This window comes from Streptomyces sp. NPDC018029, assembly GCF_044327655.1.
GTDB lineage: Bacteria > Actinomycetota > Actinomycetes > Streptomycetales > Streptomycetaceae > Streptomyces.
Map to the genome: position 1 here is coordinate 114,870 of NZ_JBIRFV010000011.1, position 111,792 is coordinate 226,661.

Sequence of the window (111,792 nt, forward strand, 5' to 3'; positions counted from 1 at the left end):
TCGAGCGTGGAGTACGCGGGTCCGCCGAGGATCTGCACGATGCCGAAGGAGGTGAAGGTGAAGAGGAAGACCATGAGCGCGGCGGCGGCCACCGCCGGGCCGAGCGCCGGCAGCGTCACGGTCCGCCAGGCCGTCCAGCGCGATGCGCCGAGCATCCGCGCGGCCTCCTCCTGCCGCGGGTCGAGCTGCGACCAGAGCCCGCCGACGGTCCGTACGACGACCGCGTAGTTGAAGAAGACGTGGGCGAGCAGGATCGCCCAGACGGTGGTGTCGAGGCGTACGCCCCACAGCTCGTCGAAGAGCCCGCCCCGCCCGATCAGCGCGAGGAAGGCCGTCCCGACGACGACGGTCGGCAGCACGAACGGCACGGTGACGACGGCCCGCAGCAGCCCCTTGCCGGGGAAGTCGAAGCGCGCGAAGACATACGCGCCGGGGAGCGCGATCAGCAGCGTGAGCGCGGTCGACGCGAGCGCCTGCCAGGTGGTGAACCAGAGCACGTGCCGGATGTCGGACTGCCCGAGCACGTCCGTGATCCGCCCGAACTGCCAGGCGCCGTCGACGTGCAGCCCGCGGGCGACGATCGCCGAGACCGGGTAGGCGAAGAAGAGCGCGAAGAACGCGACGGGCAGGGCCAGCAGGCCGAGCCGTGCCGCGTTTCCGCGCGAGCGCCCCTTCACGGGGCGCCCCTTCACTTCAGTACGAGCGAGGTCCACGACTTGATCCACGGCTCGCGGTTGTCGGCGATCTTCTTCGGGTCCATGGTCTGCGGCTTGTCGACGGTCACGCCGTGCTCCGTGAACAGCTCGGGCAGCTCGGTGCCCTCACGCACCGGGTTCACGAACATGTTCAACGGCATGTCCTCCTGGAACTCCTTGCCCGCGAGGAAGTCGAGGAGCGCCTTGCCGCCCTTCTCGTTCTTCGCGCCGCTCAGCAGGCCCGCGTACTCGACCTGGCGGAAGCAGGTGCCGGTCGCGACGCCGGTCGGCGCCTGCTTCGGCCGCGGCTCGCCGTAGAGCACCTCGACGGGCGGCGAGGAGGCGTAGGAGACGACGAGCGGCCGGTCACCCTTGGCCTTCTTGCCACCGGCGGACCCGGAGAACTCCTCGTTGTAGGCCTGCTCCCAGCCGTCGACGACCTTCACGCCGTTGGCCCTGAGCTCCTTCCAGTAGCTCTCCCAGCCCTTGTCGCCGTACTTCGCGGCGGTGCCGAGCAGGAAGCCGAGCCCGGGCGAGGAGGTCGAGGCGTTCTCGGTGACCAGCAGGTTCTTGTACTGCGGCTTGAGCAGGTCGTCGAAGGACTTCGGCGGCGCCAGCTTCTTGTCGGCGAAGTACTTCTTGTCGTAGTTCACGCAGATGTCGCCGCTGTCGACGGGCGTCACCCGGTGCTTGTCCTGGTCGACCCGGAACTCCGGCTTGATCTTCTCCGCGCCCTTGGCCTCGTACGACTGGAAGAGCCCGTTGTCGAGCGCCCGCGAGAGGAGGGTGTTGTCGACGCCGAAGAAGACGTCGCCCTGCGGGTTGTCCTTGGAGAGGATCGCCTTGTTCACGGCGGCGCCCGCGTCACCGTCCTTGAGGACCTTGACCTTGTACCCGGACCGCTTCTCGAAGTCCTTCAGTACGTCCTTGGAGACGTTGAAGGAGTCGTGGCTGACGAGCGTCACGCTCTTGGAGTCGGATCCTCCGGAACCGCTGTCGGAGCCGCCGCACGCGGAGACCGCGACGAGCCCGACGCCCACCGCCACGGCGGTGAACGAAACCTTCTTGGTGGTGCCCCTGGTGCTCACTGGATTTCCTCCTGGGTGACCAGGAAGAGACGCGGCCCTGCCCGCGGGCCGGTGGCACGCGGGCAGGGCGCTACAGCTTGAGTGATGCCCGAACTTCCTACCCAGAATGACCTGGGCGAGGTTCAGAGGGTCTGCGGCCCACCTGTCCAAGGTGCCGCACTCTCAGCGCTGTGGCGCTCCCCTGTCGGAATATGCAGATGTGTGCACGCCCTCCTACGAGGGAGTACGCCCGTCAGACTACCTCTCGGCCGCGGCGAGCTGGCCGCACGCTCCGTCGATCTCCTGACCCCGGGTGTCCCGAATCGTGACCGGCACACCATGGGCGGCGATGGCCTCCACGAACGCCTTCTCGTCCTCGGGCCGCGACGCCGTCCACTTGGAGCCCGGCGTCGGGTTCAGCGGAATCAGGTTCACGTGGACCGGCTTGCCCTTGAGCAGCCGGCCGAGCCGGTCACCGCGCCATGCCTGGTCGTTGATGTCCCGGATCAGCGCGTACTCGATGGAGAGGCGACGGCCGGACTTCGCGGCGTACTCCCAGCCCGCGTCGAGGACCTCCCGCACCTTCCACCGCGTGTTGACGGGCACGAGGGTGTCGCGCAGCTCGTCGTCCGGCGCGTGCAGCGAGATCGCGAGGCGGCACTTGAAGCCCTCGTCCGAGAACCGGTGGATGGCGGGCACGAGCCCCACCGTCGACACCGTGATGCCGCGCTGCGAGAGCCCGAGACCGTCCGGCTCCGGGTCGGTGAGGCGGCGGATGGCGCCGGTCACGCGCTTGTAGTTGGCGAGCGGCTCGCCCATGCCCATGAAGACGATGTTCGACAGCCTGGCGGGCCCGCCCGGAATCTCACCGTCGCGCAGCGCGCGCATGCCGTCCACGATCTGGTGCACGATCTCGCCCGTCGACAGGTTCCGGTCGAGGCCGGCCTGTCCGGTGGCGCAGAACGGGCAGTTCATGCCGCAGCCGGCCTGCGAGCTGATGCACATGGTGACCCGGTCCGGGTACCGCATCAGGACCGACTCGACGAGCGTCCCGTCGAAGAGCCGCCACAGCGTCTTGCGGGTCGTGTCGTCGTCACAGCTGATGTGCCGCACGACGGACATCAGGTCGGGAAGCAGCGCCTCGCGGAGCTTATCGCGCGCACCGGCGGGGATGTCGGTCCACTCGGCCGGGTCGTGCGCGTACCGCGCGAAGTAGTGCTGCGACAGCTGCTTGGCACGGAACGGCTTCTCGCCGATGGCGGCGACGGCTTCCTTGCGCTCGGCGGGCGTGAGGTCGGCGAGATGCCGCGGGGGCTTCTTGGCACCGCGGGGCGCGACGAAAGTGAGTTCTCCGGGTACAGGCATGGTCCTTCCAGTGTCGCAGACATACGACAAGGGGCTCGCCGCCCTGTGGACAACGAACCCCTCACGCACATCTACGCAGGTCAGCCCCGGTGTCACCCAGAGCCGACGAAGACCACGAGCAGCAGCCAGACCACCGGCGCCGTCGGCAGCAAGGAGTCCAGGCGGTCCATGATGCCGCCGTGGCCGGGCAGCAGCGTGCCCATGTCCTTGATGCCGAGGTCCCGCTTGATCATCGACTCGCCGAGGTCGCCGAGCGTGGCGCTCGCCGCGACCGCGAGGCCGATCAGGAGGCCCTGCCACCACGTCCCGCCGTCGATCAGGAACTCCATGCACAGCGCGCCCGCGGCCATCGCGAAGGTGACAGCGCCGACCAGGCCCTCGCGGGTCTTGCCGGGGCTGATGCGCGGCGCCAGCTTGTGCTTGCCGAAGCGCCAGCCGATCGCGTACGCACCGGTGTCGCTGACCACCGTCAGGAGCAGGAAGGTGAGCACCCGCTGCGGGCCGTCGTCCGCGGCCAGCATCAGCGCCACGAACGTGGCGAGGAAAGGCACGTAGAAGGCGGCGAAGACGCCCGCCGTGACGTCCTTCAGATAGCCGTCGGGCGGCTCTGTCATCCGCCAGACGAGCACGGCGAGCGCGGTGAGCGCCATCGCGACCCACGCGCCCTCGGGCCCGCGCACGTACCCGGCGACGACCATCGCCGCGCCGCCCACCGCGAGCGGCACGAGCGGCGCCTTGATGTCCTTGCGCTCCGCCAGGCGGGAGGTCAGCTCCCAGAGGCCCACCACGACGGCGACCGCTATGACACCGATGAAGACGGCCTTCACGATGAACAGCGACGCGACGATCACCGCGCCGAGGCCCACACCCACCCCTATGGCCGCCCCGAGATCCCGGCCCGCGCTCTTCTTCTGCGGTGCTGCCGGGGCGGGCTGCGGCTGTGGTGCGCTGGGCATGGGCTCCTGCGGAGGCTCGTCACGGAACAGGGGGCCGCCCATCCGAGTGGCCCCCCGGTCGTCGTCCTGGTCTCCGCCGTTCACGGGTACGTCGGGCACGATGGGCATGGGCTGCGTCTCAGACGGAAACAGCGCGTCCTGCGCATCGTACGCGGGACCTGGCGGGGTCGCCCCCTGACCAGGCCCCTGATCGGGCGGCCCCCAATACCCGGCTCTGGGCGGCGCCTCCCAGGAAGAGTCGTTCACGGATCGGTTTCCTGATTCCTCGGACTCGAGCCTCGACTCAGACTTCGAGCAGCTCGGCTTCCTTGTGCTTGAGCAGCTCGTCCACCTGGGTGGCGTACTTCGACGTGAGGTCGTCGAGGTCCTTCTCGGCACGACGGCCCTCGTCCTCACCGATGTCGCCGTCCTTGATCGCCTTGTCGAAGGCCTCCTTGGCCTTGCGACGGATCGACCGGATCGAGATCTTGGAGTCCTCGGCCTTGGTCTTGGCGACCTTGATGAACTCCTTGCGGCGGTCCTGGGTGAGCTCCGGGAAGGTCACCCGAATGATGTTGCCGTCGTTGCTCGGGTTGACGCCGAGGTCCGAGTCCCGGATCGCCTGCTCGATGTTGCGCAGCGCGGACTTGTCGAACGGCGTCACCACGGCCATCCGCGGCTCGGGCACCGAGAACGAGGCCAGCTGGTTGATCGGCGTCAGCGCGCCGTAGTAGTCAGCCACGATCTTGTTGAACATCGCCGGGTGCGCACGGCCGGTGCGGATCGCGGCGAAGTCCTCCTTGGCGACCACGACGGCCTTCTCCATCTTCTCCTCGGCCTCGAGGAGGGTCTCTTCGATCACCACTTGCTCCTGCGTGTCTTTGAGTGGCCCGGCTAGCACGGGGCGGCCGGCTGCGTCGCGTCTCTTTCCTGCACGGTGTCCGACCGGCAGGGCTTTGTCCATCCCTCTCAAGTGACGTCTCGCGTGCGTCGCTTGAGACTGGCCCAGGTCCCTCGGGTCAGGCCCGGTTTCCCTGGTCGCCCACGAGTGTGCCGATCTTCTCACCCTTGACGGCACGGGCGATATTGCCCTCGGAGAGCAGCTCGAAGACCAGGATGGGCAGCTTGTTGTCCCGGCACAGCGTGATCGCCGTCATGTCGGCGACCTTCAGGTCGGCCGTGATGACCTCGCCGTAGCCGAGGGAGTCGAACTTCACCGCGTCGGGGTTGGTCTTCGGGTCGGAGTCGTAGACCCCGTCCACGCCGTTCTTCCCCATGAGCAGCGCCTCGGCGTCGATCTCCAGGGCGCGCTGCGCGGCGGTCGTGTCGGTGGAGAAGTACGGCATGCCCATGCCCGCACCGAAGATGACCACACGGCCCTTCTCCAGGTGGCGCACGGCCCGCAGCGGGATGTACGGCTCCGCGACCTGCCCCATGGTGATGGCGGTCTGGACGCGGCAGTCGATGCCTTCCTTCTCCAGGAAGTCCTGCAGCGCGAGACAGTTCATGACGGTACCGAGCATGCCCATGTAGTCGGAGCGGGCCCGGTCCATGCCACGCTGCTGAAGCTCCGCGCCGCGGAAGAAGTTGCCGCCGCCGATGACGATGGCGATCTGGGCACCGTCACGGACGACGGCCGCGATCTCACGGGCGATGGCGTGCACCACGTCGGGGTCGACACCGAGGCCGCCCCCACCGGCGAACGCCTCGCCGGAGAGCTTCAGCAGGAAGCGTCCGGCGACTTTGCCGTCATCACTCTTCGAGTCGGCCTTGGTGGTCATGTGGTTCTCGCTTCTCTTACTAGGCACACATACGAAGAAGGCCACTGCCGGTGGGGTGTTGTTCGCATCCCATGCTCGGCAGTGGCCTCCTCGTCAGATCCTGCGGTCGTACGTCGCGCACGAGGACCGTGCGCGGGCGACCGCTGTCGACCCTAGCGGGGTCTACCGTCGATCGCGGTACGGACTCAGATGCCGACCTTGATGCGCGAGAAGCGCTTCAGGGTGACACCGGCCTCGGCGAGAACCTTCTCGACCGACTTCTTGTTGTCCAGCGCGTACGGCTGGCCGAGGAGGGTGGCCTCCTTGAAGAAGCCGTTGACGCGACCCTCGACGATCTTCGGGAGGGCGGCCTCGGGCTTGCCCTCGGCGCGGGTGGTCTCCTCGGCGACGCGGCGCTCGGTCTCGACGACCTCGGCCGGGACGTCCTCGCGGGAGAGGTACTTCGGCGCGAAGGCGGCGATGTGCTGGGCGATGCCCTTGGCGACGTCGGCGTCGGCCTTGTCCAGCTCGACGAGGACACCGATCTGCGGGGGCAGGTCGGGCATCGTGCGGTGCATGTACGCGGAGACGTAGGCGCCCGAGAACTGCGCGAAGCGGTCCAGGACGATCTTCTCGCCGAGGTTGGCGTTGGCCTCGTCGACGTACGCCTGGACGGTCTTGCCGGCCTCGATCTCGGACGCGAGCAGCGCCTCGATGTCGGCCGGGGAGGTCTTGGCGATGTGGGCGGCGAGGTTGTTCGCCACGGCCTGGAACTTGTCACCCTTGGCGACGAAGTCCGTCTCGCACTTCAGCTCGACGATGACACCGGAGGTGTTGTCGTCGGCGATGAGGGAGACCACGGCGCCGTTCTCGGCGGAGCGGCCCTCGCGCTTGGCGACGCCCTTCTGGCCCTTGATGCGGAGCGCCTCGACGGCCTTGTCGACGTCGCCCTCGGCCTCGTCGAGCGCCTTCTTGCAGTCCATCATGCCGGCGCCCGTGAGCTCACGGAGCTTCTTGACGTCGGCGGCGGTGTAGTTCGCCATGATCGAAAATTCTCTCTCGAAGTCTGAAAGATCTACGGAGGTCTACGGGTGAACGGCGGGGGCCGATCGGGCCCCCGCCGTCAACTACCGAACCTGTGAGGTCAGGCCTGCTCGGCGTCCGCGGCGGGGGCGTCCGCGGCGGGCGCCTCGGCGGCCGGGGCGTCGGCGGCCGGAGCCTCGGCGGCGGCCTCAGCCGGCTTCTCCTCGGCCTTGGGGGCCTCGGCGGCCTCCTCGGAGTCAGCCTTCTTCTCGCCCTCGAGCAGGTCGCGCTCCCACTCGGCGAGCGGCTCGCCGGCGGCCTTCTCGCCCGGCTTCTGGTCGCCCGTGGCGACGCCGGAGCGGGCGATGAGGCCCTCGGCGACGGCGTCGGCGATCACGCGGGTGAGCAGGGTGACGGAGCGGATCGCGTCGTCGTTGCCCGGGATCTTGTAGTCGACCTCGTCGGGGTCACAGTTGGTGTCGAGGATGGCGACGACCGGGATGTTGAGCTTCCGGGCCTCGCCGACCGCGATGTGCTCCTTCTTGGTGTCCACGATCCAGACGGCGCTGGGCACCTTCTGCATCTCGCGGATACCACCGAGGGTCTTCTCCAGCTTGGCCTTCTCGCGCGAGAGCACGAGAAGCTCCTTCTTGGTCAGACCGGAGGCGGCGACGTCCTCGAAGTCGATCTGCTCGAGCTCCTTGAGGCGCTGCAGACGCTTGTAGACGGTCGAGAAGTTGGTGAGCATGCCGCCCAGCCAGCGCTGGTTCACGTAGGGCATGCCGACGCGGGTGGCCTGCTCCGCGATGGCCTCCTGCGCCTGCTTCTTCGTGCCGACGAACATGACCGTGCCGCCGTGGGCGACGGTCTCCTTGACGAACTCGTAGGCGCGGTCGATGTACGACAGCGACTGGAGCAGGTCGATGATGTAGATGCCGTTGCGCTCGGTGAAGATGAAGCGCTTCATCTTCGGGTTCCAGCGACGGGTCTGGTGACCGAAGTGGACGCCGCTTTCCAGCAGCTCCCGCATCGTGACGACGGCCATGGCCGTTCTCCTTGAGATTCTCGGTTGTGCCGCGTGTGCCGGACGGCACTCGCGCCTGACGCCCGCTGTGCGCCTTGCCCGCGAGGGACCGAGGGGCGCTGACACCGGCTTTTTCAGGACCTGGTGTCGGGGCGTGCGAAGTCGACCCGGTGACCCGGATCGCCACAAGAAGTGTACGGGACCCGCGGGGCGGCAGGTGACGCCACCGCCCCTGACCGGCGAGGCCGCCGGCCTCGACCGGGTGACGGCCCTGAACTCGACCGGGTGACGGCGCTGTCCACAACCGGCAGGTCGTCCACAGATCCGGGCCATGATCCCCGCGGATCCGCCCGGCACGGGACGGTTCTCACATGTCTCACCTGCGCCTGGAACTGCTGCTGCCGACGCTGGCGGCCCTGCTCGCGACCGTCCTGCCCCCGTCCTTCACCCCTGCTCCCGCTCCCGTCCCCGCGGCCGCGACGACCTGGCCGGTCGGTGCCCGCCCGCCGGTCGTGCGCGGCTGGGACCCTCCCGCCACCGACTACGGCGCGGGGCACCGGGGTGTGGATCTCGCCGCCCCCGTGGGCTCCGCGGTGCGGTCGGTGGCCGAGGGCCGCGTCTCGTTCGCGGGCCGGGTGGCGGGACGCGGCGTGGTCTCGGTGGAGCTGGCCGGCACCGGGGACCCGCCCCTGCGCACGACGTACGAACCGGTGCGGGCGACGCTGAAGAAGGGCGACAAGGTCGCGGCGGGTGCCCCGCTCGGCTTCCTGGAGCCCCCGACTGGGCACTGTCCGACGAGCTGCCTGCACTGGGGCCTGCGCAGGGCCGAGACCTATCTGAACCCCATGGCCCTGCTCCCGCCGTGGCTGCTGCGCCGGAGCCCCGCGCGGCTGCTCCCCGTGCACGGACCCCTCCGGGCGTGGCCGCCACCGACGGGCCCGTACGGACCAGGGATCAGCCCCGGACCCCTCGCAGCGCCATGGCCACGGCCGCTTCGGTGATGGCGTCGGGCCGCTCGGCCGCCCCGAGCTCGATGCGCCGCACCGCGGCGTCCACGATGCCCTGCAGCAGCATCGCCGCCATCCGGGGCTGCTCGTGGCCCAGCTCGTCGAGCGCCTCGACGATCATCGCGATGAGACCGCCGTGCGCGGCGCGGATCTTCTCGCGTGCCCCGGCGTCGAGCTCGCTCGCTGAGATGGCGACCACGGCCCGGTGCCGCCGGTCACCCACCAGGGCCAGCTGCCGCCGCACATACGCCTCGACCTTGCCCTCGGCGGACTCCGCGCCCTCCATGGCCGCCGAGACCTCGGCCGCCCAGACGGGGAAGTCGACCTCGCACAGCTCTTCCACCACGGCCGCCCGCGACCGGAAGTACTCGTACACGGAGGACCGGGCGAGCCCGGTGCGCTCGGCGAGGGCGGGGAAGGTCAGCGCCTCCGTACCGCCTTCGGACAGCAGGGACCGCGCGGCGTCCAGCAGGGCGCCGCGCTGCATCGACCGGTGCTCGGCCACTGAGGCCGCTCGAATCCTTGGCACGGCTCCACTTTACGGACGGGAGGCCACACGCGGGAGCTGCTGCCGCGCTCGCGCCGCCGGGCAGGGACGATTCAGCGCTCTCAGCGTCCAAAACTCGCCAGCTTCGCCCGCAGCTGCAGCACGGACTTCGTGTGGATCTGGCTCACGCGGCTCTCGGTCACACCGAGCACGTTGCCGATCTCGGCCAGCGTGAGGCCCTCGTAGTAGTAGAGCGTGACGACGGTCTTCTCGCGCTCCGGCAGCGTGTTGATCGCCCGCGCGAGGAGCCTGCGCAGCTCCCGGTCCTCCGCGACCTCCACGGGGTTGTCGGCCGCGTGGTCCTCAAGGGTGTCCATCAGGCTGAGCCGGTCGCCGCCGTCGCCTCCCACGTGCAGCAGCTCCTCGAGCGCCACCACGTTCGCCAGGGACAACTGGCTGAAAACCGCGTGCAGTTCCTCCAGCGCGATCCCCATCTCTGCGGCGACCTCGCCCTCCGAGGGGGTGCGCCGCAGCTGCGCCTCCAACGTGGCGTAGGCCCGCTCGACGTTGCGCGCCTTCTGCCGCACCGACCGGGGGATCCAGTCGAGCGCCCGCAGTTCGTCGATCATCGCCCCGCGGATGCGTGTGATGGCGTAGGTCTCGAACTTGATGGACCGCTCGATGTCGAACTTCTCGATCGCGTCGATGAGCCCGAAGACCCCGGACGAGACGAAGTCGGCCTGCTCGACGTTGGGCGGCAGGCCCACGCTCACTCGGCCCGCGACGTACTTCACCAGCGGCGAGTAGTGCAGGATCAGCTGCTCCCGCAGCCGTCCGTCGCCCGTCTCCTTGTACGACCGCCACAACTCGTCCAGCGACGAGGGCGCGGGGGGCCGCTCCCGCTCGCCGCTACGAGCGGCGGGGGGAACCGCTGCCCGGTCGGACCCTGAGGTGTGCTGGGGCATTCGTCGCCTTGAGCCGTTCTGCCGTGAACTGGTGAGGTCGCGCGAGCCGGGGAGGCCGCGTGCGTCGGGGAGGTCGCGCGAGCCGGTGGAGTCACCGGTGGCGCTCGCGCCGGAGCGTTGGAGAGCGTGCGTGGAATGAATGAGTTCGTCCGTCTGGTTGCCTGTCCGTGTCGGAATCCTTGTGAGCGTAGCGTGACTGAAGTGTCGCAGTGAGCGAAGAGTATGGGATCGCGCGTGCGCAGATACGTTCCGCTGACCCCCTTCGAGAGTCAGTGCCGTCGCAGTGAGTGACGGCGTGAATGCGCCAACTCCGCGATTTCCCAAGGCCTTCGGGGGTCATCCGTCCGGCGGAACACGCTCGGTCACGATTCACCTCCATCGGGGACGACTGCCGGAAACGCCTGGCGTGTCAACTGCCAGCCGTCGCCGTGTCGTTCGACGAACCCCAACGACTGAAGCTCGTACAGTCGCCCGATCGCGTCGTCCTCGGTCGTCCCGGCGCCGATCGCGATGTCCCGCGCCCCGACGCACCCCCGCGCGGGCAGCGCGGCCAGGACGCGCCGCACCCCGGAAGCGAGCAGGTCACGCGGCACGACGGGGCCCCGGCGGGCCGGCGCAAGCTCCCCCATGTCGCCGACCAGTTCGACGACTTCGGCGGCATCGGTGACGAGGACTCCGTCACCCCTCAGCAGTTCGTGCACACCGGCCGAGAGACCGCTGGTCGCGGGCCCGGGCACCCCCATGGTGAAGCGCCCCAGCTCCTGGGCGCTGCGGGCCGTGGCCAGTGCTCCGCTGCGGTAGGCGGCCTCTACCACCACGGTCCCCCGGGTCAGCGCCGCGATCACCCTGTTCCGCAGAATGAACCGGCTCGGCGTCGGATGATCCCCCGGCGGCAACTCGCCGACGACAAGGCCCTGTTCCGCGATCCGCCCGATCAGCTCGGCGTGCCCACGTGGATAGGGCCGGTCGACCCCGCAGGCGAGCACGGCCACGGTTGCACCGCCGGCCCCGAGCGCCCCTCGGTGCGCGGCACCGTCCACGCCGTACGCCCCTCCGGAGATCACGACCCACCCGCGCTCCGCGAGCCCCGCGGCGAGACCGGCCGCCATGTGCGCGCCGTACTCCGTGCAGGCCCGCGCGCCGACCACCGCCACCGACCGCAGTGCCCATATCCGCAAGGAAGGCCGCCCCCGCACCCAGAGCCCGAGCGGGCGCGCGTCCCCCAGGTCGTCCAGCGTCACCGGCCACTCCGCGTCGCCCGGACACACGAACCTGCCCCCGGCCTCCCGCACCACCTCCAGATCCCGCTCCGGCCGCACCGTGGCCGCCCGCGCCCGCAGCCCCTCCCACCGCCGCGCGGTCACCCCCGGCAAGCGCTCCTGCTCCTCCCCTCCGCCGAGCCGCCGCAGCACCTCACCGGCCCCGACCTCACGCAACCACCGCCCACCGACGACGTCCCCCGGCTCCAGCACCCTGGTCAGGGCCACCCTGGCGAGCCGCTCCTCGTCCGGCGGCGGGTCGGCCGTCATGTCGGCGCCCCGATCGTCATCGGCACGCCGCGGGAGATACCCGTGCGCAGTTGCAGCGCCAGGGCGACGTCCTGTGCGTCGGGCCGGTCGTGGCCCGCCAGGTCCGCGACGGTCCAGGCCACGCGCAGGACGCGGTCCAGGCCGCGGGCGGTCAGGAAGCCGCGCTCCAGATCCACTTCGGCCGCGTCCAGCGCGCCGAGGGCCGCGGGCCAGCGGGTGCGCAGCGCGTGCCCGGGGACCTCGCTGTTGGTGCGCCATCCTGTGCCGGCCAACCTGGCGGCTGCTCTCTCCCGTGCAGTGAGCACCCGGTCGGCGACGGTCTGCGTGGACTCTCCTCGCGCGCCGTACCCGGCCAGTTCGGACCGGGTGACGGGCTCCACCTGGACCTTCAGATCGACCCGGTCGAGCAGCGGGCCCGAGAGGCGGGCCTGATAGCGGCGGATGACGGACGCCGGGCATTCGCAGCCGTCGCCCAGCAGCGTGTGCCGACCGCAGGGGCAGGGGTTGGCCGCGAGCACCATCAGGAACCTCGCAGGGAGCCGCACCACTCCCGCGCTGCGGGCGATCACCACATGCCCCGATTCGAGGGGCTGGCGCAGGGAGTCCAGTGTCTGGCTGCTGAACTCCGGCGCCTCGTCAAGAAAAAGGACCCCGCGGTGGGCGAGCGACACCGCGCCCGGCCGGGCGATGCCCTTGCCGCCGCCCACGAGGGACTGCATCGTCGCGGAGTGGTGGGGCGCGCAGTACGGCGCGATGTCCACCAGTGGCCTGCCCGGGGGCAGCATGCCCGCCACCGAGTGGACCGCCGTGACCTCCAGGGACTCCTCCCTGGTCAGCCGGGGCAGGATGGCGGGCAGCCGCTCCGCGAGCATGGTCTTCCCTGCGCCCGGCGGCCCTTGCAGGAAGAGGTGGTGGGCTCCCGCCGCGGCCACTTCGACCGCGGTTCTCGCCGACGCCTGCCCGACGACATCGGCCAGGTCCAGCCCATGGGTGTCGTCCAGGGCGCCGCCGAGGCCCGTGCCGACGCCGGTGCCCGGCACGCAGAGCCCCGCGAGCATCGGGTCGGGCCGCCCCGGCTCGTCCGGCTCCTCCTCCGGCACGGGCTCGTCGGTCAGCACCGCGATGAGCTGCCGCAGGCTGCGCACGCCGAGGACCGAGACTCCAGGGACCAGCGCGGCCTCGGCCGCCGTGCACTCCGGCACGACCACCTGCTCGTACCCCGCGTCGGCCGCGGCGAGGACCGCGGGCAGCACCCCTAGGACCGGTCGCACCCGGCCGTCGAGGCCGAGCTCCCCGATCATCACGATGTCGGCGAGAACCCTCGGGTCGATCCGCTCGGCCGCTCCGAGGACCGCACAGGCGACAGCCAAGTCGAATCCGCTGCCGCCCTTCGGCACCGACGCCGGGCTCAGTCCGACCGTGAGCTTCTTCTGGGGCCACTCACCGCCCGAGTTGACGACGGCCGCCCTGACCCGGTCGCGGCTCTCGGTGAGGCTCTTGTCCGGGAGGCCCACCAGCGTGAACGCCGCGACTCCCGGCTCCAGGTCGGCCTGCACCTCGACGACCACGCCCTCGACGCCGACCAGCGCCACCGAACACGTACGCGCGAAGCCCATCAGGCCACCCCTCGCGCGTGCTCGACCACGGGAACGCCGCGCTGTGGAATCAGCACACCGACCAGATCGATGCGGACTCCGCCGGGTGGTGGGCCGCCGCGCTCCTCGATCCAGCGCTCGGCCAGCCTCCGCAGCCGCTCCGCCTTGATCCGGTCCACGGCCGCCATCGGATGCTCGAACGGCGTGGAGCCGGGCCGGCCCGCCCTGCGCGTCTTGACCTCGCAGACGACGAGGGCATCGCCGTCCATCGCCACGATGTCGATCTCACCGGTCCTGCCCGCGCGCCAATTGCGCTCGAGAACCGTCATCCCCGACTCGACCAGCCGCCTCGCGGCCAGATCTTCTCCGTACCTGCCGAGTGCTCCCCGTGCGTTCATGTCGGCACCACCTCCGGCACCCACAGTCACGGATCAGGCCGCACCTATTGGATCTTGGTGCACAACTCGGCGATTGTGGAAAACTCCGCCACCCCCGCGAGTGAACCCCGCCGCACCGGCCGTGGCGCCTCAGCTGCCCGGCAGTTCGAGATCGCTCTTGTTGAGCTCCTCGATGTTCACGTCCTTGAACGTGAGGACCCGCACCTGCTTCACGAACCGAGCCGGCCGGTACATGTCCCACACCCAGGCGTCCGCCATGGACACCTCGAAGAAGACCTCGCCCTGGACCGAGTGCACCTGCATCTCGTAGTCATTGGTGAGGTAGAAACGCCGCTCGGTCTCGATCACGTATTTGAACAGACCGACGACGTCGCGGTACTCCCGGTAGAGCTTCAGCTCCATCTCGGTCTCGTACTTCTCGAGGTCCTCGGCGCTCATGGCATGTTCCCCTTCAGCCGTGCGTCCCCCTATTGTGCGTCAGCCCCGCGAGCCCCTACACGATTTCCGTGTCGAGGATCTCGGGCCTGTCCGGGGGCCCCTCGTCGAGCAGTCTGCGAAACAGCCCGGCGAGTCTGGTCGGGTACACCGTCTCATGCGCCTCGGTCAGTTCACGGCACGTCCACCAACGTGCTCCGGCGACACTGCGCCTTTCCAGCTCCGTGAAGCCCTCGGCGACGGTCGCCGTCTGCGACGTACGCGCCAGGTAGTACCACTCGTCCTGGTCCCAGCGCCGCCCGGCGAACGGGAACGAGCACAGGCGCCGCCACAGCACCGGGCCGAGCTCGACGGCGGTGATGCCGGTCTCCTCCCGCAGCTCACGCAGCGCCGCCTGCTCCCGCGTCTCGTCGCCCTCGACCCCGCCGCCCGGCGTGAACCACCAGTCGTCCGCCGGGTCTCCCGGCTCATGGCCGTGCAGCAGCAGGATGCGGTCGTCCGGATCGAGCAGAACCACCCGCGCCACCCGGCGCAGCGGGCGTCCCGACAGGGACGCCGGCTCAGCCGACACTCGCGGCCTCCCGCGCGCTGCCGCTACCGCGCCGACGGCCCATGCGCTTGGCCACCGGGCCGTACGCCCCACCGCCCAGGACGAGGACCATGCCCGCCACGACGGCGATCACCAGCATGCGCAGCGGTCCGGGCTCCGAGATGCCGCCCGGCAGGCCCGCGAAGCCCTCGGGCCGTTCCAGCATGCCGAGCCTGTCCGTCGGCCAGGCCACCGCGTCGACCCGCGCCCGCACGGCGTCGCGCGGCACCGATCCGTTCTGCCCGTCGTCCAGGTGCACGGTGGAGTCCAGGGAGCCGCTGCGCTCGTCGCCGAGCAGGAACAGGCGGCCCTTGGGGACCGTCGTGGTGGGGATGCCGGACACGGCGAACTTGCCCTTGGGGAGATACGGTTCTGCGATCTCCTTGCCGTTCACGGTCAGCTTGCCGTCCTCGCAGCAGGCGATCCGGTCGCCGCCTATGCCGACGACGCGCTTGACCATCGGCAGGTCGCCCCAGGTCTTCTGCTTGAAGACGACGACGTCACCGCGGCGCACCTCGTCGCCGTCGATGCGCTGGGCGAGCACGCGGTCGCCCGAGCCGATCGTCGGCGCCATCGAACCGGTGGGGACGGTGTACGGCTGGTACAGGACGGCGCCCCAGACGAATCCGCCGAGGAAGAGCACACAGCCGAGGGCCACGGCGATGCTCGACAGCGTGCTGCCGAGCCGTCCGCGGCCCTCGTCCGTACGTTGCGTCCTGCTCATCCCAGTGCTCCCCCGTCTCGGAGACGACCCCGCCGTCCGTAGGCACGGACGGCGGAAGATCAGCGATCTGGGACGGCACCCTACCCGGCGGTACTGCCGCCAGAAACCCTCGCGGCCCGGGCCGCGGCCACCGTGAGCCGGCGTCGGCGCCACAGCACGAGCGGCACGGCACCCGCGAGTCCGAGGGCGCTCGGCGCAGCGCCGGCGAGCGCGTTGATGCCCGGCTGGTCGAAGGTGTCGGGCTTGGGCAGCGTCGCCCAGCGGGTGGGCGGCCAGGCGATGACGATGGCACGGCCCACGACGTTGTCCACGGGGACGGCGCCGCCGCCGGGCTGGTTCTGGTGGTAGCGGGAGTCCAGCGAGTTCTGCCGGTGGTCACCCATGACCCAGATTTTGCCCTTGGGTACGGTCTTCTTGAACTGGCCGCCCTGGTCGTCGACGCTGCACGGGGTGTTGCCCGCGAAGACGTACGGCTCGTTGAGCGCCTTGCCGTTGACCTTCACCGGTCCTGTGCCCTTGCACTCCACGGTGTCGCCGCCGACCGCGATGACGCGCTTGATGAGGTCCTTCTCGTCGGCGGAGGGCATCAGGCCGACCCAGCCGAGGACCCGCTGGATCGCGTTCGGGTCGGGGGTGGGCTCGCCGTCCAGCCAGTGGCCGGGGTCCCTGAAGACGACGACCTCGCCGCGCTCGGGCTCCGAGCCGAACCACGGCGTCAGCTTGTCGACGAGGACGCGGTCGCCCTGCTGCAGCGTGTTCTGCATCGAGTCCGAAGGGATCGAGAACGCCTGGACCAGGAAGGTCTTGATGAGCAGTGCCAGGACCAGGGCGATGCCGATGAGGAGCGGGAGCTCCTTCCAGAAGGAGCGGGGCTTCTTCGGCTGCTTGGCGCCCTGCCCGCTCGTCGCCCCGTCACCGCCGTCACCGCCGCCGTCGACGGCTTCAGTCCCGGGGGCCGCACCGTCCGCGACGGCATCGACGCCCGGCTCGTCGGATCGTCCCGGCCGCTCTTCGGGCCCCTCGTGTCCGGATCGTGCGCCGACCGCCAAATCCCCCACATCCACTCCTCAGTCCGTGCCGCCGCCTGCCCCAGATGCGATGCAGGCCCACCACTCCCATAACGAGCGGGAGTTCCGCAGGGGTCGGGAGCCGGATCAATCCGTATCGATCGCCGGGGGCCACCCTATGCGACGCTCCTGTGGCCCTGTCCGATCCCGCACGCGCGTCGGGTACCGACGCATATGTCTCCGGCTTCTCCAGTTTGCGCCAGTGACCGAAGGGCCAGCCGATGACGATGGCGCGTCCGACCACCTCGTCCTCCGAGATGGTGCCGCTGAACTTCTCGGAGCGGTGGAACCGGGAGTCGGCGGAGTCGCTCCGGTGGTCGCCCATCATGAAGAGGCGTCCTTCGGGGACCTTCACCTCGAATTCGAACGCCGACGGCTTGTCCCCGGGGTGGATGTAGGGCTCGTCCAACGGCACTCCGTTGACCGTGACCTTGTCGTTCTTGTCACAGCACTTCACGGTGTCACCGCCGACGCCGACCACTCGCTTGATCAGGTCCCGCTCGCTGTCGGAGGGCAGCAGGCCGATCTGGGTCAGCCCTTCCTTGACCTGCTTGACGACCACCGGGTCGTCCTTCTTCTTGCCCTGTTCCTCTTCCAGCCAGTTGCCGGGGTCCTTGAAGACGACGACCTCGCCGCGCTCCGGCTTCGATCCGAACCAGGGGGTGAGCTTGTCGACGAGGACACGGTCACCGATCCGGATCGTCTGCTCCATGGAGCCCGACGGGATCACGAAGGCCTGCACCAGGAACGTCTTCAGGACGAGGGCTATCAGCAGCGCCACGCCTATGAGGAGGGGTATCTCCTTGATGGCCGAACGCCGCCTGCGGCGCTTGACCTTCTTCGCGAGCTTGCGCCGGTCCGCCCGGCCCGGCAGTACGGGACCGTCGGTCGGCCGGGACCCGGTGGGGAGCCTGGTGTCGGCGTGGTGGCCGGCGGCGCGTGTCCGCCCGCGGCTACCCATGGGCGCCGCCGGGTGCGGGCACGCGCGCGTAGCTGTCGGGGCGCTTCAGGGAGGTCCAGCGGCCGATCGGCCAGGCGATCCAGTCGGCCCTGCCGATGACCTCGTCGACGGGGATCATGCCGCCGCCGGGCTGCCCCAGATGGTCGCGGGAGTCACGGGAGTCGCTGCGGTGGTCGCCGAGGAGGAAGAGGCTGCCCTCGGGGACGACGACGTCGAAGGGCACCTTGGAGGCCGCGTCCCCCGGGTACAGAAAAGGCTCGTCGACGGGCTCGCCGTTCACCTTGATCCTCCCCCGCTTGTCGCAGCAGACCACCCGGTCTCCCCCGGTGCCCACGACCCGCTTGATGTAGTCGGCGTCTCCGAAGTAGCCGCTGCCGTCGAAGACGACCGCGTCACCCCGCTGCGGCTCGGAACCGAAACGGTACGCCAACTTGTTGACGAGCACCCGGTCCCCGGAGCGGAACGCGGGCTGCATGGAGCCGCTCGGGATCTGGAAGGGCTGCACGACGAAGGTGCCGACCAGGAGGAGGGCTCCCACGCCCAGCAGGAACGTCAGCGTGAGCCGGCCGCCCGGCAGCCGCTCGACGACCGACGCGAAAACGGAGCGCGACCGGTCCTCCGTCTCCTCGGATGCTTCGGCGACGTGTGGAACGTCTCCGGAATCGGAGGGTGTGGAGGAGCGGTCGCGCTCCGTGTGCTGTGCTTCGGTGTCCATCGGGGCCAGATGCTATCCGGCCCGGCTGTGGACCCGCGCGGGAGCTCAGCTCTCGCGCTTCTCCTTGATCTTCGCGGCCTTGCCGCGCAGGTCACGGAGGTAGTACAGCTTCGCGCGACGCACGTCACCGCGGGTGACGAGCTCGATCTTCTCGACGATCGGGGTGTGCACCGGGAAGGTGCGCTCGACGCCCACGGAGAAGGAGACCTTGCGGACCGTGAAGGTCTCGCGGACGCCCGCACCCTGGCGACGGATGACTACGCCCTTGAACTGCTGCACACGGGAGCGGTTGCCCTCGATGACGCGGACGTGGACGTTGACGGTGTCACCCGGGCGGAAGGCCGGGATGTCGCTGCGCAGCGACGCGCTGTCGACGGAGTCGAGCAGGTTAGCCATGATCGTCTGCTTTCTTCACTGATGCCACAGGTCATCAGCGGAACGTGGTGATGAGGATTCGGTAGCTGATCGCGTCGGGCGGGCGTCATTCCCCCTGTGGCAGGGGCGCACGCTGGACGTACAGCAGCGGCCTATTCTTCCACGGCCTCGGGGTCTCGCCCAAATCGGCCGTCGGGCCCCGGCCGCCACCCCAGGATCGAGAGCATCTCGCGGTCCTTCTTGTCGAAGGCCGCGGGGTCGCAGCGCTCGATGAGATCGGGCCGGTTGCGGGTGGTGCGCCGGAGCGCCTCGTCCCGCCGCCAGCGCGCGATCTTGCCGTGGTGGCCGCTGAGCAGGACGTCGGGGATGCCGTGCCCGCGCCACTGGGGAGGCTTGGTGTACACCGGGCCTTCCAGGAGGTTGGCCATGGCGCCGGGGGCGAAGGAGTCGTCCTGGTGGGACTCGGCGTTGCCCAGGACGCCGGGCAGGAGCCGGGCCACCGCCTCGGTGACGACCAGGACGGCGGCTTCCCCGCCGGCGAGGACGTAGTCGCCGATGGAGACCTCGTAGACCGGCATGCGGGTCGCGTACTCGTCCGTGACGCGGCGGTCGATGCCTTCGTAGCGCGCGGGCGTGAAGACCAGCCAGGGGCGCTCGGAGAGCTCCACGGCGAGTTCCTGCGTGAAGGGGCGGCCGCTGGGCGTGGGGACGACCAGGACGGGCCCGTGGGCCCCTGCCTCGTACCCGTCCGCCAGGACGTCGTCGAGGGCCGCGCCCCAGGGCTCGGTCTTCATGACCATGCCGGGGCCGCCGCCGTAGGGAGTGTCGTCGACCGTGTTGTGCCGGTCGTACGTCCACTCCCTCAGGTCGTGCACCTGGACGTCGAGCTGTCCACGCGCGCGTGCCTTGCCCACGAGGGAGACGTTGAGCGGTTCCAGGTACTCGGGAAAGATCGTGACGACGTCGAGCCGCATTACGCCGTGCCCTCCGGAGCCGCCTTGTCCTCCGCCTCCGCCGCGTCCCGCGGGGAGGCGATCTCGGCGCGGTCGTCGATGAGGCCGGGGGGCGGGTCGATGATCGCGCGCTGCTCCTCCAGGTCGATCTCGACGACGATCTCCTCGACGAAGGGGATCATCACCTCGCTGCCGTCGGGCCGCTCCACGATGAACAGGTCCTGGGAGGGCAGGTGCGAGATCTCGGTGATGCGGCCGACCTCCGTGCCGTCCTCGAGGACGACGTCGAGGTCCATGAGCTGGTGGTCGTAGAACTCGTCCTCTTCCTCGGGGAGCTCTTCGGGGTCCACCTCGGCGATCAGGAGGGTGTTGCGCAGGGCCTCGGCGGCCGTGCGGTCGCGCACGCCCTCGAAGCGCAGCAGGAGGCGGCCGCTGTGCACCCGGCCGGTCTCGATGGTCAGCGGGCCGGTGGATGCGGGGTCCGTGGCGAGGACGGCGCCGGGGCCGAGCCGCAGCTCCGGCTCGTCGGTGCGGACCTCGACGGTGACCTCACCCTTGATGCCGTGCGCACGGCCGATGCGGGCGACTACCAACTGCACTGCTTTTCTCCTCGTTCACGACTACGGGCCGGGGAAGGCCCTGAAGCCCTCCCCGGCCCGAGCCGGTGCTGCTGTGGTTCTGAGAACCCGGTTCAGCGAACCTGGTCCACGTCGACGAGGTCGACGCGGACACCGCGGCCGCCGATGGCGCCCACGACCGTGCGCAGAGCGCGTGCGGTGCGGCCGTTGCGGCCGATCACCTTGCCGAGGTCATCGGGGTGGACCCGGACCTCGAGAACGCGTCCACGACGCAGGGTGCGCGAGGCCACCTGCACGTCGTCGGGGTTGTCGACGATGCCCTTCACGAGGTGCTCGAGAGCCTCCTCGAGCATGCTCAGGCCTCGGTGGTCTCGGTGGACGTGGCTTCGGCCTCGTCCGCCTTCTTGTCCGACTTCTTGGCCTTCTGAGTGATGGCCTCACCCTTGGCGTCGTCGCCCTCGAGGCCCTTGGTGAAGGCCTCGAACGCAGCGCGCTTGTCCTTGGGCTCGGCGACCTTCAGCGGCGCCGGGGCGGGCAGACCCTTGTGCTTCTGCCAGTCACCGGTGAGCTTCAGGATGGCCATGACCGGCTCGGTCGGCTGGGCGCCGACGGACAGCCAGTACTGGGCGCGCTCCGAGTCGACCTCGATGCGCGACGGGTTCTGCACCGGGTGGTACAGGCCGATCTCCTCGATGGCCCGGCCGTCACGGCGGGTACGGGAGTCGGCGACGACGATGCGGTAGTGAGGCGAACGGATCTTGCCCAGACGCTTCAGCTTGATCTTGACTGCCACGGGAGTGGTGTCTCCTGGTCTTGACGTGGGTGGGCACAACGGTGATGCCGCGTGGGGTTGCGGTACTCGAGTGCCCGATGGACGCGTCAGCCGGAGGAGAGAGGGGTCCTATGCGACTGTCGAGTACAGCTAGCCATTGTGCCATACGCCGCCGGGGCACCCGAACGCGGTCCGGGCGCCCCGCACCGGCTCAGCCCACGCCCACTCCGACCACTTCCGGGATCCGGAAGGGCTTTCCGCAGCCGCCGCACATGATGGGCGCCTGGGCGAGCACGGAGGGCACGACGCGGACATTGCGCCCGCAGTCGCAGACGGCCTTCACTCGCACGCCCCCTCCGGAGGAGCCGTGCCGGGCGGCCGGTCCCCGGAAGCTGCGCGCGGTGTCCGCCGTCGTCGCCGCGCTGTGCGCCTTCAGGGCGCGGTGCAGCCGGTCGATCGTCGGGCGGTAGCGCTTCTTGGCCTCGGGGTTGAGCGTGACCAGCGAGAAGCCGCTGCTGGGATGTGGCTCCTCGGGATGGTCCAGGCCCAGCTCCTCGGCGATCGCGAGGAATCTGCGGTTGTGATAGCGGCCGGCGCGTGAAGTGTCGCGTACGCCGCGCGAGGCGGCGATGCCATGGACTGCCTCGTGAAGCAGTCGCTCGAAGGAGAGCTCGGCGCCGCAGGCGGACGACGACTCTCCGATCAGGGATTCGGGCGCGGCAAGGTCGGGCAGCTCGGGGTGGTGCCGCTGAATGTCGGCCCACGCCTGTGCCAGCTCTGCGGCGAGAACAGGTGGTGTCGTGCTCACGTCGTGACAACGAGCCGGGTGCCCCGGGGGTTCCATTCCGGGGCATCCCAAATAATTTGCACGTACCCGTCAGTTGCCGTTGATGCGTCCGGACGAGGGCGGGTGCGCTGATCTGCGGAGAAGCCTCACAGCTCGCACCAAGCCGGTACGTAGTGGCGCGTACGCCCCAGCGCGTAGAACTACCCCTCGCGCCGGGGCTCGTGGTGTGCGGGGCCGCGCGCGAGCCGGGAACGGTGCGCCGGTACCGGAGCCGCGCTCCTCAGTAGGCCCGGGCCACAAGAGCGACGTTACCCGGGGTCTCATCGGCGTCCGGCACCGCCCCGTCCTCGGCGACCAGACAGCGTACGGACACGGCGTGCTCCGCCAGCCTGGCCTCGCCTTCTTCGCCGAGCACGGCCCACGGGACGCGCGCCCAGCCGCCCGCGGCGGTGGCCTCCACGGCCTCGTCGACCGTGCGGACGTCCGAGGTGCGGGACTCGCGGCGCTCGCGGGCCTGGCTCAGGAGCAGCGCCTGGTCCTCTTCGAGGACGGTGGGCAGCAGGGCGGCGAGGGCGTCGATCGCGACCGGCTCCTTGCCTCCCCTGAGACGGCGGGCCAGCATCGCGGTGCCGTTCTCCAGGTCGCGCGGGCCGACCTCGACGCGCACCGGCACGCCCTTGAGCTCCCAGTCCACCGCGCGCCTCCCGAAGGGGATGTCCGTGCGGTCGTCGACCTGGACGCGGACGCCCGCGGCCTTCAGGGTCTCGCCGATCTCGCGGACCTTGGCCAGGACGGCGTCGTCGCCCTTGATGGCGAGGACGACGGCCTGGACGGGGGCGAGGCGGGGCGGCACGCGCAGGCCGCTGTCGTCGCCGTGCATCATCACCAGGGCGCCGATCAGTCGTGTCGTGCTGCCCCAGGAGGTCTGCCAGACCAGCTCCTGGTTGCCGTCCTTGGACAGGTACCGGGTGTGGAAGGCCTTGGCGAAGTTCTGTCCGAGTTCGTGGCTGGTGCCGAGCTGGAGGGCCTTGCCGTCGCCCATCATCCCTTCCAGGGTGAGGGTGTTGATGGCGCCGGCGAAGCGCTCCTTGGCGGTCTTGCGGCCGAGCACGAAGTCCATGGCGAGGACCTCGCGCATGAAGTCTCCGTAGACGTGGCGGTGGATGTGGGCGGCGAAGTCGCGGGCCTCTTCGTACGTCGCGTGAGCCGTGTGGCCCTCCTGCCAGAGGAACTCCGACGTACGCAGGAACAGCCGCGGGCGCATCTCCCAGCGGACGACGTTCGCCCATTGGTTGATCAGCAGCGGGAGGTCGCGGTAGCTCTGCACCCACTTGGAGAAGTACTCGTTGACGATCGTCTCCGAAGTGGGGCGGACGACGGCCGGCTCCTCCAGCTCCTTGCCGCCGCCGTGGGTGACGACGGCGAGCTCCGGAGCGAAGCCTTCGACGTGCTCCGCCTCCCTGGTCAGGTACGACTGCGGGATGAGGAGGGGGAAGTAGGCGTTCTGGGTGCCTGTCGCCTTGATGCGGGCGTCCATGTCCTGCTGCATCCGCTCCCACAGGCCGTAGCCGTACGGTCGGATCACCATGGTGCCGCGCACCGGGCCGTTGTCGGCCAGCTCGGCCTTGTTGATCAGGTCCTGGTACCAGCGCGGAAAGTCGTCCGCCTGGGGCGTGAGCACAGGTGTCTTGGCCATGGCGCGCATGGTAGGGGCGGGCCTTCGGAGAGTGCGCATTTTTATCGTCCAGGGGGCGCGCGACGGTGGAACACAAGCATTGGCCCACAACCTCTGGACTCCACGACGGATGCGGAGTTCTCTGGCATACGGGGGGAGTGCGAGCGCACTGCACGGGGGCGGACGAACCGTTGGATTACGGCACGGCACTAACTCTCGGCTGATTGGGGCGCATTCGATGACACCAACACTCGTGCAGTCGCACCGCTCCCCCGCGGGCGCAACGCCCCGCGTGGACCGGTGTGCACGCGCGCGTGACTGGGCGGAGATCCAGGAACGGATGCTGGTTCCGCTCTACGAAGCGGTGTACGAACGGCTCGAAGTGGGTGGCGCCACCCGGCTCCTGGGACTCGGCTGCGGTTCCGGACTCGCTCTGCTGATGGCGGCCTCGCGGGGGGCCGTGGTCACCGGCGTGGACCCGTCGCAGCCCGAACGCCTCGCTCTCGCGCGAGAACGCCTCCTGCCGGACGCCGCGGGCGAGGCACGCGCGCGTACCGGCACCCGGCTCATCGAGGGCGGGCCCGCGGACGCGGCGGACCCGGACCTGCCGGCGTACAACCTCGTCACCGCCTTTCAGCCGATCGGCTGCATGGCGGGTGACTCCGAAGGGCTTTCCGGGCTCCTGGAGGCGGCGGCTCCGCTCGCCGGGCGCGGCACTCCGGTGGTGCTCGTCGGCTGGGGCCCTCCGGAGCGCTGTGCGACCTCTTCCGTGCTGCGGGTGGCGACGAAGCTGGCCGACCCGCTGCGGTCCACGGGGAGTTGGCGTCCCGCGCTCCGGGACGACCTGGAGGAGGTCGCCCACCGGGCGGGGCTCAAGCCGGACGGGTCGGGCCGGGTCGCGTGCCCCTTCGGGTACGCGGACGTGGAGAGCGCCACACGCGGGCTGCTCTCGACGGGGCTGTTCGACGCGGCGGCGCGGGCGACGGACCAGGTGCAGGTGGACAAGGAGCTGACGGAGGCACTGCATCAGCATCGGCGCGGGGACGGCACGGTGTGGATGCCGAACGTCTTCCGGTACTTGATCGCGCTCACTCCGTAGGGGGTATCGGCCCTCTCCGTAGCAGCGCCTTGTGTCAGCTGTCCTTGGCCATCCGTGTGATGCCCGCGATCCGGTACGCCGCCGCCTCCTCCAGCGTCTCGTTCTCCAGCAGGGCCGCGGCGAGCGCGTCCAGTTGGTCCCGGTGCTCGCGCAGTTGCCGGCAGGCGCTCTCGTAGCATTCGTCGACGATCCGCCGCATCTCGCCGTCGATCGTGTCGAGGGTGTGGGGGGCCGCCGCGAGCCCGTAGGCCTGCTGGGCGTCGTTGGGCAGGGCGGAGAGGCGGCCCACCCGGGCACTCATGCCCCACCGGCCGACCATGCCGCGCGCGATGTTGGTGACCTGCTCCAGGTCGTTCTCGGCGCCGGTGGTGATGACTTCGTAGACGACGTGTTCGGCTGCCATGCCTCCTAGGGCGCCGATGATGCGGCCCCGGAGGTATTCCTCGGTGTAGGCGTACTTGTCGGAGTCCGGGGTCGAGAGCGTCACGCCCAGCGCGCGGCCGCGCGGCACGATCGTGATCTTGCGGACCGGGTCGGCGCCGGGCTGGAGCATGCCGAGCAGGGCGTGTCCGCTCTCGTGGTAGGCCGTGCGCCTGCGCTCGTCCTCCGGCATCACCAAGGGCCGTTCGGCGCCGAGCTGCACCTTCTCCATGGCTTCGGAGAGGTCGGACTGCGTGACCGTCTTCTGCTTGCGCTTGACGGCGATGAGGGCGGCTTCGTTGGCGAGGTTGGCCAGTTCGGCGCCGGTCATGCCCGGTGTCGTACGGGCGACCTGGGCGAGGTCGACGTCGTCGGCCAGCGGGATGGGCCTCGTGTGGATCTTGAGGATGGCCTCGCGTCCTCCCCGGTCGGGCGGGGAGACGTTGACGACCCGGTCGAACCGGCCCGGCCGGGTGAGGGCGGGGTCGAGGACGTCGGCGCGGTTGGTGGCGGCGAGCACGATGACTCCCTCGGCGCCCGAGAAACCATCCATCTCGGTGAGGATCTGGTTCAGCGTCTGTTCGCGTTCGTCGTGCCCGCCCATCCCGCTGCCGCCGCCGCGGGCGCGTCCGATGGTGTCGATCTCGTCGATGAAGATGATCGACGGGGCGACCTTGCGGGCCTCGGCGAAGAGCTCCCGTACGCGCGAGGCGCCCACGCCCACGATCATCTCGATGAACCCCGAGGCGGAGGCCGAGAAGAAGGGGACGCCCGCCTCGCCGGCGACGGCGCGCGCGAGCAGCGTCTTGCCGGTGCCGGGCGGCCCCGCGAGGAGCACACCGCGCGGCATCTTGGCGCCCATCGCCCGATAGGCGTCCGGGTTCTTGAGGAAGTCGACGACGTCGTTGAGCTCGCCCTCGACCTCGTCGATGCCCGCCACGTCCTCGAACGTGGTCCGCTTCGCACCGGGCTCCAGCTCGACCGGCTTGGGCGGCGTCTTGCGCCCGAGCATGCCGCCACCGCCGCCCATCCCGGCGCTCATGCGCCGGGCGATGAAGATCCACAGAACGACGAGCAGCAGCATCGGGGCGAGGGAGATGAGCAGGTTCGAGAGGAAGCTGCGCTCCTGCACGACGGGCTCGGCGGTGACCGTCACGTCGTGCTTGGTGAGGTCGTCCCAGAGCTTGTCGTCGGCGAAGGCGGGCCGCTGCGTCGTGAACTTGGTGTAGTTCCCCTTGTCCTTGCCGGGCTTGGGCTGCTCCTTCTTGAGCTGGCCCTGGATCGCGTCGCCCTTGGAGTAGATCTTCGTGACGTTGCCGGAGTCGACCTGCTTGCTGAATTCCGTGTACGAGATCGTCGGCTCGTCGCCGTCGCTGAAGAAGGACAGCACGAGGTTGGCGATGACGAAGACGACCAGGGCCGTCACGATCAGGCCGCCCCAGCCGCCGGGCATCTTCTTCTTCGGCGGCGGTGTGGGACCGGGCGAGGGCGCGCCCTCGGAGCGCCACGGCTTGTCGGGCGCCCGGTCCGGCGGCACGGGGTTGCTCATACCGGGACGTTACGACACAACTCGGCCACCGGCACCCGCTCTCTCCCTGGAGAGCGCCGCCTGGAAAACGCTTGGGGCGCCCCTCACCAGAGGGGCGCCTCAAGCGGCGTACGACACGTCCGAGCTAGCCCATGAACTTCTTGAACTCGTCCGGCAGCTCGAAGTCCTTGCCCGGCTGCGCACCCGGCATCCCGAAGGCGGAACCCGCCTGGTTCGCGGCCTCGCGGCGCGCCGCGGCCTCCTGCTCCTCCTGCTTGCGCTTCATCGGGTTGCCCGACTTCCGCTTGCCCTTGGCCTGCTTCTGCTTCTTCTTCTGCTTGCCGGGGCCGCCGCCCATGCCCGGCAGCCCGGGCATGCCCGGCATGCCGCCGCCCTGGGCCATGCGGGACATCATCTTGCGGGCCTCGAAGAACCGCTCGACGAGGTTCTTCACGGCGCTGACGTCGACGCCGGAGCCCTTGGCGATACGGGCCCGCCGCGAGCCGTTGATGATCGTCGGCTCCTGACGCTCCAGGGGCGTCATCGACTTGATGATGGCGGCGGTGCGGTCGACGTCGCGCTCGTCCAGATTGTTGATCTGGTCCTTGATCTGCCCCATGCCGGGCATCATCCCGAGCAGCTTGCTGATGCTGCCCATCTTCCTGACCTGCTCCATCTGGGCCAGGAAGTCGTCGAGCGTGAAGTCCTGGCCCTTCTTGGAGGCCAGCTTCGAGGCCATCTTCTCGGCCTCTTGCTGCGAGAAGGTCTGCTCGGCCTTCTCGATCAGCGTGAGCATGTCGCCCATGCCGAGGATGCGGGACGCCATGCGGTCCGGGTGGAACGCGTCGAAGTCGTCCAGCTTCTCGCCGTTCGACGCGAACATGATCTGGCGTCCCGTGACCTGCGCGATCGACAGGGCGGCACCACCACGGGCGTCACCGTCGAGCTTCGACAGCACGACACCGTCGAAGCCGACGCCGTCACGGAAGGCCTCCGCCGTGTTGACGGCGTCCTGACCGATCATGGCGTCGACGACGAAGAGGACCTCGTCCGGGCTGACCGCGTCCCGGATGTCGGCGGCCTGCTGCATGAGCTCCTGGTCGATGCCCAGGCGGCCGGCGGTGTCGACGATGACGACGTCGTACTGCTTCGTCCGCGCGAACTCGATGGAGTCCTTGGCGACCTGCACGGGGTCACCGACGCCGTTGCCCGGCTGGGGGGCGTACACACCGACGCCCGCGCGCTCGGCGACCACGCTCAGCTGGTTGACGGCGTTGGGACGCTGCAGGTCACACGCGACGAGGAGCGGCGAGTGGCCCTGCCCCTTCAGCCAGAGACCGAGCTTTCCGGCGAGGGTCGTCTTACCGGCACCCTGCAGACCCGCGAGCATGATGACCGTCGGGGCGGTCTTCGCGAACCGCAGGCGGCGCGTCTCGCCACCGAGGATGCCGATGAGCTCCTCATTGACGATCTTGATGACCTGCTGGGCGGGGTTGAGGGCCTGGGAGACCTCGGCGCCGGCCGCGCGCTCCTTGACCTGCTTGATGAACGCACGGACGACGGGCAGGGCCACGTCCGCCTCGAGCAGGGCGATGCGGATCTCGCGCGCCGTGGCGTCGATGTCCGCCTCGGACAGGCGGCCCTTGCCCCGGAGGTTCTTGAATGTCGCTGCGAGGCGGTCGGAGAGAGTATCGAACACGGCGGTCGCGAATCCTCGGGTCGGGGGAAGGGGGACAGGTCGCCTTCCAGAGTATCTGGCGAGTGCGGGTGGCTGGGGCGCCGGTCGCGACTTCCCCGGCTCGCACCGTCGGCTTCCCTCTCCGCCCCGCCCCATCCGCCTCCGTCCCCGCGTGCGGCACGGGGGGCTCTTTCTTGACCTGCGACGTCCCGCTCGGGTAGGAGCACCGAGCCCGCCGCTCCGCGGCGGATGTCTCCCACCCACCCACCCGTTTGCCCTGCGACGTCCTGCGGGGTAGGGGCGGGTGGGTGGGGGTTGCCCTGTGACGTCCTGCGGGGGTTGGGGCGGGTGGGTGGGTCTGCCCCGTGGCGTCCTGCGGCGGTTGGGGCGGGTGGGTGGGGATTGCCCCGGGACGCAGCTGCCGCGCAGGGGGGGGCAAAAGGCGGGGTACCCCCGCCGGGCCGCAGCTGCCGCGCAGGGGAGCGAAGGCGGGGAAGCCCCACCGGGCCGCAGGCGCACGCGCGCCCGAGGGGACGTGGGGGTATGTGCGAACGGAGCACCGAGCACACTCTGGCGCCTTTGGACTTGAGGCGCGGCGCAGGGATGGCGAGTACGCACATACCCCCGCGGCCCCGCCCCACAGACGAACAGAAGGCGAACCCCCCACAAGGCGAACGACGCCAGAACCCGCCCGCCCACAGACGAAGCAAAGGCGCCCCCCACCCAAGGCACCCCCGCCAGAACCCGCCCCGCCGACGCACCAAAAGCAAGACGGCCCGCCCAAGGTGGGCTACCCCCGCAGCGCCTCCTCCACCCCCCGAGCCACCCCCGCCGCCCGCTCCCCCGGCAACGGAGCCCCCTCCGGACCCGTCACATAGAACGCGTCCACCGCATTCGCCCCCAGCGTCGACACATGCGCACTCCGCACCACCACCCCCGCCTCCTCCAGCGCCCGGCCGATCCGGTGGAGGAGGCCGGGGGCGTCCTGGGCCCGGACTTCGATGACCGTCGCGAGGCGCGAGGCCGCCGGGGCCACCGTCACCCGGGGCGGCGGCGCGACCGTCCCCCGCCGACGGGGATAGGCGGCGTCCCGCTCGGCGAGGCGCCCGGCGATGTCCAGGGACCCGTCGAGCGCGCGCACCAGATCGGCGCGGAGCCGCGTGGCCTGCGGCAAGGACCCGTACTCCGCCGCGACCCGCCAGTTCAGGAGGAGCACAGAGCCCTCGACGCCCGCCACGCCCTCGACACCCACCGGCGGCCCCGCCTCCCGCAGCTCCGCGGTCCGCACCGCGAGCCGGTGCAGCGCGAGCACCCCCGCCACCGCGGCCAGCACCCCCGGCTGCTCCGGCACGGCGACCATCAGTTCTACTCCCAGCTGCTCCACCCCCGGCTGCTCCACTCCCAGCTGCGCCACCCCCAGCGGCTCCGACTCAGCCGCCTCGGCCGGCGGCTCCCCCTCCGCCCGCGCCCGCAGGGCCAGCACAGGCCCGCCCGTACGGAACGCCTCCACGGCGAGCCGCTCCTGCTCGGCCGTGGGCGCCGCTGCCTCGGGGTCCGGGGGCTCGTCCCCGGCGAGCACCGCACCCACCCGCTTCACGAGGTCGGCGACCAACGCCCCCCGCCACGCCGACCAGGCGGCGGGCCCGGTGGCCAGCGCGTCCGCCTCGGTCAGCGCGTGCAGCAGCTCGAGCGTCCCCGCGGACCCCACCGCCTCGGCGACGCCCCGCACCGTCGCCGGATCGTCGAGGTCGCGCCGCGTGGCCGTCTCGACGAGCAGCAGGTGGTGGCGGACCAGGCACGCGACGACCGCCACGTCCCCCGGGTCGAAGCCGATCCGTGCCGCGACGTCCCGGGCGATGATCTCTCCGGCCACCGAGTGGTCCCCGGGCCAGCCCTTGCCGATGTCGTGCAGCAGCGCGGCGACGAGCAGCAGGTCGGGCCGCCCCACCCGCCGGGTGAGCTCGGACGCGCGCACCGCCGTCTCGACGAGATGCCGGTCGACCGTCCACGTGTGGACGGCGTTGCGCTGCGGCCGGCACCGCACTCGCTCCCAGTCCGGCAGGAGCCGGGTGATGAGCCCCTCCGCTTCCAGCGCCTCCCACACGGGGACCGTCGGCCGTCCCGCGCCGAGCAGCGTCACGAGCTGTTCGCGTGCCTCGGCGGGCCACGGCGTGGGCAGGTTCCCCGCCGTGGCGGCCAGTCGCCGCACGGCGTGCAGGGACAGCGGCAGCCCCGCCTGGGCGGCGGCCGCGGCGGCGCGCAGCGGCAGCACGGGGTCCCGTTCGGGCCGGGCGGCGAGCGCGAGCACGGCCTCCCCGTCGTGCTCCACGACCCCCTCGGCGAGCGGCGACCGCTCGGCCGCGGTCCCCCGGCCATCCCCGCGACTGCCCCCGCGGCCGGCTCCCCGGCCCCCGAGCATCGCCCGCAGCCGGGGCCGCCCGGACCGCGCCCGCAGGACGCGCCCCACCTCGCGCCAGGTGACGTCGCCTGCGTACGAGACGACGCGCGCGGCCTCGTACACCTGCCGCAGCAGGGTGTCCGCGTCCAGCAGGCCCAGCTCGGCGGCGACCTGGTCCTGTTCCTGGAGGGCGAGCCGGTCGGTGGCGCGGCCCGTCGTCAGGTGCAGCGCGTCGCGTACGTCGAGGAGGCGCCGCCGGGCGTCGGCGAGTCCCTCGCGGGGCGCGTCCGCCAGCCATGACGCGGCGACGGCCCGCAGCGCGGTCACATCGCGGAGCCCGCCCCTGGCCTCCTTCAGGTCGGGTTCGAGCAGGTGGCCCAACTCGCCCTGCCGCTCGGCGCGTTCCTCGCAGAGTGCGCGCAGCTCGGGCAGTCGTTTCGGCGCCTGGTTGCGCCAGTCGGCGAGCACGGCCGTGCGGAGCGCGGCGGTCAGTCCGAGGTCTCCGGCGACATGCCGCGCGTCGAGCAGGCCGAGGTGCACCTTGAGGTCCTCGCCGGCCGTCTTCCTGGCCTCCGCGGGTGTGCGCACGGAGTGGTCGAGGGCGAGCCCGAGGTCCCAGACGGGGTACCAGAGGCGGTCGGCGAGCGCGGCCACCTCGGCCGGGTCCGCGCTCCCGTCGTGCAGGAGCAGGAGGTCGAGGTCGCTGCGCGGCGACAGCTCACCGCGGCCGTAACCGCCCACCGCGACGAGGGCTGCGCCCCGCGGCACTCCCACGGTCCCGTCCCCGCCGCGGCCCCCGGCACGACCTCCCGTACGGCCCCCGCCGCGGCCCCCGGCCTGGAAGAGCCCGGCCAGCCAGTCGTCCGTCAGCTCGGCGAGGGCGGAACGGCGCGGCGGCCCGGACCGCGACTCCTCATGGAGGAGTCGCAGCCGGGCCGCCGCGTAGCCGCTGGGTCCGGAGTCTTCCGGTTTCGATTCGGTACCTGCGTCCACACTCGTCACCCAGCAGCTCCTGTTCAGTCCCGCTCAGTCCCGCACAGTTCCGTTCCGTCCCGCCCCGTCAGTTCTCCGGCCCCGCGCCTCACAGCGCGTCGGGCCCCCGCTCCCCGGTCCGCACCCGGACAGCCGTGTCGACCGGCACGCTCCAGACCTTGCCGTCCCCGATCTTGCCGGTGCGGGCGGCCTTCACGACGACCTCCACGAGCTCTTCGGCGTCGTCGTCCTCCACGAGCACCTCGATGCGGATCTTCGGCACGAGGTCGACCGTGTACTCGGCGCCCCGGTAGACCTCGGTGTGGCCGCGCTGCCGTCCGTAGCCGCTGGCCTCGGTGACGGTCAGGCCCTGCACACCGAAGGCCTGCAGCGCTTCCTTGATCTCGTCGAGCCGGTGCGGCTTGACGACCGCGGTGATGAGCTTCATGCGTCCACCTTCTTGTTCTTCTGAGCCTGCGCTGCCGCCGTGCCCGGGACCGGTCCGGGGACGGGCGTACGCGGAGCCGTACCCCCGCCCGCCCCGCTGAAGTCGTACGCGGTCTCGGCGTGTTCGACCTGGTCGATGCCCCCGACCTCGTCGTCCTCGCTGACCCGCATGCCGATCGTCTTGTCGATGAGGAGGGCGAGCACGGCGGAGGCGACCAGGGAGTACGCGAAGACCGCCCCGACGCCCGCGAGCTGCTTCCACAGCTGTTCGAGGCCGCCTCCGTAGAACAGGCCCTTCGCTTCCGACTGGCCGCCGCCGGTGGCGAAGAAGCCGACGAGGACCGAGCCGGCGACGCCGCCGACCAGGTGGACGCCGACGACATCGAGGGAGTCGTCGTAGCCGAACTTGAACTTGAGTCCGACGGCCATGGCACAGAGCAGACCGGCGATGACACCGATGGCGATGGCCCCGAGCGGCGAGCAGGAGCCGCCGGACGGGGTGATGGCGACGAGGCCGGCGACGGCGCCCGACGCGGCGCCCAGCGTGGTGAACGCGCCGTGCCGGATCTTCTCGTAGACGAGCCAGGCGAGCATCGCGGCGGCGGTGGCGACCTGCGTGTTGACGAACATGAGCGCGCCGACGCCGTCGTCGTTGCCGAGCCACGAGCCCGCGTTGAAGCCGAACCAGCCGAACCACAGCAGGGCCGCGCCGAGCATCACGAGCGGCAGCGAGTGGGGCCGCATCGGGTCCTTCTTGAAGCCGACGCGCTTGCCGATGACGAGGATCACGCCGAGCGCCGCGGCTCCGGCGTTGATGTGCACGGCCGTGCCGCCCGCGAAGTCGATGACGCCGAGCTCGAAGGCCCAGCCGCCGGTGCCCCACACCCAGTGCGCGACGGGGAAGTACACGATGGTGGCCCAGAGGGCGACGAAGAGCGCCCAGGCCGTGAACTTGACGCGGTCCGCGAGGGCGCCGCTGATCAGCGCCGGCGTGATGATGGCGAACATCAGCTGGAACACGGCGAAGACGTAGACCGGGATGGTGTAGCCGTCCCAGAGCTGGTTGACGCCGAGGCCGCTGAGCCCGACGTAGTCGCTCTCCCAGCCGAAGAGGCTGCCGTGGTCGGTGCCGAACGCGACGGAGAAGCCGTACAGCACCCAGAGGATGGTGACGATCCCCAGGCTGATGAAGCTCATCATCAGCATGTTCAGGGTGCTCTTGACGCGGACCATGCCTCCGTAGAAGAAGGCGAGTCCCGGCGTCATGAGCATCACCAGGGCGGAGCAGATGAGCATGAATCCGGTGTTGGCGGCAGACAGCTCGGGGGCGTCTGCGGCGATCGTGATGCCTGGGGGCATCGGCGTCTCCTCGCTGTGGGGCCGGTTGTGCGCCAGACATTGGCGCAGCGCGGTTTCGGCGGGGGCGCCTCGGTGTTTCGCCGCAGTGACGAAGACGTCGTACGTGTTACGCGTCCATGAACTCGCGGGTCGCGCGGGGTGCGGTTTCCTGCCCTGCGCGGGGCGTGAGAACCGGCCGCGGCGGCCATCCGGCTGACCTGGCATGGGGGGAGCCGAGTCGGGCTGTAAGGGATGGTCCGGCCGCGGCCGGGGCCGGTCGTGCCGGGGGTCAGACCGCCTCCGCGGTCTCCGGCATCTCGATGGCGAGCCGCTCGGTGAGCTGCACGACCTCGGCGACGTCTCCGAAGTCGCGGACGGCCGTGTCGACGGTCTTGCGCAGGCGGGTGTTGACCCGCTCGGAGCGGACCTTCTTGGCGATGTCGAGGGCCTGTCCGGCGAGGAGAGTGCTCTGCTCGGGCTCGCGTTGCAGCAGGTGGACGGTGGCTTTGCCGATGAGGTTCAGCGCATACGAACGCTGGTGCTCGGGGTCCGCCTCGAAGAGCTCCACCGCGCGGTCCATGACGGGCTCGGCGAGCGAGGCGTAGGTGGGGCTGCGGCCTGCCACGTAGGCCAGGTCGCGGTACGAGTGGGCGTTCTCCCCGTTCAGTTCGGCCTCGGAGAAGAAGCGGATCCAGTCCGGCTCGGGCTCGGTGAAGTCCTCGGCGTCGGCGAAGGTGTCCTCGGCCATCCGCACGGCCCGCTTGCACTTGCCGGGCTGCCCCATGCTGGCGTAGGCCCGGGCCTCCATCGCATACAGCATGGCCTGGGTGCGCGGTCCGGCGCAGTCCCGGCTGCCGTACTGCGCGAGGTGGATGAGTTCGAGTGCGTCCTCCGGGCGGCCGAGGTGGATCATCTGGCGGCTCATGCTGGAGAGGATGTACGACCCGAGGGGCTTCTCGCCCGCTTCTTTGGCGGCGTGCAGGGCGAGGACGAAGTACTTCTGGGCGGTGGGCTGGAGTCCCACGTCGTAGCTCATCCAGCCCGCCAGCTCGGCGAGCTCGCCCGCGACCTTGAAGAGGCGCTTGGAGGTGGCTTCGGGCTGGGGCTCCTGCAGCAGATCCGTCACTTCGTGCAGCTGTCCGACGACGGCCTTGCGGCGGAGCCCTCCCCCGCATTGGGCGTCCCACTGGCGGAACATCACCGTCGTGGACTCCAGGAGGTCCAGCTCCGGCTTGGAGAGCCGCGCCGGGCGGCGCGACGCGGCGGGCTCGGGGTCCTGTCGCGGGGACGAGGGCGAGGGCACGAGCCAGCGCTGCATGGGCTCGATGAGGGCGGGGCCCGCGGAGAGCGCGAGCGAGGTGCCGAGGAAGCCGCGGCGGGCGAGCATCAGGTCGCTGCGCGAGAACTCACTGATGAGGGCGACCGTCTGCGGACCGGTCCAGGGCAGGTCGACCCCGGAGGAGGCGGGCGTGCGGTGGGCCGCTCGCAGACCCAGGTCCTCGACGGCGACGACGCAGCCGAACCGCTCGGAGAACAGTTCGGAAAGGATGCGGGGAATCGGCTCGCGCGGATTCTCGCCGTCCAGCCAGCGGCGCACCCGCGAGGTGTCGGTGGAAATATGATGAGCACCCAACTGCCGCGCCCTGCGGTTCACTTGGCGGGCCAGCTCGCCCTTCGACCAGCCGCTGCGCACGAACCAGGACGTGAGCATCTCGTTGGGGCGCTTCTCGGTGCTTGTGGCGTGCGTGCCGCCTCCACCGTTGCCGCTCACTGGAACGCCCCCATCCCTCATGCCACTTGCACGCTGTCCACGCCAAGCCCTAACAGAATGCCGCGCCTTGCGGCCGCCCGTCCGGAGAATGTCACCCGTCGAACAGGAAACCGACTTGCCTCCGGCATACCCGCGAGTGCTCGAACTCCCAGGGCCATGTACCGAAAGTAATCCTACGATCACGGGTCCGGCGAGGGCGATTGCGGAAACGCCACCATTCGCCACCCCTTCGAATGAACTCCCTTGCGGCGACAAGCGATTCACTTGACATAGGTCGACGGAAAGTGGGCGGAGCGGAGTGCACAGGGGCGCACAACGACCGGCGCACCACCGTGAATGCATCGAGCGCCGCCTCAAGGACAGCCGGTCACGAACCGATTCCGTCTCGTAACCGCTGCACGCGCGACACGTTGGAGGGGGCATGGGCTTCACGATCGGCGGCATCCGGGGAACCGACAGGCCCCGGACCGGATCACGGCGGCGCGGCCGCACGGCGGACTGCACCGCGGTGGCGGAGTACACCGGCCTGTGGGGCTGGGCCGCGGTGCCCGGCGCGCGGGCCGTGGACGGCACCTGTTCGTGCGGAGCCACCGCCTGCCCGGCCCCCGGCGCCCACCCGCTGGGCTTCGCGCCCGAGGTCCCGGCCGGGGCCACCCTCGACGAAGTGGCGGACGCCTGGGCGGAGTTCCCCGGCGCAGCCGTGCTGCTGCCGGTGGGCCGCGCCTTCGACGTGATCGAGGTGGCGGAGACCGCGGGGCGGCGCGCCCTGGTCCGGCTGGAGCGGATGGGGCTCCCCCTCGGGCCGGTGGCGGTCACGCCGGACGGCCGGGCGCAGTTCTTCGTCGCCCCCGGCGCCGCGGCCGGACTCCCCCAGCTGCTCTACCGCATGGGCTGGGACGGCGCCGACCTGGACCTGCACGGCCTCGGCCGTGGCGACCACATCACCGCGCCACCGTCCGACCGCGGCGGCCTCGGTCCGGTCCGCTGGCTCCGCTCCCCGGCCCTCGACACGGCGACGAACCCGCCCGAGGCGCGGCTCCTCCTCGGCACCCTGGCGTACGTGGCACACCGCTCTCCCGCGTAGCGCCCCACGACGGAAGGGCCCCCTCGCATCTGCACCGTGCGAGGGGGCCCTTCACCTGCGTACGAGAGTTCGGGAGCCTCAGTCCCCGATGAGGGCGTCCACGAACGCCTCCGGCTCGAACGGCGCCAGGTCGTCCGCGCCCTCGCCGAGGCCGATCAGCTTGACCGGCACGCCCAGTTCGCGCTGCACGGCGACGACGATGCCGCCCTTGGCCGTGCCGTCCAGCTTGGTGAGGACGATGCCCGTGATGTCGACGACCTCGGCGAAGACCCGCGCCTGCACCAGGCCGTTCTGCCCGGTCGTGGCGTCGAGGACGAGCAGCACCTCGTCGAGCGGGGCGTGCTTCTCGACGACGCGCTTGACCTTGCCGAGCTCGTCCATGAGACCGGTCTTGGTGTGCAGCCGGCCCGCGGTGTCGATGAGGACGACGTCCGCTCCCTCGGCGATGCCCTCCTTGACCGCGTCGAAGGCGATGGAGGCGGGGTCGCCGCCCTCGGGGCCGCGGACCGTGCGGGCGCCGACGCGCTCGCCCCAGGTCTGCAGCTGGTCGGCGGCGGCGGCGCGGAAGGTGTCGGCGGCGCCGAGGACGACCGAGCGGCCGTCGGCGACGAGGACGCGCGCGAGCTTGCCGGTGGTGGTGGTCTTGCCGGTGCCGTTGACCCCGACGACCATCACGATGCCCGGCGTCTCCAGGCCGGACTCGGTCTTCACGGTGCGGTCGAAGTCCGTGCCCGCGCCCGTGCCGAGGAGCGTGATGAGCTCCTCGCGCAGCAGGGTGCGCAGCTCGTCCGGCGTGCGGGTGCCGAGCACGCGGACGCGCTCGCGCAGCCGCTCCACGAGCTCCTGGGTGGGCGCGACACCGACGTCCGCGGTGAGCAGGGTGTCCTCGATCTCCTCCCAGGTGTCCTCGTCGAGGTGCTCACGGGACAGCAGCGTGAGCAGTCCCTTGCCGAGCGCGTTCTGCGAGCGGGAGAGCCGGGCGCGGAGCCGGACCAGACGTCCTGCGGTGGGCTCGGGGGTCTCGATCTCCGGCGCGGCCGGTTCTTCGACGACCGGCTCCTCGACCACGACCGGCGCGGTGGCCGACGGCTCGACGAGCGGGAGTTCCACCTCCTCGATCGTGCGGCGCGGTTCGTCGCGCGGCGTCTCGGCCTCGTCGCCGACCTTCGGTTCGGCGGGAGGGGCGGTGATGGTGGGCGCGGAGGGCGGGGCCTGCGGGGGCAGCTGCTTCTTCTTGCGGCTGCCGATCACGAGCCCGCCGAGCGCGCCGATCACGACCACGGCGATGACTACAGCAAGGATGACGATTTCCATAACCCGTCCAGTATCGGCCATGGCCCCCGGAGAGGCCCAGATTGTGTTTTCCTCCAAAGAACATATGCCCCGGGAAGGCACTACTCGGATTAAAGTACGATGGAGCTCTCTGCATCAACGCGCGTAGAGTCCATCGCGATCAACCCCCACCGACGGATCGCGATGATGCGAGCCGAGCGAGAGGCACGGACCCACCCCCATGAGCACCACCGCCGAATCCGAAGGCGCCCTTGAGACGCGCGGCCTTGAGCCCGTCCCGGACGCCGAGCGCACGGGCAAGACCCGCGAACTGTTCCCCACCTGGGTCGCGGCCAACATCAGCGTCCTGCTGCTCACCATGGGCGCCGGCCTGATCGTGTCCAACGGCCTGAACTTCTGGCAGGTCCTGGTCGTCGCGCTCGTCTCGCCCCTGCTGAGCTACGGCATGGTCGGCCTGATCTCCGTCGCCGGCAAGCGCGGCGGCTCGCCGGGCATGACGCTCTCGCGCGCGGTCTTCGGCCAGCGCGGCAACCTCTTCCCGGGCGCGCTGATCTGGGTCGCCCGCTGGGGCTGGGAGACGATCAACGCGGTCACCGGCGCGTACGCGATCATCACGGTCCTGGACATCTGCTTCGGTGTGAAGTCGAGCACCTGGCTGACCGTGGTCACGCTCGTCGCCTTCGTCACCTGCACGTTCCTGATCAGCGGCCTCGGCCGGAAGATCCTGCACATCTGCAGCACCTGGTCGACGTACGCCTTCGGCGCGTTCAGCGTGCTCGTGCTCATCTACCTCCTCGCCGAGACCGACTGGTCCGCCGTCTTCGACAAGCCCGCGGGCTCCACGGCGATGATGGTCGCGGGCGTCGGCACGATCGCCGCCGGCGGCATCAGCTGGGTGCCCACCGGCCCCGACTTCACCCGCTACATCCCGCGCAACGCCTCGAACAAGCCGCTGGTCGGCCACGCGGTCGGCGGCGCCGCCATCGTCGTCGTCCCGATGGTCCTGATGGGCGCCGTCATGGCGGTCTCCGCGCCGAAGCTCTCCACCGCGCAGGACCCGGTCTCCTTCCTCGGCTCGCTGCTCCCGACGTGGATCGCGGTGCCGTACCTGATCATGGCCCTGGTCGGCATGCTGCTGATCAACTCGATGTCGATGTACTCCGCGGGCTTCACCGCCATGACGCTCGGCATCAAGGTCCCGCGCGCCTGGGCCGTCAGCGTGAACGCGATCATCAGCCTCATCTTCGGCTACATCCTGATGAACGTGGCGACGAGCTTCATGGGCTCCTTCATCTCCTTCCTCACCCTCCTCGCGGTCGCGTTCTCCGCCTGGATCGGCGTCTTCGGCATCGACATGCTGCGCCGCAAGACGTACGACGGCGAGGCCCTGATGGACACCAAGCGCACCAGCGCCTACTGGTACAAGGCCGGCTTCGCCTGGCAGGCCATGACGGCGTGGGCGATCGCCCTGGTGGTGGGCCTGCTCTTCACCAAGGTCGACTGGTTCAGCGGCCCGCTCGCCACGTCCTGGCTCGGCCGGCACGGCCTTGGCTGGCTCATCACGATCATCGTCGCGGCCGTGCTGTACGCGGTCCTGCCGAAGTCGCCGCTGGTGGAGCGGGACGCGGTGGCCGGCAAGGGCGGCGACGACACCGAGCTGGTCTCCGCCTGATCCTCGCCAACTTCCCGACGGGCCCATCCAACTCCCGTACGAGGGTATCCATCTGATATCGCGTCAGCTAACGTCCCCCTTCGCCGCCCACGCACGGTGAAGGGGGACGTTTCCATGCCCGCCACAGTCGTACGTTTCAACCTCGTCGATCCCGCGGCGACGCCCGCCTCGCTGAGTGAGCGCTACCGCACCGCCCTGGAGATGGCCGCCTACGCCGACGACCGCGGCATCTCCACGGTCCAGACGGAGGAGCACCACGGCGCGGAGAACAACTGGATCTCCTCGCCCTTCACGTTCGCGGGCGCCGTCTTCGGCGCCACCCGGCGCATCTCGGTGACGGTCTCCGCGGTCATCGGGCCGCTGCACGATCCGCTGCGGCTCGCCGAGGACATCGCCGTACTCGACCTGCTGAGCGCGGGACGCCTGGTCACGGTGGCGGGCATCGGCTACCGGCCGGAGGAGTACGAGCAGGCGGGCGTCGACTGGAAGAGCCGCGGAAAGCTCCAGGACGAGCTGTTGGAGACGCTGCTCCAGGCGTGGACCGGCGAGCCGTTCGCCTTCCGCGGCCGCACGGTGCGCGTCACGCCGCGCCCCTTCACCCGGCCGCACCCGCTGCTGCTCGTCGGCGGCTCGTCGAAGGCGGCGGCCCGGCGGGCGGCCCGGCTCGGCCTGCCGTTCTTCCCGAGCGCCCATCTGCCGGAGCTGGAGGCGTACTACAACGAACAGCTCGCGGCGCACGGCACCGAGGGCTGGACGATGATGCCCGCCGCCGAGACCCATCTCCTGCACATCGCCGACGACCCGGACGACGCCTGGGCCAAGCACGGCGAGCACTTCCTGCACGAGGCCCGCACCTACGCCTCCTGGCAGTCCCGCGACATCCGCTCGGCGGTGAAGTCGACGGCCACCACGGTGGAGGAGCTGCGCGCCGAGGGCGTCTACCGGATCCTGACGCCCGACGAGTGCGTGGCGTACGCGAAGGGCGGCGCCGACAGTCTCATCCTGCATCCGCTCTCCGGCGGCATGCCCGTCGACGAGGGCTGGCGCAGCCTGCACCACTTCTGCGAAAACGTACTGCCCCGGCTCAAGGACAAGTGAGCACGAGTCCTTGAACCGGGGCAGCTTCCTGGAGAGGAGGGGGCAGCGGGGGTTTAGCCCATCTCCTCCAGGGCCTTGCCCTTCGTCTCCTTGACGAACTTCATGACGAAGGGGATCGAGATCGCGGCGAAGGCGCCGTAGATGATGTACGAGCCGGTCAGGGACCACTCGGACATGCTCGGGAAGGTCTTGGTGATCGCGAAGTTGGCGAGCCACTGGGCGGACGCGGCCACACCGAGGGCGGCGGCACGGATCCGGTTCGGGAAGATCTCGCCGAGCAGCACCCAGACGACCACACCCCAGGACAGGGCGAAGAAGAGCACGAAGGCGTTGGCGGCGATGATCGCGGTCAGGCCCTGCGCGTTCGGCAGCGAGACGTTGTCACCGGAGCCGGTCTTGTACGAGAACGCCCACGCCATGGTGAAGAGCGCCGCCGCCATGCCCGCGGAGCCGATGATGGCGAGGGGCTTGCGGCCGATGCGGTCGACGAAGATCATCGCGATGACCGTGCCGACGATGTTCACGATCGACGTCTCGAACGAGTACAGGAACGAGCTGGACGGGTCCTTGCCGATCGACTGCCACAGCTGGTTCGAGTAGTAGAAGATCACGTTGATGCCGACGAGCTGCTGGAAGACCGAGAGCCCGATGCCGATCCACACGATCGGCAGGAAGCCGACCTTGCCGAGCAGGTCCTTGAAGGACGGCTTGTGCTCCCTGTGCAGGCCCTTCTCGATCTCGTCGACGCGCGCGTCCAGGTCGATGGTGTGGCCCTCGACCTCGCCGAGCACCTTCTTGGCCTCGGTGTGGCGGCCGGCGGAGATCAGGAAGCGCGGCGACTCGGGGATGATGAAGGACAGCAGGCCGTAGAGCAGCGCCGGGATGACCATGACGCCGAGCATCCACTGCCAGGCCTCAAGGCCCATCAGCTTGCCGCGCTGGTCGCCGTCGGCCATGTTCAGGATGCCCCAGTTGACCAGCTGGGAGACGGCGATGCCGATGACGATGGCCGCCTGCTGGAACGAGGCGAGCCGGCCGCGGTAGGCGGGCGGCGCGACCTCGGCGATGTACGCCGGGCCGATCACCGAGGCCATGCCGATGCCGATGCCGCCGATCAGGCGCCACATCGTGAGGTCCCAGGCCGCGAAGGGCAGGGCCGAGCCGACTGCGCTGGCCGCGAAGAGGACGGCGGCGATCTGCATGCAGCGGATGCGGCCGATGCGGTCGGCGATGCGTCCGGCGACCGCGGCACCCACGGCACAGCCCAACAGCGCGGTGGCGATGATCCAGCCGAGCATGTTGGCGTCGACGTCGAAGCGGTGCTGGATGGCGACGGTCGCGCCATTGATCACCGAACTGTCGTAGCCGAAGAGGAAGCCACCCATCGCGGCCGCCGCCGTAATGAAGATGACATGGCCGAGATGGTCCGGGTGGGCCTCTCTGGCTCCGGACTGGGGCGCCTGCGATGTGCTGGTCACGTGTACTCCTCGGGCCACCGGCAGCGCTGCCGGGGGTGGGGGCGAGCTCTTCAAGTGGCGCACAACTTCACGCCGCCCACCACCTGAAGGTAAAAGCAACGTTGCAGAGACTATGCCTTCAAGTTTCGAAGTCAATAGGTGGGCTGCTGTGAATTTGAGGGCACTCTGGAGCCGCTTGTGTTCAAGTCTTGAAGTCCTGAAGGGAGGGCTAGCGGAGGCGCTGGCTGATGACCTTGGAGACGCCGTCACCCTGCATCGAGACGCCGTACAGCGCGTCGGCGACCTCCATCGTGCGCTTCTGGTGCGTGATCACGATGAGCTGCGAGGCCTCCTGCAGCTCCTGCATGATGCGGATGAGCCGCTGCAGGTTGGTGTCGTCGAGCGCCGCCTCGACCTCGTCCATCACGTAGAACGGACTGGGCCGCGCCTTGAAGATCGAGACGAGCAGCGCCACGGCCGTCAGCGAACGCTCGCCTCCGGACAGCAGCGAGAGCCGCTTGACCTTCTTGCCCGGCGGCCGGGCCTCGACGTCGATGCCCGTGGTGAGCATGTTGTCGGGATCGGTCAGGACGAGCCGTCCCTCACCGCCGGGGAAGAGCCGCGAGAAGACACCTTCGAACTCCCGCGCCGTGTCGTAGTAGGCCTCCGTGAAGACCTGCTCGACGCGTTCGTCGACCTCCTTCACCACCTGGAGGAGGTCGGTCCGTGTCTTCTTCAGGTCTTCGAGCTGCTCGCTCAGGAACTTGTGGCGCTCCTCAAGCGCCGCGAACTCCTCAAGGGCCAGCGGATTCACTTTTCCGAGCTGCTGATACGCCCGTTCGGCTGACCTGAGCCGCTTCTCCTGCTCCTCGCGGACGAACGGCACCGGCTGGTTGCGCGGGTGCAGCGGGTCGTCGGGCAGCTCCTCCCCTTCGGCGGGGGGCGAGGGCGGCACGGGCTGGTCGGGGCCGTAGTCGGCGACGAGTCCCGCCGGTTCCACACCGAGTTCCTCCAGCGCCTTGGTCTCCAGCTGCTCGATCCGCAGCCTCTTCTCGGCACCGAGTACCTCGCCGCGGTGAACGTAATCCGTGAGTTTGTCGAGTTCGGCCTTGAGATCACGGCCCCGGGCGCGCTCGGCCACCAGATCCCGCTCCCGCACCTCCTTGGCGCGCTCGGCGGCGGTCCGCTCCTCCTGCGCGCGTACGAGGGAGACCTCGACGTGGGCGAGCAGCTGACGCCCGCCGGAGGCGACGGCCCCGGCGACCGCGGCCTCGTGGCGCAGCCGCGCCCTGCGCTGCTCGGCACGCGCGCGTGCCTCGCGTTCGGCGCGCGCGGCGCGGTCCAGGGAGTCGGCGCGGCCCGCGAGGGCCTTCACCCGCTCCTCGTGCGTACGGGCCTGGAGCCTGGCCTCCATCTCGGTCTGCCGGGCGTTGGCACCGTCGGCGGCGAGCCGGTCGCGCACGGAGGTGTCGGGCTCCTCCTCGGCGCCGGCGGGGGACGCCTCCTCGGCGACGGCGAGCCGCTCGGCGAGCTCCTCGGCCTCCTCGACCGCCTTGTCCAGCGCGTCCTGGGCCTTGACCGCGGCCGCGGTGCTCCGCTCGGCCTCGCCCGCGGCGCCCCGCGCCTGCCCGGCCAGCCGCCCCAACTGCTGCGCCACGGACGACTTCTCCCGGTCGGCGGCCCTGCGCCGCTCCCCCAACTCCTCGACGAGCGCGGCACATTCCTTGCGCCGCTCCCCGGCGCTCCGCTGAGCCTCCGCCAATTCCTCGCACTGAGCGGCCAGTTGCTCCAGCTCGGCGGCGGCCTCGTCGACGGAAGCCTGCACTTCGAGCAGGCTGGGCGCGCCGGCGGACCCGCCCTGCGCGAAGTGCGCCCCGAGCAGGTCCCCTTCGGCGGTGACGGCGGTCAGCTCCGGGTGCGCGTAGACGAGATCCTCGGCGTCCTCCAGCGTGCCGACGGCGACGATCCCGCGCAGCAGCCGCCGCACCGCGGGCATCAGCTCGTCGGGCCCCCGCACGAGGTCGGCGACGTACGGCGGCCCGCCGGGACGCTCCGGCTGTACGTCCTCGGGGGCGCCCCCGAGCAGCAGCGCGGCCCGGCCCGCGTCCTGTTTGCGGAGCAGCCGGATGGCGTCGGCGGCCGTGCCGGGACCGTGCACGGCGATGGCGTCGGCCCCGGCGCCGAGCGCGGCCGCGACGGGCACCTCGTAGCCGGGGGCGACGGTGAGCAGGGTGGCGGCGGGGCCGAGCAGGCCGGTGAGCTGGTCCTTGGCGGCGAGCAGCGCGCCGGTGCCGTCCTTGCGGCGCAGGCCGAGCGCGAGCGCCTCGTGCCGGGCGGCGACCGCGGCCCGCCTGCGCTCGGCGCCGGTCGCCGCCTCCCGCGCCGCGGTGAGTGCCGCCTCGGCCTCGGCGAGCTCCCGCTTCGCCGCGTCGTGCCGCTCGCCGAGCTCCGCGTCGTCCGCGTCGAGCCCGTCGACCTCGGCCTTGAGCTGCTCGTACTCCTCCTGGGCCGCGACCGCGCGCTCGGCGGCCTCGTCCCGCGCCACGGTGAGCCGGTCGATCTCGGCCTGGGCGGACGCGGCGCGCGAGCGGGCCGCGTTAACCTGTCCGGTCAGCCGTGCGAGGCCCTCGCGCCGGTCGGCGATGGCCCGCGCCACGTCCTTGAGGCGGCGCTCCTCGGCCGCCAGCTGCCGTTCCAGTTCGGCCCGGTGGGCGACCGTGTCGTCCAGGGCGTGCTCGGCGGCCTCCAGGGCGGCTTCGAGCTCGGCCTCCTGTTCGCGGATCCGGGCGGCCTCGCGCTCCATGTCCTCGGGGTCGCGGCCGCGCCGCTCCTCGGGGGGCGCGGCGGTGGCGCTCTTGACCCGGGCCTCCGCCAGCGAGACGGTGCCGCGCACGCGCTCGGCCAGCTGGGACAGCTCGTACCAGGTCTGCTGGGCCCGCTGGAGCCGCGGGGTGAGGCGCCGCACTTCTTCTTCCAGCTGGGCCTCGCGCTGCACGGCGGCCTTCAGCTCGGCCTCGGCGGCGTCCTTGCGTTCCTTGAGCGCGGCCTCGTCGGCGATCTCGGCGTTCAGTGCCTCGCGCAGCCGTACGAGGTCGTCGGCGAGCAGTCGCAGCCGGGCGTCGCGCAGGTCGGCCTGGATGACGGCGGCCCTGCGGGCGACGGCGGCCTGCCGGCCGAGCGGTTTGAGCTGACGCCGCAGCTCGTCGGTGAGGTCCTGCACGCGCGCGAGGTTGGCCTGCATCGCGTCGAGCTTGCGCAGGGCCTTCTCCTTGCGCTTGCGGTGCTTGAGGACGCCCGCGGCCTCCTCGATGAACGCGCGGCGCCCCATCGGGTCGGCGTGCAGCACCCCGTCGAGCTGCCCCTGGCCGACGATGACGTGCATCTCGCGGCCGATGCCGGAGTCGGAGAGCAGCTCCTGGATGTCGAGGAGGCGGCAGGTGTCGCCGTTGATCTGGTACTCGCTGCCGCCGTTGCGGAACATGATCCGCGTGATGGTGACCTCGGCGTACTCGATGGGCAGGGCGCCGTCGGAGTTGTCGATGGTGAGGGAGACCTCGGCGCGGCCGAGCGGGGGCCGCCCGGTGGTGCCGGCGAAGATGACGTCCTCCATCTTGCCGCCGCGCAGGGATTTGGCGCCCTGCTCGCCCATGACCCAGCTGAGCGCGTCCACGACGTTGGACTTGCCGGAGCCGTTGGGTCCGACGACACAGGTGATGCCCGGTTCGAACTTCAGCGTCGTCGCCGACGCGAAGGACTTGAAGCCGCGCAGGGTCAGGGCCTTGAGATGCACGCCGTCGGACTCTACCTTTCGCTGACAGTTTCACCGATGAAGGTGCAGGGCACATCAGACGGTAAAGAGACCACGGTAAAGAGAGCAGCGTACGCCGGGGCAAAGCAGGGCCGAACCGGGCCCGGTCCGGGCAAGGGTCCGGGCAAGAAAGAAGGGACGCCGAAGCGTCCCTTGCAGATCTGGACAAGCGGCTGACACGACAGCCTGACCACTTGCTTAGTACGGGCCTTTACGACAAGGCGAGGCCCATATGTTCGTCATCGGATAGGGATCAGGTGAGCGCAGGCTCCGCCTGGGGTACGTCGATGCTCTCCAGGAGCGATTCGTGAGAAGCGGCAGCCGCCAGCGCGTCGTTCTCTGCCTGGATCCGAGTGAGCTCGGACTCCAGGTCCTGGACGCGCTGCTGGAGCCGTCGCATCTCGGCGAGGAGTCGCGGGTCGCTGCCGCCGACGTAACCGAGAAGCGCCTTTGCCATGATGGATGGTCCTCCACACTGAGTGACCGACCGAAGCGGTGTGGGTCGTGAGGGATTCGCACCCGCGGTGCTTGGCACTTGTTGTTTCGCTGGGTCTTGCTGGCCGTTCTCACATGCCAAACAGCTAAGGTGCGCGGGGCTTCCAGAGTCTCACCAAAAAGTTTGACGGTCAACACGATCACGCCCCGTATTGGCGGGCGACCCGGGGGCGCGCGGCCTCTGAACGGGCGGCGCTGCTACTCCTTCGGGGCCCTGGGGGCGTGGAGATCATCCTTACTCGGGGAGCCTGCCACGGCAAGCCCTTCTTGGCAACCACCAGGCTTTTTCTGCCTCAGGCAGTTGCCCGGGACACACGTCCGGCGCCATGCCGCTCGCTCCTCACCGCGTTCCCGCGGGTCACGGTCACCGGATGGCGAAGGTCTCGTATATGCCACGTGGTGTGTCCCAGATCTCGGTGACACCGTCCACTCGCCCGGGTGTGTCGCCCTCGCGGAGCCAGTCGAGCAGTTCCTGGCAGCCGGTCCGGGGGCCCTCGGCGACGACCTGCACGCGGCCGTCCTCCAGATTGAGAGCAAAACCACTCAGGCCGCCGATCTCCAGCGCCTTGGCCCGCGTGAACCAGCGGAATCCCACGGCCTGCACGCGTCCCCGCACCCAGGCGGTGAGTCGCACGTCATCGTTCATGAGTGCACGCTAACCGGCCAATTGCTCTGGGAGCACTTCGTCCCCATGCGTCATCGCGTACAGTCCCGAATCGATGAGCCTCACTCATACGAGTGAGTCACGTTGATCGCAGGAACGAAAGGCCAGGAGATGGGACGCCACCGACGCTCCGGCGCTGGACCGGCCGCCGCCACCCCTGAGGACCACCCCGGGACGGTGTCGCACCGCCGCAGGGGCCGCGCCGCCACCCCGGTGCGCACGGGGCTGCTCGGGGTCTCCGCCGCCGTCGCGATGGGCGCCGTCGCGGTCGCCGCGGGCGTGCTCCCGGGCAGCGACAACTACCGCCTCGGCGGCGGGGGCGAGCCAGGCGAGGTGCGTTCGGCGGCTGTCCCGACCGAGGTGGACGCCCAGGGCGGCTCGGGCGCCGAGGCCGACCGCGCCGAACCGTCGCCGAGCCGTGGCACCCACCGCTCCGAGACGCCGAGGTCCACCCCCTCCAAGGCCGACCCGAAGCCCTCGAAGACGCCGTCCGAGAAGCCGTCGAGGCAGGCCACCAAGAAGCCTGCTCCCGCCGAGAAGCCGACGCCGCCCCCGTCCCGTACGCCCGAGGAGAAGCCCAAGGCTCCCCCGGCGAGCTCGCAGTCGTCGTCCGGCGAGAGCGCCGCGGAGGCCGCGGTGCTCACGCTGGTCAACCAGGAGCGGGCCAAGGTCGGCTGCCGGCCGGTGCGGGCCGACGACCGGCTCGCGGCGCTGGCCGGCGACTTCAGCGCCGACATGGCGGAGCGGGACTTCTTCGACCACACGGACCCGGACGGCGCGACGCCGTGGGACCGCGCCGAGAAGGCCGGCATAGCGGACCTGGGCGGCGAGAACATCGCCCGCGGCCAGGCCGACGCCCGATCCGTGATGGCCGCCTGGATGAACAGCGAGGGCCACCGCGCCAACATCCTCAACTGCGACTACAAGACCCTGGGCGTCGGCGCGCACTTCGCCCCGGGCGGCCCGTGGTGGACGCAGGACTTCGGCTTCTGAACCCGGCCCCTTCTGAGTCCAACCCTTCCGGGCTCGCCCCTGCCAGTCAGCGCTAACTATTCGAAAGCGCTGTGTGGGCGTATCGTGTCGGCATGGAATCCACCGACCTGGCGTACGACGTGTTCTCCCGGCAGTGTCCGTCGCGGGGCACGCTGGAGCACGTCACCGGGCGCTGGGGCGCGCTCACCCTCGGCGCGCTGCACGACGGCACCTTCCGCTTCAACGAGCTGCGCCGCCGCGTCGACGGCGTGAGCGAGAAGATGCTCTCCCAGACCCTGCACGCGCTGGAGCGCGACGGTCTCGTGCACCGCGACGCACAGCCCACCAACCCGCCGCGCGTGGACTACCGGCTCACTCCGCTGGGCCGCGAGGTCGCCGAGCGCCTGCTGGCCCTGATCCGCTTCGTGGAGAGCCGGCAGGACGACGTGCTGCGGGCCCGGGAGGCCTACGACGCGGCGCGCGGCGGCCGCTGACAGCGCGGGCAGAAGTAGCTGGACCGGTTCATCCAGGGGCGTCGGCGGATCGGGGTGCCGCAGCGGCGGCACGGCTCGTTCTCCCGGCCGTAGGCGTCCAGGGACCGGTCGAAATAGCCTGATTCGCCGTTCACGTTGACGTAGAGGCTGTCGAAGCTGGTGCCGCCGACGGCGAGGGCCGCGTTCATCACGTCCCGCACGTGGCCCAGGAGTTCGGCGGTGCGCGGGCGCGTGAGGGTGCCGGTGGGCCGTTCGTAGTGCAGCTTCGCGCGCCACAGCGCCTCGTCCGCGTAGATGTTGCCGACGCCGCTGATCAGCGACTGGTCGAGCAGCGCCCGCTTGATCGTCGTACGCCGGCGGCGCAGCGCGACGTGGAAGGCCTCGTCGTCGAACGCGTCGTCCAGCGGGTCCCGCGCGATGTGCGCGATCACGTCCGGGAGCCCGTCGGGGGTGTTGTCGTGGAGCGAGAGCCCGCCGAAGGTGCGCTGGTCGACGAAGCGGAGCTCGGTGCCCTGCGCATCGGCGAAGCGGACGCGGATCCGCAGGTGCTTCTCGTCGGGGGCGTCGTGCGGCTGCACCAGCAGCTGACCGCTCATGCCCAGATGGGCGAGGACCGACTGCGCGGAGTCGGCGAGGGGCAGCCACAGATACTTGCCGCGCCGCTGCGCGAGCCCGATCCGGTGCCCCGCGAGCCGGTCGCCGAAGTCGGTGCCGCCCGCCACGTGCCGCCGGACCGCACGCGGATGCAGGACCTGCACGTCCGAGACGACCCGCCCGCTGACCCAGCGCTCGAGGCCGCGCCGGACGACTTCGACTTCGGGCAGCTCGGGCACGGGGCTCCTCGACGGGGTGCGCGGGGGTGGGAATCGGCAGCGTATCGCGTGGCCCACGGCGGCCGTGACGCCCCCTCGGCACCGTCGGGGCCTGCGCGTGAGCCCCCGCAGGACCGAGGTCCCGCGGGGGCTCACAAGGGAAGAAGGTGTCAGGCCGGAGCGGCGTCCGAAGCCGAGGGGGTGTCGGCGGTCCCCTCCGCTTCCGCCGCGGCCTCAGCCGCCTTGGCGCGCTCGTCCGCTGCCGCGCGAATGGCGCGCCAGGCGGACTCGGCGGCCTGCTGCTCCGCTTCCTTTTTGCTGCGGCCGGTGCCGGTGCCGTACGAGACGCCTCCGACGCGGGCGGCAGCAGTGAAGGTCTTCTCGTGGTCGGGGCCGCTCTCCGTGACGAGATACTCGGGCACGCCGAGGCTCTCCGTCGCGGTGAGCTCCTGGAGGCTGGTCTTCCAGTCCAGGCCCGCGCCCAGGTTCGAGGACTTCTCGATCAGCGGGTCGAAGAGCCGGTGCACCAGCTCACCCGCAGCGTCCAGACCCTGGTCCAGATAGACCGCGCCGATCACCGCTTCAAGGGTGTCGGCGAGGATGGATGCCTTGTCCCGGCCTCCCGTGCCCTCTTCGCCCCGGCCGAGCCGGATGAAGGAGCCGAGTTCGAGGCCGCGGCTGACCTCCGCCAGCGCACGCGAATTGACCACCGCGGCCCGCAACTTGGCCAGCTGGCCTTCGGGCAGGTCGGGGTGGGTGCGGTACAGCGTGTCCGTGACGACGAGGCCGAGCACGGAGTCACCGAGGAACTCCAGACGCTCGTTCGTCGGCAGGCCGCCGTTCTCGTACGCGTACGAACGGTGGGTCAGCGCGCGCACCAGAAGGGCGGACTCGAGCTTGTACCCGAGCCGCCCTTCCAGAAGCGTGTGGGACGAGGCCGTTGTCTCCGCCAATTTCTTGGCGTCTTCCGCCTTCTTGGGGCTAGACACGGTGCCTCTCACCAGCCGCTCAGACCTCGAGGACCTGGCGCTTGTTGTAGGTGCCGCAGCTCGGGCACGCGATGTGCTGCTGCTTGGGCTCCTGGCAACGCTCACACGAAACCAGGGTGGGGACCGCAGCCTTCCACTGCGACCGGCGGTGGCGCGTGTTGCTGCGCGACATCTTCCGCTTCGGAACAGCCACGGCTACTTCTCCTGCTTCTCGTCGACGCCCGCTTCCGCTTCGGCGCCGCTCATCTCGTCCTTCTCGCCGTCCTGGATGGTGCCAGCGAGTCCCTGCAATGCCGCCCAACGGATGTCGACGGCGTCATGGTGGTGGTCCGGGTCGTCCGCGAGCCGTACCCCGCACTGGGAGCACAGGCCCGGACAGTCTTCCTGGCACACCGGCTGCATCGGCAGTGCGAGCACCACCGCATCACGCAGCACAGGCTCGAGGTCGAACATGCCGTCCTCGAGACAGAGCCTGTCCTCGTCTTCCTCGGCGTCGTCGGCCGGTTCCGCGCTGCGGCCCCGGTCGTCGGCGTCAGGGTACGAGAACATCTCCTGGAAGTCCGCGTCGAGCTCCAGCTCGAGCGGCTCCAGACACCTTACGCACTCCCCCTCGGCCGTGGCACGGGCGGTGCCTGTGACAAGCACCCCTTCCATGACCGACTCGAGACGGACCTCCAGCTGGACCGGGGCGCCCTGCGGCACTCCGATGACCCCTTCGATACCGAAGGCGCTCGGCGGACCGGGCGCCTCGATCTCGCGGGTCACCCGCTGCATGGCACCAGGACGCCGACCCAGCTCGTGTGTGTCGAACACGAGGGGGTTTCGGTGGTCAAGGCGCGTGCTCAGGGTTTTTCCTGCTTTCGAATCCGGGGAGTTCAAGGGGGCCACCGCACTGATGCCGCACATGTGAGGCTCGGGTGGGCAGCCTGGGTCGCGGACGTATGCGCGACCGAAGAGCCAGGATACTTGACCTTTCGCTCTCGGCCCAATCCGGTACCGCGGGGCCGCTAGCGTCCCTGTTCGTACTGGCGCAGCTGCTCGGCGCTGATCATGGTCGTGTCGAAGAGGCTGGCCTCTTCGAGCGCGGCGGGTGCCTGCGCCGGCGCGTCGTCGTACCGGGGCTGCTGGTCGTAGCCCTGCTGCGGATATCCGTACTGATCGTGCTGGCCGTGCTGATCATGCTGCTGGTACGCGTACGGATCCTGCTGGCCGTACGGCTGCTGGTACGCGTACTGGTCCTGCTGCTGGTAGCCGTACGGGTCGGGCTGCTGCTGCGGGGGCGCGTAGGGCTGCTGGGGCGGGATCGGCGGGGCCTGCACCGGTGGGGCCTGGACCGGCGGGGTCGGGGCGGGCTGCGGCGGTACGGCCTTCGCGGCGGCCGAGGGTCCCGCGAGGTCCGCCAGGTATTCGGCGTCGGTGGTGTGGCCCTGGGTGGCGGTGCCCTCGCCCAGGGTGCCGAGCTCGTCGGCGGGCGCCCGGCCGTGCAGGGTCTGGCGGCCGCGGCCGACGGCCTCCAGCGTCTTGGCGAGGACCGCCTCGAAGGCGCCGAGCTTGGCGTCGACGTACGCGTCGGCGTTGCGGCGCAGCGTCTCCGGGTCGTGGCTGCGCTCGGGGGCGTCCTCGTCCTCGTAGCCGTTCTCGTCGAGGCCGGGTCCGGTGCCGAGGAGCTTCTCGCGGCCGCGGCCCACCGAACCGAGGGTCTTGGTGAGGACGACCTCGAAGTTGGCGAGCTTGCTGTCCACGTAGTCGTCGGCCTCGGCGCGGACCTCATCGGCTGCCTGGCGGGCCTCGGCGAGGATGCGGTCGGCCTCGCCCTGGGAGCGGCGGGCCACCTCGGTGTCGGAGATCAGGGAGCCGCGCTCGGCGTGGGCGCTCTCGATGATCCGCTCCGCCTCCTGGCGGGCCTGCTCGACCAGCTGCTCGCGGCCGCCGATGAGCTCCTGGGCCTGGGCGAGGGAGCCCGGCAGTGCCTGGCGCACCTCTTCGAGCATCGAGAGCAGATCGGCGCGGTTGACCACGCACGAGGCCGACATGGGCATGGACCGGGCGCTGCCGACCGCCTGGACGATCTCGTCGATCTTCTTCTGCACGTCCACCGTGTGCTCGCCACTCTCTACAGCTGGTTGGGAGACGGACGGGACGACTGTAAGGCCAGTGGCCGCCCGCCCGACACCGGGTGACGAGCTGTCAGCGCCCGTGCGGGTGGGTCACTTCTTGCCCAGGCGTTCGACCAGGGCCTCGTGGACGATCGGCGGCAGCAGGTGCGCCACGTCGCCGCCCCAGGCCGCGACCTCCTTGACCAGCGAGGAGGAGAGGAAGCTGTAGGTGGGGTTGGTCGGGACGAACAGGGTCTCGACTCCCGAGAGGCCGTTGTTCATCTGGGCCATCTGGAGTTCGTAGTCGAAGTCGCTGACCGCGCGGAGGCCCTTGACGATGGCGGGGATGTCGCGCTGCTTGCAGAAGTCGACGAGGAGGCCGTGGAAGGACTCCACCTCGACGTTGCCGAAGTCGGCGGTGACCTGGCGGATCAGCTCGATCCGCTCCTCGATCTCGAAGAGGCCCTTCTTCGACTGGTTGATCATCACCGCGACGTGCACCACGTCGTACAGCTTGGAGGCGCGGGCGATGATGTCGAGGTGTCCATTGGTGATGGGGTCGAAAGACCCCGGACAGACGGCGCGGCGCATCGTGAGTCCCTCGCTCTCCGGTCCGGTCATGGCGCGATCACTGAGTCGTCGCACGTAGAGGCGGCGCGACCGTACCAAAACGTCCCTTCGCCGTAGCGACGGGACCTGAGGGCCTCGAAACCCTCCGGCCAGCCGAAGACACCGCCTCTTGTACTGCGTTCAACGGTGACGAGCGCGTCCTCCGTGAGCCAGCCCTCCGAGCGGAGTGTGAGGAGGATCTCCCGAAGATCGTCATCGGTGACGGCGTACGGAGGGTCGAGGAACACCAGGTCGTACGGGGTGGTGGGGGCGCCGCCGGCGACGATCTGGGCGGCTTTGCCCGCCCGCACCTCGGCGCCGGGCAGGCCCACCGCCTTCACGTTCTCCCGGATGGTGCGGGCCGCCCGGGCGTCGGCCTCGACGAGCAGGGTGTGTGCGGCGCCGCGGGACAGCGCCTCCAGGCCGACGGCTCCGGAGCCCGCGTACAGGTCGAGGACGCGGGCGCCGTCGAGCGTGCCCTGGAGGGCCTGCCAGGTGGAGAAGAGGCCCTCGCGCGCGCGGTCGGACGTGGGGCGGGTGCCGTTGCCCGGCGGGACGGCCAGGCGGCGTCCGCCGGCCGTGCCGGCGATCACGCGGGTCATCTGATTCCTTCTGGCTGGACGGTGGTCATCCCACGATATGGCGTACGGCGGCGTCACCCCTTGTCGAGGTACTGCTCGCGCTCGGCGTCGAGCAGGGCGTCCAGGGCGGTGCGCAGCGCGGGCAGCCGCTCCAGCTCGGGGTCGTCGGCGACCACGGTGACCGCCTCCTCGCGGGCGGCGGCGATGACCTCCTCGTCCTCGATGACGGCGAGCATGCGCAGGCTGGAGCGGACACCGGACTGGGCCTGGCCGAGTACGTCGCCCTCGCGGCGCTGCTCCAGGTCGATGCGGGAGAGCTCGAAGCCGTCGAGCGTGGAGGCGACTGCGCCGAGGCGGCCGCGGGCGGGGCTGGCCTCGGGCATGTCGGTGACCAAGAGGCAGAGGCCGGGGGCCGAGCCGCGGCCGACGCGGCCGCGGAGCTGGTGCAGCTGGGAGACGCCGAAGCGGTCCGCGTCCATGATCACCATGGCGGTGGCGTTCGGGACGTTCACCCCGACTTCGATGACCGTCGTCGCGACCAGGACCTGGGTCTCGCCCGCGGCGAAGCGGCGCATCACCGCGTCCTTGTCGTCCGGCTGCATGCGGCCGTGCAGGACCTCGACCTTCAACCCCTGGAGGGGGCCGTGGGCGAGCTGCTCGGCGACGTCGAGAACGGCGAGCGGGGGCCGCTTCTCGGCGGTGGCCTCGTCCTCCGCCTTCTTCTTGGCCTTCTTGGAGTCCCCGGGCTCGTCGGCGTCGTCGCCGATGCGGGGGCAGACCACGTACGCCTGGTGGCCGTTCTCCACTTCTTCGCGCACGCGCTCCCACGCGCGGGCGAGGAAGTGGGGCTTGTCCTGGGCGGGGACGACATGGCTGGCGATAGGCGAGCGGCCCGCGGGGAGCTGGTCGAGGACGGACGTCTCCAGGTCGCCGAAGACCGTCATCGCGACCGTGCGCGGGATGGGCGTGGCGGTCATGACCAGGAGGTGCGGGGGCTGCTTGCCCTTGCCGCGCAGGGCGTCGCGCTGCTCCACGCCGAAGCGGTGCTGTTCGTCGACGACGACCAGGCCGAGGTCGTGGAACTGCACCTTGTCCTCGATCAGGGCGTGGGTACCGATGACGATGCCGGCCTCGCCGGTGACCAGGTCGAGCAGGGCCTGCCTGCGGCCCGCCGCTCCCATGGAGCCGGTGAGCAAGGTGACCTTGGTGGCCTGGTCGGATCCGCCCAGCATGCCGCCCTCGGCCAGCTCGCCCATCATCTCCACGATGGAGCGATGGTGCTGCTGGGCGAGGACTTCGGTGGGCGCGAGCATCGCGGCCTGCCCGCCCGCGTCCACCACGGCGAGCATGGCGCGCAGGGCGACCATGGTCTTCCCGGAGCCGACCTCCCCCTGGAGCAGGCGGTGCATCGGGTGTTCGGTCGCGAGGTCGTCGAAGATCTCCTTGGAGACCTTCTCCTGGCCCTCGGTGAGCGTGAAGGGCAGCTTGGCGTCGAAGGCGTCGAGGATGCCGCCCGCCTTGGGCCTGCGGGGGACGGCGGGCAGCTGCGCGTCCGCGTACCGCCGCCGGGCGAGGGCCACCTGGAGGACGAAGGCCTCGTCCCACTTCAGACGGTCGCGGGCGGCGGCGATGTCCGCCTTCGAGTGCGGGCGGTGGATCTTCAGGAGGGCTTCGGGGAGCGGGATGAGGCCCCGGCCGTCGCGGAGGGCGGGCGGCAGCGGGTCCTCGGCCTCCTGGGCGCTGGGCAGGACCATGTCGACCGACTTGGCGATCTTCCAGGACTCCAGCTTGGCGGTGGCCGGATAGATCGGCAGCTGGGCGCCGGCCCAGGAGCCGACGGTCTCGCCCGCCTCGTCGCCGTCGCCGCGCAGCAGTTCGTACGCCGGGTGGGCGAGCTGCATCTTGCGGTTGAAGACCGACACCTTGCCGGCGAACATCGCGCGGGTGCCGGGGAGCAGGTCCTTGTGCGGCTTGTGGATGCCGCGGCCGAAGAAGACGAGCTGGACCTGGCCGCTGCCGTCGGTGATGGTGACCTCGAGGCGCTGGCCCCGGCCGCCGTTGAACTTCAGGATGCGTGCGCTCGCGACCTGGGCGACCACCGTGACGTGCTCGTCCAGCGGAAGCTCGGCGAGCCGGGTGAGCTCGCCGCGCTCGGCATAGCGCCGGGGGTAGTGGTGCAGGAGGTCGCCGACCGTGTGCAGGCCGAGGTGCTCGGCCATCACCTTCGCGGTGGCGGGACCGACCACTTTCTTCAGAGGTTCTTCGAGCGCGGGCACGAGATCCATTGCACACCACGCCACTGACATCAGGGCGCAGGTACCCCCGAACTGCGGCTCAGCGGTGTGCGGCCGGGGTCACTCGACGCCGATCAGCAGCAGTGCCGACTGGCGGCCGCCGCGGTAGACCACTGTGTCGACGGCCAGGTACGTCTCGCGTACGTGCTTCTCCAGTTGCTCCGCGACGGTGTCCGGCACGGATTCGCCGAGTACGAGCGTGACCATCTCGCCGCCCGCCGACAGCATGCGGTCGAGGACCGAGGCGGCGGTGCGGGCCACTTCGGAGCCGATGACCGCGACGTCGCCGTCGATCAGGCCGAGCACGTCGCCGGCCTGGCAGATGCCCGCCATGGTCCAGGACTGCCGCTCGGCGACGGCCAGTTCGCCGTACCGGGTCGCGCCGGCCGCCGAGGTCATGGCGACGACGTCCTCGTCGAAGCGGCGGTCCGGCTCGTGCACGGCGAGTGCCGCGATGCCCTGGACCGCGGAGCGGGTCGGGATCAGCGCGACGCGCACGCCTTCCGTGCGGGCCTGTGCCGCCGCGGCGGCCGCGGTGTGCCGCAGCTCCGCGTCGTTGGGCAGGAGGACCACTTCGCGCGCGTGGGCCCGGCGGATCGCGTCGACGAGTTCGCCGCTGGCGGGCGGCTCCCCCACGCGCGTGGGCACGGTGGTCGCCCCGGCTTCGGTGTAGAGGCTCGCGAGGCCCTCGCCGGGTACGACGGCGACGATGGCCCGCTGCGCGCGCTCCCTGGGCGGCTGGGCCGTGGTGTGCGCGTCGCCCACTCCGAAGTGGGTGATCCGGATGCGGTGGGGGCGGCCCGCCTCCACGCCCGCCTCGACGGCCGCTCCCGCGTCGTCGACATGGACGTGGACGTTCCACAGGCCGTCGCCGCCGACCACGACGAGCGAGTCGCCGAGCCGGTCGAGCCGGTTCCGCAGCCGGGCGACGGCCGCGTCGTCCGCCTCCAGGAGGTAGATCACCTCGAAGGCGGGGCCGCCCTCCTCGCCCCTCTCCTCGCCGGGCGGGTCCTCACACTCGGCGGCCTCCACCTCGACGGCCTCCGCCTCGGTGGCCTCCACGCGCGCGTGGGCGGCTGCCGTGCTCCTGGGGGCGACGGTCCGGCCCGACAGCGCGCCCACCAGCGCCCCCAGGACCGCCACGAGCCCCCGGCCACCGGCGTCCACCACCCCGGCGCGGCCGAGCACCGCCAGCTGCCCGGGTGTCGCCTCCAGGGCCGCGCAGGCCCCGTCGTACGCGGCCCTGGCCACGGCCCCGCAGTCGCCGTCCGTACCGGCGGCCGCCTCGGCCGCCGCGGTGGCCACCGTCAGGACCGTGCCCTCGACCGGGTGGGCGACCGCTTGGTAGGCGGCGTCGGCGGCCTGTCGCAGCGCGCGCTCCAGGGACCGGCCGTCGGCGTGATCCGCGTCACTTCGCGGGTCGCCGTCGCCGGCCTCCCCGCCCCGCTCGCCCTCGTCGCCGCCGATGACCTGCGCCATGCCCCGCAGCAGCTGCGACAGGATCGTGCCCGAGTTCCCGCGGGCCCCGATGAGCGCTCCGTGGGCCATCGCGCGCACGGTCTCGGCCAGCGAGGGAAGAGCCGGCTCATGACCGGTGAACGCCGCGTCGACGGCCTGTGAGGCGGACTCCACGGTCAGATAGAGGTTCGTTCCGGTGTCTCCGTCGGCGACCGGATAGACGTTGATGGAGTCGATCTCCTCGCGGGCCCTGCCGAGGGCGTCCAGAGCCAGTCGGCACCAGGCGCGCACCGCGACCGCGTCGAGGTTCTGCGGCACCTGTTCGCCTCCTTGACCATGCGGAATGGACGCAGCGTAGACCCACGGTGAACGAGGGGCCCGGGGCGGGGGCCGGGCCGGGCGTGGTAGTTTCGTGGAACCGAAGCAGTCGTTGTATGCTGCTTCGGTTGCCCGATACGCATCGGGCCATTCCTCCTGGCAACGCCACTTCGATCATTGCACTGATCCCGGCCTGCCGGGTTTAACCGTAAGTGCATCTGAAGTCTTTGGAGTGACCCGTGGCTGCCAACTGCGACGTCTGTGGCAAGGGGCCGGGCTTCGGCAACAACATCTCGCACTCGCACCGCCGTACGCCCCGTCGCTGGAACCCGAACATCCAGCGAGTGCGTGCCGTGGTGAGCGGGACGCCGAAGCGCCTCAACGCCTGCACCTCGTGCATCAAGGCCGGCAAGGTCTCGCGCTGACGCCAGCGCGGCCACCTAGCTGGTTGCTGAATCAGCCGGTCCCCTCAGGGGGGCCGGCTTTTTCGTCTGCCCATGCATGATTCGTCTGACCATGCATGAGAGGCCCCCGCCCGGCCAGGTCGTCCGCCCACGCGCGCGGGGCTGCCAGAATCTTGCGGATGCGCTTCGGCATCCTCGGCCCCCTCGACGTACGCTCCCCCGACGGCACCCCCGTGGACCCCGGCGGGCCGCGCCCGAGGGCGCTGCTCACCCTGCTGCTCCTGGACCCCGGCCGCACCGTCTCGGTGGCGGCGCTCACCGACGGGCTGTACGGCGACGAGCCGCCCGCCGGCGCGGCGAACGCGCTGCAGTCCCAGATCTCCCGGCTGCGCAAGCGCCTGGGCCTCGCCGTCGAAGCCACCCCCACCGGCTACCGCCTCGCCGTCCGCCCCGACGACGTCGACCTGCACCGCTTCGAGCGGCTGGCCCGTGAGGGACGCGCGGCCCTCCACGCCGGGGACCCCACCCGGGCAGCCACGCTCCTGAGGGAGGCGCTCGGCCTGTGGCGCGGGGCCGCCCTCGCCGATCTGCCGGACGCCCGGCCGCTCGCCGCACGCCTGGAGGAGACGCGGCTCACCGCCGTGCAGGACCGCGTCGATGCGGACCTCGCACTGGGCGGCGGCGCCGAGCTGGTGCCCGAGTTGCGCGAGCTGCTGGCCGGGCACCCGTTGAGCGAGCGGCTGCACGGACAGCTGATGCGGGCGTTGCACGCGGGCGGCAGGCCCGCGGAGGCGCTCACCGCCTACGAGGAGGCGCGGCGCACCCTCGCCGACGAGCTCGGCACCGATCCCTCCGCCGAGCTGTCCGCGCTCCACCTGGAGCTGCTCCAGGGCCGGGAGCCGGCCCGGCAGCGGGGCGTGCCCGCGCAGCTGACGCGGTTCATCGGGCGGGCCGACGAGCTCACGCGGATCGGCGCCCTGCTGGCGGAGGCGCGGCTCGTGACGCTCACAGGGCCCGGCGGCGCGGGCAAGACGCGGCTCGCGGTCGAGGCGGCCCGCGCGCTGCCCGACGTCTGCTTCGTGGAGCTGGCCCCGCTCGCCGACGGCGCCGGGGTGACGTACGCGATCCTCACCGCGCTCGGGGTGCGCGACGGCTTCCACAGCCAGGGCGGCGACGCCACGGAGCGGCTGCTCACCGCGTTGCGCGGCCGTGAGCTGCTCCTCGTCCTGGACAACTGTGAGCACGTCGTGGACGAGGCGGCCCGCGTCGCGGCGCTGCTCCTCGGCGCCTGCCCCGACGTGCGGGTGCTCGCCACCAGCCGGGAGGGGCTCGGGATCACGGGTGAGGTCCTGTGGCCCGTGCCGCCGCTGGCCGCCGGGCCCGCCGCCAGGCTCTTCGCGGACCGGGCGGCCGCCGTGCGGCCCGACCTCGCGGGCCCGCGTGACCAGGACGCCCGGCGGCTGACCGACGAGATCTGCGCGGCGCTCGACGGGCTGCCCCTCGCGATCGAGCTGGCCGCGGCCCGCCTGCGCACCCTCACTCTGGAGGAGCTCGCCGCCCGCCTCGGCGACCGCTTCCGGCTGCTCTCGCGCGGCGACCGTACGAAGGCGCCCCGGCACCGCACGCTGCACGCGGTCGTGGAGTGGAGCTGGGAGCTGCTCGACGACGAGGAGCGGGAGCTGGCCCGACGGCTGACCGTGTTCTCCGGAGGGGCCACGTCCGAGGCCGTGGAGGCCGTCTGCGGGATTCCGTACCCCGAGGACCTGCTCGCCTCCCTCGCGGAGAAGTCGTTCCTCGACGTGACCGACGGGCGCTACGACATGTTGCAGACCATCCGCGCGTTCTGCGCCAGGGAGCTGGCCGCGGCGGGCGAGGAGGACCGGTTGCGGGCCGCGCACGCCGGGTACTTCCTGCGTCTGGCCGAGGCCGCCGAGCCGCGGCTGCGCGGCGGTGGGCAGCTGCGCGCTCTCGCCGAGCTCGACGCCGAGCAGCCGAACCTGGACGCGGCGCTGCGCCACCTGACCCGCACCGTGCCGCGCGACGGCCTCCGGCTGATGGCCGCGCTCGCCTGGTTCTGGCTGCTGCGCGGCCGCTACGGAGAGCGCAGGGAGCTCGCCGTCGACCTCCTCGCCGCAGTGGGTGCGGAGCCGCCGGACGGCCTCTCCGAGGAGTACGTCCTGTGTCTGATCAACACGATCGCGGGTGACGGCACCGACCCTGGCGAACCGGCCCGCCTCGCGCGCGCGGACGCTCTGTTCGGCGGCCTCGAAGGGCCCCTGCGGCTGCCGTACCTGGTGGTGCTGTGGTCGATCGCCGGCGGCCCCGCGCGTGCCATGGAGGACCAGGTGCGGGAGCAGGTCGACGACCATCCTTGGGGCGTGGCCCTGCTGGATCTCGGGCTGGGTTTCCAGGATCTGTTCGCGGGCCGTGCCGCGGCCTCGGAGGCGGCTTTCGCCCGGGCTTTGGAGGGGTTCAGGACGACCGGGGACCGCTGGGGCATGGCCAACTGCCTCGATCCGCTGGGCATGTTCGCCGACTGGCGGGGCGAGCGGGCACGGGCCCTCGAACTGCTCGACGAAGGGCTCGCGCACGTAAGGGAGTTGGCGGCGCCCGAGGAGACCGCGGACCTGCTGCACCGGCGTGCCACGGTCCTCATGTACGGGGGTGACCTCGACGCGGCGGCCGCCCACTACACGCGCTCCGCCGCCCTCGCCCGAGCCGTCGGCGTCCCCGACAAGGTGGCGACCGCGCGGCGCGGGCTCGGGGACGTGGCCCGGCTCCGCGGCGACACGGCACGCGCGCGTGCGCACTACGAAGCGGCTCTGGAGGCGTGCGCGGCCAACTGGTTCAGCGTCGGGGAGAGCGTGCGGATCCTGATCGGCCTGGGCCGTACCGCGCTCGCCGAGTCCCGCGCGGCGGAGGCCGCCGACTGGTTCGAGCAGGCCCGGGTCCTGGCCTCCGGCTCCGACGTACGGGCCCCGGGCGTCGGCGGCGGCGTGCCCGGCACCGGCGAACTGGCCGAGGTGGCCGAGGCGTTGGCCGCGGTCGCGCCGGACCCCGAGGAAGCCGTGCGGCTCCTGGGCGCCGCCCACGGCCTGCGCGGCACCCTGATCGCCGGCGATCCCGACGTCGTACCCCTCGTGGAGGCGGCTCGGGCGCAGCTCTCCCCGGAGGCGTACGCGAAGGCCTTCGAGGAGGGGCGGAGCCTGCGGTCGGCGGCGGTCAGGAACGGTGGGCCGACGATCGGGGAACATACCCGGGCGGTCAGCGAACGGTAGGCGGACGGTCAGCGGCCGCCCCGAGGCTTGCCGGCATGACACACACGACGCGTACCAACACCGGATCGGCCCCTACGAAGAGCCCGCGCCGGGTCGCCACCCGCAGCCTCGCCCACCTGGACGTCCTGATATCGGGTGCCAGTGTCGCGGGCCCCGCGCTCGCCCTGTGGCTGGCCCGCTACGGAGCGCGGGTCACCGTCCTGGAGAAGGCGCCCGCCCTGCGCGAGGGCGGTTTCGCGGTCGACTTCCGGGGCGATGTGCACCGCACCGTGCTGCGGCGCATGGGCATCTGGGACGAGGTCCACCGCCGTCAGACGCACATGGGCCGCCAGACCGTCGTGGAGGCCGACGACACGGAGCGGGTCGCCCTGCCCGCGTTCTTCATGAGCGGTGACGTGGAGATCTTCCGCGGCGACCTCTCCAAGATCCTGTACGAGCGCACCGCGGACCGGGTCGAGTACGTCTTCGGGGACTCCGTCGCCACGCTGACCGAGGATTCCGAAGGCGTCGACGTGACCTTCGACCGCGGCGCGCCCCGCCGGTTCGACCTGGTGGTCGGCGCGGACGGGCTGCACTCGCACACCCGCCGACTGGTCTTCGGCGACGAGTCGCGGTACCTGCGCTTCCTGGGCTACTACGTGGCGGGCTTCGGCATCCCCAACCACCTCGGCCTCGACCGCACCGCCCGCCTCTACAGCGAGCCCGGCCGCACCGTCGTGATCAGCAACTACGACGGTGACCCGGACAGAGCCGGAGTGGGCCTGATCTTCCGGTCCGACCGGCTCGACCACGACCGGCACGACATCGCGCAGCAGAAGAAGATCCTCGCGGACCGGTTCGCGGACATGGGCTGGAAGCACGCCCCCAAGGCCCTGGAAGGCCTGGAGAGCGCCGACGACCTGTACTTCGACGCCATCGCCCAGATCCACGTCGACCGGCTCTCCAAGGGCCGTGTGGTGCTCCTGGGCGACGCCGGGTACGGCGCCACGATGGGCGGCATCGGGACGGGTACGGCGCTGGTGTCCGCGTACGTCCTGGCCGGTGAGCTCGCGGCCGCCGGGGGCGACCACCGGGCCGGCTTCGCCGCGTACGAGGCGGAGATCCGCGACTACGCCAAGGGCTGCCAGAAGACCGCCGACAACGCCGGGCCCTTCCTCGCCCCGCCGACCGAGAAGAAGATCCGCAGCCGCGACCGCGCGTATCGCGTGCTCGGCTCCCGGCTGCTGGCGGGCCTCTTCAAGAAGCTGACGGAGAAGGCCGCGAGCGACCTCGTGCTCAAGGACTACGCGCCCGTGGACCGCCAGCCGTGATCCACCGGGCCGATCCCGCCGCCGAGGGCGAACCCGGCGGCGATCGCCCCTGTCACGTACTCCTTGGCGGCCGTGACGGCCTCCGGGACGCTCCGCCCCTTGGCCAGCTCCGCCGCGATCGCGCTGGCCAGGGTGCAGCCCGTGCCGTGCGTGTGGCGGTTGTCGTGGCGCGGGGCGCGCAGCACGTGCTCTTCGGAGCCGTCGGTGAGCAGGTCCACGGCGTCGCCGCTGAGGTGGCCGCCCTTGATGAGCACCCACTGCGGGCCGTACGCGAGGACGGCGTCGGCCGCGCGGCGCAGGCCGTCCTCCGAGTCGACGACGACACCGGTGAGTTGGGCGACCTCGTCGAGGTTGGGTGTCGCGACCGTGGCGACCGGCAGCAGCTTCGTGCGCACCGAGTCGAGCGCGGACACCGCGAGCAGCGAGTCGCCGTGCTTGGAGACGCCGACCGGGTCGACGACCGCGGGGGCGTCCGTGCCTGCGAGCAAGTCGGCGACCGCCTCGACCAGTTCGGCGGAGGCGAGCATGCCGGTCTTCACCGCCTGTACGCCGATGTCGTCGACGACGCTGCGGTACTGGGCCCGCACCGCCTCCACCGGAAGCTCCCAGAAGCCCTGCACGCCCAGGGAGTTCTGCGCGGTGACGGCCGTGACGACGCTCATGCCGTGCGTGCCGAGGGCGAGCATCGTCTTCAGGTCGGCCTGGATGCCCGCGCCGCCGCCCGAGTCGGACCCGGCGACGGTCAGGACCCGCGGCGGGGCGCCCGTCCTCGGCAGGCCGGTCACTCGGACTCTCCGTTGTCCCCGAAGTGGTCCCAGCCCTTGCTGGTCCACGGGGCGCCGTCCACGGTCACCTGGGGCAGCGCGGAGGGGTTGAGGACCTCTCCGATGACCTTCCAGCGGGCGGGCAGCTTCACGTCCGGCGGGAACGTCGCGACGATGGCGTGGTCCTCGCCGCCGTTCAGCACCCACTGCAGCGGGTCGACGCCGACGGCCTGCCCGATGTCGTTCATCTGGGAGGGCACGTCGACGTCTCCGGAGCGGATGTCGATGCGTACCTTGCTGGCCTCGGCGATGTGTCCGAGGTCGGCGATGAGGCCGTCGCTGACGTCCGTCATGGAGGTCGCGCCGAGGCCGGCGGCCGCGGGACCCGCGTGGTACGGCGGTTCGGGCCTGCGGTGGGCTTCCACGAAGGCGCGCGGCGAGCGGAAGCCGCGGGAGAGCACGGCGTGCCCGGCGGCGGACCAGCCGAGCCAGCCCGTCACGGCGACGACGTCACCGGGCTGCGCGCCCGCGCGCGTGACGGGTTCGTGGTTGCGCAGGTCGCCCAGCGCGGTGATCGCGACGGTGATCGTGTCGCCGCGCACGACGTCGCCGCCCACGACGGCCGCGCCCGCGACCTGGCACTCGTCCCTGAGGCCGTCCATCAGCTCGGTGGGCCAGCTCGCGGGGAGCTCGGCGGGCACGACCAGGCCGAGCAGCAGCGCGGTCGGCACGGCGCCCATGGCCGCGATGTCGGCGAGGTTCTGCGCGGCGGCCTTGCGGCCCACGTCGTACGCGGTGGACCAGTCGCGGCGGAAGTGCCGCCCCTCCAGGAGGATGTCGGTGCTCGCCACGACCCTGCGGTCCGGAGCGGACACGACCGCGGCGTCATCGCCCGGGCCGAGCCGTACGGCCGGAGTGGTGGTGAGCCGCGAGGTGAGCTCTCTGATGAGCCCGAACTCCCCCAACTCGCCCACGGATCCCTTCACCGAGTCTCACCATGCCCTTTCACGCTGCTCGGCCCCCGGTCGCGAGCCGTCTCTGTCATCGGTACGGTCGACGTGACCGTCGACTTCTGCTGTCCGTCCGCCACGATGTGCGCGCCACAGGTCACGCGGGTCTCCCCGTGACGAGCGGCGACGCGGTACCGTGGCGTCCCTTTCTCCCCCCACATGATCCTCGTGGCCGCCCTGGAGGTTCCGTGGTACAGGCGTACATCCTGATCCAAACAGAGGTCGGCAAGGCGTCGACCGTCGCCGAGCTGATCGGCAAGATCCCGGGAGTGATCCAGGCCGAGGACGTGACCGGACCCTACGATGTCATCGTGCGCGCGCAGGCGGACACGGTCGACGAACTCGGCCGCATGGTGGTCGCCAAGGTCCAGCAAGTGGACGGCATCACCCGAACCCTGACCTGCCCGGTCGTGCACTTGTAGCCCCCGTCTACCCTGGCCCGGTGAACTTCCCCCGTCTCCGGCGCCGCTGCCTCACAGGAACATCCGCCCTCGTCCTGTTGATCACGACGGCGGCCTGCTCATCTTCGGACGACGAGGCGTCAGTGGTGGTTCCGTTCCCGGCCGCGAAGGCCGCGGGACTCTGCCGGAACCTGCACGAGAAGCTCCCGGAGAAGGTCGACGGTCTCGGGCGGACCGACCCCGGTCCGAAGTCCGAGCTGACCGCGGGGTGGGGAGACCCGGCGATCATACTGCGCTGCGGTGTGGAGCGGCCCCCGGAGATGATCGACCTCGCGTACGCCGAGCAGAACAGCGTGAACGTGAACGGTGTCGCCTGGCTGCTGCAGAAGCGCGACGACGGCTCGTACACCTTCACCACCGGGGCGCGCCTCGCCTACGTGGAGGTGACGCTGCCGGCGGAGCGGGCGGGGGGCGGCCTGAGTCCGCTCACGGACTTCGCCGCCCCCATCAAGCAGACGATCCCCAAGGGGGTCGCCCCCTGACGGGGGCGGCGCCCCGGGCGTGGGTCAGCGCAGGCCCGTGGAGCGGTTGAGGGCCGCCTGGATGAGGCGGTCCACCAGCTCCGGGTAGCTGACGCCGCTCTTCTCCCACATCTGCGGGTACATCGAGATGGGCGTGAAGCCCGGCATCGTGTTGATCTCGTTGATCACGAACCGGCCGTCCTCGGTGAGGAAGAAGTCCGCGCGCACCAGGCCCTCGCAGGACGCCGCCTCGAACGCCTCGACGGCGAGCCGCTGGATCTCCGCGGTCTGCTCGGGCGTCAGCGGCGCGGGCACGATGCCGGGCGTCGAGTCGATGTACTTCGCCTCGAAGTCGTAGTAGTCGTGCGTCTGCACGGGCGGGATCTCGGCCGGAACGCTCGCGCGCGGGCCGTCCTCGAACTCCAGGACGCCGCACTCGATCTCGCGGCCGCGCAGCAGCGCCTCGACGATGATCTTGGGGTCGTGGCGCTGTGCCTCGGCGATGGCCTCGTCGAGACCGTCGAAGGAGTCGACCTTCGTGATGCCGATCGAGGAGCCCGCGCGCGCGGGCTTGATGAACAGCGGCCAGCCGTGCTCGCCGGCGAACTCCGCGATGCGCTGCCGGGCGCCCGCCTCGTCCTGCCGCCACTCGCGCGGGCGGATCACCAGGTACGGGCCGACGTTCAGCCCGAAGGAGGCGAACACCCGCTTCATGTAGTCCTTGTCCTGGCCGACGGCCGAGGCGAGGACTCCGGAGCCGACGTAGGGCACTCCGGAGAGTTCGAGCAGGCCCTGGAGGGTGCCGTCCTCTCCGTAGGGACCGTGCAGCATCGGGAAGACGACGTCGACCTCGCCGAGCGCCTTGGGCACGGAGCCGGGCTCGCTGTAGACGACCTCGCGGTTGCCGGGGTCGACCGGGAGCACGACACCGCCCTCTACGGAGTCGGCGATTTCGGCGACGTTCGGCATCCGGCGGTCGGCGATGGCCATCCGCTCGGGCTCGTCGGCGGTCAGCGCCCAACGGCCGTCCGTGGTGATGCCGATCGGCAGGACGTCGTACTTGGAGCGGTCGATCGCGCGCAGTACGGCACCGGCCGTGACGACGGAGATGCCGTGCTCCGAGCTGCGGCCGCCGAACACGACGGCCACACGCGGCTTGCGGAGCGGCTGCTCAGGGCTCTGGGGGAGGTTCTCGCTGCTCATATCGCGTTGAGAGTACCCGCTGGCCCCGCAGTAGTCAGTCGGCGCCGTCAGCGGCGCTCGGGCTTGGCGCTGCGCGACATGAGGTCCTTGAGGGCGACCACCGGGGGCGTGCCCTCGTGCACGATGCCCACGACCGTCTCGGTGATCGGCATGTCGACGCCGTGCCTGCGGGCCAGATCCAGCACGGACTCGCAGGACTTGACGCCCTCCGCGGTCTGCTTGGTGACCGCGATGGTCTCCTGGAGCGTCATGCCCTTGCCGAGGTTGGTGCCGAAGGTGTGGTTGCGCGACAGCGGCGACGAGCAGGTGGCCACCAGGTCGCCGAGGCCCGCGAGTCCGGAGAACGTGAGCGGGTCGGCGCCCATGGCGAGGCCGAGCCGGGTGGTCTCCGCGAGGCCGCGCGTGATGAGCGAGCCCTTGGCGTTGTCACCGAGGCCCATGCCGTCCGCGATGCCCACGGCGAGGCCGATGACGTTCTTCACGGCGCCGCCGAGCTCGCAGCCGACCACGTCGGTGTTGGTGTACGGGCGGAAGTACGGCGTGTGGCAGGCCGTCTGGAGGCGCTGCGCGACGGCTTCGTCCCGGCAGGCGACCACGGCGGCGGCGGGCTGCCGCGCGGCGATCTCACGGGCGAGGTTGGGTCCCGTGACGACGGCGATCCGGTCCGCGGGGACCTTCGTGACGTCCTCGATGACCTCGCTCATCCGCATGGCGGAGCCCAGTTCGACGCCCTTCATGAGGGAGACGAGGACGGTCTCGGGGGCGAGCAGCGGGGCCCACTCGGCGAGGTTGGCGCGCAGTGTCTGCGACGGCACGGCGAGGACGGTGAAGTCGGCGTCCGCGGCGGCCTCGGCCGGGTCGGTGGTCGCCCGGAGGTTCTCCGGGAGCCGCACGCCGGGGAGGTAGTCCGGGTTGGTCCGCGTGGAGTTGACCGCGTCGGCGAGTTCGGCGCGGCGGCCCCACAGGGTGACGTCACAGCCCGCGTCGGCGAGCACCATGCCGAAGGCCGTGCCCCAGGAGCCCGTTCCGAAGACGGCGGCCTTCACGGGCTGCGCCGGGTTCACGGGGTTCGTCACTTGCTGTCCTCCGAGGTGCTCTCTGTGGTGCCCCGCGCGGCGTTGCGGCGCGCTGCTGCCTTGCGTCGTTGCTCCTGCCGCGCCCTGCGCGGGTCGTACGGCGTCTCAGGGGCCTTCTCGCCGCGGATCTCCTCCAGGAGTCCGGTGATCGCGGCCATGATGGTCTCGGTCACCTCGCGCAGCACCTCGGGCGTCGGCTCCTTGTCGTAGAAGCGCGACAGGTCGACGGGCGGTCCGGCCTTCACCTGGAGGGTCTTGCGCGGGAAGAGGGCGGGCTTCTTGCTGTACGGCGGAAGAGCGAGGTTGGCGCCCCACTGCGCGACGGGAATCACCGGGCACTTGGTCTCCAGAGCGACCCGCGCGGCACCGGACTTGGCGGTCATCGGCCACATGTCGGGGTCCCTGGTGAGGGTGCCTTCGGGATAGAAGGCGACGCACTCGCCGCGCGCGATGGCGTCGACGGCGGCGCGGAAGGCGTCGAGCGCGTTCGTGGTCTCGCGGTAGACCGGGATCTGGCCCGTGCCCTTCATCACCTTGGCGACAAAACCACCCTTGAAAAGGGCGTCCTTTGCCAGGAAACGCGGCACTCGCCCCGTGTTGTACTGGAAGTGCGCGTACGAGAACGGGTCGATATGCGAGTTGTGATTCACCGCGGTGATGAATCCACCGTCGGCCGGAATGTGCTCCATTCCACGCCAGTCCCGCTTGAACAGAACCACGAGCGGCGGTTTAGCAATGACCGCCGCAAGGCGGTACCAGAAGCCGATTCTGCGGCGGGACACTCGGACACCTTCCTCCATGAACCTGGTCGGCCGCACAAGTGTCGCCCCAGGCTGCCGGTCTGTCGAGAACACCGTACGCCCACCCGTCTGCGGCCACCGCCCCTCGTCCGTCGGCAGGTCACAATGGGCGCGACGCGAAGGACGGAGCGCTCGTGCAATGGACCCTGGTCATACCCGTGAAATCGCTGGCGCGCGCCAAAAGCAGGCTCGCCGCCGCGTCCGGGGACGGTCTGCGGCCGGGTCTCGCCCTGGCATTCGCGCAGGACACCGTGGCCGCCGCGGCGGCGTGCCCGGCGGTGCGGGATGTGGCGGTCGTCACGGACGACGCCCTGGCGGGCCGGGAGCTCGCCGCGCTCGGCGCCCGGGTCCTCGCCGACGAGCCCGGCGGGGGCCTGAACGCCGCGCTGGCGCACGGGGCGGCCCAGGTGCGCGCCGAGCGGCCCGACGCGGCCGTCGCGGCCCTGAACGCCGATCTGCCCGCGCTGCGCCCCGCGGAATTGGCCCGGGCACTCGACGGTGCCGCCGCATTTTCCCGCGCATTCATGCCGGATGCCGCAGGAATCGGGACGACGCTGCTGTGCGCGACGGCGGGGACGCAATTGCGTCCCGCTTTCGGAGGGGCCTCCCGGGCCCGGCATTCGGCGTCCGGGGCCGTGGAACTCGCGCTCGACGGCGTCGATTCCGTACGCCAGGACGTGGACACCGGAGAGGACCTGCGGGCCGCTCTCGCGCTCGGCGTGGGGCCGCGCACCGCCGCGGCCGCGGCGCGCCTGCTCATCGCCGACTGAGTACGCTGCTTTCCATGCAGGCGACCGCGTACACGTACGACTCCGAGACCCGCAGCGGCAGCGTGCTGCTCGACGACGGGACTCCCGTGCCCTTCGAGGCGCCCGCGTTCGACGCGGGCGGGCTGCGGCTGCTGCGGCCCGGGCAGCGCGTGCGCATCGAGGTGGACGGCGAGGGTGACGCGCGCCGCATCACTCTGGTGACCCTGCAGACGTTCTGAACCCGGCGCGGACCTTCTGACGCCCGGCGCCCACGCAGCCGAACCCGGCGCGGGCGTGCCGCGTCCGGGGCGCCTGCGCCGTCCGGGCGCACGACGCGGGCCGGGCTCCCCCGTGGGAGCCCGGCCCGGCGCGTGAGTGCCCTCGTGCCCCTACTTCTTGCGGGCCGTGGTCTTCTTGGCGGTCGTCTTGCGCGCCGTGGACTTCTTGGCGGGCGCCTTCTTCGCCGTGGCCTTCTTCGCCGGGGCGGTCTTCTTGGCGGTGGCCTTCTTGGCGGCCGGCGTCGCCTTCTTGGCGGTGGTGGTCTTCTTCGCCGCCGCCGGCGTCGCCTTCTTGGCCGTCGACTTCGTGGCCGTCTTCTTCGCCGTCGCCGTCGCCTTCTTGGCGGTCGCCGTGGCCTTCTTGGCGGTGGCCGTGCTCTTCTTCGCGGCGGTCTTCTTGGCCGTGGTGGCCTTCTTCGCCGCCGGGGTGGCCTTCTTCGCGGTGGCCTTCTTGGCCGCGGCCTTCTTGACCGTCGCCGAAGCGCCGCCGGTCAGGCTGCCCTTGGGCGCCTTCTTGACCGCGACGTCGTTCTTCGGGAGCTTCTTCGAGCCGCTCACCAGGTCCTTGAAGCCCTGACCGGCGCGGAAGCGCGGCACCGAGGTCTTCTTGACGCGCACGCGCTCCCCGGTCTGGGGGTTGCGGGCGTAACGGGCCGGGCGGTCGACCTTCTCGAACGAGCCGAAGCCGGTGACCGAAACACGGTCCCCGCCGACCACGGCACGGACGACGGCGTCCAGGACCGCGTCGACGGCGTCGGCGGCCTGCTGGCGGCCTCCGACCTTGTCGGCAATCGCTTCTACGAGCTGCGCCTTGTTCACGTCTTCCCCTTCGGAGACATTGCCGGGAGCGAAATACTCCGGCTTTTTCGCACGTTAGGCAGATATATACCGCAAATCAAACACGAAACGGGCTAATCACCCTTGTGCCGCAACGAAGTGGCCCATCTCGGAGTTCCTCGAAGGCCCGTTGAGGCTGCGACTCAGGGGTCTTGGGGGAATCGGCCGTCGTCCGCTTCGTCGAGGGACGCCATCAATCGCTCCAGACGCCTTGCCGCATCGGCGAGATCGTGTTTGGCCGCGGCCGTAATGACCAGCAGCTTCCGGGTCAGCGCCATCCGTACGCCCTCCGGGACTTGCAGTGCGCGCACTCGGGAGTGCGCTTCCTTCAGTTGGTCCGCGACGAGCCCGTAGAGCTCGAGTTGGCTGTCACGTCCCATGCACCGATTGTGCCATCTGGGGCGAGTTGTCGCCTCCGCAGGGGGTAACTGCCGCCGTCCGCCGCCTTCCTGAGGGTACCCCGTCGCGCCGAGTACAAGGGGATTTCCAGCCTCTTCTTCCTTGCCGGGCACGGGAGTTGAGACCACCCGTTCAGGCCATCCGGCACCTCTCGGGAGGCACACACAGATGTACCCCCAACCGTCCACGATTGGGGGTACATCAGGCTGTTGTGACGTGTTGCGGGCTGTCAGACCTGAACGGTCCGCGGCTTGTACGAGGGGCGCCCGGTCTCGTACGCGGCGATGTCCGGCTCGTTCCGCAGCGTGATGCTGATGTCGTCCAGGCCGTTCAGGAGCCGCCAGCGGGCGTTCTCGTCGAGTTCGAAGTCGGCGGTGATGCCCTCCGCGCGGACCTGGCGGTCCTCCAGGTCGACGGTGATCTCGGCCTGCGGGTCCCGCTCCGTCAGCTCCCAGAGCGCGTCCACGACCTTCTGGTCGAGCACGACGGTGAGCAGGCCGTTCTTCAGCGAGTTACCGCGGAAGATGTCGGCGAAGCGGGACGAGATGACGGCCTTGAAGCCGAAGTTCTGCAGCGCCCACACGGCGTGCTCGCGGGAGGATCCGGTGCCGAAGTCGGGTCCGGCGACCAGGACCGTGGAGCCCTGCCGCTCGGGTCGGTTGAGGACGAACTCGGGGTCCTTGCGCCAGGCCTCGAAGAGCCCGTCCTCGAAGCCGTCCCTGGTGACCTTCTTGAGCCAGTGGGCGGGGATGATCTGGTCGGTGTCCACGTTGCTGCGGCGCAGCGGGACGGCCCGGCCGGTGTGCTTGGTGAATGCTTCCATGGTTATCGGACTCCGGCGTTCACGGGGGCGTCGGACAGGTCGGCGGGCGAGGCGAGGTGGCCGGTGACCGCGGTGGCGGCGGCGACCTGCGGGGAGACCAGATGGGTGCGTCCGCCCTTGCCCTGCCTGCCTTCGAAGTTGCGGTTCGACGTGGAGGCCGAGCGCTCGCCGGGCGCCAGTTGGTCGGGGTTCATGCCCAGGCACATCGAGCAGCCCGCGTGCCGCCATTCGGCCCCCGCGGCGATGAAGACCTTGTCCAGGCCCTCCGCGACGGCCTCCAGGGAGACCCGGACCGAGCCGGGGACGACCAGCATCCGCACGCCGTCGGCGACTTTGCGGCCCTCGACGACGGAGGCCGCCGCGCGCAGGTCCTCGATGCGGCCGTTGGTGCAGGAGCCTACGAAGACGGTGTCGACCTTGATGTCCCGCAGCGGCTGCCCCGCGGTCAACCCCATGTATTCCAGGGCCTTTTCGGCGGCGTGGCGCTCCGAAGCGTCTTCGTACGAAGCCGGGTCGGGGACGCTCGCCGAAAGCGGCGCTCCCTGGCCCGGGTTGGTGCCCCAGGTCACGAACGGCGCCAGTGAGGCGGCGTCGATGTAGACCTCGGCGTCGAAGACCGCGTCGTCGTCGGTCTTCAGCGTCTTCCAGTACGCGACCGCGGCGTCCCAGTCCTCGCCCTGCGGTGCGTGGGCGCGGCCCTTGATGTAGTCGAAGGTGGTCTCGTCCGGGGCGATCATCCCGGCGCGGGCGCCCGCCTCGATGGACATGTTGCAGATGGTCATCCGCGCCTCCATCGAGAGCTTCTCGATGGCGGAGCCGCGGTACTCCAGGACGTAGCCCTGGCCGCCGCCGGTGCCGATCTTCGTGATGACGGCGAGGATCAGGTCCTTGGCCGTGACGTCGTCGGGCAGTTCGCCGTCGACGGTGATGGCCATGGTCTTGGGGCGGGCCATCGGCAGCGTCTGGGTGGCGAGGACGTGCTCGACCTGGGAGGTGCCGATGCCGAACGCCAGCGCGCCGAAGGCGCCGTGGGTGGAGGTGTGCGAGTCGCCGCAGACGACGGTGGTGCCGGGCTGGGTCAGTCCCAGCTGCGGTCCCACCACGTGGACGACGCCCTGCTCGACGTCGCCCAGCGGGTGCAGGCGCACGCCGAAGTCGGCGCAGTTCTTGCGCAGCGTCTCCAGCTGGGCCCGCGAGACCGGGTCGGCGATGGGCTTGTCGATGTCGAGGGTCGGGGTGTTGTGGTCCTCGGTGGCGATGGTGAGGTCCAGTCGCCGCACCTGACGGCCGGCCTGGCGGAGGCCGTCGAAGGCCTGGGGGCTGGTCACCTCGTGCAGCAGGTGCAGATCGATGTAGAGGAGGTCGGGCTCGCCCTCGGCGCGCCGGACGACGTGGTCGTCCCAGACCTTCTCCGCGAGTGTCCTACCCATCGCTTTCCCTCCGACCGGCCGCTTCGCCGGCCCAACTAGAGAATCTGTTCGCCGACGCGCGTACCCCTCGTGCCGCACGTCGGCCGCGAAATCCGTTGGTCCGCGGATCGCTCGTACAGAGTGGCGCGTCGCGCGGAAAATTGAACTTGCGTTTCACAGAGTGAGACGCGAGTATCGACGCATGGACAACTCTAGCGGCGTCGGCGTTCTGGACAAGGCGGCCCTTGTCTTGAGCGCTCTGGAGTCCGGTCCGGCCACCCTCGCGGGCTTGGTCGCGGCCACGGGGCTCGCACGACCCACGGCTCACCGACTGGCCGTGGCACTGGAACACCACCGGATGGTGGCGCGGGACATGCAGGGCCGTTTCATTCTCGGCCCGCGCCTCGCGGAGCTCGCGGCGGCGGCGGGCGAGGACCGCCTGCTCGCCACGGCGGGCCCGGTCCTCACGCACCTGCGCGACGTCACGGGCGAGAGCGCACAGCTCTACCGCCGGCAGGGCGACATGCGCATCTGCGTGGCCGCGGCCGAGCGCCTCTCGGGCCTCAGGGACACCGTCCCCGTCGGCTCGACGCTCACGATGAAGGCGGGCTCGTCGGCCCAGATCCTGATGGCCTGGGAGGAGCCGGAGCGCCTGCACCGCGGTCTCCAGGGCGCCCGCTTCACGGCCACGGCCCTTTCGGGTGTACGCCGCCGTGGCTGGGCCCAGTCGATCGGCGAGCGCGAGCCGGGTGTCGCGTCCGTGTCGGCGCCCGTGCGCGGCCCGTCGAACCGCGTGGTGGCCGCCGTCTCGGTCTCTGGTCCGATCGAGCGCCTGACCCGCCACCCCGGCCGCATGCACGCGCAGGCGGTCATCGACGCGGCGGGACGCCTCTCCGAGGCCCTGCGCCGCTCCGGCTGACGCTCACCCGCCGCCCCCGGCGCCCGAAACGCCCGACGCACGCAATCAGCGCCGGAAGGGGCCGCCCCAACGCCGCGGCGGCCCCTTCCGGCGCTCCTCTTCGCCCGCCTGCTTCTCTCACGCGGCCTCCGCTTCTCTGCGGGCCGCCGCCTCCCCCCTGCGGGCCTCAGGCCGTCTGCAGCCGGTCGGCGGCCCGGTCCCCGCGGCGGCCGACCGGGATGACACCGATGGCCTCGCCCAGGCCGAACGCCGGCATGTTGACGTACACCGCCTCGTGGGCGCCGGCCGGCACGACGTACGTCTCGTGCCAGAAGCCGACCTTCCCCCTGCCCTCCCTGACCCGACGGTTCCATGCCGCCCAGGCGGGCCGGTGTTCCTTGCCCTGGGCGACCGAGTACGCCAGCAGCTTCTCCTGCGACTCCCAGTACTGGACGACGTACACCAGGCGCGGGCCACCGAGGAGCAGCCGGTATCCCAGCAGTCCGCTCCCCTGGTCCTCCGGCAGGTCCTTGAGCATGCGGGCCATCGCCCAGAAGACGGGCCACCAGCTCCGCACCGCACGGAAGCTGTTGATGCGCATCCCGATATGGAAGACGACGACGCCTCCCTGCGCGTCCGCGGTCATGCGCCCTTCGATCGGCTTGCCGCCCACGATGCTCTCCCTTGCCGTAGCCCCGCCCGGACATTGGATAGTCCCGCTATCCATGTTTGGATAGTGCCACTCCCCAAAGGGAGGCGCAAGAGGAGGCACCACCGATGAAACTGGCGGAGCTGAGCAGGCTCAGCGGGATCCCCACGGCCACGATCAAGTACTACCTGCGCGAGGGCCTGCTCCCGCCCGGCCGCCGCGTGACGGCGACGCAGGCGGAGTACGACGACTCGCATCTGCAGCGGCTCCGGCTCGTGCGGGCGCTGATCCAGGTGGGACGGGTTCCGATCGCCTCGGCGCGCGAGGTACTGACCGCCCTGGAGGACGAGTCGCTGGACCACAACTCCCGTCTGGGCACGGCGGTATCGGCGCTCCCGCACGGCCAGGAGTCAGCGGAGGACGACGCGGCGGCCCGGGAGGCGCGTGCCACGGTCGACGCGCTGCTGACGCGGCTCGACTGGGAGTGCACGCGCGATGGCGCGGAGGCGTCGCCTGCCCATCGGGTGCTGGTGACCGCCGTCGCTACCCTGGCCCGGCTCGGATATCCGTGTGGCGTCGACGACTTGGCGCCCTACGCGTACGCGGGACGCCAACTGGCCGTGACCGACCTGGACTTGATCGAGCGGTACGAGTCGCCCGACCGGCAGCTGGAGGCGGCCGTGGCGCTCACGGTGCTGTACGAGCCGGTGCTGCTGAGCCTGCGCCGCATCGCGCAGGCGGAGGAGTCCACGAGCCGTTACGGGCAACGGCGTACGGAGGAATGACGAAGGGGCCCTCCCTCGCGGGAAGGCCCCTTGCCGTTTCTGTACCCCCGACCGGATTCGAACCGGCGCTACCGCCTTGAGAGGGCGGCGTGCTAGGCCGCTACACAACGGGGGCGAGGATCTTGCGTCACCGCGCGATCCAGCTGGGCTACCAGGACTCGAACCTAAACTAACGGAACCAGAAACCGTCGTGCTGCCAATTACACCATAGCCCAATGTGGTCTAGACCATGTCTAGTACCTACAGTACCCCCGACCGGATTCGAACCGGCGCTACCGCCTTGAGAGGGCGGCGTGCTAGGCCGCTACACAACGGGGGCCCTAGCGATCCTGCATCAGTGACAGTGGGTGCGACCCGATCTGTCCCCGCGGGAAGGATCTGTACCCCCGACCGGATTCGAACCGGCGCTACCGCCTTGAGAGGGCGGCGTGCTAGGCCGCTACACAACGGGGGCATTGTGGATGAGATCCACAGGTTGCAGATGAGCTCTGCGAGCTGGCCTACCAGGACTCGAACCTAGACTAACGGAACCAGAAACCGTCGTGCTGCCAATTACACCATAGGCCATCAAAGCGCCACCCCCGGAAGGGGTTTTGTTTGACTTGCGCTTCCCGGCCGGACCTTTCGGCCCTCTCGGGCGGCGCAGGAAGAACATTACCCGAAGGTGGACGGCGCTCCAAAACGGGTATCCGCACGCAGCAGCGCGGGGAGCTCGGAGAGGTCCCTGATCCGGTGTACGCCGGCCGGGCCGTCGCCCCCCGTGCCGGTGCGGTCGAGCCAGATCCCGACGAGGCCCGCGTCCCTCGCGCCCCTGGCGTCGATCTCCGGCTGGTCGCCCACGTAGGCGATCTCGGCGGGGGCCAGGCCCAGGTGCGTACAGACCGCGAGGAACGCCTCGGCGGCGGGCTTGGAGACGCCCAGGTCGGCGGCGCACAGCACGGCCTCGAAGCGGTCGCGGACGCCGAGGAGGCGCAGTTTGCGCTCCTGGACGAACAGGGCGGAGTTGGAGAGCACCGCGTGGCGGTAGTCGTCGGCGAGGGCGTCCAGGGTGGGGACGGTGTCGGGGAAGAGGGACCAGGCCGATTCGTAGTGACCGACGTAACGGTCGAACCAGGCGTCGGCGTCGGCGTCGCTCAGGGCGGGGGCGTCGAGGAAGTCCCGCACCCGGTCGCGGCGCTGCTCCTGGAAGGTCACCCCTCCGGCGCCGAAGCGGGCCCAGTGCCGCTCGGTGAGCTCCCGCCACCGCCCGAGGGCACGCTCGGCGGACTCGTACCGCTCCAGGAGCCCCTCGGCGGTGAGGTGCGCGTGCATGCCGGCGCTGTCGGCGCGCGCGTAGTCGAAGATGGTGTCGTCGATGTCCCAGACCACGGCTTTGATCGGCATGTTTCGACGGTATGCGAAGGACCCGGGAGCCGTGGAGGCTTCCGGGTCCTTCGGCTGCGTATGCGTACGCGTCGCTACGCGGTGAGCTTCGCCAGGGCCGCGTCGATGCGGGTCAGGGTCTTCTCCTTGCCCAGGATCTCCAGGGACTCGAAGAGGGGCAGGCCGATCGTGCGGCCGGTGACGGCCACGCGGACCGGGGCCTGGGCCTTGCCGAGCTTCAGGCTGTGCTCCTCGCCGGCGGCCAGGACGGCCTCCTTGAGGGACTCGGGGGAGGTCCAGTCGGCCGCCTCCAGCTTGGCGCGGGCCGTGCGCAGGAGGGCGTCGGAGCCCTCCTTCATGGCCTTCGTCCAGCTCGGCTCGTCGAAGACCGGCTCCGGCAGGAAGAGGAAGTCGACGTTGTCGGTGATCTCGGAGAGAACCTTGAGGCGGGTCTGCGCGTGCGGCGCGATGGCCTGCCAGGCCGCTTCGTCGAAGTCCTCGGGCGCCCAGTTGGCGTGCGGGGCCTTCAGCCAGGGCTCGCAGGCCTCGGCGAAGGCCTTCACGTCCAGCATGCGGATGTGGTCGGCGTTGATCGCCTCGGCCTTCTTGAGGTCGAAGCGGGCCGGGTTCGCGTTGACGTCCGCGAGGTCGAACTTCGCGACCATGTCGGAGATCGAGAAGACGTCCTGGTCCGCGGAGAACGACCAGCCGAGGAGCGACAGGTAGTTCAGGAGGCCCTCGGGGAGGAAGCCGCGCTCGCGGTAGAGGTTGAGGGACGCCTGCGGGTCGCGCTTGGAGAGCTTCTTGTTGCCCTCGCCCATGACGTACGGCAGGTGGCCGAACTCGGGGATCGCCTTCGCGACGCCGAGCTCGATCAGCGCCTTGTAGAGCGCGATCTGGCGCGGGGTGGAGGAGAGCAGGTCCTCGCCGCGCAGGACGTGGGTGATCTCCATCAGGGCGTCGTCGACCGGGTTGACCAGCGTGTACAGCGGGGCGCCGTTGGCACGCACGATGCCGTAGTCGGTGACGTTCTCCGCCTGGACGGTGATCTCGCCGCGGACCAGGTCGGTGAAGGTGGTGGCCTCGTCCGGCATGCGGAAGCGGACGATGTGGCTGCGGCCCTCGGTCTCGTACGCCTGCTTCTGCTCGGCGGTGAGGTCGCGGCAGTGGCCGTCGTAACCGGACGGCTTGCCGGCGGCGCGGGCGGCCTCGCGGCGGGCGTCCAGCTCCTCGGTGGTGCAGTAGCAGGGGTAGGCGTAGCCGCCGTCCAGGAGCTTGGCCGCGACGTCCCGGTAGATGTCCATGCGCTGCGACTGGCGGTACGGCGCGTGCGGGCCGCCGATCTCGGGGCCCTCGTCCCAGTCGAAGCCCAGCCAGCGCATCGAGTCGAGGAGCTGCTCGTACGACTCCTCGGAGTCGCGCGCGGCGTCGGTGTCCTCGATGCGGAAGACCAGGGTGCCCTCGTTGTGCCGGGCGAAGGCCCAGTTGAAGAGGGCGGTGCGGACCAGGCCCACGTGGGGGTTGCCGGTCGGCGAGGGACAGAACCGTACGCGTACGGGGGTCGCGTTAGCCACGCTTGATCACCTTGTTGGTGAGAGTGCCGATGCCTTCGATGGTGACGGCGACCTCGTCGCCGACGTTGAGCGGCCCGACGCCTGCCGGGGTGCCCGTGAGGATGACGTCGCCGGGGAGCAGCGTCATGGCCTCGGAGATGTGCACGATCAGGTCCTCGACGGAGCGGACCATCTCGGCCGTACGCCCCAGCTGGCGCTGTTCGCCGTTGACCGTGCACTGGATGGTGAGGTCGGAGGGGTCGAGGTCGGTCTCCACCCAGGGGCCGAGCGGGCACGCGGTGTCGAAGCCCTTGGCCCTGGCCCACTGCTTCTCGCGCTTCTGCACGTCACGCGCGGTGACGTCGTTCGCGCAGGTGTAGCCGAGGATGACGTCGCGGGCGCGCTCGCGCGGGACCTCGCGGCACATGCGGCCGATGACCACGGCCAGCTCGGCCTCGTGGTGCACCTCCTGCGAGAAGGAGGGGTACACGATGGCGTCGCCAGGGCCCGCCACCGAGGTGGACGGCTTGAAGAAGGCGACCGGGACGTCGGGGACCTCGTTGCCGAGCTCCGCCGCGTGGTCCGCGTAGTTGCGGCCGATGCCCACGACCTTATTGGGGAGCACCGGGGGCAGCAGCCTGACCTTGCTCAGCGGGACCTTCGTGCCGGAGAGCTCGAAGTCCGCGAACGGGATGCCCTTGATGATGTCGAGGACGAGCCCATCGGTCGTTCCGGGGGGACTTTCGCCCTCGACCGCGCCGAAGGCGACGTTGCCGTCGATGGAGAACCTGGCGATGCGCACGTGTGCCTTGGCCCCTTGCTGGAATGGGTGGAGTGTGACACTCCAGGCTAACGCGGCAGGCGGGTCCGACCTCCCGCCATTAACCCGCTACGGGGGCGGGCTGCTCCGGCGCGTCCATGAGGATCGTGCGCTTCGGGTTGGCGGTCTGCGTCGGCAGTTCCACGGCGTGCTCCGGCTGCTCGGGCGCGGCCTGGACGTCGTCCGCGTCCTTGAGGTGCGCGAGAGTGGTGCGGCGCGGGTTGGCTATGTTGCGGAACATCGTCGACTTCACAGTCTTCATCTGCTGTTCGGACCTTGTCGGTTGAGGCGTCACGTGGTGGACGCGGCTTGTCGGATTCGCCATCCCTGTAAAGCGTCAGGCTAAACATCCAATTCCCGGCCAAAGTCCGGAAGACGCCAAGATCTTCATGTGAGTTTGCTCACGAGTTAGCGGACAAAAAGGTCAATCCGGGCCCGGGGTCGACCCGTTGGAAACGGACATTGCGCCACTGAAGGCACCATTCCGCTCCTGATCATGAAGACTGGGACACCCCCCGCCGGTAGAAGCTTTGTGGGGATGAGTCCGTTTTTTACTAGATCACTTTCTACGTCTGGTGACCCCCCACTCACAACGCGTCACGCAGGCCGTGGCGCGACACACGGGCCTTGTTGGAGATCCTGCACTGTGCTGGAATTCCCGGGACCGCCGCGGGATCGAACCGGCGCGCAGGGGCGCAACGCAGCGCCGAGTGGCGGCGGGGAGGGGGAGCAAGCGCCGGTCACTCACGACCACATAGGGGGCGCTTGGCGCCCCACGACGCCGACACCGTCCCGCCGTTATCCGGCAGGACGCCTGGTCCAGAGGTTGCGACGCTAGTGCAGGGACGTTTCAAGAGGGATGGCAAGGGGTCTCCCCAGGCCGACCGCGGCCGAGGGGATGCTCCGGCGGAGCCGGGCGGCTCCTCGCCCCAGCACGCCCAGAACCCCGGACCGGGTACGCCCGGCGACAGCGGCCCCGGGGCCGCACGCCAGGGAGCCGTCGGCAGCGGCTCGACGGCCGCCCAGGCCAAGAGCAAGGGCAAGGGCTCGACCGGCACCAAGGCACCCAGCACCGGCTCGCGAATAGCCCTGCGCAACTGGCGCATCTCCACCCGACTGGTCTCGCTGCTCGCGCTCCCCGTGATCACCGCGACCTCGCTCGGCGCGCTCCGCATCAACTCGTCCCTGGACGAGATCAAGCAGCTCGACAACATGAAGCTGCTGACCGAGATGACCAAGCAGGCCACCGAGCTGGCCGCCGCGCTCCAGGAGGAGCGCGACAAGTCGGCCGGCCCCCTCGCGCACGGCGCGAAGGCCTCCGACTACACGGTCAAGGGCGCCCGCGAGAAGACCGACCGGGTCTACCGCAACTTCCTGCAGGGCACCCAGGACCTCAACGACACCGACGGCGAGAAGGGCCTCCTCGGCGTCCGGCACAGCGCCGTCCAGATCACCCAGCAGCTGCAGGGCATCAACGACGTCCGCAAGAAGGCCTTCACCGACAAGGGCTCCACCTCGCAGACCGTCGAGGCCTACAGCCAGCTCGTCGAGCAGCTCCTCAAGCTGTCGCAGGACATGGCGCAGGCGACGAGCAACCCGGACATGATCCAGCGCACGCGCTCGCTGGCCGCCTTCTCGTCGGCCAAGGAGTACGCCTCCGTACAGCGCGCGATCATCGCCGCGGCCCTGCCGGCGAACGACAGCGAGTACGGCAAGATCTCCGAGACCGACCGCACCTTCGGCCTCAGCGCCAACGAGAAGGAGCGCTCGGAGCTCCAGACCTTCAGCAAGATCTACGCGGGCAACGCCGGTGAGCTGACCAAGCCCATCGACGGCGGCAACCCCGCGGTCAAGGCCGCCAACGAGTACGCCAAGCGCGTGCTCGAGCAGGAAGGCGGCATCAAGCTCCAGGACAAGCGGTCCTACAAGGACTGGGTCGACGCCGACACCACCAAGATCGACGCGATGGCGAAGATCGAGCTGACGCTGCTCGGCGAGATGGAGCAGAAGGCCCGCGAGCTGCGCAACGAGTCGGAGCAGTCGGCCATCCTCAACGGTGCGCTGATCCTGCTCGTGCTCGGCGTCTCGCTCGTCGGCGCGTTCGTCGTGGCCCGCTCCATGATCCGCTCGCTGCGCCGGCTCCAGGACACCGCGACCAAGGTCGCCCAGGACCGCCTGCCCGAGCTGGTCAAGCAGCTCTCGGAGTCGGACCCGCAGGACGTCGACACCTCCGTCGAGTCCGTCGGTGTGCACTCCCGGGACGAGATCGGCCAGGTGGCCGCGGCCTTCGACGACGTGCACCGCGAGGCCGTCCGCCTCGCCGCCGAGCAGGCCCTCCTGCGGGGCAACGTCAACGCGATGTTCACCAACCTCTCGCGCCGTTCGCAGGGCCTCATCCAGCGCCAGCTCTCGCTCATCTCCGAGCTGGAGTCGCGCGAGGCCGACCCGGACCAGCTGTCCTCGCTCTTCAAGCTCGACCACCTCGCGACCCGCATGCGCCGTAACGGCGAGAACCTCCTCGTCCTCGCCGGTGAGGAGCCGGGCCGCCGCTGGACCCGGCCCGTGCCGCTCGTCGACGTGCTGCGTGCCGCCGCGTCCGAGGTGGAGCAGTACGAGCGCATCGAACTCTCCTCGGTCCCCGCGACCGAGGTCGCCGGACGCGTCGTCAACGACCTCGTGCACCTCCTCGCCGAGCTGCTCGAGAACGCGACGTCGTTCTCCTCGCCGCAGACCAAGGTCAAGGTCACCGGTCACGCGCTGCCCGACGGCCGCGTCCTGATCGAGATCCACGACACCGGCATCGGTCTCTCGCCCGAGGACCTCGCCGCGATCAACGAGCGGCTCGCGTCGCCGCCCACCGTGGACGTCTCGGTGTCGCGCCGCATGGGTCTGTTCGTGGTCGGCCGTCTGTCGCAGCGCCACGGCATCCGCATCCAGCTCCGCCCGTCCGACTCCGGTGGTACGACCGCGCTGGTCATGCTGCCCGTCGACGTCGCCCAGGGCGGCAAGAAGATGCCGGGCAAGCCCGGTGCGCCCTCCCCGACCGGCGGTCCCGCGGCGGCCCAGGCCGCGGCCGGTGCCGCTGCCGCGCGACGCGGTGTCGGCGCGGGCGGCAACGGTCCCGGTCTGACCGGCGGTCCCGGCCGCGGTGGTCCCGCGCTCGGCGGTGGCCCCGGTGCCGGTGCCCAGGGTGGGCCCGGGCTGCTCGGTGCCGGTGCGCCGCGCCAGCAGGTCGCGGGCTCGGGTCCGCGGGCCGCGCTGCCCTCCCGGGACACGGGTCAGGGCCAGGGCCCGGCTCAGGGTCGGGGTCAGGCTCAGGGCCGTGGGCAGGGACAGGGTCCGGGTCAGCCTCAGGGACCGGGCCAGGGTCAAGGACCGGGTCAGGGTCCCGGTCTGGGTCTCGGCCAGGCCCCCGGTCAGCGTCCGCAGGCCGCTCCGCAGGGCGGTCAGCCGCAGGCGCCGCAGCGCGGTCGCGGCGGCAACGCGCCGCAGCCTCCGGTGCCCCAGCAGCGTACGAACGCCATGAAGCCGCCGGCGAACGCCCAGGCCGACGCCGGTGACCAGGGCCGCAGGCCCCAGCTGCCGCCCCGCGGCGGCCCGCGTGCCGAGCTGCCCGGGGGCAACCCGCAGCCCCGCGTGCCCAGCTGGAGCGACGAGAACGCGCAGCCGCAGGTGGCGCGCGAGCCCTTCGACACCCCGCGGGGCCACGAGGAGCACGAGTCCACCGGCCAGTTCCCCCAGCCTCCGGCGGGTACGGACGACCGGCAGGGCCCCGGCTCCACCGCGGAGTTCGCCCGCCCGGACTTCGACGCCCCGCCGCCCGGTACTCCGGCGCACGGCACCCCGGCGCCGCAGGACAGCGGCTCCACCGGGCAGTTCGTCCGCTCCGACGTCTTCGGCGGCCAGGGCGGCCGGCAGAACCAGGGCCAGAACCAGCCCCAGAACCAGAACCAGGGCCTGCCGCAGAACCAGCAACAGAACCAGGCCAACGCCCCGGCGCAGCACGGCAATCGGGAGATGCCCGACTACACCGTGCCGCGCCCGCCGGCCCCGCGCCGCGGCCAGGGCGACCCTCACCAGGGTCTCCCCCAGCAGCCGGGTCAGGGCCACGGTCCGGGTCAGGCGCCGCAACAGGGCCAGCAGGCTCAGCAGAACCAGCAGCAGCACCTGCAGCCCGCGCAGCCCCTCCAGCCCGCGGAGCCCGAGCCCCTGCCCCCGGCCGGCCCCGGCGACGGCCGTACGCCGCTGTTCGACACGCTGGAGACCAACTGGTTCCAGCAGCAGCAGAACCAGCAGGCGGCCCAGCAGCAGGCGGCCCAGCAGGAGCAGCAGCACCGGCAGGCCGCGCCGCAGGATCAGCAGCAGGGCAGGCAGGCCCCCGAGGCCGCGCCGCGCCAGGCCGCCGAGCCGCCGCAGCGCCCGCTCCCCTCGCGCCCCCAGCGCCAGGACCCGAACGCCGCGCCCGCGGGCGGAGGCGGCACCAACGGCAACGGCATGCCGAGCGGTTGGCGCTCCTCCCCCAACGACGAGCTGGGCCGCCAGGCCGAGCGCGTCCGGCAGCCCACCGCGGGCGGCGTCACCACATCCGGACTGCCGCGCCGCGTCCCGCGGGCCAACCTGGTCGCGGGCACGGCCCAGCAGCAGCAGGACAGCACAGGTCCGCAGGTCTCGCGTGCGCCCGATGACGTACGCGGCCGGCTGACGAATCTCCGTCGGGGCATCCAGCAGGGGCGCCAGGCCGGTACCGGCCAGACCGGCAGTTTCCCTCGCCCCACTCACCAGCAGGAGCGTTAGTTGAGCCCGATGAGCCAGGCGGCACAGAATCTGAACTGGTTGATCACCAACTTCGTGGACAACACCCCCGGGGTGTCCCACACAGTGGTGGTCTCCGCCGACGGACTCCTTCTGGCGATGTCCGAAGGCTTCCCCCGCGACCGCGCCGACCAGCTCGCCGCGGTCGCCTCCGGCCTTACCTCGCTGACCGCCGGGGCCTCCCGGATCTTCGAGGGCGGCACCGTCACCCAGACCGTGGTGGAGATGGAGCGGGGGTTCCTCTTCATCATGTCCGTCTCCGACGGTTCGTCCCTGGCCGTGCTCGCGCACCCCGAGTGCGACATCGGCCTCGTCGGCTACGAGATGGCCCTCCTCGTCGACCGCGCGGGCGCCGTCCTCACCCCGGACCTCCGCGCCGAGCTGCAGGGCAGCCTGCTCCACTAGCCCGGAGCACGCTCCGAAGCCTTCCCCCTTCGGCCGCCCCACCGACCGAACGTACTGACCAACCGTCCGGCCGCCACACTGCCCCCACCGGCTCTGTCAGACGGCACACGCAGATGACCTGCTGTCCCGCCCGGAGGATCCATGACCCCGCCCACCGCCTCTCACAACCCGTACGGCGACGCCTCGTACGGAATGGAGGGCGACCAGCCGCTGGTGCGGCCCTACGCGATGACCGGCGGCCGCACCCGGCCCCGCTACCAGCTCGCCATCGAGGCGCTGGTGAGCACCACGGCCGACCCGGCCCAGCTGATGGGGATGCTCCCCGAGCACCAGCGGATCTGCCACCTGTGCCGTGAGGTCAAGTCGGTGGCCGAGGTCTCCGCGCTCCTGTCGATGCCGCTCGGTGTGGCCCGGATCCTCGTGGCGGACCTGGCGGAGGCCGGGCTCGTCGCCATCCACCAGCCCGGCGGCGACGAGAGCGCCGGCGGCCAGCCAGACGTGACACTGCTCGAAAGGGTGCTCAGTGGACTTCGCCAGCTCTAGTGACTCGGGCTCGGCCCGCTCCACCACCTCCGCGAAGATCGTGGTGGCGGGCGGCTTCGGCGTGGGCAAGACCACGTTCGTCGGGGCCGTCTCCGAGATCAACCCGCTGCGCACCGAGGCCGTCATGACGTCCGCGTCAGCGGGCATCGACGACCTGACCCACACCGGGGACAAGACGACGACCACCGTCGCCATGGACTTCGGCCGCATCACCCTGGACCAGGACCTGATCCTGTACCTCTTCGGTACGCCCGGTCAGGACCGCTTCTGGTTCATGTGGGACGACCTCGTGCGCGGCGCCATCGGCGCGGTCGTGCTCGTGGACACCCGCAGGCTCGCCGACTGCTTCCCGGCCGTCGACTACTTCGAGAACTCCGGACTGCCCTTCGTCATCGCCCTCAACGGCTTCGACGGCCACCAGCCGTACACGCCCGACGAGGTGCGCGAGGCGCTGCAGATCGGCCCGGGAACACCGATCATCACGACGGACGCGCGACACCGTGCGGACGCAAAGAGTGGCTTGATCACGCTGGTCGAACACGCACTTATGGCACGTCTCAAGTAGGCAGGTCCGTACGGCAGTTGTCGTAGTCAAACCGGAGCGGCCTGTGTCCTTTGACACGGCCGTGCGCCGTGTTCATAACGTTTCGACAGAGAATTGCAAGGTAACCGCCACGCGTCGCGGTCACCTGGTGTCGCTGTGCTCACAAGAGCCCCGCCTTTTGGCGGGGCTCGCTCTTTATGACCGATTTATCTGAGGCTTACACCACTCGGAACCGGCCCTTCCTGGTGTTTGGAAGAGCAGCCCCTGACGTGCTGGAATGCGCTGAACTGCCCAGTAGCACGGGCCTTGGAGACGACAGCGGCACGACGTGAGTGCCGCCGCCGAGAGGTTGTTGGTCGAGTGAGGCGAAGCAAGCCGAGTCCCGCGGCATCCCCCACCGGGGACGCGCGGGGCAACTTCACCCCGCCGCCGCGCACAGCGGCGTCCCCCGTTGACGTGAGCGCCGCCCCCGGCAACGAGTCCCCGGCTCCCTCCGGCGGGCGGATGTCGCCCCGCAACTGGCGCGTGCCGACCAGACTGAACGCGATCCTGCTCATACCCGTGCTCGTCGGTCTCGTCATGGGCGGCTTCCAGGTGAAGGGCTCCATCGACACCTGGAGCGAGGCCCAGGACGCCGAGAGCACCGCCCGCCTGGTGCGGGCGTCGCTGAACTACGGCAACCGCCTCATCGAGGAGCGCGACCTCACCGCCGCTCCCCTGCTGCGCGGCAAGCGGAACGACCCGGTCGTCGTCAAGGCCCGCAAGGCCACCGACCGGGCCGCCGCCGAGTTCAAGTCCGCGGCGGAGAGCATGCCGGACAAGGAAGGCCTCAACCGTCGTCTCGACGCCTTCCACAAGGTCGAGCCGAAGCTCGCCCCGCTGCGTCAGGCCGCGTACACCACCAAGCTTCCCGGTGTGAAGACCGAAGAGGGCTACGTCGCCATCCAGCACCCGCTGATGGAGTTCGCCAACGAGCTCGGTCTGGGCACCGGCAACATCACCAGCTACGGCCGCACCGTCTACGCGATCTCGCTCTCCAAGGCAGCGCTCTCCCTCCAGCGGTCCATCGGCACGCACCTCCTGGTCGAGCCGGGCCCCGGCACCGGTTCGTTCACGCTCCAGCGCACCTCGTTCTCCTCGTACGCCTACCTGGAGCGCATCGCCATCGAGGAGTACACCGGCGGCGGCACCCCCGAGGACGTCGCCAAGCTGGAGGACGCCAAGAAGGAGCTGGCGGCCGCCGCCGAGAAGCAGGGCGGCCCGGCCCTCTCGCAGGACAAGATGGTCGCGGCCATCGCCACCATGCCGAGCACCCAGCCGAGCGCACGCGTCGAGCTGGCCGGCAAGGGCATCACGCCCAAGGCCTGGTGGGCCACCACCACCGCCAAGTTCGACGCCTACCGCACCATCGAGTCGGACCTCGCCGACAAGGCCGTGGACGAGGCGTCCGACATCGCCGCCACCGCGCAGCGCAACGCGTACATCACCGGCGCCATCGTGGTGCTCGCGCTGCTCGCCGCCTTCATCCTGGCCGGGATGATGGCCCGCCAGATGTCCAAGGCGATGCGTCAGCTGCGTACCGCCGCCTTCGGCATCGCCGAGCAGCGCCTTCCGATGCTGGTCGACCAGCTGTCGCGCACCGACCCGGGCCGCGTGGACACCCGCGTGCAGCCCATCCCGATCAACTCCACGGACGAGATCGGCGAGGTCGCCCGCGCCTTCGACCAGGTGCACCGCGAGGCCGTGCGGCTCGCCGCCGAGCAGGCGCTGCTCCGCGGCAACATCAACGCGATCTTCACCAACCTGTCGCGCCGCAACCAGTCGCTGATCGAGGGCCAGCTGACCCTCATCACCGACCTGGAGAACAACGAGGCCGACCCGGACCAGCTGGAGAACCTCTTCCGCCTGGACCACCTGGCGACCCGTATGCGCCGCAACGGCGAGAACCTCCTGGTCCTCTCCGGCGAGGAGCCGGGCCGCCGCTGGGACCAGCCGGTCCCGCTGGTCGACGTGCTCCGCGCCGCCTCCTCCGAGGTGGAGCAGTACGAGCGCATCGAGCTGCAGGGCGTCCCGGAGGCCGAGATCCACGGCCTGGCCGTGACCGACCTCGTGCACCTGCTCGCCGAGCTCCTGGAGAACGCCACCACGTTCTCCTCCCCGCAGACCAAGGTCCGTGTCACCGCGACCCGGCTGCCCGACGGCCGCATCATGGTCGAGATCCACGACAAGGGCATCGGTCTCACCGCCGAGGACTTCGCGGACATCAACCACAAGCTGGCCAACCCGCCGACCGTGGACGCCGCGATCTCGCAGCGCATGGGTCTGTTCGTGGTCGGCCGGCTCTCCGACCGGCACGGCATCCGCGTGCAGCTGCGCCCCTCGGGCGAGCAGGCGGGCACCACGTCGCTGGTCATGCTGCCGGACGCGATCACGCACGGTGGCGGTGGCGACCAGCCCGCGCAGGACGAGTTCACCGTCTCCTCGATCATCCCTGAGCAGCAGGTCCTTGCGGCCGAGCCGCTGCGCACCGCCGCGGAGCTGGGCTTCGACGACAGCCGCTACCACGGTGACGGCGGCGAGGTGCAGCCCGAGCTGGACCCGGTCGGCCGTTCGCTGATGCGTGAGGAGCGCCGCGCGGCCCTGGAGGCGCAGGCCCAGCAGCCCGGCGCCCACCGCCCGCTCTTCCGCGACGAGGTCGAGCCGCAGCAGCAGGCACAGCAGCCGCAGCCGGGTGTGTACGAGCAGCAGGGCGGCTACGACCAGCAGGCCCCCGCGTACGACGAGCACCAGCAGGCCACGTACGACCAGGGCGGCGCGTACGAGAACGAGCAGTACGCCACCGGTGAGTACGCACAGCCGCAGTACACCGACGCGCAGTACGCCGAGAACGGCTACGGCGCCGAGCAGTACGCGCCGGCCGAGCAGCACTACGTTGACGGCTCGGATGGCGCGGCCGGCTACCAGGACCAGCAGCTGCCCTATCCGGAGCGGTCCCGTCAGGACGACTGGCCCACCGCTGACGGCTACCAGACCGAGTACGGCCAGGAAGCGGAATCCGCGCAGGCGGCCCCCGCGGCCGACGACGAGCGCGTAGGCTTCGACCGGCCGGGACCGACTCCGTCCGTCGTCCACGAGATGACCGACGCGGGCCTCCCCCGCAGGGGCTCCTCCGGTGCGAACGGGAACGAGAGTTCCCCCGCCCCGAGCGAGGGCAAGGACGACTGGCGTTCGTCCAACGACGAGCGCTGGCAGCGAGCCGAGCGCCTCAAGGAGCCGAAGGCGGGCGGGGTCACCTCGTCCGGGCTCCCGCGGCGGGTGCCCAAGGCCAATCTGGTCGAGGGCACCGCGGAACAGACCCCACAGGGCGGCCCCCAGGTCTCCCGCGACCCCGAGGAAGTGCGGGGCAGGCTGAGCAACCTGCGCCGCGGCGTCCAGCGGGGACGCAACTCGAGCAGTGACACGAATGGCCAGGGCTTCAGCCCTGATAGCACCTACAACCAGGAGCGTTAGTGTGAGCCCGATGAGCCAGGCGGCACAGAACCTGAACTGGTTGATCACCAACTTCGTGGACAACACCCCCGGGGTGTCCCACACAGTGGTGGTCTCCGCCGACGGACTCCTTCTGGCGATGTCCGAAGGCTTCCCCCGCGACCGCGCCGATCAGCTCGCGGCCGTCGCCTCCGGCCTTACCTCGCTGACCGCCGGGGCCTCCCGGATCTTCGAGGGCGGCTCCGTGACCCAGACCGTTGTGGAGATGGAGCGAGGATTTCTCTTCATCATGTCCATTTCCGACGGTTCCTCGCTCGCCGTTCTCGCCCACCCGGATGCGGACATCGGTCTCATTGGGTACGAGATGGCACTTCTTGTCGACCGCGCGGGCACCGTTCTCACGCCGGACCTGCGCGCGGAGCTCCAGGGGAGCCTTCTCAACTAACAGACAGACGGTGCGTTTTCGCGTCTTGTGCCCGTAAGGTTTCGGGACGCGGCTCCACAGTGATGGGCCCGGCACAGTTGGAGGAGGAAGAAACGTGGCAACACCCCCAGACGGTTCGTCATCGGCGAACTGGTCCCCTGGTCATGGCCAGGGTGGTCAGCACGACGGCGGGCCGAACAGGTACAACTTCCCCTCCGCGCCGAGCCACCGCCGCCAGCCGTACGCGCAGCCCCAGCAGCCGGGGCCGCGTCCGTACGACCAGGGCACCCCGGCGCGCGCGCCCCGCATCCAGCCGGTGCACCCCCAGCGGCGCGCCCCTGAACCGGCGCCCGCCGGGTCGGCGAGCAACCCCCTGGTGCGCCCGTACGCCATGACGGGCGGCCGCACCAGGCCGCGCTACCAGCTCGCCATCGAGGCGCTGGTGCACACCACCGCACAACCGCACCAGTTGCAGGGCCAGTTGCCCGAGCATCAGCGCATCTGCAACCTGTGCCGGGAGATCAAGTCGGTCGCCGAGATCTCGGCGCTCCTCTCCATCCCCCTCGGCGTCGCCCGGATCCTCGTAGCCGACCTGGCGGAGGCCGGACTTGTCGCCATCCATCAGCCCGGCGGCGACGAGTCCGCCGGCGGCCAGCCAGACGTGACACTGCTCGAAAGGGTGCTCAGTGGACTTCGCAAGCTCTAGCGGCGGAGCAACAGCCCGCTCCACCACCAGCGCGAAAATCGTGGTGGCGGGCGGCTTCGGCGTGGGCAAGACCACGTTCGTCGGGGCGGTCTCTGAGATCAACCCGCTGCGCACCGAGGCCGTCATGACGTCCGCGTCAGCGGGCATCGACGACCTGACCCACACCGGAGACAAGACCACCACGACGGTGGCCATGGACTTCGGTCGCATCACCCTGGACCAGGACCTGATCCTGTACCTCTTCGGTACGCCGGGTCAGGACCGCTTCTGGTTCATGTGGGACGACTTGGTCCGTGGCGCCATCGGCGCGGTCGTCCTGGTCGACACGAGGCGGCTCGCCGACTGCTTCCCCGCCGTCGACTACTTCGAGAACTCCGGGCTGCCCTTCGTCATCGCCCTCAACGGCTTCGACGGCCACCAGCCGTACACGCCCGACGAGGTGCGCGAGGCGCTGCAGATCGGCCCGGACACCCCGATCATCACGACCGACGCCCGCCACCGCGCGGACGCGAAGAGCGCGCTGATCACGCTGGTCGAGCACGCGCTGATGGCGCGGCTCCGTTAACGCTCTTCTTTTGTTGCCCGTACGCGGACGACGGCCCGCACGCTTCGGCGTGCGGGCCTCTGTCAGTTTCGGCGGCAGTGCGCGAACTGCGTGACGCCCTGGTAGCCGTAGCTCTCCGGGTGCAGTTCGTGCAGGGCGACGCCGCCGCGGGCGAGCGGGCCGAGGAGCTCCGGCAGGAACGCGGCGGCCCCGGTGATGAAGGCGGCCTTCTCCTCGGCGCTGTTGGTGCCCGCCGTGATGCTGACCTCCAGGTGCGCGTCGCGGCCGCCGGTCAGGGGCTTCCCCGCGACGTAGTAGCGGTCGGCGGGGACGAGGTCGAGGTGGACGACGGTGCGCTCGGCGGACTTGCCGAGCGCGGTGACCGCCAGGCCGGTCAGCCCCTCGGCGAGGGCCCGTGCGGTGTCGGCGGGCAGGGCGGGGTCGGTGACGGTGGCCCTGATGTGGGGCATGGCTCTCCTCACGTCGTTCTCCGGTGATCAGCCGCGTCGGCGGCACGGGCAACTCTCGCCCCACCTGGCACCATTGATCCAACGCATAGCCGTCATAGACCTATGAGGCCGCCTCATGACCGTGAACTTCCCGCAGCTCAGGGCCTTTGTCGCGGTGGTCGACGCGGGCGGGTTCAGCGCGGCCGCCGCCGAGCTCGGCATGAGCCAGTCGGCGGTGTCGCACGCCGTGGCCTCCCTCGAACGCGAGCTGGCGGGCCCGCTCCTCGTCCGGTCCGGGCCGGTGCGGACGACGGCGCTCGGGGAGCGGGTCCTGCCGCACGCCCGGGCCGCGCTGTCGGCGGTCGGGGCCGTGGCTGAGATCGCCGCCGACGCCGGGGCGGTGACGGGTACCGTGCGGCTCGCCTCGACGCCCACGGTCTGCCAGGGCCTGCTGCCCGGGCTGCTGCGGCACTGGCGGCAGGACCGGCCGCGGATCACCGTGCGCGTCTTCGAGGGCGACAGCGCCGAGGTCGCGGAGTGGCTGGAGAACGGCACGGCCGACGCCGCCGTCCTGATCGACCCGCCGCCCGGCCCCGGCACCCAGCTCGCCCTGGACGGCTACCGCGCCCTGCTCCCCCGCGATCACCCCCTGGCGGGCGAGGCGGCCGTCGACGTCCGCGATCTGGAGGACGACGAGTTCCTGATCTCCCCCAACAGCTGCGAGGACCGGGTCCGCGCGCTCCACGACCTGGCCGGGCTGCGCTTCACCCCCGCGCACCGGGTGCGGGACCTGGCCACCCTGATCAGCATGGTGCAGGCGGGCCTCGGCGTGACCGTCCTGTCCGAGGTCTCACGCTCCCTGGTCCCGCCCGACCTGGTGCTGCTGCCGGTGGAGCCGCGGGCCGCGCGGCGCCTGGTCCTGAGCGGGCCGCGGGGCCGCGCCTGGCATCCGGCGGTCCGGCCGCTGGCGGAGTCGGCGGTGACGCACCTGACGCGGCCCCGCGAGGAGGGGTAGGAACGCGCGCGGGCCCCGCCCTCCCGAAGGAGAACGGGGCCCGAGAGCGGAGGGGCTCAGCCCTGCCAGCTGTGCGGGGCGCGGAAGCCCGGGGTGCGCTCCAGGCGGCGCCAGCCGGCCTTGTCGCGGCCGCGGCGGGCGGTGGGAGCGGCGGGCTGGGCGGCGGCGCGGGCCAGCAGGATCGCGGTGATGGCCGCGACTTCCTCGGGCTCGGCGTGGCCCTTCTCTACGCGAATGTCGGGGGGTGTCATCGTGCAGCTTCTCCTTGTGGGCTACTGCGGCGCGGACGCGGTGTGGTGACCGCTACTGCGGAGGGTTGCCGTGCTTGCGCGAGGGCAGGTCGGCGTGCTTGTTGCGGAGCATCGCGAGGGACTTGATGAGGACCTCGCGGGTCTCGGCCGGGTCGATGACGTCGTCGACCAGGCCGCGCTCGGCGGCGTAGTAGGGGTGCATCAGCTCGGCCTTGTACTCCTTGACCATGCGCGCGCGCATCGCCTCGGGGTCCTCGGCGGCCGCGATCTGACGCCGGAAGATCACGTTCGCGGCGCCCTCGGCGCCCATGACCGCGATCTCGTTGGTCGGCCAGGCGTAGGTGAGGTCGGCGCCGATGGACTGGCTGTCCATGACGATGTACGCGCCGCCGTACGCCTTGCGCAGGATCAGCGAGATCCGCGGGACGGTGGCGTTGCAGTACGCGTACAGGAGCTTGGCGCCGTGGCGGATGATGCCGCCGTGCTCCTGGTCGACGCCGGGCAGGAAGCCGGGCACGTCCAGGAGGGTGAGGATCGGGATGTTGAAGGCGTCGCACATCTGCACGAAGCGCGCGGCCTTCTCGGACGCCTCGATGTCGAGGACGCCGGCCAGCGCCTGCGGCTGGTTGGCGACGATGCCGACGACCTGGCCGTCCAGGCGGGCCAGGGCGCAGATGATGTTGCGCGCCCAGCGCTCGTGGACTTCGAGGTAGTCGCCGTCGTCGACGAGCTCCTCGATGACCTTCGTCATGTCGTACGGCCGGTTGCCGTCCGCCGGGACCAGGTCGAGCAGGACGTCCGAGCGGCGCTCGGCCGGGTCCTCCGACTCGTGGGTGGGCGGGTTCTCCCGGTTGTTGGAGGGGAGCATCGAGATCAGGTAGCGGACCTCGGCCAGGCAGGTCTCTTCGTCGTCGTACGCGAAGTGGCACACGCCCGACGTCTCGGCGTGCACGTCCGCGCCGCCGAGGCCGTTCTGGGTGATCTCCTCGCCCGTCACCGCGCGGACGACGTCCGGGCCGGTGATGAACATCTGCGAGGTGTCGCGGACCATGAACACGAAGTCGGTGAGGGCGGGCGAGTACGCCGCGCCGCCGGCGCACGGGCCGAGCATCACGCTGATCTGCGGGATGACGCCGGACGCCTTGGTGTTGCGCTGGAAGATGCCGCCGTAGCCGGCGAGGGCCGAGACGCCCTCCTGGATGCGGGCGCCGGCGCCGTCGTTCAGGGAGACCAGCGGGGCACCGGCCGCGATGGCCATGTCCATGATCTTGTGGATCTTCGTGGCGTGCGCCTCGCCGAGCGCGCCGCCGAAGATCCGGAAGTCGTGCGCGTAGACGAAGACCGTCCGGCCCTCCACCGTGCCCCAGCCGGTGATCACACCGTCCGTGTACGGCTTCTTGGCCTCCAGGCCGAAGCCGGTGGCCCGGTGCCTGCGCAACTGCTCGACCTCGTTGAACGAGTCCGGGTCGAGGAGCAGCTCGATCCGCTCGCGGGCGGTCAGCTTGCCCTTGGCGTGCTGTGCCTCGGTCGCCTTCTCGCTCGGCCCGCGCAGCGCCTCCGCACGGATCTCGTGCAGTTCGGCCACGCGGCCATGCGAGTCGGTGGGCTCGCTCCCGGCGGCAGCGGTCTCGTCCAAAACGGTCATGTAGCGACCTTACGGAGCGCCCCCGGGGAAACGGACCGTCGACTCTGTACAGTCTCCGGGCCGTTTTCCTGGCACCCCCGGACAGAAGCGCGCCGGGGCCATGAAGAAGTGACGGCTCAGACCGTCTCCCGTTGTAGGGATTCCACAAGAGAGCGCAGGGGGCGCGACTCCGCAGGGCCTCCGTCGGCTGAGAGGCACCTCACACCAGGGTGGCCCTCCGGTGCGCGGGGGTTCCCTCGCGTGCACCGTAGCGCCTCCTCCTGGGCCCCCACCGAATTGGCGGGGGCCGACAACCGGCGACCCTCCCCGCGAGGCACCCCCGTGGCTCCGCGGGAAGGGTCGGCCGGTGGGGTCAGCGCGTCGCGTCGCGCTTGAACAGCGAGCGCGCCCAGACGAAGCCGAGCAGGGCGATGGCGACGCCCCAGCCCACCGCGAGCGGCCCGAACTTGCCGATCTCGCCGCCGGTCAGCAGCCCGCGCAGGGTCTCGGTGAAGGCGGTGTAGGGCTGCCACTCGGCGAAGTGGCGCAGCCAGTCCGGCATCGAGTCGAGCGGCACGAACACGCTGCTGAGGAAGGGCAGCAGGAACGAGAAGGGCAGGGCGACGCTGCTGGCCGCCTCCGGCGCCTTGACCAGCTGGCCGAGTGCGACGGCGAGCCAGGTGAGCGCGGTGCTCATGAGGGTGAGGAGACCGGCGGCGGCGAGCCACTCGACGGGGTCGGCGCTGGAGCGGAAGCCCACGAGGAAGGCGACGCCGGTGACGAGGACGAGGGTGATCATGATCTGGATGACGGCGCCGACGGCACGGCCGGTGAGCACCGAGGAGCCGTTGATCGGCATGGTCCGGAAGCGGGCCACGATCCCCTCGGTCATGTCGGTGCAGACGCCGACCGTGGTGGGCAGGACACCCGAGCCGACGGCCATCAGCAGGATGCCGGGGACGAGGTAGTCGATGTAGTCGCCGCCCCCTTCGCCGCCCATGCCCGCCGACATCGTGCCGCCGAAGACGTAGTTGAAGAGCAGCAGCATGGCGACGGGCATGCTCACCAGGCTGATCGTCATGGCCGGGTAGCGGCGGGCGTGCAGGAGGTTGCGGCGCAGCATGGTCCGGGAGTTGTGCAGCGCGGACGGGCGGGCGGGGACCGGACGGCCGGGGCGCGTGACGGCCGGGGTGGTGGTGGCAGTGCTCATCGGGTCGTCGCTCTCTCGTGGTCGGGGCGGGCGGTCACGGCTTGGCGGGGCTGCCGGTCATGGCGAAGAAGACGTCGTCCAGGTCGGGGGTGTCGATGGCGAGCGCCTCGACCTCGATCTCGGTGGCGTCGATCCGGTCGAGTACCGCCTTGACAGACTTGAGGCTGCCGTCGCTGGGGACCTGGAGGGTCAGGGCGTCGTCGTCGCGGCTGCCGGTGCCGAGCAGTCGCGCGGCGGTCTCCAGCCCCCTGACGTCGGCGAAGCGCAGCTGGACGTGGCCGCCGGGGACGAGGCGCTTCAGCTCGGCGGGGGTGCCCTGGGCCACCAGCCTGCCGCCGCTCAACACCGCGATGGTGTCGGCGAGTTGGTCGGCCTCCTCCAGGTACTGCGTGGTGAGGAAGATGGTCACGCCGTCGGCGACGAGTTCGCGGACGATCTCCCACATGCCGTGCCGGCTGCGCGGGTCGAGTCCGGTGGTCGGCTCGTCCAGGAAGATCACGCGCGGGCTGCCGACCAGGGTCATGGCGATGTCGAGGCGGCGCCGCATGCCGCCGGAGTACGTCGAGGCGGGCTTCCCGGCCGCCTCGACGAGATCGAACCGCTCGATGAGGTCGGCGGCGAGGTGCCTGCCCTGGCGGCGCCCGTAGCCGTACAGGTCGGCCATGAGCGTCAGGTTCTCCTCGCCGGTGAGGAGGTTGTCGACGGCGGAGAACTGGCCGGTGACACCGATCGCGGCACGCACCGCGTCGGGTTCGGCAGCCAGGTCGTGGCCCGCCACCCGTGCCTCGCCCGCGTCGGCGGAGATGAGGGTGGAGAGGATCTGCACGGCGGTCGTCTTGCCCGCGCCGTTGGGGCCGAGCAGGGAGAAGATCGTGCCCTGCGGGATGTTCAGGTCGATGCCGTCGAGGACGGTCTTCTCGCCGTAGGACTTGCGGAGACCGGTGGCGGTGATCGCCGCCGGGCGCGTCTGGTGGGGCGTGGGCATGTCCGTTCCTTTTCGCAGGAGGGCAGCTTGGGCGTGCGTGGGAGGGCAGCTCGGGCGTGCGCCGGGGGGCAGTTCGAGGGCGTGCGTGGGAGGGCAGCTTCAGTACCGGACACCAGTTCGATTCTGGTCCCGGGCGGCTGCCGGGTCGGCAGCTGGGGATGAGGGGGTCGGGGGTGAGGCGGGGCGGTGGGGTGGGGCGGGGTGGCGCGTGCGGGGTCAGGCGCGGTGGATCACGATGTCGCCCATCGACGTGCGGGCCCGCACCTTCAGCGTGTCCGCGGGCTCGCCGGGCGCGTCCGACGCCTCCAGCGACTGGCGTACGTTGCCCGTCTTCGTCCGTACGTCGAGCCAGGCGGCCGTACCCTCCGGAATGCCGATCTCGATCTTGCCTGCGGCGGTTTCGAGGCCGGCCTCGCCGCGCGCCAACTCACCCACCCGGATGGGGCCGTTGGCCGTCTTGATGCTGACGTCGGCGGCGGCGCGGTCGACGGTGACGGAGCCGTTGGACGCCTTCACCGTGATGCCGCCCTCGATGTCGCCGAGGCCCGTGTTGCCGTTGGAGTTCTTGACCGAGACGGTCCCCTTGACCTCGCCGACGCGGACCTCGCCGGAGCCGGTGCGGATGTCGGCCGGGCCGTTCGCGCGGCCCACGGTGACCTCGCCGTAGCCGGTGTTCAGACGGACCCCGGCCGCCCGCTCCACCTGCACGTCACCCGCGGACGTCTTGAACTCGCAGTCGCCCAGGGTGCCTTCGGCGGTAAGGTGCGCCATGGAGGTCGTGGCGTGCACCTCGGAACCGGCCGGCAGCGCGATCTCCACGTCGATCGACGGGCCCTTGCCGAAGAGCGAGCGCTCCTTCGGCCCCTTGACCAGCAGCTTGCCGTTGGAGAACTCGACGCGGGTACGGCCGGCCGCCCTGACGTCGCCCTCCTGGGCCTCGCTGCTGGGGTGGACGTCGACGACGGTGTCCGTGCGGTCTCCCGCCACGATCTTGAGGCTTCCCGCGTCGAAGGTGATGGTGGCGGTGATGGGCTTGGGGGTGTCGAAAGAAGGCATGGCTGTCCCGTCCTGCCGGCTCGGCGAGCCCGTATGGCTCGATCGGTGAAGGGTGAAACGAAGTCCTGTGAGGCCCGTGAGGCCCGCGAGTCCTGCGGAGTCCCGCGAGAGCGCCGGGGCTAGCGCACCCAGCCGGTGAACCCGTTGCCCGAGCTCCGGGCCTCGCGGTTCGCCGTCATGACCGTCCGGGCGTCGGGTTGGTCCAGTGCGGCGGAGACCGCTCGGACGAGCCAGGCGTTGACCGAGAGGCCGTCGCGGTTCGCCGCCTCCTCGACGCGGGCCTTGACGTGGGCGGGCAGCCGGAGGTTGATCCGGGCGGTGCCGCCGTCGTCCGCCGCGTCGGGTGCGGCGGGGGGCGGGGGCGGCGCGGGCGCGGCGGCCATGAGGGCCGCGTACTCCGCCCGTGCGTCGAAGGCCTCCACCGCCGGCGGCGGCGTCACGACGAACTCGGGGTCTACCCCACGCAGCCGCACGTCGACCGAGCCCGGCGCGAGATCGACGGTGATCTCCTCCGCGGCGGCGGACAGCGCGTTCAACAGGGTGAGCCGGGCGGCCGATTCCAGCGGTGCGGTGAGGCGCTCGGCCAGGGCACGGGCTTCGTCGCCGCCCGCTTCGGCGGCCACCGCGAGCTCCTGCCGGAGCTGGTCGACGTACTGCGTGAGGTTCATGACGCCATCATGGCATCAGAATGGCGCCACCGCAAGCTTTGGCGACACCACCGATGCGGCACACGGGCGCACAAGTGACCGTTTCCCCAGGTCAGCAAAGGTGGCGCGCCGCCTGGCGCAGAATGGCGCCACCACGCACACAGGTGGCACCACCCGGCGCCAAGCGCCGAAAACACGCCGACTTTGCCAGATAGGTTGAATGTTGAACAGAATCGCGCTACCGTCGTTCTCGTTGAACATTCAACAGATCTCCGGATCTCCAGATCTCAAGGAGCACGTCATGGGTATCTTCGGCCGCAAGAACGAAACCGCCACCACCACCGCCCCCGCCGCTGCCGCCGCCCCCGCGCCGGTCAGCCCGGAGCTCGCCGCGCTGACCGGCGACTACACGATCGACCCGGCGCACACGACGATCGGCTTCGTCGCCCGCCACGCCATGGTCACGAACGTCAAGGGCTCCTTCCTCGACTTCACGGGCACGCTGCACCTGGACGGCACGGACCCGTCCCGCTCGACGGCCTCCCTCGACGTCACGATGGACAGCATCGACACCGGCAACGCCGACCGCGACGGCCACCTGAAGAGCGCCGACTTCTTCAAGACCGACGAGTTCCCGCAGATGACCTTCCGTTCCACGAAGACGGAGGCCCTGGGCGGCGACGACTACCGCGTCACCGGTGACCTGACGATCCTGGGCACCACGAAGCCGCTCTCCATCGACCTGGAGTTCAACGGCTCGGCCAAGGACCCCTTCGGCAACGAGCGCGTCGGCTTCGAGGGCAAGGCCGAGATCCTGCGCTCGGAGTGGGGCCTCACGTGGAACGCCGCGTTGGAGACCGGCGGCATGCTCGTCTCCGACAAGATCAAGCTGAACTTCGACATCTCGGCGATCAAGGCGGGTTCCTGACCGCGCTAACGTTTCGGCGTGGACGAGTTCATACGACAACTCCCCGCCCTCATGGGCGTGATCATCGGTGCGCTCGGTTCCTACGTGGCGATCACCCGGGGGGACCGCATCCGGTTCCGGCGGGAGCAGGCGGCGCGCTGGGAGGAGCGGCGGCTCGCCGTCTACACCGAGTACGCCCGGGTCCTGCGGCAGACCGTCAGCCTCACCTACCGCGTCGCCGCCCACCTGGGCAACGACCCGCACCCGCACCCCCTCTCGCCCGAGGAGGCCGTCCCCCACTTCACCCAGGCCGCGGAAGCCCGCGACCCCGCCGGTGAGGCGCTGCTCATGCTCGGCGCACCGGACGTGGTCGAGGAGGCGCGGGCCTGGGTGCTCCTGGTGATCCGGATGGAGCGGTTCCTGCGGGAGGACACCCATGACCCCGAGGCGTGGGCCGAGTTGCTGGAGCGCCAGCGCGCCGCACGCGAGGCGTATTACGCGGCCGTACGACGGGACTTGGCGCTGCCACCCGGACATCCGGGACGCTGGCCGGTGACGCTCCCGCCGACCGACCCACAGGCCGACTGAGCCCCCATCACCCCTCCAGAAGCCTCAGCAGGCCCCGGAGCCTCAGAAGCTCGCCCGCCTCAGAAGCTGCCCCCACCCCCGAAGTCGCCCCCGCCCCCGAAGTCCCCGCCCCCGCCGAAGTCGCCTCCGCCGCCGAAGTCCCCCGGGTCGAAGTCCGCTCCCGAGAAGTCGCCGCCTTCAAAGCCGCCGGCGTCGCCGTACCCGGGCCCGTAGTCCGCCGCGTACGCGGGGCTCATCATCATTCCGCCGAGCATCGTGCCGACGAGGAGACCCGGCAGGATGCCCCCGCCGAAGTAGCCGCCGGCCCACGGCCCGTACGCGGGCCCGGCCTCCCAGTAGGGCCGTCGCTCCCCGGACTCCGTGGCCACGGTGCGCACCATCGGGTCCCGGCCGTCCGCGAGGCGTGCCGCGTCCGCCGCGCACACCGGGACCGAGCGTTCGGCCCCGCCCGCGGGCGCCCATGCCGCGTCCTCGACCGAAGGCCCGTGCCGCGGGTCGAAGAAACACGGGGCGCGCCGCTCCGGGAGCTCGCGCCCCTCCCGCCGCGCGGCGAGCAGGGCCAGCGAGAAGCGTCCGTCCTCCAGCGCCTGGGTGACGCCCCGCACGTCCTCGGGGCGGGTCGCGGCGGCCATGTACGACTTCGCCTTCTCGTACGCGTCCAGCGCGCGCTCGTAGTCCGCGCGCATCGCGTCGTCCGCCCCCGGCTCCGCGGGGTGGAAGTCGAGCCGGTCCAGCTCCTCGCCGAACGCGGTGATGTCCTCGTCGACGACGACGGACAGCTTGCGCAGCGACTCGCGCTGCACTTCTTCGTGGCGCCGCTTCTTGCGCCGCACGATCGCGTACGCCCCGGCGGCGCCCGCCACGACGACCACGCCGACCCCGACCAGGGCGCCCACCGAGATCCCGTGGCCCGGGCCGCCGTCCCACGAATCCGGGGCCCTGCCGCCCGCCTGCGCGAGGGCCTGGTCGACGAAGTGGTCGAGCTGGGCCGCGGTGTCCTCCCCCTGCACCAGCGAGACGAGGTTGCCGACGGCGTTGCCCGTCAGCACGGACCGGTCGGCCTTCGCGTCGAACCCGTCGCCGAGCCGTACGGCGTACACCCCGGTCACGCCGGTCTCGGCGCGCAGCCGCTGGAAGAGGTTCTGCTGCGGGAAGTCGTCCGGCAGGACGGCCACGAAGACCGGCTTGTCGGCCCTCTCGATCCGCTGGGCGAGGGCGTCGGCCTGCTCCCCCGACAGCTGGTCCGACGCCGCGGGATCGACGTACACCGGACTCTTCTCCCAGGCGTCGGCCACCACCGACACGGCGGAGGGGTCCGGAGCCCCGGGCGCCGCGGTGAAGGACACGGCACCCAGGGCGAGCAGCAGCCCGGATAGTCCGACAGTGATCCGCTTCGTCCGATTCTTCATACTTCGAACGTAACCCAGTCGGCTCCGCGGCGTACCCGGGCTACTCCACCGGTTCGACCCCGGCCCGCAGCAGGCCGTAGGTGTACGCGTCCTCCAGCGCGCCCCACGACGCGGCGATGACGTTCTCCGCGACGCCGACGGTCGACCACTCGCCGACGCCGTCGGTGGTGGAGATCAGGACGCGCGTGGTGGAGGACGTGCCGTGCTTGCCCTCCAGGATGCGGACCTTGTAGTCGACGAGCTCCAACTTGGCGAGCTGCGGGTAGATCCGCTCCAGGCCGACCCGCAGCGCCCGGTCGAGGGCGTTGACCGGGCCGTTGCCCTCGGCGGTGGCGACGATGCGCTCGCCCTTGGCCCACAGCTTCACGGTCGCTTCGTTGGCGTGCGTGCCGTCGGGGCGGTCCTCGACGATGGCCCGCCAGGACTCGACGCGGAAGTAGCGGCGGGCCCGGCCCTCGGCCTCCTCGCGGAGCAGCAGCTCGAAGGAGGCGTCGGCGGCCTCGTACGTGTAGCCCTGGAGCTCGCGCTCCTTGACCCGGTCGACGACGCGGCCGATCAGCGCGCGGTCGCCGCCGAGGTCGACGCCGAGCTCCTTGCCCTTGAGCTCGATGGAGGCGCGGCCCGCCATGTCGGAGACGAGCATGCGGATGCGGTTGCCGACGAGGTCCGGGTCGATGTGCTGGTAGAGGTCCGGGTCGACCTTGATCGCGGAGGCGTGCAGCCCCGCCTTGTGGGCGAAGGCGGAGACGCCCACGTATGGCTGATGGGTGGAGGGCGTGAGGTTGACGACCTCGGCGATGGCGTGCGAGACGCGGGTCATCTCGCGCAGCGAGCCCTCGGGCAGGACCTGCTTGCCGTACTTCAGTTCCAGGGCGGCGACGACGGGGAAGAGGTTGGCGTTGCCGACGCGCTCGCCGTAGCCGTTGGCGGTGCACTGCACGTGGGTGGCGCCGGCGTCGACGGCGGCGAGGGTGTTGGCGACGGCGCAGCCGGTGTCGTCCTGGGCGTGGATGCCGAGCCGGGCGCCGGTGTCGGCGACGACGGTGGAGACGACGGCCTGGACCTGCGCGGGCAGCATGCCGCCGTTGGTGTCGCAGAGGATGACGACGTCGGCGCCGGCCTCGGCGGCGGTCCGCACGACCGCCTTGGCGTACTCGGGGTTGGCGCGGTAGCCGTCGAAGAAGTGCTCGCAGTCGACGAAGACGCGGCGGCCTTCGGAGACGAGGTAGGAGACGGTGTCGCGGACCATCTCCAGGTTCTCGTCGAGGGTGGTGCGCAGGGCCAGTTCGACGTGCCGGTCGTGGGACTTGGCGACGAGGGTGATGACGGGGGCGCCGGAGCCGAGGAGGGCGTTGACCTGCGGGTCGTCGGCCGCCTTGGCGTTGGGGCGGCGGGTGGCGCCGAAGGCGACGAACTGGGCGTGCCGGAAGGTGATCTCCTGCTGTGCCCGCGCGAAGAACTCGGTGTCGCGCGGGTTGGCGCCGGGCCAGCCGCCTTCGATGAAGCCCACGCCGAAGTCGTCCAGGTGCCGGGCGATGGTCAGCTTGTCCGCGACGGTGAGGTTGATGCCTTCGCGCTGCGCGCCGTCGCGCAGCGTCGTGTCGAAGACGTGGAAGGAATCGTCGGGTGCGCTGGTTTCCGTCATGCTGATCTGGCTCCTGTGTCGGATCTCGGTCTACCGGAATGACCGGCTCCACCACCCCCAATGATCCCGCGCGCTCCGTGTCCGGCTGCAGTTGGGCCGGGAAACGAAAAAACCCCTCGCGGGTGCGAGAGGTCTGCGCGCGGGTCGAGGCGACGGTGTCCGCCCGTACGTGATGGGTACGAGACGGTCACTGCGGACCGGCGCGCCTGCTGCCAATAATCATGGCGAACGAGAGCACGGTGGCAGCCTGCCACAGCCCGCACACAGCGCGCTGCCCCGTCTCACGATGCGGGCGGCGTGTGGACGCTCAGGCGCCCGGCGTGAGCGCCCCGTCCAGGAACTCCCGCACGTGCGCGAGGACCTGGTCCCGCCCCGTCCCCCGCAGCCCGATCGCCACGTGGATGGAGAACCCGTCGAGCAGCGCCCGGAGGCGGGACGCGAAGCGGTCGGGGTCGACGGGGGCGAACTCGCCGCGCGAGACGCCCTCGGCGAGCAGCGCCACCAGGTCGCGGTGCCACGCGCCCTCGATGGCGGCCTGCCGGTCGCGGCCCTCCTCGTCGGCGTTGAGGGAGCGGTTCCAGACCTCGAGCCAGAGCGTCCAGTGGGGGTCGCCGACGGCGTCGGGGACGTACAGGTCGACGTACGCGTCAAGGCGCTCGCGGGCCGTGCCCTGCCGCGCCAGGAGGCGGCCGCGCTCGGCGCCGAGGCGGCCCTCGCTCCACTCCAGGGTGCGCAGGAGCAGCTCGTCCTTGGTGCGGAAGTAGTAGAGGAGATGGCCGGAGCTCATGCCGACCTCGCGGCCGAGCGCGGCCATGGTCAGCTTCTCCAGGCCGCGCTCGGCGATCATCTCCATGGCGGCCGCCATGACGTCCTCACGCGGTGGGGCGTTCTTCCGCGCGCGGGCCTGACCGGCCATCCCGTACTCCTTGATCACACCTTCGGCTGCTGCTGGGTGATGCAGTGGATGCCACCACCCCCGGCAAAGATCGTACGGGCGTCCACGAGCGTCACGGTCCGGTCCGGGAAGAGACCGCGGAAGATGCCCGCCGCGAGCTCGTCGTTCGGGTCGCCGAAGGCGCACAGGACGACGCCGCCGTTGCAGAGGTAGTGGTTGATGTAGGAGTAGTCGACCCAGCCCTCGTCGTCCTTGAGGACGGTCGGGGCGGGCACCTCGACGATCCGCAGGGTGCGGCCGCGGGCGTCGGTCTGGCCCTGGAGGGTCGCGATGACCTCCTTGCTGACCTCGAAGTCGGGGTGGGCGGGGTCGCGCTGGGAGTGGACGAGGACGACGCCGGGCGCGGCGAAGGCGGCGACGATGTCGACGTGGCCGAGGGTGCCGTAGCCGTGGCCGGGATAGTCGGCGGTGAGGCCGCGCGGCAGCCAGATCGCCTTCGTGGTGCCGAGGTGGGCGTGGATCTCCGCCTCGACCTGCTCCCTGGTCCAGCCGGGGTTGCGCTCGGGGCCGAGCTGGACGGTCTCGGTGAGCAGGACGGTGCCCTCGCCGTCGACGTGGATGCCGCCGCCCTCGTTGACGAGTTTCGAGGCGTACGTGCGGGCTCCGGCGAGGTCGGCGACGTGCGCCCCGATCTTGGAGTCGTGGTCCCAGCGGGCCCACTCCTGGGCGCCCCAGCCGTTGAACGTCCAGTCGACGGCGGCCAGTTGGCCCTTCCCGTCGGTGAGGAAGGTGGGCCCGATGTCCCGCATCCAGGCGTCGTCGAGCTCGCGCTCGGTGATGTCGATGTCCGGGCCGAGGAGCTCCTCGGCGTACGTGGCCTGGCCGGGCCCGCAGACCACGGTGACCGGCTCGAAGCGGCGTACGGCACGGGCGACGTTCGCCCAGGCGATGCGGGACTCGTCGAGGTCCTCGGGGTCGTCGAAGGTGGGGTTGGGGCACGGCCACGCCATCCAGGTGCGTTCGTGCGGGGCCCACTCGGCGGGCATGCGGAAGCCGTCGGCGGCAGCAGACATGACGTAAACCCTTAAAGGAAGTAGAGGCGGTTGAGGGAGACGGAGTCGGCGGGCTCGGAGCGGACCGGGTCGCCGTCGAGGGTGACGAGGCCGGAGCGCTGGTCCACGTCGACGGCCCCGGTGCGGGAGTTCAGGCGCAGGTCGGCGGGGCCGATGCCGCGGGTGCCGCGCACGGCGACCCGGCGGCGGCGCGTGGGCATCAGGTCGTTGCCCTGGTCAACGGCGGCCTGCGCGACGAACGCCACGGAGATGTCGGCGGGCGTGGCTCCGTACGACCCGAACTGCGGGCCGAGGACGAGGGGTTCGCAGGTGTCGGTCGCGGCGTTCGGGTCGCCCACGACGCCGTACGCGGGGAAGCCGGACTTGAGGACGAGCTGCGGCTTGGCGCCGAAGTACTCGGGGCGCCACAGCACGATGTCGGCGAGCTTGCCGACCTCGATGGAGCCGACCTCGTGGGCGAGGCCGTGGGCGAGGGCGGGGTTGATGGTCAGCTTGGCGATGTAGCGCAGGACGCGCGCGTTGTCGTCGTGCGGACCGTCGCCCGCCATGGGGCCGAGCTCGGCCTTCATCTTCCCGGCCATCGCGAAGGTGCGGCGGACGGTCTCGCCCGCGCGGCCCATGCCCTGCGCGTCGGACGAGGTGATGCCGATGGCGCCCAGGTCGTGCAGCACGTCCTCGGCGCCCATCGTCCCGGCGCGGATGCGGTCGCGGGCCATGGCCGCGTCGCCCGGCAGGTCGGTCTTCAGGTCGTGGACCGAGACGATCATGCCGTAGTGCTCGGCGACGGCGTCGCGGCCGAAGGGCAGGGTGGGGTTGGTGGAGGAGCCGATGACGTTCGGCACGCCCGCCATCTTCAGGACGTTCGGTACGTGACCGCCGCCGCACCCCTCGATGTGGAAGGCGTGGATGGTGCGACCTTCGAGCACCTTCAGGGTGTCCTCGACGGAGAGGCACTCGTTCAACCCGTCGCTGTGCAGAGCGACTTGGACGTCGTGCTCCTCGGCGACGCGCAGCGCGGTGTCCAGGGCGCGGGTGTGCGCGCCCATGTCCTCGTGCACCTTGAAGCCTGACGCGCCGCCCTCGGCGAGCGCCTCGATGAGCGGCGCGTCGTGCGAGGACGAGCCGCGCCCGAGGAAGCCGATGTTCACCGGCCAGGCGTCGAAGGCGTTGAACGCGTGGCGCAGCGCCCACGGCGAGTTGACGCCGACGCCCCACACAGGCCCGAACTCCTGGCCGATGATCGTGGTCACGCCGGAGGCGAGGGAGGCCTCCATGATGCGGGGCGAGAGCAGGTGGACGTGGGTGTCCACGGACCCGGCGGTGGCGATCAGGCCCTCCCCCGACACGATGGACGTGCCGGTGCCCACCACGACGTCGACGCCGTCGAGGGTGTCGGGGTTGCCCGCGCGCCCGATGGCGTGGATGCGGCCCTCCCTGATGCCGATGGACACCTTGCGGATGCCCTGCACGGCGTCGATGACGACGACGTTGCTGATGACGACGTCGCAGGTCTCGCGGACGGCGGCGGCCTTCAGGTGCAGGCCGTCGCGGGCGGTCTTGCCGAAGCCGGCGAGGAACTCGTCGCCGTACTTCTGGGCGTCGGACTCCACGCGGATCGTCAGGCCGGAGTCGCCGAGCCTGACGTGGTCGCCGGCGCGGGGGCCGTGCGTGGCGGCGTACTCGTACGGGGTGAGACGGCGCGGTTCGGCGGCGTGTCCTCCGGGGCGGCTCATCGCTCGACCTCCTGCTCAATGGTTTCCGGTACGCCGAGATAGCCGCAGGCGGCGGCGCGGCGCAGCGCCTCCTCGCGGGCGCCCGGCGCGTCCAGCGGCCCGTCCACCAGGCCCGCGAAGCCGATGGCGATCCGCTCGCCACCGATGGGCAGCAGCCCGACGTCGACGCTCTCGCCGGGCCCGAAGCGGACGGAAGACCCGGCGGGCACGGCGAGCCGCATGCCGTACGCGGCGGCGCGGTCGAAGTCGAGCCGGGGGTTGGCCTCGAAGAAGTGGAAGTGCGAGGTCACGGAGACCGGCACGGTGGCGGTGTTGTGCACGGTCAGCGTCACGGCCGGGGCCGCGTCCTCGTGCAGCGGCCCGGGCAGCAGCGCGCCAGGCGCCTCGTCTCCGAGGCCCTCCCCGATCGGGTCGGAGACGACCGCGAGCCGGGACCCGTCGTCGAAGACGGCCTCCACGTGCACCTCGGTCACCACGTCCGCGACGCCGGGCAGCACGTCGTCCGGGCCGAGCACCGAGCGGGCCCGCTCGACGGCCTCGGCGAGCCGGGCGCCGTCGCGGGCGGCCTCGCAGACCGTGTCGGCGATCAGCGCGGTCGCCTCCGGGACGTTGAGTCTGAGGCCGCGCGCCTTGCGGGACCTCGCGAGCTCGGCGGCCCCGAAGAGCAGCAGCCGGTCGCGTTCGGTGGGCGTGAGTCGCACGCGCCGTACCTCCCTGTTCCACGTTTAGAGCGCCACTCTAACTACGAAATCCGCACACGGGAAGCGGGGACAGGGGCATTGACGAACCAGTGGTGAACGCGTCACATTGAGCGCTGCTCAAAAACGGGGCAACCATTCCGGACCAGCGAGCGTCAGGGGCACCCTCATGCCGATAGAACAGCGCGGAGTCGACACCATCCCGGACGGGGAGCGCACCAGCGGTCCCCGCGATCTCGTGTCGATCCTCATCGGCTCCAACCTCTGCCTGGGGGTGATCGTCTTCGGCTGGCTGCCGGTGTCGTTCGGCCTCGGCTGGTGGCAGTCGGTGAGCGCGGTGGTGGCGGGCACGGTGATCGGCACGGCACTGACCGCGCCGCTCGCCCTGGTGTCGCTGCGCACCGGCACGAACCTCTCCACGTCCTCGGGCGCCCAGTTCGGCGTGCGCGGCCGCCTCGTCGGCTCCGTCGTGGGCCTGCTGCTCTCCCTCGGCTACACCGCGCTGACCATCTGGATCGGCGGCGACGTGATGGTCGGCGCCCTGCACCGCCTGCTCGGCCTGCCGGCCGGCGGCTTCTCGTACGCCGTCGTCTACGCCCTGCTCGCCGCCGCCACCGTGATCGGCGCCGTCTTCGGCTACCGCGTCCTGCTGCGGCTCTCCCGGGTCCTCGCCTTCGGCATGACGGCACTGCTGATCCTCGGCGTCATCGCGTACGCCCCCGACTTCACGACGTCGGCGCTGCCAGGCGCGGGCGGCTACCTCCTCGGCTCGTTCTGGCCGACATGGCTGCTCGCCCTGGTCGCCGCGGGCCTCTCCGGCCCGATCGCCTTCATCACGCTCCTCGGCGACTACACCCGCTACGTCTCCCCGGCCCGGCACAGCTCCCGCGCGGTCCTCGGCGCGGCGTGGCTCGGCCTGCTCGCGGGGCTCCTGATCCCGCAGCTCTTCGGCACGTTCACGGCGTACGCGGCGCGCGCCGCCCTCGACTACGCGGGCGGGCTCGTCGACGCGTCGCCCACCTGGTACCTGGTGCCGCTGCTGCTCGCCGCCTCCGCGGGCTCGGTCGGCAACGCGGGCCTGATGCTCTACTCCATGGGCCTCGACCTGGACGCGATCCTGCCCCGCGCCTCGCGCGCCCGCGCCACGTACACGGTCGCCGTCGTCGCCACGGCCTGCGTCTTCGTCGGCCACTACGCGTGGGAGGCGCAGGACGCGATGACGTCCTTCGTGCTCCTCCTCACGGCCATCGGCACCCCGTGGGCGGTGATCACCCTGATCGGCTTCGCGCGCTGTCGCGGGGAGTACGACGCGGAGGCCCTCCAGGTCTTCAACCGCCGCTCCAGGGGCGGCGTCTACTGGTACCGCGCCGGCTGGAACGTGCAGGCCACGACGGCCTGGGCGCTGGGCGCGGCGGTCGGCGTACTCGCGGTCTCGCTGCCGTCGTACGAGGGCCCGCTGCTCTCCCTGACGGGCGGGGTCGACTGCAGCTTCCTGCTGTCGGGCGTGGTGGGCGGCGCGGCCTACCTGGCGCTGTCGGCGCGGGAGAGCCGGGCCGCCGCCCCCACCGCTCCGGAGGCCGCCCCGGCTGCCGCCTCCGTCGATCACGTAGCCTGAAGCGGAACTTGACCGTCAGGGGATCACAGCAGTACGGGGAGTACGACCATGGAAGAACTCATAGGACTCGGCGTCCGCGCGGCCAAGGGCGCCGGAGCGGCGGTCCTCGGCGTCGTCGACGCCCTCACCGGCGGCCCGCTCACCCCGGTGGGTTCGAACGTCCCGAAGGCGGACGACGAGAACGAGAACGAGAGCAAGAACGAGGAAGGCAAGGGCAAGTAGCCCGGGCAGACCCCGCGCCTCAGGCGATGTCCAGAACCGCCTTGCCGTGGAGACGGCGGCCGAGCAGCTGCTCGGCCGCCTCGGGGAACTTCTCCCACGACCCCCGCCAGGACGTGCCGGGGTCGAGCGCGCCGGACGCCACCTCCCCCGCCAGCCAGGTCAGACCCCTGGCGAGGCCGGTGCAGCCGAGCAGGTAGAAGCTGACGACGGAGCGGTCGTGCCGGCCCATGTCTCCGTAGAGGGTCCCGTACGGGAAGTGCTCGGCGTCACCGCCGGAGTGCCCGACGGACACGAGCGTGCCGTGCTGGCCCAACTGCTCGTACGCCTCGACGAGTTGGCGGCCACCGACCATGTCGAGCACGCCGTCCACGGGCGCGGCGGCTGCCGCAGGCGTGGCGATCACCTCGTGCGCGCCGAGGGCCCTGAGCGCGTCCCCGCGCCCTTCGGGGTCCCCGGTCACCGCGACGACCTCGGCGCCGCCGCGCCGGGCCAGCTGCACCGCGTACCGGCCGACGCCGCCGGTGGCGCCCGTGACCATGACGCGCCTGCCGAGGATCGGGCCGATCCGGTCGAGGGCGCGCAGGGCGCTGGCGCCCGCGACCGGCAGCGTACTGATGGCTCCCGGGTCCGCACCCTCGGGCACGACGCCCATCAAGTCCGTGTCGACGGCGCGGAGTTCGGCCCAGCCTCCGTCACCGCCCAGGGTCACCACCGGGGTGCCGGCCGCCGGGCCCGAGCCGTCGGCGGCGGCGCGCTCGACCACGCCGGCGGCGTCCCAGCCGAGCACCGCACCCTCCGGTGCGCTCTCCAGACCGAAGCGGACCTCGCCGTAGTTGAGGGAGGTGGCGGTCACCCTGACCAGGGCCTGGTGCGGCGCGGGTTCGGGGACGGGGGCCTCGCCGAGGCGCAGGCCTCCGGGGGCGGAACGGTCGACCAGTAGTGCGCGCATGGGGGTTGAGCCTCTCTACGGGGTCCTATGGGGTCGCGAGATCGCCGACCGCTCGCCATAGTGCCACTGAGTGGCAGAAGCCATCAAGGGGCATTCGCTCCCAGGGCTACACTTCCGTCATGGACTCCACGGACCTCGACCGGCTCCCCCTCCGGGAGCGCAAGAAGCTGCGGACGCGCCAGGCCCTGGTCGACACGGCCCTGGACCTCTTCACGGACCGCGGCTTCGACGGCGTCACGCTCGACGCCCTGTGCGACGCCGTGGAAATCTCCAAACGCACCTTCTTCCGCACCTTCACCAGCAAGGAAGACGTGGCGATGGCGCCGACGCAGGATCTGTGGGCGGCGTTCCTGGAGGAGCTGGAGGAGGTCGAACCGGTGCGGGGGCAGCCGCTGTTCGACGTCCTGCGGGACGTGCTCCTCGCCGCGCTCGGGCGCATGCCCGCCGAAGGCTGGGCCCACCGGGTGCTGCTCAGCCGGCGGCTGGCGGCGCGGACTCCGTCCATGGACGCGCACGGGCTCGCCTTCTGCGACCGCACGAGCCGGGCGGCGCTGGTCATGGCCCGGCGCCGGTTCGACCTGCCGGAAGAGGACGACCTGCGCCCCCGGCTGGCGATCGACCTGCTGGTGTCGGCGTTCCACCGGGCACTGGAGGCGTGGACGGAGGGGCCCGAGCCGACGCGGGACCGGCTCGCGTCACTCCTCCGCGACGCCTGCGCCGCCCTCCCGGCCGCCTTCACCCTCCCCGCCCGCTGACGGGCCGCTGCCCTCCCACGCCAACTTGCGGCCCTGCCCATCTGCGGCCCGGCGGCGGCTGGTCGCGCAGTTCCCCGCGCCCCTGAACGGCTTCGCCGCCCGGGGGCGGCGCCCGGAGGTGCACTCAGGGGCGCGGGGAACTGCGCGACCAGCCCTATACGACCCGCAGCCAGCACCGAAGAGGGCGAGATCCCTCCGTCCCCGGCCCCGGCACGGGGCCGCCCACGTGGCGACGGTCAAGCCCTCAGCCGAGCCCGTGCATCCAGCCGTGCTGGTCCGCCACCGTGCCGCGCTGCACGTTCAGCAGCGCCTCGCGGAGCTTCATCGTGACCTCGCCCGGCTTGCCGCCGCTCTGCTGCCACTCGCCCGAGTTGCACTTCACCGTGCCGACGGGCGTGATGACGGCCGCCGTGCCGCAGGCGAAGACCTCGGTGAGGGTGCCGTTCTCCGTGTCGGCCTTCCACTGGTCGATGGAGACGCGACCCTCCTCCGAGGTGTAGCCGAGGTCGCGGGCGACCGAGAGGAGCGAGTCGCGGGTGATGCCGGCGAGGAGGGACCCCGTCAGGGCGGGGGTGACGATCTTGTCGCCGTACACGAAGTACAGGTTCATTCCGCCCAGTTCCTCGACCCACTTGTGCTCGACGGCGTCGAGGTAGGCCACCTGGTCGCAGCCCTTCGCCGCGGCCTCGGCCTGCGCGAGCAGCGACGCGGCGTAGTTGCCGCCGGTCTTGGCGTCGCCCATGCCGCCGGGGACGGCGCGCACGCGGTCCTCGGAGAGCCAGATCGAGACGGGCTGCACGCCGCCGGGGAAGTAGGCGCCGGCGGGCGAGGCGATGACGACGAAGAGGTATTCGTTGGCGGGCTTCACGCCCAGGCCGACCTCGGTGGCGATCATGAAGGGGCGCAGGTAGAGGGACTCCTCACCGCCGTGCGCCGGCACCCACGCCTTGTCCTGCCGGACCAGCGCGTCGCACGCCTCGATGAACGTCTCGACCGGCAGCTCCGGCATCGCGAGGCGGCGCGCGGAGGCCTGGAAGCGGCGCGCGTTGGCGTCGGGGCGGAAGGTGGCCACCGAGCCGTCGGGCTGCCGGTAGGCCTTCAGGCCCTCGAAGATCTCCTGGGCGTAGTGCAGGACGTTCGTCGCCGGGTCGAGGGCGAGCGGGCCGTACGGCACGAGCTGACCGTCGTGCCAGCCGCGGCCCTCCGTCCACTTGATCGTCACCATGTGATCGGTGAAGTGGCGGCCGAACCCGGGATTGGCCAGGATCGCCTCGCGCTCCGCGGTGGCCAGCGGCGTCGAGGAGGGCTTGAGCTCGATGGTCGGCGTCGTCGTCATGAGTACTTCGTCCTTCACGTGTGATGGTGACGGACCGCGCTCACATCCGGACGCCCAGTACTAGGACGTCCGAGTTTCCCTGCTGCTTCCACGGCCCCACGTTCGATTATCGCTCGCGGGATCCCCAGGGAGAAACGGCACGATCGCGGCCCGGGGGTCGATGGTGACACCCGGGGGCCGGATACGAGAAGCCGCCGGGTGCCTCTGGGGGCCCGGCGGCTTCTGCGTGATCTTCTGCGCGATCTACGAGCTGCCGGGTCAGCCCGCTACTCGTACGGCGAGCGCGTCGCCGATCTGCTCGGTGGTGCGGACGGTGTCCCCGCGCTCCGCGAGGTCGGCGGAGACGGCGGCCTCGATGCGGGCGGCCTCGGCCTCGTACCCGAGGTGGCGCAGGAGCAGCGCGACGGAGAGGACCGTGGCCGACGGGTCGGCCTTGCCCTGGCCGGCGATGTCCGGCGCCGAGCCGTGCACGGGCTCGAACATGGACGGGAACTCGCGGCTCGGGTTGATGTTGCCGGAGGCGGCGACGCCGATGCCGCCGGAGACGGCCGCGGCGAGGTCGGTGATGATGTCGCCGAAGAGGTTGTCGGTGACGATCACGTCGAAGC

106 protein-coding genes, 5 tRNA genes and 1 riboswitch (2 of these 112 running past the window's edge) are annotated in these 111,792 nt (G+C 71.1%); of the genes, 30 read left to right on the top strand and 81 right to left on the bottom strand.

Going from position 1 to position 111,792, the window contains the following annotated elements:
• The 8 genes from ACH4D5_RS30555 to rpsB form a co-directional block, all read right to left on the bottom strand.
• Window positions 1-713, bottom strand: partial view of an ABC transporter permease gene (locus ACH4D5_RS30555; RefSeq protein WP_398308647.1) — the beginning only. The gene continues 976 nt to the left of window position 1, outside the view; only the first 713 of its 1,689 coding nucleotides appear in the window; it begins with the start codon at window positions 711-713; the stop codon falls past the left edge of the window.
• Window positions 689-1,783 (bottom strand): thiamine ABC transporter substrate binding subunit, encoded by a 1,095-nt coding sequence (locus ACH4D5_RS30560; protein WP_398308649.1) that lies wholly within the window; start codon window positions 1,781-1,783, stop codon window positions 689-691. The genes ACH4D5_RS30555 and ACH4D5_RS30560 overlap by 25 nt, the downstream gene beginning before the upstream one ends.
• 76 nt (window positions 1,784-1,859) lie before the next feature.
• A riboswitch (TPP riboswitch) is annotated at window positions 1,860-1,976 on the bottom strand.
• A gap of 44 nt (window positions 1,977-2,020) precedes the next feature.
• The gene (gene rlmN, locus ACH4D5_RS30565; protein ID WP_365364085.1) at window positions 2,021-3,127 is read right to left on the bottom strand and encodes a 23S rRNA (adenine(2503)-C(2))-methyltransferase RlmN; all 1,107 of its coding nucleotides are present in this window, start codon (window positions 3,125-3,127) and stop codon (window positions 2,021-2,023) included.
• A gap of 92 nt (window positions 3,128-3,219) precedes the next feature.
• A complete protein-coding gene (locus tag ACH4D5_RS30570; protein WP_398308651.1) occupies window positions 3,220-4,329 on the bottom strand; it encodes a phosphatidate cytidylyltransferase in 1,110 nt (369 codons plus the stop codon).
• A 37-nt stretch (window positions 4,330-4,366) separates the two neighbouring features.
• Entirely contained in the window at window positions 4,367-4,924 is a 558-nt protein-coding gene (frr, locus tag ACH4D5_RS30575) for a ribosome recycling factor (protein ID WP_398308653.1), read from the bottom strand.
• 157 nt (window positions 4,925-5,081) lie between these two features.
• On the bottom strand, window positions 5,082-5,843 hold the full coding sequence (gene pyrH / locus ACH4D5_RS30580; protein ID WP_362994202.1) for a UMP kinase: 762 nt from the start codon (window positions 5,841-5,843) through the stop codon (window positions 5,082-5,084).
• Window positions 5,844-6,028: 185 nt separating this feature from the next.
• A complete protein-coding gene (gene tsf / locus ACH4D5_RS30585; protein WP_150172735.1) occupies window positions 6,029-6,865 on the bottom strand; it encodes a translation elongation factor Ts in 837 nt (278 codons plus the stop codon).
• A gap of 101 nt (window positions 6,866-6,966) precedes the next feature.
• A complete protein-coding gene (rpsB, locus tag ACH4D5_RS30590) occupies window positions 6,967-7,890 on the bottom strand; it encodes a 30S ribosomal protein S2 (protein ID WP_398308656.1) in 924 nt (307 codons plus the stop codon).
• 350 nt (window positions 7,891-8,240) lie between these two features.
• Here rpsB and ACH4D5_RS30595 point away from each other — a divergent pair, with 350 nt between their 5' ends.
• Entirely contained in the window at window positions 8,241-8,870 is a 630-nt protein-coding gene (locus tag ACH4D5_RS30595; RefSeq protein WP_398308658.1) for a murein hydrolase activator EnvC family protein, read from the top strand.
• Here ACH4D5_RS30595 and ACH4D5_RS30600 read toward each other — a convergent pair.
• The 18 genes from ACH4D5_RS30600 to proS form a co-directional block, all read right to left on the bottom strand.
• Window positions 8,824-9,381: a helix-turn-helix domain-containing protein gene (locus ACH4D5_RS30600; protein WP_362994267.1), complete on the bottom strand. Its 558-nt coding sequence runs from the start codon at window positions 9,379-9,381 to the stop codon at window positions 8,824-8,826. The genes ACH4D5_RS30595 and ACH4D5_RS30600 overlap by 47 nt on opposite strands.
• Window positions 9,382-9,485: 104 nt before the next feature.
• The gene (gene whiG, locus ACH4D5_RS30605; protein ID WP_362339986.1) at window positions 9,486-10,328 is read right to left on the bottom strand and encodes an RNA polymerase sigma factor WhiG; all 843 of its coding nucleotides are present in this window, start codon (window positions 10,326-10,328) and stop codon (window positions 9,486-9,488) included.
• A gap of 362 nt (window positions 10,329-10,690) precedes the next feature.
• Complete coding sequence (dprA, locus tag ACH4D5_RS30610) at window positions 10,691-11,857, bottom strand: DNA-processing protein DprA (protein WP_398308660.1); 1,167 nt, start codon at window positions 11,855-11,857, stop codon at window positions 10,691-10,693.
• Window positions 11,854-13,473, bottom strand: a complete 1,620-nt coding sequence (locus tag ACH4D5_RS30615; protein WP_398308663.1) for a YifB family Mg chelatase-like AAA ATPase — start codon at window positions 13,471-13,473, stop codon at window positions 11,854-11,856. Before ACH4D5_RS30615 ends, dprA begins: the two co-directional genes overlap by 4 nt.
• Window positions 13,473-13,880 (bottom strand): YraN family protein, encoded by a 408-nt coding sequence (locus ACH4D5_RS30620; protein ID WP_398308665.1) that lies wholly within the window; start codon window positions 13,878-13,880, stop codon window positions 13,473-13,475. The genes ACH4D5_RS30615 and ACH4D5_RS30620 overlap by 1 nt, the downstream gene beginning before the upstream one ends.
• 99 nt (window positions 13,881-13,979) lie before the next feature.
• A complete protein-coding gene (locus ACH4D5_RS30625; RefSeq protein WP_005311352.1) occupies window positions 13,980-14,288 on the bottom strand; it encodes a DUF2469 domain-containing protein in 309 nt (102 codons plus the stop codon).
• A gap of 55 nt (window positions 14,289-14,343) precedes the next feature.
• Window positions 14,344-14,856 carry an NUDIX hydrolase gene (locus tag ACH4D5_RS30630; protein WP_398308667.1) on the bottom strand — a complete coding sequence of 171 codons (513 nt, stop codon included), beginning with the start codon at window positions 14,854-14,856 and terminating at the stop codon, window positions 14,344-14,346.
• The gene (gene lepB / locus ACH4D5_RS30635) at window positions 14,846-15,598 is read right to left on the bottom strand and encodes a signal peptidase I (RefSeq protein WP_398308669.1); all 753 of its coding nucleotides are present in this window, start codon (window positions 15,596-15,598) and stop codon (window positions 14,846-14,848) included. Before lepB (ACH4D5_RS30635) ends, ACH4D5_RS30630 begins: the two co-directional genes overlap by 11 nt.
• An 80-nt stretch (window positions 15,599-15,678) precedes the next feature.
• Window positions 15,679-16,656, bottom strand: coding sequence for a signal peptidase I (lepB, locus tag ACH4D5_RS30640; protein WP_398308670.1), 978 nt, complete (start codon window positions 16,654-16,656; stop codon window positions 15,679-15,681).
• Window positions 16,541-17,626 carry a signal peptidase I gene (lepB, locus tag ACH4D5_RS30645; RefSeq protein WP_398308672.1) on the bottom strand — a complete coding sequence of 362 codons (1,086 nt, stop codon included), beginning with the start codon at window positions 17,624-17,626 and terminating at the stop codon, window positions 16,541-16,543. The genes lepB (ACH4D5_RS30640) and lepB (ACH4D5_RS30645) overlap by 116 nt, the downstream gene beginning before the upstream one ends.
• Window positions 17,619-18,341: a signal peptidase I gene (gene lepB / locus ACH4D5_RS30650; protein ID WP_398308674.1), complete on the bottom strand. Its 723-nt coding sequence runs from the start codon at window positions 18,339-18,341 to the stop codon at window positions 17,619-17,621. Before lepB (ACH4D5_RS30650) ends, lepB (ACH4D5_RS30645) begins: the two co-directional genes overlap by 8 nt.
• A gap of 45 nt (window positions 18,342-18,386) precedes the next feature.
• Window positions 18,387-18,737, bottom strand: a complete 351-nt coding sequence (gene rplS, locus ACH4D5_RS30655) for a 50S ribosomal protein L19 (RefSeq protein ID WP_055569038.1) — start codon at window positions 18,735-18,737, stop codon at window positions 18,387-18,389.
• 131 nt (window positions 18,738-18,868) lie between these two features.
• Window positions 18,869-19,690, bottom strand: a complete 822-nt coding sequence (gene trmD, locus ACH4D5_RS30660; RefSeq protein ID WP_398308676.1) for a tRNA (guanosine(37)-N1)-methyltransferase TrmD — start codon at window positions 19,688-19,690, stop codon at window positions 18,869-18,871.
• Window positions 19,690-20,268: a ribosome maturation factor RimM gene (gene rimM, locus ACH4D5_RS30665; protein WP_398308678.1), complete on the bottom strand. Its 579-nt coding sequence runs from the start codon at window positions 20,266-20,268 to the stop codon at window positions 19,690-19,692. Before rimM ends, trmD begins: the two co-directional genes overlap by 1 nt.
• Before the next feature lie 92 nt (window positions 20,269-20,360).
• Complete coding sequence (locus ACH4D5_RS30670) at window positions 20,361-20,600, bottom strand: RNA-binding protein (protein WP_327353152.1); 240 nt, start codon at window positions 20,598-20,600, stop codon at window positions 20,361-20,363.
• Between the two features lie 2 nt (window positions 20,601-20,602).
• Entirely contained in the window at window positions 20,603-21,040 is a 438-nt protein-coding gene (gene rpsP, locus ACH4D5_RS30675; protein WP_398308681.1) for a 30S ribosomal protein S16, read from the bottom strand.
• A gap of 190 nt (window positions 21,041-21,230) precedes the next feature.
• On the bottom strand, window positions 21,231-21,827 hold the full coding sequence (locus ACH4D5_RS30680; RefSeq protein ID WP_362994255.1) for a hypothetical protein: 597 nt from the start codon (window positions 21,825-21,827) through the stop codon (window positions 21,231-21,233).
• Window positions 21,828-22,086: 259 nt separating this feature from the next.
• Window positions 22,087-23,502 (bottom strand): proline--tRNA ligase, encoded by a 1,416-nt coding sequence (gene proS, locus ACH4D5_RS30685; RefSeq protein WP_398308683.1) that lies wholly within the window; start codon window positions 23,500-23,502, stop codon window positions 22,087-22,089.
• 217 nt (window positions 23,503-23,719) lie between these two features.
• Here proS and ACH4D5_RS30690 point away from each other — a divergent pair, with 217 nt between their 5' ends.
• On the top strand, window positions 23,720-24,580 hold the full coding sequence (locus ACH4D5_RS30690; protein WP_398308685.1) for an SAM-dependent methyltransferase: 861 nt from the start codon (window positions 23,720-23,722) through the stop codon (window positions 24,578-24,580).
• 34 nt (window positions 24,581-24,614) lie between these two features.
• On the opposite strand, the gene ftsH is transcribed toward ACH4D5_RS30690, so the two are convergent.
• The 6 genes from ftsH to ACH4D5_RS30720 all read right to left on the bottom strand — a co-directional run bounded on the left by ftsH (window position 24,615) and on the right by ACH4D5_RS30720 (window position 35,132).
• Complete coding sequence (gene ftsH / locus ACH4D5_RS30695; RefSeq protein WP_398308687.1) at window positions 24,615-26,549, bottom strand: ATP-dependent zinc metalloprotease FtsH; 1,935 nt, start codon at window positions 26,547-26,549, stop codon at window positions 24,615-24,617.
• 124 nt (window positions 26,550-26,673) lie between these two features.
• Entirely contained in the window at window positions 26,674-28,227 is a 1,554-nt protein-coding gene (gene ffh, locus ACH4D5_RS30700; protein WP_398308689.1) for a signal recognition particle protein, read from the bottom strand.
• A gap of 769 nt (window positions 28,228-28,996) precedes the next feature.
• On the bottom strand, window positions 28,997-31,606 hold the full coding sequence (locus ACH4D5_RS30705; RefSeq protein WP_398308691.1) for a [protein-PII] uridylyltransferase: 2,610 nt from the start codon (window positions 31,604-31,606) through the stop codon (window positions 28,997-28,999).
• A 79-nt stretch (window positions 31,607-31,685) separates the two neighbouring features.
• A complete protein-coding gene (locus ACH4D5_RS30710; RefSeq protein ID WP_398308693.1) occupies window positions 31,686-32,024 on the bottom strand; it encodes a P-II family nitrogen regulator in 339 nt (112 codons plus the stop codon).
• Window positions 32,021-33,382, bottom strand: coding sequence for an ammonium transporter (locus tag ACH4D5_RS30715; RefSeq protein ID WP_398308695.1), 1,362 nt, complete (start codon window positions 33,380-33,382; stop codon window positions 32,021-32,023). Before ACH4D5_RS30715 ends, ACH4D5_RS30710 begins: the two co-directional genes overlap by 4 nt.
• 268 nt (window positions 33,383-33,650) lie before the next feature.
• Complete coding sequence (locus tag ACH4D5_RS30720; protein WP_398308697.1) at window positions 33,651-35,132, bottom strand: hypothetical protein; 1,482 nt, start codon at window positions 35,130-35,132, stop codon at window positions 33,651-33,653.
• Between the two features lie 421 nt (window positions 35,133-35,553).
• On the opposite strand from ACH4D5_RS30720, the gene ACH4D5_RS30725 reads away from it, so the two are divergent.
• Window positions 35,554-36,216, top strand: coding sequence for a bifunctional DNA primase/polymerase (locus ACH4D5_RS30725; protein WP_398308699.1), 663 nt, complete (start codon window positions 35,554-35,556; stop codon window positions 36,214-36,216).
• Window positions 36,217-36,294: 78 nt separating this feature from the next.
• Here ACH4D5_RS30725 and ftsY read toward each other — a convergent pair whose 3' ends face one another.
• Window positions 36,295-37,530, bottom strand: coding sequence for a signal recognition particle-docking protein FtsY (gene ftsY, locus ACH4D5_RS30730; protein WP_398308701.1), 1,236 nt, complete (start codon window positions 37,528-37,530; stop codon window positions 36,295-36,297).
• Between the two features lie 199 nt (window positions 37,531-37,729).
• On the opposite strand from ftsY, the gene ACH4D5_RS30735 reads away from it, so the two are divergent.
• Window positions 37,730-39,181 (top strand): purine-cytosine permease family protein, encoded by a 1,452-nt coding sequence (locus ACH4D5_RS30735; RefSeq protein ID WP_398308703.1) that lies wholly within the window; start codon window positions 37,730-37,732, stop codon window positions 39,179-39,181.
• 114 nt (window positions 39,182-39,295) lie between these two features.
• Window positions 39,296-40,279: an LLM class flavin-dependent oxidoreductase gene (locus ACH4D5_RS30740; protein ID WP_398308705.1), complete on the top strand. Its 984-nt coding sequence runs from the start codon at window positions 39,296-39,298 to the stop codon at window positions 40,277-40,279.
• 53 nt (window positions 40,280-40,332) lie between these two features.
• Here ACH4D5_RS30740 and ACH4D5_RS30745 read toward each other — a convergent pair whose 3' ends face one another.
• The 4 genes from ACH4D5_RS30745 to ACH4D5_RS30760 all read right to left on the bottom strand — a co-directional run bounded on the left by ACH4D5_RS30745 (window position 40,333) and on the right by ACH4D5_RS30760 (window position 46,685).
• Complete coding sequence (locus tag ACH4D5_RS30745; protein ID WP_398308707.1) at window positions 40,333-41,757, bottom strand: sugar porter family MFS transporter; 1,425 nt, start codon at window positions 41,755-41,757, stop codon at window positions 40,333-40,335.
• A 208-nt stretch (window positions 41,758-41,965) separates the two neighbouring features.
• A complete protein-coding gene (gene smc, locus ACH4D5_RS30750) occupies window positions 41,966-45,526 on the bottom strand; it encodes a chromosome segregation protein SMC (protein WP_398308709.1) in 3,561 nt (1,186 codons plus the stop codon).
• Window positions 45,527-45,797: 271 nt separating this feature from the next.
• Window positions 45,798-46,001 carry a hypothetical protein gene (locus ACH4D5_RS30755; protein WP_362998111.1) on the bottom strand — a complete coding sequence of 68 codons (204 nt, stop codon included), beginning with the start codon at window positions 45,999-46,001 and terminating at the stop codon, window positions 45,798-45,800.
• Window positions 46,002-46,403: 402 nt separating this feature from the next.
• Window positions 46,404-46,685, bottom strand: coding sequence for an acylphosphatase (locus ACH4D5_RS30760; RefSeq protein WP_398308711.1), 282 nt, complete (start codon window positions 46,683-46,685; stop codon window positions 46,404-46,406).
• A 129-nt stretch (window positions 46,686-46,814) separates the two neighbouring features.
• On the opposite strand from ACH4D5_RS30760, the gene ACH4D5_RS30765 reads away from it, so the two are divergent.
• Together ACH4D5_RS30765 and ACH4D5_RS30770 are read left to right on the top strand one after the other, a co-directional pair.
• Window positions 46,815-47,696, top strand: coding sequence for a CAP domain-containing protein (locus tag ACH4D5_RS30765; protein WP_398308713.1), 882 nt, complete (start codon window positions 46,815-46,817; stop codon window positions 47,694-47,696).
• A gap of 92 nt (window positions 47,697-47,788) precedes the next feature.
• On the top strand, window positions 47,789-48,169 hold the full coding sequence (locus ACH4D5_RS30770; RefSeq protein ID WP_398308715.1) for a winged helix-turn-helix transcriptional regulator: 381 nt from the start codon (window positions 47,789-47,791) through the stop codon (window positions 48,167-48,169).
• Here ACH4D5_RS30770 and mutM read toward each other — a convergent pair.
• The 9 genes from mutM to ACH4D5_RS30815 all read right to left on the bottom strand — a co-directional run bounded on the left by mutM (window position 48,142) and on the right by ACH4D5_RS30815 (window position 57,326).
• Window positions 48,142-49,002, bottom strand: coding sequence for a bifunctional DNA-formamidopyrimidine glycosylase/DNA-(apurinic or apyrimidinic site) lyase (gene mutM, locus ACH4D5_RS30775; protein WP_398308717.1), 861 nt, complete (start codon window positions 49,000-49,002; stop codon window positions 48,142-48,144). The genes ACH4D5_RS30770 and mutM overlap by 28 nt on opposite strands.
• Before the next feature lie 149 nt (window positions 49,003-49,151).
• Window positions 49,152-49,982 carry a ribonuclease III gene (gene rnc, locus ACH4D5_RS30780; RefSeq protein ID WP_362998121.1) on the bottom strand — a complete coding sequence of 277 codons (831 nt, stop codon included), beginning with the start codon at window positions 49,980-49,982 and terminating at the stop codon, window positions 49,152-49,154.
• Between the two features lie 7 nt (window positions 49,983-49,989).
• A complete protein-coding gene (gene rpmF, locus ACH4D5_RS30785; RefSeq protein ID WP_026165248.1) occupies window positions 49,990-50,163 on the bottom strand; it encodes a 50S ribosomal protein L32 in 174 nt (57 codons plus the stop codon).
• Window positions 50,164-50,165: 2 nt separating this feature from the next.
• Window positions 50,166-50,876, bottom strand: coding sequence for a YceD family protein (locus ACH4D5_RS30790; RefSeq protein WP_398308720.1), 711 nt, complete (start codon window positions 50,874-50,876; stop codon window positions 50,166-50,168).
• Between the two features lie 101 nt (window positions 50,877-50,977).
• On the bottom strand, window positions 50,978-52,066 hold the full coding sequence (locus ACH4D5_RS30795; RefSeq protein ID WP_398308722.1) for a cell division initiation protein: 1,089 nt from the start codon (window positions 52,064-52,066) through the stop codon (window positions 50,978-50,980).
• 111 nt (window positions 52,067-52,177) lie between these two features.
• Window positions 52,178-52,657 carry a pantetheine-phosphate adenylyltransferase gene (coaD, locus tag ACH4D5_RS30800; RefSeq protein WP_398309013.1) on the bottom strand — a complete coding sequence of 160 codons (480 nt, stop codon included), beginning with the start codon at window positions 52,655-52,657 and terminating at the stop codon, window positions 52,178-52,180.
• Between the two features lie 26 nt (window positions 52,658-52,683).
• Complete coding sequence (rsmD, locus tag ACH4D5_RS30805) at window positions 52,684-53,277, bottom strand: 16S rRNA (guanine(966)-N(2))-methyltransferase RsmD (protein WP_398308724.1); 594 nt, start codon at window positions 53,275-53,277, stop codon at window positions 52,684-52,686.
• 53 nt (window positions 53,278-53,330) lie between these two features.
• Window positions 53,331-55,541, bottom strand: coding sequence for an ATP-dependent DNA helicase RecG (gene recG / locus ACH4D5_RS30810; protein WP_398308726.1), 2,211 nt, complete (start codon window positions 55,539-55,541; stop codon window positions 53,331-53,333).
• Between the two features lie 69 nt (window positions 55,542-55,610).
• A complete protein-coding gene (locus ACH4D5_RS30815) occupies window positions 55,611-57,326 on the bottom strand; it encodes a DAK2 domain-containing protein (RefSeq protein ID WP_398308728.1) in 1,716 nt (571 codons plus the stop codon).
• Between the two features lie 239 nt (window positions 57,327-57,565).
• On the opposite strand from ACH4D5_RS30815, the gene rpmB reads away from it, so the two are divergent.
• The 3 genes from rpmB to ACH4D5_RS30830 all read left to right on the top strand — a co-directional run bounded on the left by rpmB (window position 57,566) and on the right by ACH4D5_RS30830 (window position 62,318).
• Window positions 57,566-57,751, top strand: a complete 186-nt coding sequence (gene rpmB, locus ACH4D5_RS30820) for a 50S ribosomal protein L28 (protein WP_016642993.1) — start codon at window positions 57,566-57,568, stop codon at window positions 57,749-57,751.
• 158 nt (window positions 57,752-57,909) lie between these two features.
• Window positions 57,910-61,008: a BTAD domain-containing putative transcriptional regulator gene (locus tag ACH4D5_RS30825; protein WP_398308730.1), complete on the top strand. Its 3,099-nt coding sequence runs from the start codon at window positions 57,910-57,912 to the stop codon at window positions 61,006-61,008.
• A 35-nt stretch (window positions 61,009-61,043) separates the two neighbouring features.
• The gene (locus tag ACH4D5_RS30830) at window positions 61,044-62,318 is read left to right on the top strand and encodes an FAD-dependent monooxygenase (protein ID WP_398308731.1); all 1,275 of its coding nucleotides are present in this window, start codon (window positions 61,044-61,046) and stop codon (window positions 62,316-62,318) included.
• Here the strand turns inward: ACH4D5_RS30830 and thiD are convergent.
• A complete protein-coding gene (gene thiD, locus ACH4D5_RS30835) occupies window positions 62,291-63,103 on the bottom strand; it encodes a bifunctional hydroxymethylpyrimidine kinase/phosphomethylpyrimidine kinase (protein WP_398308733.1) in 813 nt (270 codons plus the stop codon). The two genes, ACH4D5_RS30830 and thiD, sit on opposite strands and share 28 nt — an antisense overlap.
• Window positions 63,100-64,068 carry a thiamine-phosphate kinase gene (locus ACH4D5_RS30840; RefSeq protein WP_398308735.1) on the bottom strand — a complete coding sequence of 323 codons (969 nt, stop codon included), beginning with the start codon at window positions 64,066-64,068 and terminating at the stop codon, window positions 63,100-63,102. Before ACH4D5_RS30840 ends, thiD begins: the two co-directional genes overlap by 4 nt.
• Window positions 64,069-64,280: 212 nt before the next feature.
• Between ACH4D5_RS30840 and ACH4D5_RS30845 the strand changes: the two genes are divergently transcribed.
• Window positions 64,281-64,514 (top strand): Lrp/AsnC family transcriptional regulator, encoded by a 234-nt coding sequence (locus ACH4D5_RS30845; protein WP_016642988.1) that lies wholly within the window; start codon window positions 64,281-64,283, stop codon window positions 64,512-64,514.
• A 20-nt stretch (window positions 64,515-64,534) separates the two neighbouring features.
• A complete protein-coding gene (locus ACH4D5_RS30850) occupies window positions 64,535-65,035 on the top strand; it encodes a DUF3515 domain-containing protein (RefSeq protein ID WP_398308738.1) in 501 nt (166 codons plus the stop codon).
• 24 nt (window positions 65,036-65,059) lie between these two features.
• Here ACH4D5_RS30850 and ACH4D5_RS30855 read toward each other — a convergent pair whose 3' ends face one another.
• The 3 genes from ACH4D5_RS30855 to ACH4D5_RS30865 form a co-directional block, all read right to left on the bottom strand.
• Entirely contained in the window at window positions 65,060-66,217 is a 1,158-nt protein-coding gene (locus tag ACH4D5_RS30855) for a D-alanine--D-alanine ligase family protein (RefSeq protein ID WP_398308740.1), read from the bottom strand.
• 47 nt (window positions 66,218-66,264) lie between these two features.
• Window positions 66,265-67,215, bottom strand: coding sequence for an NAD(P)H-dependent glycerol-3-phosphate dehydrogenase (locus ACH4D5_RS30860; protein ID WP_398309016.1), 951 nt, complete (start codon window positions 67,213-67,215; stop codon window positions 66,265-66,267).
• Between the two features lie 74 nt (window positions 67,216-67,289).
• Window positions 67,290-68,075 (bottom strand): lysophospholipid acyltransferase family protein, encoded by a 786-nt coding sequence (locus ACH4D5_RS30865; RefSeq protein ID WP_398308742.1) that lies wholly within the window; start codon window positions 68,073-68,075, stop codon window positions 67,290-67,292.
• 152 nt (window positions 68,076-68,227) lie between these two features.
• Between ACH4D5_RS30865 and cofC the strand changes: the two genes are divergently transcribed.
• Both cofC and ACH4D5_RS30875 read left to right on the top strand, forming a co-directional pair.
• Window positions 68,228-68,863 (top strand): 2-phospho-L-lactate guanylyltransferase, encoded by a 636-nt coding sequence (gene cofC, locus ACH4D5_RS30870; RefSeq protein WP_398308744.1) that lies wholly within the window; start codon window positions 68,228-68,230, stop codon window positions 68,861-68,863.
• Between the two features lie 14 nt (window positions 68,864-68,877).
• Complete coding sequence (locus tag ACH4D5_RS30875; protein ID WP_398308746.1) at window positions 68,878-69,081, top strand: hypothetical protein; 204 nt, start codon at window positions 68,878-68,880, stop codon at window positions 69,079-69,081.
• A gap of 150 nt (window positions 69,082-69,231) precedes the next feature.
• Here ACH4D5_RS30875 and ACH4D5_RS30880 read toward each other — a convergent pair whose 3' ends face one another.
• From ACH4D5_RS30880 to leuC, 4 genes are all read right to left on the bottom strand, one after another.
• Window positions 69,232-69,939 (bottom strand): HU family DNA-binding protein, encoded by a 708-nt coding sequence (locus ACH4D5_RS30880; protein ID WP_398308748.1) that lies wholly within the window; start codon window positions 69,937-69,939, stop codon window positions 69,232-69,234.
• A gap of 161 nt (window positions 69,940-70,100) precedes the next feature.
• Entirely contained in the window at window positions 70,101-70,337 is a 237-nt protein-coding gene (locus ACH4D5_RS30885) for a hypothetical protein (RefSeq protein ID WP_398308750.1), read from the bottom strand.
• Window positions 70,338-70,585: 248 nt separating this feature from the next.
• On the bottom strand, window positions 70,586-71,179 hold the full coding sequence (leuD, locus tag ACH4D5_RS30890; RefSeq protein WP_398308751.1) for a 3-isopropylmalate dehydratase small subunit: 594 nt from the start codon (window positions 71,177-71,179) through the stop codon (window positions 70,586-70,588).
• A gap of 2 nt (window positions 71,180-71,181) precedes the next feature.
• A complete protein-coding gene (gene leuC, locus ACH4D5_RS30895; protein ID WP_398308753.1) occupies window positions 71,182-72,609 on the bottom strand; it encodes a 3-isopropylmalate dehydratase large subunit in 1,428 nt (475 codons plus the stop codon).
• A gap of 181 nt (window positions 72,610-72,790) precedes the next feature.
• Between leuC and ndgR the strand changes: the two genes are divergently transcribed.
• Entirely contained in the window at window positions 72,791-73,507 is a 717-nt protein-coding gene (gene ndgR / locus ACH4D5_RS30900; protein WP_058942291.1) for an IclR family transcriptional regulator NdgR, read from the top strand.
• A gap of 166 nt (window positions 73,508-73,673) precedes the next feature.
• Here ndgR and ACH4D5_RS30905 read toward each other — a convergent pair whose 3' ends face one another.
• Window positions 73,674-74,132: a DUF4188 domain-containing protein gene (locus ACH4D5_RS30905; protein WP_398309019.1), complete on the bottom strand. Its 459-nt coding sequence runs from the start codon at window positions 74,130-74,132 to the stop codon at window positions 73,674-73,676.
• 131 nt (window positions 74,133-74,263) lie between these two features.
• Here ACH4D5_RS30905 and ACH4D5_RS30910 point away from each other — a divergent pair, with 131 nt between their 5' ends.
• Entirely contained in the window at window positions 74,264-74,920 is a 657-nt protein-coding gene (locus ACH4D5_RS30910) for a MerR family transcriptional regulator (RefSeq protein WP_398308755.1), read from the top strand.
• 42 nt (window positions 74,921-74,962) lie between these two features.
• On the opposite strand, the gene ACH4D5_RS30915 is transcribed toward ACH4D5_RS30910, so the two are convergent.
• From ACH4D5_RS30915 to ACH4D5_RS30955, 9 genes are all read right to left on the bottom strand, one after another.
• Window positions 74,963-75,035: transfer RNA gene (locus tag ACH4D5_RS30915), tRNA-Glu, on the bottom strand.
• 28 nt (window positions 75,036-75,063) lie between these two features.
• Window positions 75,064-75,135: transfer RNA gene (locus ACH4D5_RS30920), tRNA-Gln, on the bottom strand.
• Between the two features lie 31 nt (window positions 75,136-75,166).
• Window positions 75,167-75,239, bottom strand: a tRNA-Glu gene (locus ACH4D5_RS30925).
• Window positions 75,240-75,301: 62 nt separating this feature from the next.
• Window positions 75,302-75,374 (bottom strand) — tRNA-Glu (locus ACH4D5_RS30930).
• A 41-nt stretch (window positions 75,375-75,415) separates the two neighbouring features.
• Window positions 75,416-75,487, bottom strand: a tRNA-Gln gene (locus ACH4D5_RS30935).
• An 87-nt stretch (window positions 75,488-75,574) separates the two neighbouring features.
• Window positions 75,575-76,303, bottom strand: coding sequence for an HAD family hydrolase (locus ACH4D5_RS30940; RefSeq protein ID WP_398308757.1), 729 nt, complete (start codon window positions 76,301-76,303; stop codon window positions 75,575-75,577).
• 74 nt (window positions 76,304-76,377) lie between these two features.
• On the bottom strand, window positions 76,378-77,856 hold the full coding sequence (gltX, locus tag ACH4D5_RS30945) for a glutamate--tRNA ligase (RefSeq protein WP_398308759.1): 1,479 nt from the start codon (window positions 77,854-77,856) through the stop codon (window positions 76,378-76,380).
• Window positions 77,849-78,637, bottom strand: a complete 789-nt coding sequence (locus tag ACH4D5_RS30950; RefSeq protein WP_362998161.1) for a fumarylacetoacetate hydrolase family protein — start codon at window positions 78,635-78,637, stop codon at window positions 77,849-77,851. The genes gltX and ACH4D5_RS30950 overlap by 8 nt, the downstream gene beginning before the upstream one ends.
• A gap of 79 nt (window positions 78,638-78,716) precedes the next feature.
• A complete protein-coding gene (locus ACH4D5_RS30955; protein ID WP_398308761.1) occupies window positions 78,717-78,917 on the bottom strand; it encodes a hypothetical protein in 201 nt (66 codons plus the stop codon).
• A 575-nt stretch (window positions 78,918-79,492) separates the two neighbouring features.
• Here ACH4D5_RS30955 and ACH4D5_RS30960 point away from each other — a divergent pair.
• From ACH4D5_RS30960 to ACH4D5_RS30995, 8 genes are all read left to right on the top strand, one after another.
• Window positions 79,493-83,449, top strand: coding sequence for a nitrate- and nitrite sensing domain-containing protein (locus ACH4D5_RS30960; protein WP_398308763.1), 3,957 nt, complete (start codon window positions 79,493-79,495; stop codon window positions 83,447-83,449).
• Between the two features lie 9 nt (window positions 83,450-83,458).
• Entirely contained in the window at window positions 83,459-83,872 is a 414-nt protein-coding gene (locus ACH4D5_RS30965; RefSeq protein ID WP_030787430.1) for a roadblock/LC7 domain-containing protein, read from the top strand.
• A gap of 141 nt (window positions 83,873-84,013) precedes the next feature.
• The gene (locus tag ACH4D5_RS30970) at window positions 84,014-84,415 is read left to right on the top strand and encodes a DUF742 domain-containing protein (protein WP_398308765.1); all 402 of its coding nucleotides are present in this window, start codon (window positions 84,014-84,016) and stop codon (window positions 84,413-84,415) included.
• The gene (locus ACH4D5_RS30975; RefSeq protein ID WP_362998169.1) at window positions 84,396-84,980 is read left to right on the top strand and encodes an ATP/GTP-binding protein; all 585 of its coding nucleotides are present in this window, start codon (window positions 84,396-84,398) and stop codon (window positions 84,978-84,980) included. Before ACH4D5_RS30970 ends, ACH4D5_RS30975 begins: the two co-directional genes overlap by 20 nt.
• 339 nt (window positions 84,981-85,319) lie before the next feature.
• Window positions 85,320-88,469 carry a nitrate- and nitrite sensing domain-containing protein gene (locus ACH4D5_RS30980; RefSeq protein ID WP_398308767.1) on the top strand — a complete coding sequence of 1,050 codons (3,150 nt, stop codon included), beginning with the start codon at window positions 85,320-85,322 and terminating at the stop codon, window positions 88,467-88,469.
• A 10-nt stretch (window positions 88,470-88,479) separates the two neighbouring features.
• Window positions 88,480-88,893 carry a roadblock/LC7 domain-containing protein gene (locus ACH4D5_RS30985; RefSeq protein WP_030787419.1) on the top strand — a complete coding sequence of 138 codons (414 nt, stop codon included), beginning with the start codon at window positions 88,480-88,482 and terminating at the stop codon, window positions 88,891-88,893.
• Window positions 88,894-88,987: 94 nt separating this feature from the next.
• The gene (locus tag ACH4D5_RS30990) at window positions 88,988-89,578 is read left to right on the top strand and encodes a DUF742 domain-containing protein (protein ID WP_398308769.1); all 591 of its coding nucleotides are present in this window, start codon (window positions 88,988-88,990) and stop codon (window positions 89,576-89,578) included.
• The gene (locus ACH4D5_RS30995) at window positions 89,559-90,143 is read left to right on the top strand and encodes an ATP/GTP-binding protein (protein WP_030361923.1); all 585 of its coding nucleotides are present in this window, start codon (window positions 89,559-89,561) and stop codon (window positions 90,141-90,143) included. Before ACH4D5_RS30990 ends, ACH4D5_RS30995 begins: the two co-directional genes overlap by 20 nt.
• A 62-nt stretch (window positions 90,144-90,205) precedes the next feature.
• Here the strand turns inward: ACH4D5_RS30995 and ACH4D5_RS31000 are convergent, their stop codons facing one another.
• Window positions 90,206-90,592 (bottom strand): 4-oxalocrotonate tautomerase family protein, encoded by a 387-nt coding sequence (locus ACH4D5_RS31000; RefSeq protein WP_398308771.1) that lies wholly within the window; start codon window positions 90,590-90,592, stop codon window positions 90,206-90,208.
• 115 nt (window positions 90,593-90,707) lie between these two features.
• Here ACH4D5_RS31000 and ACH4D5_RS31005 point away from each other — a divergent pair, with 115 nt between their 5' ends.
• Complete coding sequence (locus ACH4D5_RS31005; RefSeq protein ID WP_398308773.1) at window positions 90,708-91,586, top strand: LysR family transcriptional regulator; 879 nt, start codon at window positions 90,708-90,710, stop codon at window positions 91,584-91,586.
• Between the two features lie 56 nt (window positions 91,587-91,642).
• On the opposite strand, the gene ACH4D5_RS31010 is transcribed toward ACH4D5_RS31005, so the two are convergent.
• The 6 genes from ACH4D5_RS31010 to ACH4D5_RS31035 form a co-directional block, all read right to left on the bottom strand.
• On the bottom strand, window positions 91,643-91,837 hold the full coding sequence (locus tag ACH4D5_RS31010; RefSeq protein ID WP_398308774.1) for an acyl-CoA carboxylase subunit epsilon: 195 nt from the start codon (window positions 91,835-91,837) through the stop codon (window positions 91,643-91,645).
• A 52-nt stretch (window positions 91,838-91,889) separates the two neighbouring features.
• The gene (locus ACH4D5_RS31015; RefSeq protein WP_398308776.1) at window positions 91,890-93,482 is read right to left on the bottom strand and encodes an acyl-CoA carboxylase subunit beta; all 1,593 of its coding nucleotides are present in this window, start codon (window positions 93,480-93,482) and stop codon (window positions 91,890-91,892) included.
• Between the two features lie 352 nt (window positions 93,483-93,834).
• Window positions 93,835-94,671: an ABC transporter permease gene (locus ACH4D5_RS31020; protein ID WP_398308778.1), complete on the bottom strand. Its 837-nt coding sequence runs from the start codon at window positions 94,669-94,671 to the stop codon at window positions 93,835-93,837.
• Between the two features lie 34 nt (window positions 94,672-94,705).
• Complete coding sequence (locus ACH4D5_RS31025; protein ID WP_398308780.1) at window positions 94,706-95,656, bottom strand: ATP-binding cassette domain-containing protein; 951 nt, start codon at window positions 95,654-95,656, stop codon at window positions 94,706-94,708.
• Window positions 95,657-95,872: 216 nt separating this feature from the next.
• Window positions 95,873-96,712, bottom strand: a complete 840-nt coding sequence (locus ACH4D5_RS31030) for a DUF4097 family beta strand repeat-containing protein (RefSeq protein WP_398308782.1) — start codon at window positions 96,710-96,712, stop codon at window positions 95,873-95,875.
• Window positions 96,713-96,831: 119 nt separating this feature from the next.
• Complete coding sequence (locus tag ACH4D5_RS31035) at window positions 96,832-97,380, bottom strand: hypothetical protein (protein WP_398308784.1); 549 nt, start codon at window positions 97,378-97,380, stop codon at window positions 96,832-96,834.
• A 280-nt stretch (window positions 97,381-97,660) separates the two neighbouring features.
• Here ACH4D5_RS31035 and ACH4D5_RS31040 point away from each other — a divergent pair, with 280 nt between their 5' ends.
• Window positions 97,661-98,287, top strand: coding sequence for a YceI family protein (locus ACH4D5_RS31040; RefSeq protein ID WP_398308786.1), 627 nt, complete (start codon window positions 97,661-97,663; stop codon window positions 98,285-98,287).
• An 18-nt stretch (window positions 98,288-98,305) separates the two neighbouring features.
• Entirely contained in the window at window positions 98,306-98,854 is a 549-nt protein-coding gene (locus ACH4D5_RS31045; protein ID WP_398308788.1) for a hypothetical protein, read from the top strand.
• Between the two features lie 59 nt (window positions 98,855-98,913).
• Here ACH4D5_RS31045 and ACH4D5_RS31050 read toward each other — a convergent pair whose 3' ends face one another.
• The 6 genes from ACH4D5_RS31050 to ureA form a co-directional block, all read right to left on the bottom strand.
• On the bottom strand, window positions 98,914-100,263 hold the full coding sequence (locus tag ACH4D5_RS31050) for a hypothetical protein (protein WP_398308790.1): 1,350 nt from the start codon (window positions 100,261-100,263) through the stop codon (window positions 98,914-98,916).
• A gap of 40 nt (window positions 100,264-100,303) precedes the next feature.
• Complete coding sequence (gene cimA / locus ACH4D5_RS31055) at window positions 100,304-101,908, bottom strand: citramalate synthase (protein WP_398308792.1); 1,605 nt, start codon at window positions 101,906-101,908, stop codon at window positions 100,304-100,306.
• A 307-nt stretch (window positions 101,909-102,215) separates the two neighbouring features.
• Window positions 102,216-102,824, bottom strand: coding sequence for a TetR/AcrR family transcriptional regulator (locus ACH4D5_RS31060; RefSeq protein ID WP_398308794.1), 609 nt, complete (start codon window positions 102,822-102,824; stop codon window positions 102,216-102,218).
• Between the two features lie 14 nt (window positions 102,825-102,838).
• Window positions 102,839-103,876 carry an agmatine/peptidylarginine deiminase gene (locus ACH4D5_RS31065; RefSeq protein WP_398308796.1) on the bottom strand — a complete coding sequence of 346 codons (1,038 nt, stop codon included), beginning with the start codon at window positions 103,874-103,876 and terminating at the stop codon, window positions 102,839-102,841.
• A gap of 11 nt (window positions 103,877-103,887) precedes the next feature.
• The gene (locus ACH4D5_RS31070) at window positions 103,888-105,609 is read right to left on the bottom strand and encodes an urease subunit alpha (protein WP_398308798.1); all 1,722 of its coding nucleotides are present in this window, start codon (window positions 105,607-105,609) and stop codon (window positions 103,888-103,890) included.
• On the bottom strand, window positions 105,606-106,310 hold the full coding sequence (gene ureA, locus ACH4D5_RS31075) for an urease subunit gamma (protein WP_398308800.1): 705 nt from the start codon (window positions 106,308-106,310) through the stop codon (window positions 105,606-105,608). Before ureA ends, ACH4D5_RS31070 begins: the two co-directional genes overlap by 4 nt.
• 166 nt (window positions 106,311-106,476) lie before the next feature.
• On the opposite strand from ureA, the gene ACH4D5_RS31080 reads away from it, so the two are divergent.
• Window positions 106,477-107,922, top strand: coding sequence for a cytosine permease (locus ACH4D5_RS31080; RefSeq protein WP_398308802.1), 1,446 nt, complete (start codon window positions 106,477-106,479; stop codon window positions 107,920-107,922).
• A gap of 48 nt (window positions 107,923-107,970) precedes the next feature.
• The gene (locus ACH4D5_RS31085) at window positions 107,971-108,144 is read left to right on the top strand and encodes a hypothetical protein (protein ID WP_398308804.1); all 174 of its coding nucleotides are present in this window, start codon (window positions 107,971-107,973) and stop codon (window positions 108,142-108,144) included.
• Window positions 108,145-108,163: 19 nt separating this feature from the next.
• On the opposite strand, the gene ACH4D5_RS31090 is transcribed toward ACH4D5_RS31085, so the two are convergent.
• Entirely contained in the window at window positions 108,164-109,093 is a 930-nt protein-coding gene (locus ACH4D5_RS31090; protein ID WP_398308806.1) for a zinc-binding dehydrogenase, read from the bottom strand.
• A 119-nt stretch (window positions 109,094-109,212) separates the two neighbouring features.
• Between ACH4D5_RS31090 and ACH4D5_RS31095 the strand changes: the two genes are divergently transcribed.
• Window positions 109,213-109,848, top strand: a complete 636-nt coding sequence (locus ACH4D5_RS31095) for a TetR family transcriptional regulator (RefSeq protein ID WP_398308807.1) — start codon at window positions 109,213-109,215, stop codon at window positions 109,846-109,848.
• Window positions 109,849-110,092: 244 nt separating this feature from the next.
• Here ACH4D5_RS31095 and ACH4D5_RS31100 read toward each other — a convergent pair whose 3' ends face one another.
• Together ACH4D5_RS31100 and ACH4D5_RS31105 are read right to left on the bottom strand one after the other, a co-directional pair.
• The gene (locus tag ACH4D5_RS31100) at window positions 110,093-111,184 is read right to left on the bottom strand and encodes a branched-chain amino acid aminotransferase (protein ID WP_398308809.1); all 1,092 of its coding nucleotides are present in this window, start codon (window positions 111,182-111,184) and stop codon (window positions 110,093-110,095) included.
• Between the two features lie 258 nt (window positions 111,185-111,442).
• On the bottom strand, window positions 111,443-111,792 hold the 3' portion of the coding sequence (locus tag ACH4D5_RS31105) for a 3-isopropylmalate dehydrogenase (protein ID WP_398308811.1). 700 nt of this gene lie beyond the right edge of the window; only the last 350 of its 1,050 coding nucleotides appear in the window; its start codon lies off the right edge, out of view; it ends in the stop codon at window positions 111,443-111,445.

What these genes read in the sequence shown, in the direction of transcription:
- rlmN (WP_365364085.1), bottom strand. Translation starts at nt 3,127, where the DNA reads ATGCCTGTACCCGGAGAACTCACTTTCGTCGCGCCCCGCGGTGCCAAG.
- pyrH (WP_362994202.1), bottom strand. Translation starts at nt 5,843, where the DNA reads ATGACCACCAAGGCCGACTCGAAGAGTGATGACGGCAAAGTCGCCGGA.
- tsf (WP_150172735.1), bottom strand. Translation starts at nt 6,865, where the DNA reads ATGGCGAACTACACCGCCGCCGACGTCAAGAAGCTCCGTGAGCTCACG.
- rpsB (WP_398308656.1), bottom strand. Translation starts at nt 7,890, where the DNA reads ATGGCCGTCGTCACGATGCGGGAGCTGCTGGAAAGCGGCGTCCACTTC.
- ACH4D5_RS30595 (WP_398308658.1), top strand. Translation starts at nt 8,241, where the DNA reads ATGTCTCACCTGCGCCTGGAACTGCTGCTGCCGACGCTGGCGGCCCTG.
- whiG (WP_362339986.1), bottom strand. Translation starts at nt 10,328, where the DNA reads ATGCCCCAGCACACCTCAGGGTCCGACCGGGCAGCGGTTCCCCCCGCC.
- dprA (WP_398308660.1), bottom strand. Translation starts at nt 11,857, where the DNA reads ATGACGGCCGACCCGCCGCCGGACGAGGAGCGGCTCGCCAGGGTGGCC.
- ACH4D5_RS30615 (WP_398308663.1), bottom strand. Translation starts at nt 13,473, where the DNA reads ATGGGCTTCGCGCGTACGTGTTCGGTGGCGCTGGTCGGCGTCGAGGGC.
- ACH4D5_RS30625 (WP_005311352.1), bottom strand. Translation starts at nt 14,288, where the DNA reads ATGAGCGCCGAGGACCTCGAGAAGTACGAGACCGAGATGGAGCTGAAG.
- lepB (WP_398308669.1), bottom strand. Translation starts at nt 15,598, where the DNA reads ATGAGCAGGACGCAACGTACGGACGAGGGCCGCGGACGGCTCGGCAGC.
- lepB (WP_398308672.1), bottom strand. Translation starts at nt 17,626, where the DNA reads ATGGGTAGCCGCGGGCGGACACGCGCCGCCGGCCACCACGCCGACACC.
- lepB (WP_398308674.1), bottom strand. Translation starts at nt 18,341, where the DNA reads ATGGACACCGAAGCACAGCACACGGAGCGCGACCGCTCCTCCACACCC.
- rplS (WP_055569038.1), bottom strand. Translation starts at nt 18,737, where the DNA reads ATGGCTAACCTGCTCGACTCCGTCGACAGCGCGTCGCTGCGCAGCGAC.
- trmD (WP_398308676.1), bottom strand. Translation starts at nt 19,690, where the DNA reads ATGCGGCTCGACGTCGTCACGATCTTTCCCGAGTACCTGGAACCGCTC.
- ACH4D5_RS30670 (WP_327353152.1), bottom strand. Translation starts at nt 20,600, where the DNA reads ATGCTCGAGGAGGCTCTCGAGCACCTCGTGAAGGGCATCGTCGACAAC.
- proS (WP_398308683.1), bottom strand. Translation starts at nt 23,502, where the DNA reads ATGGCCAAGACACCTGTGCTCACGCCCCAGGCGGACGACTTTCCGCGC.
- ACH4D5_RS30690 (WP_398308685.1), top strand. Translation starts at nt 23,720, where the DNA reads ATGACACCAACACTCGTGCAGTCGCACCGCTCCCCCGCGGGCGCAACG.
- ftsH (WP_398308687.1), bottom strand. Translation starts at nt 26,549, where the DNA reads ATGAGCAACCCCGTGCCGCCGGACCGGGCGCCCGACAAGCCGTGGCGC.
- ACH4D5_RS30710 (WP_398308693.1), bottom strand. Translation starts at nt 32,024, where the DNA reads ATGAAGCTCATCACCGCGGTCGTCAAGCCGCACCGGCTCGACGAGATC.
- ACH4D5_RS30715 (WP_398308695.1), bottom strand. Translation starts at nt 33,382, where the DNA reads ATGCCCCCAGGCATCACGATCGCCGCAGACGCCCCCGAGCTGTCTGCC.
- ACH4D5_RS30725 (WP_398308699.1), top strand. Translation starts at nt 35,554, where the DNA reads ATGGGCTTCACGATCGGCGGCATCCGGGGAACCGACAGGCCCCGGACC.
- ftsY (WP_398308701.1), bottom strand. Translation starts at nt 37,530, where the DNA reads ATGGAAATCGTCATCCTTGCTGTAGTCATCGCCGTGGTCGTGATCGGC.
- ACH4D5_RS30735 (WP_398308703.1), top strand. Translation starts at nt 37,730, where the DNA reads ATGAGCACCACCGCCGAATCCGAAGGCGCCCTTGAGACGCGCGGCCTT.
- ACH4D5_RS30740 (WP_398308705.1), top strand. Translation starts at nt 39,296, where the DNA reads ATGCCCGCCACAGTCGTACGTTTCAACCTCGTCGATCCCGCGGCGACG.
- ACH4D5_RS30755 (WP_362998111.1), bottom strand. Translation starts at nt 46,001, where the DNA reads ATGGCAAAGGCGCTTCTCGGTTACGTCGGCGGCAGCGACCCGCGACTC.
- ACH4D5_RS30760 (WP_398308711.1), bottom strand. Translation starts at nt 46,685, where the DNA reads ATGAACGATGACGTGCGACTCACCGCCTGGGTGCGGGGACGCGTGCAG.
- ACH4D5_RS30765 (WP_398308713.1), top strand. Translation starts at nt 46,815, where the DNA reads ATGGGACGCCACCGACGCTCCGGCGCTGGACCGGCCGCCGCCACCCCT.
- ACH4D5_RS30770 (WP_398308715.1), top strand. Translation starts at nt 47,789, where the DNA reads ATGGAATCCACCGACCTGGCGTACGACGTGTTCTCCCGGCAGTGTCCG.
- ACH4D5_RS30790 (WP_398308720.1), bottom strand. Translation starts at nt 50,876, where the DNA reads ATGTGCGGCATCAGTGCGGTGGCCCCCTTGAACTCCCCGGATTCGAAA.
- coaD (WP_398309013.1), bottom strand. Translation starts at nt 52,657, where the DNA reads ATGCGCCGCGCCGTCTGTCCGGGGTCTTTCGACCCCATCACCAATGGA.
- rsmD (WP_398308724.1), bottom strand. Translation starts at nt 53,277, where the DNA reads ATGACCCGCGTGATCGCCGGCACGGCCGGCGGACGCCGCCTGGCCGTC.
- recG (WP_398308726.1), bottom strand. Translation starts at nt 55,541, where the DNA reads ATGGATCTCGTGCCCGCGCTCGAAGAACCTCTGAAGAAAGTGGTCGGT.
- ACH4D5_RS30825 (WP_398308730.1), top strand. Translation starts at nt 57,910, where the DNA reads ATGCGCTTCGGCATCCTCGGCCCCCTCGACGTACGCTCCCCCGACGGC.
- ACH4D5_RS30830 (WP_398308731.1), top strand. Translation starts at nt 61,044, where the DNA reads ATGACACACACGACGCGTACCAACACCGGATCGGCCCCTACGAAGAGC.
- ACH4D5_RS30855 (WP_398308740.1), bottom strand. Translation starts at nt 66,217, where the DNA reads ATGAGCAGCGAGAACCTCCCCCAGAGCCCTGAGCAGCCGCTCCGCAAG.
- ACH4D5_RS30860 (WP_398309016.1), bottom strand. Translation starts at nt 67,215, where the DNA reads ATGGTGCTCGCCGACGCGGGCTGTGACGTCACCCTGTGGGGCCGCCGC.
- ACH4D5_RS30875 (WP_398308746.1), top strand. Translation starts at nt 68,878, where the DNA reads ATGCAGGCGACCGCGTACACGTACGACTCCGAGACCCGCAGCGGCAGC.
- ACH4D5_RS30885 (WP_398308750.1), bottom strand. Translation starts at nt 70,337, where the DNA reads ATGGGACGTGACAGCCAACTCGAGCTCTACGGGCTCGTCGCGGACCAA.
- leuD (WP_398308751.1), bottom strand. Translation starts at nt 71,179, where the DNA reads ATGGAAGCATTCACCAAGCACACCGGCCGGGCCGTCCCGCTGCGCCGC.
- leuC (WP_398308753.1), bottom strand. Translation starts at nt 72,609, where the DNA reads ATGGGTAGGACACTCGCGGAGAAGGTCTGGGACGACCACGTCGTCCGG.
- ndgR (WP_058942291.1), top strand. Translation starts at nt 72,791, where the DNA reads ATGGACAACTCTAGCGGCGTCGGCGTTCTGGACAAGGCGGCCCTTGTC.
- ACH4D5_RS30905 (WP_398309019.1), bottom strand. Translation starts at nt 74,132, where the DNA reads ATGACCGCGGACGCGCAGGGAGGCGTCGTCGTCTTCCATATCGGGATG.
- ACH4D5_RS30910 (WP_398308755.1), top strand. Translation starts at nt 74,264, where the DNA reads ATGAAACTGGCGGAGCTGAGCAGGCTCAGCGGGATCCCCACGGCCACG.
- ACH4D5_RS30940 (WP_398308757.1), bottom strand. Translation starts at nt 76,303, where the DNA reads ATGCCGATCAAAGCCGTGGTCTGGGACATCGACGACACCATCTTCGAC.
- ACH4D5_RS30955 (WP_398308761.1), bottom strand. Translation starts at nt 78,917, where the DNA reads ATGAAGACTGTGAAGTCGACGATGTTCCGCAACATAGCCAACCCGCGC.
- ACH4D5_RS30965 (WP_030787430.1), top strand. Translation starts at nt 83,459, where the DNA reads ATGAGCCAGGCGGCACAGAATCTGAACTGGTTGATCACCAACTTCGTG.
- ACH4D5_RS30970 (WP_398308765.1), top strand. Translation starts at nt 84,014, where the DNA reads ATGACCCCGCCCACCGCCTCTCACAACCCGTACGGCGACGCCTCGTAC.
- ACH4D5_RS30985 (WP_030787419.1), top strand. Translation starts at nt 88,480, where the DNA reads ATGAGCCAGGCGGCACAGAACCTGAACTGGTTGATCACCAACTTCGTG.
- ACH4D5_RS31000 (WP_398308771.1), bottom strand. Translation starts at nt 90,592, where the DNA reads ATGCCCCACATCAGGGCCACCGTCACCGACCCCGCCCTGCCCGCCGAC.
- ACH4D5_RS31005 (WP_398308773.1), top strand. Translation starts at nt 90,708, where the DNA reads ATGACCGTGAACTTCCCGCAGCTCAGGGCCTTTGTCGCGGTGGTCGAC.
- ACH4D5_RS31010 (WP_398308774.1), bottom strand. Translation starts at nt 91,837, where the DNA reads ATGACACCCCCCGACATTCGCGTAGAGAAGGGCCACGCCGAGCCCGAG.
- ACH4D5_RS31015 (WP_398308776.1), bottom strand. Translation starts at nt 93,482, where the DNA reads ATGACCGTTTTGGACGAGACCGCTGCCGCCGGGAGCGAGCCCACCGAC.
- ACH4D5_RS31020 (WP_398308778.1), bottom strand. Translation starts at nt 94,671, where the DNA reads ATGAGCACTGCCACCACCACCCCGGCCGTCACGCGCCCCGGCCGTCCG.
- ACH4D5_RS31025 (WP_398308780.1), bottom strand. Translation starts at nt 95,656, where the DNA reads ATGCCCACGCCCCACCAGACGCGCCCGGCGGCGATCACCGCCACCGGT.
- ACH4D5_RS31030 (WP_398308782.1), bottom strand. Translation starts at nt 96,712, where the DNA reads ATGCCTTCTTTCGACACCCCCAAGCCCATCACCGCCACCATCACCTTC.
- ACH4D5_RS31035 (WP_398308784.1), bottom strand. Translation starts at nt 97,380, where the DNA reads ATGAACCTCACGCAGTACGTCGACCAGCTCCGGCAGGAGCTCGCGGTG.
- ACH4D5_RS31040 (WP_398308786.1), top strand. Translation starts at nt 97,661, where the DNA reads ATGGGTATCTTCGGCCGCAAGAACGAAACCGCCACCACCACCGCCCCC.
- ACH4D5_RS31050 (WP_398308790.1), bottom strand. Translation starts at nt 100,263, where the DNA reads ATGAAGAATCGGACGAAGCGGATCACTGTCGGACTATCCGGGCTGCTG.
- cimA (WP_398308792.1), bottom strand. Translation starts at nt 101,908, where the DNA reads ATGACGGAAACCAGCGCACCCGACGATTCCTTCCACGTCTTCGACACG.
- ACH4D5_RS31060 (WP_398308794.1), bottom strand. Translation starts at nt 102,824, where the DNA reads ATGGCCGGTCAGGCCCGCGCGCGGAAGAACGCCCCACCGCGTGAGGAC.
- ACH4D5_RS31065 (WP_398308796.1), bottom strand. Translation starts at nt 103,876, where the DNA reads ATGTCTGCTGCCGCCGACGGCTTCCGCATGCCCGCCGAGTGGGCCCCG.
- ACH4D5_RS31070 (WP_398308798.1), bottom strand. Translation starts at nt 105,609, where the DNA reads ATGAGCCGCCCCGGAGGACACGCCGCCGAACCGCGCCGTCTCACCCCG.
- ACH4D5_RS31080 (WP_398308802.1), top strand. Translation starts at nt 106,477, where the DNA reads ATGCCGATAGAACAGCGCGGAGTCGACACCATCCCGGACGGGGAGCGC.
- ACH4D5_RS31085 (WP_398308804.1), top strand. Translation starts at nt 107,971, where the DNA reads ATGGAAGAACTCATAGGACTCGGCGTCCGCGCGGCCAAGGGCGCCGGA.
- ACH4D5_RS31090 (WP_398308806.1), bottom strand. Translation starts at nt 109,093, where the DNA reads ATGCGCGCACTACTGGTCGACCGTTCCGCCCCCGGAGGCCTGCGCCTC.
- ACH4D5_RS31095 (WP_398308807.1), top strand. Translation starts at nt 109,213, where the DNA reads ATGGACTCCACGGACCTCGACCGGCTCCCCCTCCGGGAGCGCAAGAAG.
- ACH4D5_RS31100 (WP_398308809.1), bottom strand. Translation starts at nt 111,184, where the DNA reads ATGACGACGACGCCGACCATCGAGCTCAAGCCCTCCTCGACGCCGCTG.